Source organism: Streptomyces sp. NPDC029159 (assembly GCF_055564055.1).
The window spans coordinates 56,450-167,370 of record NZ_JBVHWT010000016.1 but is presented as its reverse complement, the minus strand read 5'-3'; the positions used below and the strand labels follow the sequence as shown (position 1 = coordinate 167,370).

At 72.5% G+C, this 110,921-nt stretch carries 107 protein-coding genes and 2 pseudogenes (2 of these 109 running past the window's edge); 63 read left to right on the top strand and 46 right to left on the bottom strand.

All coding sequences use genetic code 11. The features are described from left to right. Positions 1–613 carry the 5' portion of a thymidylate synthase gene (locus ACZ4U4_RS26690; RefSeq protein ID WP_467879164.1) on the bottom strand. It extends 395 nt beyond the left edge of the window, so 613 of the gene's 1,008 nt are visible here — the first part of the coding sequence; the start codon lies at positions 611–613; its stop codon lies beyond the left edge, outside the window. A 73-nt stretch (positions 614–686) separates the two neighbouring features. Next, positions 687–1,664, bottom strand: a complete 978-nt coding sequence (locus ACZ4U4_RS26685; protein ID WP_467879162.1) for an aspartate/ornithine carbamoyltransferase family protein — start codon at positions 1,662–1,664, stop codon at positions 687–689. Positions 1,665–2,886: 1,222 nt separating this feature from the next. On the opposite strand from ACZ4U4_RS26685, the gene ACZ4U4_RS26680 reads away from it, so the two are divergent. From ACZ4U4_RS26680 to ACZ4U4_RS26615, 14 genes are all read left to right on the top strand, one after another. Next, entirely contained in the window at positions 2,887–4,107 is a 1,221-nt protein-coding gene (locus tag ACZ4U4_RS26680) for a type III PLP-dependent enzyme domain-containing protein (protein ID WP_467879160.1), read from the top strand. Beyond that, the gene (locus tag ACZ4U4_RS26675) at positions 4,107–5,195 is read left to right on the top strand and encodes a hypothetical protein (protein ID WP_467879157.1); all 1,089 of its coding nucleotides are present in this window, start codon (positions 4,107–4,109) and stop codon (positions 5,193–5,195) included. The genes ACZ4U4_RS26680 and ACZ4U4_RS26675 overlap by 1 nt, the downstream gene beginning before the upstream one ends. Next, on the top strand, positions 5,192–6,022 hold the full coding sequence (locus ACZ4U4_RS26670; RefSeq protein WP_467879155.1) for a hypothetical protein: 831 nt from the start codon (positions 5,192–5,194) through the stop codon (positions 6,020–6,022). Before ACZ4U4_RS26675 ends, ACZ4U4_RS26670 begins: the two co-directional genes overlap by 4 nt. Positions 6,023–6,075: 53 nt before the next feature. Continuing rightward, positions 6,076–7,161, top strand: coding sequence for a Gfo/Idh/MocA family oxidoreductase (locus ACZ4U4_RS26665; RefSeq protein ID WP_467879153.1), 1,086 nt, complete (start codon positions 6,076–6,078; stop codon positions 7,159–7,161). A gap of 84 nt (positions 7,162–7,245) precedes the next feature. Next, positions 7,246–7,728: a nucleoside 2-deoxyribosyltransferase gene (locus ACZ4U4_RS26660; RefSeq protein ID WP_467879151.1), complete on the top strand. Its 483-nt coding sequence runs from the start codon at positions 7,246–7,248 to the stop codon at positions 7,726–7,728. Positions 7,729–7,761: 33 nt separating this feature from the next. Continuing rightward, on the top strand, positions 7,762–9,885 hold the full coding sequence (locus ACZ4U4_RS26655; RefSeq protein ID WP_467879148.1) for an iron-containing redox enzyme family protein: 2,124 nt from the start codon (positions 7,762–7,764) through the stop codon (positions 9,883–9,885). Between the two features lie 7 nt (positions 9,886–9,892). After that, positions 9,893–10,813, top strand: a complete 921-nt coding sequence (locus ACZ4U4_RS26650) for a phosphotransferase family protein (protein ID WP_467879146.1) — start codon at positions 9,893–9,895, stop codon at positions 10,811–10,813. A 45-nt stretch (positions 10,814–10,858) separates the two neighbouring features. Continuing rightward, positions 10,859–11,977: an o-succinylbenzoate synthase gene (menC, locus tag ACZ4U4_RS26645; protein WP_467879144.1), complete on the top strand. Its 1,119-nt coding sequence runs from the start codon at positions 10,859–10,861 to the stop codon at positions 11,975–11,977. Next, the gene (locus tag ACZ4U4_RS26640; RefSeq protein WP_467879142.1) at positions 11,974–12,723 is read left to right on the top strand and encodes a TenA family protein; all 750 of its coding nucleotides are present in this window, start codon (positions 11,974–11,976) and stop codon (positions 12,721–12,723) included. Before menC ends, ACZ4U4_RS26640 begins: the two co-directional genes overlap by 4 nt. Further along, positions 12,720–13,682 carry a cupin-like domain-containing protein gene (locus ACZ4U4_RS26635; protein WP_467879140.1) on the top strand — a complete coding sequence of 321 codons (963 nt, stop codon included), beginning with the start codon at positions 12,720–12,722 and terminating at the stop codon, positions 13,680–13,682. The genes ACZ4U4_RS26640 and ACZ4U4_RS26635 overlap by 4 nt, the downstream gene beginning before the upstream one ends. Continuing rightward, positions 13,682–15,118: a dihydropyrimidinase gene (gene hydA, locus ACZ4U4_RS26630; protein ID WP_467879137.1), complete on the top strand. Its 1,437-nt coding sequence runs from the start codon at positions 13,682–13,684 to the stop codon at positions 15,116–15,118. The genes ACZ4U4_RS26635 and hydA overlap by 1 nt, the downstream gene beginning before the upstream one ends. Further along, positions 15,115–16,260, top strand: a complete 1,146-nt coding sequence (locus ACZ4U4_RS26625) for a hypothetical protein (RefSeq protein ID WP_467879134.1) — start codon at positions 15,115–15,117, stop codon at positions 16,258–16,260. Before hydA ends, ACZ4U4_RS26625 begins: the two co-directional genes overlap by 4 nt. Further along, a complete protein-coding gene (locus ACZ4U4_RS26620; RefSeq protein WP_467879131.1) occupies positions 16,257–17,078 on the top strand; it encodes an HAD family hydrolase in 822 nt (273 codons plus the stop codon). Before ACZ4U4_RS26625 ends, ACZ4U4_RS26620 begins: the two co-directional genes overlap by 4 nt. Before the next feature lie 110 nt (positions 17,079–17,188). Beyond that, complete coding sequence (locus ACZ4U4_RS26615; RefSeq protein ID WP_467879128.1) at positions 17,189–18,487, top strand: MFS transporter; 1,299 nt, start codon at positions 17,189–17,191, stop codon at positions 18,485–18,487. Positions 18,488–18,606: 119 nt separating this feature from the next. Here ACZ4U4_RS26615 and ACZ4U4_RS26610 read toward each other — a convergent pair whose 3' ends face one another. Further along, positions 18,607–18,870 carry a beta family protein gene (locus ACZ4U4_RS26610; protein WP_467879202.1) on the bottom strand — a complete coding sequence of 88 codons (264 nt, stop codon included), beginning with the start codon at positions 18,868–18,870 and terminating at the stop codon, positions 18,607–18,609. Beyond that, positions 18,834–19,544, bottom strand: a complete 711-nt coding sequence (locus tag ACZ4U4_RS26605) for a beta family protein (protein ID WP_467879126.1) — start codon at positions 19,542–19,544, stop codon at positions 18,834–18,836. Before ACZ4U4_RS26605 ends, ACZ4U4_RS26610 begins: the two co-directional genes overlap by 37 nt. 307 nt (positions 19,545–19,851) lie before the next feature. Between ACZ4U4_RS26605 and ACZ4U4_RS26600 the strand changes: the two genes are divergently transcribed. The 3 genes from ACZ4U4_RS26600 (at position 19,852) to ACZ4U4_RS26590 (ending at position 21,552) form a co-directional block, all read left to right on the top strand. After that, entirely contained in the window at positions 19,852–20,724 is an 873-nt protein-coding gene (locus ACZ4U4_RS26600; RefSeq protein ID WP_467879124.1) for a glycoside hydrolase family protein, read from the top strand. A 45-nt stretch (positions 20,725–20,769) separates the two neighbouring features. After that, complete coding sequence (locus ACZ4U4_RS26595; protein WP_467879122.1) at positions 20,770–21,189, top strand: septal ring lytic transglycosylase RlpA family protein; 420 nt, start codon at positions 20,770–20,772, stop codon at positions 21,187–21,189. Positions 21,190–21,354: 165 nt separating this feature from the next. Further along, positions 21,355–21,552, top strand: coding sequence for a hypothetical protein (locus ACZ4U4_RS26590; protein WP_467879119.1), 198 nt, complete (start codon positions 21,355–21,357; stop codon positions 21,550–21,552). Between the two features lie 220 nt (positions 21,553–21,772). Here ACZ4U4_RS26590 and ACZ4U4_RS26585 read toward each other — a convergent pair whose 3' ends face one another. From ACZ4U4_RS26585 to ACZ4U4_RS26570, 4 genes are all read right to left on the bottom strand, one after another. Continuing rightward, entirely contained in the window at positions 21,773–22,675 is a 903-nt protein-coding gene (locus ACZ4U4_RS26585) for a LysR family transcriptional regulator (protein WP_467879116.1), read from the bottom strand. Positions 22,676–22,792: 117 nt separating this feature from the next. Next, positions 22,793–23,083 carry a hypothetical protein gene (locus tag ACZ4U4_RS26580; RefSeq protein WP_467879114.1) on the bottom strand — a complete coding sequence of 97 codons (291 nt, stop codon included), beginning with the start codon at positions 23,081–23,083 and terminating at the stop codon, positions 22,793–22,795. Next, positions 23,080–23,757 carry a GmrSD restriction endonuclease domain-containing protein gene (locus ACZ4U4_RS26575; RefSeq protein WP_467879111.1) on the bottom strand — a complete coding sequence of 226 codons (678 nt, stop codon included), beginning with the start codon at positions 23,755–23,757 and terminating at the stop codon, positions 23,080–23,082. Before ACZ4U4_RS26575 ends, ACZ4U4_RS26580 begins: the two co-directional genes overlap by 4 nt. Positions 23,758–23,859: 102 nt before the next feature. Next, entirely contained in the window at positions 23,860–24,828 is a 969-nt protein-coding gene (locus ACZ4U4_RS26570; RefSeq protein WP_467879108.1) for a DUF4331 family protein, read from the bottom strand. Positions 24,829–25,344: 516 nt separating this feature from the next. Here ACZ4U4_RS26570 and ACZ4U4_RS26565 point away from each other — a divergent pair. Next, positions 25,345–25,563 (top strand): EF-hand domain-containing protein, encoded by a 219-nt coding sequence (locus ACZ4U4_RS26565; RefSeq protein ID WP_467879105.1) that lies wholly within the window; start codon positions 25,345–25,347, stop codon positions 25,561–25,563. Positions 25,564–25,724: 161 nt separating this feature from the next. Here the strand turns inward: ACZ4U4_RS26565 and ACZ4U4_RS26560 are convergent. After that, a pseudogene (locus ACZ4U4_RS26560) lies at positions 25,725–26,138 on the bottom strand (TetR/AcrR family transcriptional regulator C-terminal domain-containing protein); the annotation flags it as partial. Here ACZ4U4_RS26560 and ACZ4U4_RS26555 point away from each other — a divergent pair. Continuing rightward, positions 26,130–26,324: pseudogene (locus ACZ4U4_RS26555) on the top strand (FAD-dependent monooxygenase); the annotation flags it as partial. The pseudogenes ACZ4U4_RS26560 and ACZ4U4_RS26555 sit on opposite strands and share 9 nt — an antisense overlap. A gap of 72 nt (positions 26,325–26,396) precedes the next feature. Here ACZ4U4_RS26555 and ACZ4U4_RS26550 read toward each other — a convergent pair. The 3 genes from ACZ4U4_RS26550 to ACZ4U4_RS26540 all read right to left on the bottom strand — a co-directional run bounded on the left by ACZ4U4_RS26550 (position 26,397) and on the right by ACZ4U4_RS26540 (position 29,332). Continuing rightward, positions 26,397–26,975 carry a maltokinase N-terminal cap-like domain-containing protein gene (locus tag ACZ4U4_RS26550; protein ID WP_467879199.1) on the bottom strand — a complete coding sequence of 193 codons (579 nt, stop codon included), beginning with the start codon at positions 26,973–26,975 and terminating at the stop codon, positions 26,397–26,399. 149 nt (positions 26,976–27,124) lie between these two features. Then, positions 27,125–27,997, bottom strand: a complete 873-nt coding sequence (locus tag ACZ4U4_RS26545; RefSeq protein WP_467879103.1) for a methylenetetrahydrofolate reductase — start codon at positions 27,995–27,997, stop codon at positions 27,125–27,127. Positions 27,998–28,090: 93 nt separating this feature from the next. After that, the gene (locus ACZ4U4_RS26540; protein WP_467879100.1) at positions 28,091–29,332 is read right to left on the bottom strand and encodes an FAD-dependent oxidoreductase; all 1,242 of its coding nucleotides are present in this window, start codon (positions 29,330–29,332) and stop codon (positions 28,091–28,093) included. A gap of 93 nt (positions 29,333–29,425) precedes the next feature. Here ACZ4U4_RS26540 and ACZ4U4_RS26535 point away from each other — a divergent pair, with 93 nt between their 5' ends. Further along, a complete protein-coding gene (locus ACZ4U4_RS26535; RefSeq protein ID WP_467879098.1) occupies positions 29,426–30,247 on the top strand; it encodes a TetR/AcrR family transcriptional regulator in 822 nt (273 codons plus the stop codon). A 75-nt stretch (positions 30,248–30,322) separates the two neighbouring features. Here ACZ4U4_RS26535 and ACZ4U4_RS26530 read toward each other — a convergent pair whose 3' ends face one another. From ACZ4U4_RS26530 to ACZ4U4_RS26520, 3 genes are all read right to left on the bottom strand, one after another. Beyond that, entirely contained in the window at positions 30,323–31,279 is a 957-nt protein-coding gene (locus ACZ4U4_RS26530) for a ketoacyl-ACP synthase III (RefSeq protein ID WP_467879095.1), read from the bottom strand. 29 nt (positions 31,280–31,308) lie between these two features. Beyond that, complete coding sequence (locus ACZ4U4_RS26525; RefSeq protein ID WP_467879093.1) at positions 31,309–31,575, bottom strand: acyl carrier protein; 267 nt, start codon at positions 31,573–31,575, stop codon at positions 31,309–31,311. A 521-nt stretch (positions 31,576–32,096) separates the two neighbouring features. Next, on the bottom strand, positions 32,097–32,672 hold the full coding sequence (locus ACZ4U4_RS26520; protein ID WP_467879090.1) for a CGNR zinc finger domain-containing protein: 576 nt from the start codon (positions 32,670–32,672) through the stop codon (positions 32,097–32,099). A gap of 107 nt (positions 32,673–32,779) precedes the next feature. On the opposite strand from ACZ4U4_RS26520, the gene ACZ4U4_RS26515 reads away from it, so the two are divergent. Then, the gene (locus ACZ4U4_RS26515) at positions 32,780–33,943 is read left to right on the top strand and encodes an epoxide hydrolase family protein (RefSeq protein ID WP_467879087.1); all 1,164 of its coding nucleotides are present in this window, start codon (positions 32,780–32,782) and stop codon (positions 33,941–33,943) included. Positions 33,944–33,982: 39 nt separating this feature from the next. On the opposite strand, the gene ACZ4U4_RS26510 is transcribed toward ACZ4U4_RS26515, so the two are convergent. Both ACZ4U4_RS26510 and ACZ4U4_RS26505 read right to left on the bottom strand, forming a co-directional pair. Then, a complete protein-coding gene (locus ACZ4U4_RS26510; RefSeq protein ID WP_467879085.1) occupies positions 33,983–35,923 on the bottom strand; it encodes a glycoside hydrolase family 5 protein in 1,941 nt (646 codons plus the stop codon). Positions 35,924–36,294: 371 nt separating this feature from the next. Continuing rightward, entirely contained in the window at positions 36,295–37,074 is a 780-nt protein-coding gene (locus ACZ4U4_RS26505) for an IclR family transcriptional regulator (protein ID WP_467879082.1), read from the bottom strand. A gap of 80 nt (positions 37,075–37,154) precedes the next feature. Between ACZ4U4_RS26505 and ACZ4U4_RS26500 the strand changes: the two genes are divergently transcribed. From ACZ4U4_RS26500 to dmpG, 3 genes are read left to right on the top strand one after another with little or no spacing between them, the layout of a single operon-like run. Continuing rightward, positions 37,155–37,979 carry a 2-keto-4-pentenoate hydratase gene (locus ACZ4U4_RS26500; RefSeq protein WP_467879079.1) on the top strand — a complete coding sequence of 275 codons (825 nt, stop codon included), beginning with the start codon at positions 37,155–37,157 and terminating at the stop codon, positions 37,977–37,979. Then, positions 37,976–38,932, top strand: a complete 957-nt coding sequence (locus ACZ4U4_RS26495) for an acetaldehyde dehydrogenase (acetylating) (RefSeq protein ID WP_467879077.1) — start codon at positions 37,976–37,978, stop codon at positions 38,930–38,932. The genes ACZ4U4_RS26500 and ACZ4U4_RS26495 overlap by 4 nt, the downstream gene beginning before the upstream one ends. Then, positions 38,932–39,951: a 4-hydroxy-2-oxovalerate aldolase gene (gene dmpG / locus ACZ4U4_RS26490; RefSeq protein WP_467879074.1), complete on the top strand. Its 1,020-nt coding sequence runs from the start codon at positions 38,932–38,934 to the stop codon at positions 39,949–39,951. The genes ACZ4U4_RS26495 and dmpG overlap by 1 nt, the downstream gene beginning before the upstream one ends. 35 nt (positions 39,952–39,986) lie before the next feature. Here the strand turns inward: dmpG and ACZ4U4_RS26485 are convergent, their stop codons facing one another. Both ACZ4U4_RS26485 and ACZ4U4_RS26480 read right to left on the bottom strand, forming a co-directional pair. After that, a complete protein-coding gene (locus tag ACZ4U4_RS26485) occupies positions 39,987–40,400 on the bottom strand; it encodes a TetR/AcrR family transcriptional regulator (protein WP_467879071.1) in 414 nt (137 codons plus the stop codon). A gap of 191 nt (positions 40,401–40,591) precedes the next feature. Beyond that, positions 40,592–41,026, bottom strand: a complete 435-nt coding sequence (locus ACZ4U4_RS26480; protein ID WP_467879068.1) for a cupin domain-containing protein — start codon at positions 41,024–41,026, stop codon at positions 40,592–40,594. Positions 41,027–41,265: 239 nt separating this feature from the next. On the opposite strand from ACZ4U4_RS26480, the gene ACZ4U4_RS26475 reads away from it, so the two are divergent. Beyond that, the gene (locus ACZ4U4_RS26475) at positions 41,266–42,831 is read left to right on the top strand and encodes a cellulase family glycosylhydrolase (RefSeq protein ID WP_467879066.1); all 1,566 of its coding nucleotides are present in this window, start codon (positions 41,266–41,268) and stop codon (positions 42,829–42,831) included. Here ACZ4U4_RS26475 and ACZ4U4_RS26470 read toward each other — a convergent pair. Both ACZ4U4_RS26470 and ACZ4U4_RS26465 read right to left on the bottom strand, forming a co-directional pair. Beyond that, positions 42,806–43,672, bottom strand: a complete 867-nt coding sequence (locus ACZ4U4_RS26470) for an RNA polymerase sigma-70 factor (RefSeq protein ID WP_467879064.1) — start codon at positions 43,670–43,672, stop codon at positions 42,806–42,808. The genes ACZ4U4_RS26475 and ACZ4U4_RS26470 overlap by 26 nt on opposite strands. After that, positions 43,669–44,226 (bottom strand): carboxymuconolactone decarboxylase family protein, encoded by a 558-nt coding sequence (locus tag ACZ4U4_RS26465; RefSeq protein WP_467879061.1) that lies wholly within the window; start codon positions 44,224–44,226, stop codon positions 43,669–43,671. The genes ACZ4U4_RS26470 and ACZ4U4_RS26465 overlap by 4 nt, the downstream gene beginning before the upstream one ends. Before the next feature lie 272 nt (positions 44,227–44,498). Between ACZ4U4_RS26465 and ACZ4U4_RS26460 the strand changes: the two genes are divergently transcribed. The 18 genes from ACZ4U4_RS26460 to ACZ4U4_RS26375 all read left to right on the top strand — a co-directional run bounded on the left by ACZ4U4_RS26460 (position 44,499) and on the right by ACZ4U4_RS26375 (position 62,691). After that, positions 44,499–46,283 carry an FG-GAP-like repeat-containing protein gene (locus tag ACZ4U4_RS26460; RefSeq protein WP_467879058.1) on the top strand — a complete coding sequence of 595 codons (1,785 nt, stop codon included), beginning with the start codon at positions 44,499–44,501 and terminating at the stop codon, positions 46,281–46,283. A 459-nt stretch (positions 46,284–46,742) separates the two neighbouring features. Continuing rightward, the gene (locus ACZ4U4_RS26455) at positions 46,743–47,549 is read left to right on the top strand and encodes an HAD family hydrolase (RefSeq protein WP_467879055.1); all 807 of its coding nucleotides are present in this window, start codon (positions 46,743–46,745) and stop codon (positions 47,547–47,549) included. Positions 47,550–47,816: 267 nt separating this feature from the next. Then, on the top strand, positions 47,817–48,605 hold the full coding sequence (locus ACZ4U4_RS26450) for an AfsA-related hotdog domain-containing protein (RefSeq protein ID WP_467879053.1): 789 nt from the start codon (positions 47,817–47,819) through the stop codon (positions 48,603–48,605). Positions 48,606–48,665: 60 nt separating this feature from the next. Then, positions 48,666–49,292, top strand: a complete 627-nt coding sequence (locus tag ACZ4U4_RS26445) for a hypothetical protein (RefSeq protein WP_467879050.1) — start codon at positions 48,666–48,668, stop codon at positions 49,290–49,292. After that, on the top strand, positions 49,292–50,140 hold the full coding sequence (locus ACZ4U4_RS26440; protein ID WP_467879047.1) for a hypothetical protein: 849 nt from the start codon (positions 49,292–49,294) through the stop codon (positions 50,138–50,140). Before ACZ4U4_RS26445 ends, ACZ4U4_RS26440 begins: the two co-directional genes overlap by 1 nt. 174 nt (positions 50,141–50,314) lie before the next feature. Then, a complete protein-coding gene (locus tag ACZ4U4_RS26435) occupies positions 50,315–51,385 on the top strand; it encodes a 3-oxoacyl-ACP synthase III family protein (RefSeq protein ID WP_467879045.1) in 1,071 nt (356 codons plus the stop codon). Positions 51,386–51,387: 2 nt separating this feature from the next. Further along, positions 51,388–52,350, top strand: coding sequence for a zinc-binding dehydrogenase (locus ACZ4U4_RS26430; RefSeq protein WP_467879042.1), 963 nt, complete (start codon positions 51,388–51,390; stop codon positions 52,348–52,350). A gap of 250 nt (positions 52,351–52,600) precedes the next feature. Continuing rightward, on the top strand, positions 52,601–52,855 hold the full coding sequence (locus tag ACZ4U4_RS26425) for an acyl carrier protein (protein WP_467879040.1): 255 nt from the start codon (positions 52,601–52,603) through the stop codon (positions 52,853–52,855). 8 nt (positions 52,856–52,863) lie between these two features. Next, the gene (locus tag ACZ4U4_RS26420) at positions 52,864–53,847 is read left to right on the top strand and encodes a beta-ketoacyl-ACP synthase III (RefSeq protein WP_467879037.1); all 984 of its coding nucleotides are present in this window, start codon (positions 52,864–52,866) and stop codon (positions 53,845–53,847) included. After that, positions 53,844–54,602, top strand: coding sequence for an SDR family NAD(P)-dependent oxidoreductase (locus tag ACZ4U4_RS26415; RefSeq protein ID WP_467879034.1), 759 nt, complete (start codon positions 53,844–53,846; stop codon positions 54,600–54,602). The genes ACZ4U4_RS26420 and ACZ4U4_RS26415 overlap by 4 nt, the downstream gene beginning before the upstream one ends. A 64-nt stretch (positions 54,603–54,666) precedes the next feature. Beyond that, positions 54,667–55,440: an SDR family NAD(P)-dependent oxidoreductase gene (locus ACZ4U4_RS26410; protein ID WP_467879032.1), complete on the top strand. Its 774-nt coding sequence runs from the start codon at positions 54,667–54,669 to the stop codon at positions 55,438–55,440. A gap of 59 nt (positions 55,441–55,499) precedes the next feature. Next, entirely contained in the window at positions 55,500–56,258 is a 759-nt protein-coding gene (locus ACZ4U4_RS26405) for an SDR family NAD(P)-dependent oxidoreductase (protein WP_467879029.1), read from the top strand. 120 nt (positions 56,259–56,378) lie between these two features. After that, complete coding sequence (locus ACZ4U4_RS26400) at positions 56,379–56,861, top strand: MarR family winged helix-turn-helix transcriptional regulator (RefSeq protein ID WP_467879025.1); 483 nt, start codon at positions 56,379–56,381, stop codon at positions 56,859–56,861. Beyond that, entirely contained in the window at positions 56,858–58,258 is a 1,401-nt protein-coding gene (locus ACZ4U4_RS26395) for an MFS transporter (RefSeq protein WP_467879023.1), read from the top strand. The genes ACZ4U4_RS26400 and ACZ4U4_RS26395 overlap by 4 nt, the downstream gene beginning before the upstream one ends. A gap of 117 nt (positions 58,259–58,375) precedes the next feature. Continuing rightward, positions 58,376–58,993 carry a cysteine hydrolase family protein gene (locus ACZ4U4_RS26390; RefSeq protein ID WP_467879021.1) on the top strand — a complete coding sequence of 206 codons (618 nt, stop codon included), beginning with the start codon at positions 58,376–58,378 and terminating at the stop codon, positions 58,991–58,993. Positions 58,994–59,275: 282 nt separating this feature from the next. Next, the gene (locus ACZ4U4_RS26385; RefSeq protein ID WP_467879018.1) at positions 59,276–60,034 is read left to right on the top strand and encodes a hypothetical protein; all 759 of its coding nucleotides are present in this window, start codon (positions 59,276–59,278) and stop codon (positions 60,032–60,034) included. Positions 60,035–60,036: 2 nt separating this feature from the next. Beyond that, a complete protein-coding gene (locus ACZ4U4_RS26380; RefSeq protein ID WP_467879015.1) occupies positions 60,037–61,785 on the top strand; it encodes an enoyl-CoA hydratase-related protein in 1,749 nt (582 codons plus the stop codon). 276 nt (positions 61,786–62,061) lie between these two features. Beyond that, complete coding sequence (locus ACZ4U4_RS26375) at positions 62,062–62,691, top strand: TetR/AcrR family transcriptional regulator (RefSeq protein ID WP_467879012.1); 630 nt, start codon at positions 62,062–62,064, stop codon at positions 62,689–62,691. A 42-nt stretch (positions 62,692–62,733) separates the two neighbouring features. Here the strand turns inward: ACZ4U4_RS26375 and ACZ4U4_RS26370 are convergent, their stop codons facing one another. The 3 genes from ACZ4U4_RS26370 to ACZ4U4_RS26360 form a co-directional block, all read right to left on the bottom strand. Then, positions 62,734–64,161: an MATE family efflux transporter gene (locus ACZ4U4_RS26370; RefSeq protein ID WP_467879009.1), complete on the bottom strand. Its 1,428-nt coding sequence runs from the start codon at positions 64,159–64,161 to the stop codon at positions 62,734–62,736. A gap of 222 nt (positions 64,162–64,383) precedes the next feature. Beyond that, positions 64,384–65,004, bottom strand: coding sequence for an L-threonylcarbamoyladenylate synthase (locus tag ACZ4U4_RS26365; protein ID WP_467879006.1), 621 nt, complete (start codon positions 65,002–65,004; stop codon positions 64,384–64,386). 123 nt (positions 65,005–65,127) lie between these two features. Continuing rightward, positions 65,128–65,409, bottom strand: a complete 282-nt coding sequence (locus ACZ4U4_RS26360) for a plasmid stabilization protein (protein ID WP_467879197.1) — start codon at positions 65,407–65,409, stop codon at positions 65,128–65,130. A 165-nt stretch (positions 65,410–65,574) separates the two neighbouring features. Here ACZ4U4_RS26360 and ACZ4U4_RS26355 point away from each other — a divergent pair, with 165 nt between their 5' ends. The 6 genes from ACZ4U4_RS26355 (at position 65,575) to ACZ4U4_RS26330 (ending at position 72,796) form a co-directional block, all read left to right on the top strand. Then, complete coding sequence (locus ACZ4U4_RS26355) at positions 65,575–66,333, top strand: uracil-DNA glycosylase (protein WP_467879004.1); 759 nt, start codon at positions 65,575–65,577, stop codon at positions 66,331–66,333. Between the two features lie 155 nt (positions 66,334–66,488). Beyond that, entirely contained in the window at positions 66,489–69,074 is a 2,586-nt protein-coding gene (locus tag ACZ4U4_RS26350; protein WP_467879002.1) for an ATP-dependent Clp protease ATP-binding subunit, read from the top strand. A 153-nt stretch (positions 69,075–69,227) separates the two neighbouring features. Beyond that, a complete protein-coding gene (locus tag ACZ4U4_RS26345) occupies positions 69,228–69,386 on the top strand; it encodes a hypothetical protein (protein ID WP_169749988.1) in 159 nt (52 codons plus the stop codon). Positions 69,387–69,436: 50 nt separating this feature from the next. Beyond that, positions 69,437–69,754 (top strand): hypothetical protein, encoded by a 318-nt coding sequence (locus ACZ4U4_RS26340; RefSeq protein WP_467879000.1) that lies wholly within the window; start codon positions 69,437–69,439, stop codon positions 69,752–69,754. A 469-nt stretch (positions 69,755–70,223) separates the two neighbouring features. Beyond that, positions 70,224–71,666: a SpaA isopeptide-forming pilin-related protein gene (locus ACZ4U4_RS26335; protein WP_467878998.1), complete on the top strand. Its 1,443-nt coding sequence runs from the start codon at positions 70,224–70,226 to the stop codon at positions 71,664–71,666. 275 nt (positions 71,667–71,941) lie between these two features. Then, positions 71,942–72,796 (top strand): MIP/aquaporin family protein, encoded by an 855-nt coding sequence (locus tag ACZ4U4_RS26330; protein WP_467878996.1) that lies wholly within the window; start codon positions 71,942–71,944, stop codon positions 72,794–72,796. 33 nt (positions 72,797–72,829) lie between these two features. On the opposite strand, the gene ACZ4U4_RS26325 is transcribed toward ACZ4U4_RS26330, so the two are convergent. Further along, positions 72,830–73,504 carry a GntR family transcriptional regulator gene (locus tag ACZ4U4_RS26325; protein ID WP_467878994.1) on the bottom strand — a complete coding sequence of 225 codons (675 nt, stop codon included), beginning with the start codon at positions 73,502–73,504 and terminating at the stop codon, positions 72,830–72,832. A gap of 194 nt (positions 73,505–73,698) precedes the next feature. On the opposite strand from ACZ4U4_RS26325, the gene ACZ4U4_RS26320 reads away from it, so the two are divergent. Genes ACZ4U4_RS26320 through ACZ4U4_RS26305 form a run of 4 tightly spaced genes read left to right on the top strand, consistent with a single transcriptional unit; the run spans position 73,699 to position 78,719 of the window. Then, a complete protein-coding gene (locus ACZ4U4_RS26320) occupies positions 73,699–74,916 on the top strand; it encodes a sarcosine oxidase subunit beta family protein (RefSeq protein WP_467878992.1) in 1,218 nt (405 codons plus the stop codon). 11 nt (positions 74,917–74,927) lie between these two features. Further along, positions 74,928–75,233 carry a sarcosine oxidase subunit delta gene (locus tag ACZ4U4_RS26315; protein WP_467878990.1) on the top strand — a complete coding sequence of 102 codons (306 nt, stop codon included), beginning with the start codon at positions 74,928–74,930 and terminating at the stop codon, positions 75,231–75,233. After that, positions 75,230–78,109: a 2Fe-2S iron-sulfur cluster-binding protein gene (locus tag ACZ4U4_RS26310; RefSeq protein ID WP_467878988.1), complete on the top strand. Its 2,880-nt coding sequence runs from the start codon at positions 75,230–75,232 to the stop codon at positions 78,107–78,109. The genes ACZ4U4_RS26315 and ACZ4U4_RS26310 overlap by 4 nt, the downstream gene beginning before the upstream one ends. Continuing rightward, positions 78,102–78,719 carry a sarcosine oxidase subunit gamma gene (locus tag ACZ4U4_RS26305; protein ID WP_467878985.1) on the top strand — a complete coding sequence of 206 codons (618 nt, stop codon included), beginning with the start codon at positions 78,102–78,104 and terminating at the stop codon, positions 78,717–78,719. The genes ACZ4U4_RS26310 and ACZ4U4_RS26305 overlap by 8 nt, the downstream gene beginning before the upstream one ends. Before the next feature lie 18 nt (positions 78,720–78,737). Here ACZ4U4_RS26305 and ACZ4U4_RS26300 read toward each other — a convergent pair whose 3' ends face one another. The 7 genes from ACZ4U4_RS26300 to ACZ4U4_RS26270 all read right to left on the bottom strand — a co-directional run bounded on the left by ACZ4U4_RS26300 (position 78,738) and on the right by ACZ4U4_RS26270 (position 85,954). Next, positions 78,738–80,012, bottom strand: coding sequence for a lanthionine synthetase LanC family protein (locus ACZ4U4_RS26300; protein WP_467878983.1), 1,275 nt, complete (start codon positions 80,010–80,012; stop codon positions 78,738–78,740). A gap of 95 nt (positions 80,013–80,107) precedes the next feature. After that, on the bottom strand, positions 80,108–80,509 hold the full coding sequence (locus ACZ4U4_RS26295; RefSeq protein ID WP_467878980.1) for a DUF6917 domain-containing protein: 402 nt from the start codon (positions 80,507–80,509) through the stop codon (positions 80,108–80,110). Beyond that, complete coding sequence (locus tag ACZ4U4_RS26290; protein WP_467878978.1) at positions 80,506–81,438, bottom strand: Gfo/Idh/MocA family protein; 933 nt, start codon at positions 81,436–81,438, stop codon at positions 80,506–80,508. Before ACZ4U4_RS26290 ends, ACZ4U4_RS26295 begins: the two co-directional genes overlap by 4 nt. Further along, a complete protein-coding gene (locus tag ACZ4U4_RS26285; protein ID WP_467878976.1) occupies positions 81,435–82,604 on the bottom strand; it encodes an Ldh family oxidoreductase in 1,170 nt (389 codons plus the stop codon). The genes ACZ4U4_RS26290 and ACZ4U4_RS26285 overlap by 4 nt, the downstream gene beginning before the upstream one ends. Positions 82,605–82,636: 32 nt before the next feature. Next, positions 82,637–83,947, bottom strand: coding sequence for a M20/M25/M40 family metallo-hydrolase (locus ACZ4U4_RS26280; protein WP_467878974.1), 1,311 nt, complete (start codon positions 83,945–83,947; stop codon positions 82,637–82,639). After that, positions 83,944–84,888 (bottom strand): sugar phosphate isomerase/epimerase family protein, encoded by a 945-nt coding sequence (locus ACZ4U4_RS26275; protein WP_467878972.1) that lies wholly within the window; start codon positions 84,886–84,888, stop codon positions 83,944–83,946. Before ACZ4U4_RS26275 ends, ACZ4U4_RS26280 begins: the two co-directional genes overlap by 4 nt. Further along, on the bottom strand, positions 84,878–85,954 hold the full coding sequence (locus tag ACZ4U4_RS26270; RefSeq protein WP_467878969.1) for a Gfo/Idh/MocA family oxidoreductase: 1,077 nt from the start codon (positions 85,952–85,954) through the stop codon (positions 84,878–84,880). The genes ACZ4U4_RS26275 and ACZ4U4_RS26270 overlap by 11 nt, the downstream gene beginning before the upstream one ends. 482 nt (positions 85,955–86,436) lie before the next feature. Here ACZ4U4_RS26270 and ACZ4U4_RS26265 point away from each other — a divergent pair, with 482 nt between their 5' ends. After that, entirely contained in the window at positions 86,437–87,696 is a 1,260-nt protein-coding gene (locus ACZ4U4_RS26265) for a nucleotide sugar dehydrogenase (protein ID WP_467878967.1), read from the top strand. A 79-nt stretch (positions 87,697–87,775) separates the two neighbouring features. Here the strand turns inward: ACZ4U4_RS26265 and ACZ4U4_RS26260 are convergent, their stop codons facing one another. The 7 genes from ACZ4U4_RS26260 to ACZ4U4_RS26230 form a co-directional block, all read right to left on the bottom strand. Continuing rightward, positions 87,776–89,386: a class I adenylate-forming enzyme family protein gene (locus ACZ4U4_RS26260; protein WP_467878965.1), complete on the bottom strand. Its 1,611-nt coding sequence runs from the start codon at positions 89,384–89,386 to the stop codon at positions 87,776–87,778. After that, positions 89,383–90,207: a methyltransferase domain-containing protein gene (locus tag ACZ4U4_RS26255; protein WP_467878963.1), complete on the bottom strand. Its 825-nt coding sequence runs from the start codon at positions 90,205–90,207 to the stop codon at positions 89,383–89,385. The genes ACZ4U4_RS26260 and ACZ4U4_RS26255 overlap by 4 nt, the downstream gene beginning before the upstream one ends. Further along, a complete protein-coding gene (locus ACZ4U4_RS26250; protein ID WP_467878960.1) occupies positions 90,204–91,328 on the bottom strand; it encodes a DegT/DnrJ/EryC1/StrS family aminotransferase in 1,125 nt (374 codons plus the stop codon). The genes ACZ4U4_RS26255 and ACZ4U4_RS26250 overlap by 4 nt, the downstream gene beginning before the upstream one ends. Continuing rightward, a complete protein-coding gene (locus tag ACZ4U4_RS26245; protein ID WP_467878957.1) occupies positions 91,325–92,533 on the bottom strand; it encodes a DegT/DnrJ/EryC1/StrS family aminotransferase in 1,209 nt (402 codons plus the stop codon). Before ACZ4U4_RS26245 ends, ACZ4U4_RS26250 begins: the two co-directional genes overlap by 4 nt. Before the next feature lie 91 nt (positions 92,534–92,624). Next, positions 92,625–93,155, bottom strand: a complete 531-nt coding sequence (locus tag ACZ4U4_RS26240) for an EF-hand domain-containing protein (protein WP_467878955.1) — start codon at positions 93,153–93,155, stop codon at positions 92,625–92,627. A gap of 26 nt (positions 93,156–93,181) precedes the next feature. Next, entirely contained in the window at positions 93,182–93,616 is a 435-nt protein-coding gene (locus ACZ4U4_RS26235) for a hypothetical protein (protein ID WP_467878953.1), read from the bottom strand. Positions 93,617–93,699: 83 nt separating this feature from the next. Further along, positions 93,700–94,230 (bottom strand): EF-hand domain-containing protein, encoded by a 531-nt coding sequence (locus ACZ4U4_RS26230; RefSeq protein WP_467878951.1) that lies wholly within the window; start codon positions 94,228–94,230, stop codon positions 93,700–93,702. 506 nt (positions 94,231–94,736) lie between these two features. Here ACZ4U4_RS26230 and ACZ4U4_RS26225 point away from each other — a divergent pair. The 5 genes from ACZ4U4_RS26225 to ACZ4U4_RS26205 all read left to right on the top strand — a co-directional run bounded on the left by ACZ4U4_RS26225 (position 94,737) and on the right by ACZ4U4_RS26205 (position 99,833). After that, complete coding sequence (locus ACZ4U4_RS26225; RefSeq protein ID WP_467878949.1) at positions 94,737–95,714, top strand: UbiA family prenyltransferase; 978 nt, start codon at positions 94,737–94,739, stop codon at positions 95,712–95,714. Next, complete coding sequence (locus ACZ4U4_RS26220; protein ID WP_467878947.1) at positions 95,711–97,063, top strand: protoporphyrinogen/coproporphyrinogen oxidase; 1,353 nt, start codon at positions 95,711–95,713, stop codon at positions 97,061–97,063. The genes ACZ4U4_RS26225 and ACZ4U4_RS26220 overlap by 4 nt, the downstream gene beginning before the upstream one ends. A gap of 125 nt (positions 97,064–97,188) precedes the next feature. Then, positions 97,189–98,067, top strand: a complete 879-nt coding sequence (locus ACZ4U4_RS26215; RefSeq protein WP_467878945.1) for an SAM-dependent methyltransferase — start codon at positions 97,189–97,191, stop codon at positions 98,065–98,067. A 456-nt stretch (positions 98,068–98,523) separates the two neighbouring features. Beyond that, a complete protein-coding gene (locus ACZ4U4_RS26210; RefSeq protein ID WP_467878943.1) occupies positions 98,524–99,438 on the top strand; it encodes a nitroreductase/quinone reductase family protein in 915 nt (304 codons plus the stop codon). Between the two features lie 251 nt (positions 99,439–99,689). After that, a complete protein-coding gene (locus ACZ4U4_RS26205; protein ID WP_467878940.1) occupies positions 99,690–99,833 on the top strand; it encodes a hypothetical protein in 144 nt (47 codons plus the stop codon). On the opposite strand, the gene ACZ4U4_RS26200 is transcribed toward ACZ4U4_RS26205, so the two are convergent. Both ACZ4U4_RS26200 and ACZ4U4_RS26195 read right to left on the bottom strand, forming a co-directional pair. Then, complete coding sequence (locus ACZ4U4_RS26200; RefSeq protein ID WP_467878938.1) at positions 99,823–102,072, bottom strand: family 2 encapsulin nanocompartment cargo protein terpene cyclase; 2,250 nt, start codon at positions 102,070–102,072, stop codon at positions 99,823–99,825. The genes ACZ4U4_RS26205 and ACZ4U4_RS26200 overlap by 11 nt on opposite strands. 41 nt (positions 102,073–102,113) lie before the next feature. Then, positions 102,114–103,517 carry a family 2B encapsulin nanocompartment shell protein gene (locus ACZ4U4_RS26195; RefSeq protein ID WP_467878936.1) on the bottom strand — a complete coding sequence of 468 codons (1,404 nt, stop codon included), beginning with the start codon at positions 103,515–103,517 and terminating at the stop codon, positions 102,114–102,116. An 886-nt stretch (positions 103,518–104,403) separates the two neighbouring features. On the opposite strand from ACZ4U4_RS26195, the gene ACZ4U4_RS26190 reads away from it, so the two are divergent. The 4 genes from ACZ4U4_RS26190 to ACZ4U4_RS26175 all read left to right on the top strand — a co-directional run bounded on the left by ACZ4U4_RS26190 (position 104,404) and on the right by ACZ4U4_RS26175 (position 108,059). Next, a complete protein-coding gene (locus ACZ4U4_RS26190) occupies positions 104,404–105,516 on the top strand; it encodes an LCP family protein (protein ID WP_467878933.1) in 1,113 nt (370 codons plus the stop codon). Between the two features lie 149 nt (positions 105,517–105,665). Beyond that, complete coding sequence (locus ACZ4U4_RS26185; RefSeq protein ID WP_467878931.1) at positions 105,666–106,169, top strand: C40 family peptidase; 504 nt, start codon at positions 105,666–105,668, stop codon at positions 106,167–106,169. Positions 106,170–106,229: 60 nt separating this feature from the next. Next, positions 106,230–107,423, top strand: a complete 1,194-nt coding sequence (locus ACZ4U4_RS26180; RefSeq protein ID WP_467878928.1) for an MFS transporter — start codon at positions 106,230–106,232, stop codon at positions 107,421–107,423. 180 nt (positions 107,424–107,603) lie between these two features. Further along, positions 107,604–108,059 (top strand): cyclic nucleotide-binding domain-containing protein, encoded by a 456-nt coding sequence (locus ACZ4U4_RS26175; protein ID WP_467878926.1) that lies wholly within the window; start codon positions 107,604–107,606, stop codon positions 108,057–108,059. 56 nt (positions 108,060–108,115) lie between these two features. Here ACZ4U4_RS26175 and ACZ4U4_RS26170 read toward each other — a convergent pair whose 3' ends face one another. The 5 genes from ACZ4U4_RS26170 to ACZ4U4_RS26150 form a co-directional block, all read right to left on the bottom strand. Further along, positions 108,116–108,844: a Mut7-C RNAse domain-containing protein gene (locus ACZ4U4_RS26170; protein ID WP_467878924.1), complete on the bottom strand. Its 729-nt coding sequence runs from the start codon at positions 108,842–108,844 to the stop codon at positions 108,116–108,118. 98 nt (positions 108,845–108,942) lie between these two features. Then, positions 108,943–109,617 carry a hypothetical protein gene (locus ACZ4U4_RS26165; protein ID WP_467878922.1) on the bottom strand — a complete coding sequence of 225 codons (675 nt, stop codon included), beginning with the start codon at positions 109,615–109,617 and terminating at the stop codon, positions 108,943–108,945. Then, positions 109,614–110,183 (bottom strand): sigma-70 family RNA polymerase sigma factor, encoded by a 570-nt coding sequence (locus ACZ4U4_RS26160; protein WP_467878919.1) that lies wholly within the window; start codon positions 110,181–110,183, stop codon positions 109,614–109,616. The genes ACZ4U4_RS26165 and ACZ4U4_RS26160 overlap by 4 nt, the downstream gene beginning before the upstream one ends. Next, positions 110,180–110,383 carry a hypothetical protein gene (locus tag ACZ4U4_RS26155; protein ID WP_467878917.1) on the bottom strand — a complete coding sequence of 68 codons (204 nt, stop codon included), beginning with the start codon at positions 110,381–110,383 and terminating at the stop codon, positions 110,180–110,182. The genes ACZ4U4_RS26160 and ACZ4U4_RS26155 overlap by 4 nt, the downstream gene beginning before the upstream one ends. A gap of 369 nt (positions 110,384–110,752) precedes the next feature. Next, a protein-coding gene (locus ACZ4U4_RS26150) for a tautomerase family protein (protein ID WP_467878915.1) crosses the window boundary here: on the bottom strand, positions 110,753–110,921 show its end. 239 nt of this gene lie beyond the right edge of the window; only the last 169 of its 408 coding nucleotides appear in the window; its start codon lies beyond the right edge, outside the window; it ends in the stop codon at positions 110,753–110,755.

Sequence of the window (110,921 nt, the reverse complement as noted above, 5' to 3'; positions counted from 1 at the left end):
CGAGGCCGAGTTGGGTGGCCAGCACCTCCTGGAGGAAGGTGAAGGAGAAGACGTCGCTCACGGTGCCGCGGTAGGCGTCGTTGGCGCGCATGAAGGACACGGCGTGCAGGGCGCCTTCGCGGATCATGTACTGGAGCCCCAGGGTGCAGGCGACGTCGATGTTGCCCGCCACGAGGAGTTCCTCGGGGGCGAAGATCTGCATCACGGCGCGCTTGGAGTCGGGGTCCTGCCGGAGGGTGTGCGCGACGCTGTCCCACTGGTTGATGCCGGCGCCGCCGAAGCCGAACAGGCGGGGCCCGTAGGCGGTTCCGGCGAGTCGCTGTCCGTCCGCGGAGTACTTCTTCATGGACGGTGCGTAGAACGCGATGAAGTCCAGCGCGTTGCTGCCGGACAGGTACCACAGCGATTCGGCGAAGTTGAAGACCAGGTTCAGCTTCCGTTCGGGGATCCGGACGATCCTCTCCCGGGGGTTCGCGATCCGGTAGGAGACGCCGAGGATCTCCCGGCTGTGGAACCCCCTGGGGGCGTTGACGAACTCGGGCGCGTCCCGGGCCGCCAGGAGGTTGTCCAGGTAGGCGGCTTCGAAGGTCGGGTAGATCATGCGGGTGTGCACCGGGGAACTCCTCGGGAACGGTCGTGGGCCGTCGGCGCGGCGGTCGGGGTGCGAGGAAAGGTCGGCGGCCGCCTCACCCGATGTCCTCGGGCTCGCTCCGGCGGGCCCGGTCGAGCCGGCCGGCCACCGCCAGCAGCAGGGCCTGCCGTACGAAGACCGCGCCGTCGGCCTGACTGAAGTAGAGGTTGTGCGGTGTGCCGTCCAGGTCGGCGCCCAGTTCCGACAGGCGTGCCAGGGGGTGCATCACCAGGGCGTCGGGCTTCAGCGGTGTGTCGCCGTCGATGCGGAAGGCCGAGTCGAAGACCTCGTACTCGGTGCCGACCAGGGTCAGCGAATTCTGGTAGACGATGTCGAAACGGCTTACGTGCTGCCGGAGATCGGCGGTGCACACCACGGGCAGGGAGGCGTCGTCCAGCGCCTTCGCCAGCTCGGCGTCGAGCGGCTGCGGGTCCTCGGACACCACCGTCACCTCCCGCAGCAGGTGGGGGAAGTGCACCGCTCCCATCAGCAGAAAGCTGCGCAGCGCCCGCATCCTGCGGGGCGTCCCGACGACTCCCAGGGAGCGCCTGCGCCCGGGGCGCAGCGGTACCTCCGCACCGTCGAGGTCCGCGCACCGCTTGAGGAGGGCGTACCAGTCGGCCATCGCCTGCGTCGGGTGCTCCGCGCAGCCGTTGCCGCCGTTGATGAGCGGAATGTTCAGCCGGGTGGCGCGGATGTCGTCCAGGGCGGTTCCGGAAGGGTGGCGGAGCACGACGATATCGGCGTAGGAATTCAGCATGACGCCGGTGTCGGCGAGGCTCTCCCCTTTGTGGATGCTGCTGACCCGGCCGTCCGGAACGCTGATGACCGAGGCGCCCAGCCGGTGTGCCGCGCTTTCGAAGGAAAGGCGCGTGCGCGTACTGGGTTCGAAGAACGCGGTGAGGATGATGACGCCCTCCAGTGCCCGGGATGCGGTGCGCCGGCCGGTCTCCAGATCCGACGCCAGGGCGAAGAGGGAGAGGAGCTGCGGCTGCGTCAGCTCACCTACCTGAAGGATGGACGCGCCTTCCAAGCCGTACAGCGGAAGGAACTCGCCATCGTGGTGGGGGACAACGGCCGACTCGGCAGGAAACGAGATATAGGCACGTCGCAGGGGATGAACCACGGAGATACCTCCGGATTATGCCGTCCAGGCGCCGAAGAATTTCGAGGGGACCGCCACGCCGCTCACCCGCGATGCGAATAAGGGCGGCCGCGGTCAACTGACGCCACACTTCCTGGAGTCATGCCGGTGAGCTTATGGACGTGTCCCGGGTCCGGCAAGGCGAGCCGACGCGATCACGTCATTCATCCGGCGCTTTCCACGAGCGGTTCGGCGGGGCTTCCGCTTCTTCTCCGGGCCCTGTGGAATTCCCCGCTCCGCCGAATACGACCTTTGTGTTTCTGCTGTTCGACCTGGAGCGGATGAGGTCTGAGGCGGGTGTGGGGCGGTGGGTCCGGACGTGCGGGAAGTGGCGGCTGCGGGCGGGCGTACGGGCCTGACGCAGAGTGGCCGTAATACGTGAGGCGCGCACTCCGGGCACGCGGAACCCGCGGTGCGCAGTACCGGGGCGGACCCCTGAACGGCCTGCTCGCAGGGGGGACGAGGGTGGGCCGGCCCCCGCCTCCATCGCAGACAAGCCACACCGCGCACCCCGTCCGCGGCATGTTCCACCGCCGTCCCGAGGGTGCGCCGTCCGGCCGTCTCCCGCTCCCCCGCACCGGAATCAGGCATCACCGTGGCACCGTGCGGACCCGGAAACGCCATGCCCCCACCCGCTTCACGCGAGCAACCCATGTGTCTCTAATCGCCCTATGCCACCGTCATGGGCTCCGGTAGATTTTCCTCCGACGAGGAGCCGGGTTCATCGACTCGGCGGTGGCCGCCCCTTTCCGGGGGAACATGGCCATGCCTTCACCACCCCGGAAATTCTTTCCAGGGGTCTTTCCTTCACCTTCCCGAAGAGCGCCCGGCCCGCGAAGGAGTGTCCATCCTGTCTGCGAAAAACCCGCCCCCACACGACGGTTCTCCCCGCGGCTCCGGCCGAATCCGCGCCGCGGGCCCGGCCGTCCTGCCCATGTGACCGAACGGTATTGCGGCGCCCGCGGACGGGAGGCGCCGCCGCCTCGCCACACCGGTGCCGCGCCGCGGCCCCGGAGCCGTACCGCGCCACCACGACCGAACGGTTTCAGATGTGCGGACACCGGATTCCAGGAAACTCCGCAGGAGAATCACCTTGACGGGGAACACAAGAATGACCGACGCGATCGAGACGCCGGCCTATGTCTACGACCTGGCGGCCGTGCGGCACGCCCACGGACTCCTGCGGGATTCCCTGCCCGAATCGGCCGGGCTGTTTTACTCCCTCAAAGCCAATCCCCATCCCGCCGTGCTCCGGCAGTTGTCCGCGCTCGGCTGCCACGCGGAGGTCAGTTCCCCCGGTGAGCTGACCGCCGCCCTGGCGGCCGGATTCCGGGCCGGGGACATCCTTTACACCGGTCCGGGCAGGCGGGACGCCGATGTCGGCCTTGCGGTGGCGCACGGGGTGCGCCGCTTCTCGGTGGACTCCCCGCACGCGCTGGACCAGTTGAACCACGTGGGGCGGGCGCAGGGCGTCCCGCTCTCCGCCCTGCTCCGTATCAATCCGCCCGAGCCGCCGGCCGGGGTCGGACTGGCCATGACGGGCGGGCCGTCCCAGTTCGGCGCCGACCTCTCCTGGGTGCTGGCCGAACCCCAGCTCTTCCACGGCAGAGCGCATGTGGCGACCACCGGGATCCACCTCTACATGGGCAGCAACCAGCACGACGGGGCCAAGCTGCTCGCCACCTTCGCGTACGGCCTGGACATCGTGGCGCAGGTGGAGGAGCGGCTCGGCTTCCGCCTGGCCACGGTGGACCTCGGTGGCGGATTCGGCGCCCCCTACGCCGTCGAAGGCGAGCTGCCCCGCTTCCCCTCGCTCCGGGCGCAGCTCAACGCCCTGCTCGGGGAGCGCCTTTCCGGCAGTCCGGCCGACGGGCGCGCTGTGGTCTTCGAATCGGGCCGCTACCTCACCGCGCGGTGCGGCCGTCTGCTGACCCGGGTGCTCGATGTGAAGGTGTCCCAGGGACGCCGGGTGGTGGTCCTCGACGCGGGGGTGCACCATCTCGCCGGTATGGCGGGGCTGGGGAAAGAACCCTTCCTCGATCCCGCATTCCGGTTCCCCGGGGCGCCCGGCGGGCCCCGGTCCCCGGAGACGGGCGACGACCTCGTGAGCGGCCCGCTCTGCCATCCCCTCGACCTGTGGACCCGCACCGGCTCCCTGCCGGAGCTGCGCATCGGAGATCTCCTCACGGTGCCGAACGTGGGCGCGTACGGCCTCCATGCGTCCCTGACGGCGTTCCACTGCCACCCCATGCCGCTGGAAGTGGTGGTGGACGGCGCCCATGAGGTCGGCCGCAGCCGCGAGCTGACGGTCCGGGAACGGGAGGCTTCCTGATGCGCGGCGTCAGCCGGCACCACATCAGCCCGGATCCCACGGCGTCCGGGACGACGTTCATCGACGTCCCCGCGTCCGGCACGTTCACCGTGATCATGCGCGACGACACGGCGTACTGCGTGGGGAAGCTGTACGACGCGCTCGCCCGGCGGAATCCGCTCGCCCGGGAGACCCTGGTCCCCGCCCTGACGCAGAGCTATTTCGACTTCCGGGAGGAGCTGCAGGAGGCGCTGCCGCGGATGTCGCCGCACGCGGACCAGGTGGCCCTCCATCTGGTGGATTCCCGGCGGCTGGAGGAGGCCGTCCGCCACCGTGCCCGGTCCGACCGGCTCCTCAGCCTCGATCCGCTGATCCGGCAGGGCGCGCATCCGCTACGGGTGTCCCGTGGCTTTCTGCTCGGCGGCAGGACATCCGTGGGGGTGGTCACCGGTCCGCACCACCGTCCGCTCGGGGAGCAGCTGGCCGCGGTGGCCGCCACCGGCCACACCTACACGCTCGTCGACGACGACATCGTCACCGGCACCACGGTCTCCGCGGTGCTCCGTTCGCTCCAGGACTCGGGGGTACGGGTGCGCCGTGTCGTGCCCGGTGTCCGGGTGGCGGGGTGTGAGGACTCCTCCCTCCTGGGGGTTCCGGTCGAGCCGGTCCTCCAGTACCGGACCGCGGGCTCCGGTGGGCGGCGGGCCCTGGAGGTGGCCGACACCAGGAACTTCCTGCTGGGGGTGGCGGGGCTGGTGGTGCGGCTGCCCGACGGCGGATGGGCCCGCGCCCCCTACTGGCTGCCGTTCGTGCGTACCTCGGAGCGCTCGGGTATCTCGCCCGGGTGCGACCAGGACTTCACCATCCGCATGCTGGTCGCGAACATACGGTTCTTCCTCCGCATCGGCCAGTTGCTCGGCGGGCCCGTCCAGGTCGTGGATCTTCCTCCGGTGGTGCACCGGCTGCTGACGTCGCTGGGGATCGCCGATCTCCACGAAACGGTCGTCGCCGTGCTGGAGCGTCTGATGGGCTGGATGGACGACTGGGTGGCCCTCATGCACCGGTGGGAGACGGGCCGGCTGCCCGCGGCGACGGGATCGCTCGTATGAGGAGGGGCCCGGACCACCGGATCGACACGGTGCTGCTCGACGTGAACGGCACGCTGGTGCCCTCCGTTCCGCGCAGCGGCGCGGCCGCCCCCGAGACCTCCGGTGCGTTCCGTCACGCGGTACGGCAGTTGTACGCGGCCGGCGTCCGGGTCGGGCTGTGCTCGGACTCCCCCGTCGAGCAACTCCGGGATTTCGGACGGGCCATCGGACTCGGCCCCCCGCCCGCGTTCCCGGTTCTCGCGGAGAACGGGAACGTGGTGGCCGGGGACGGGATCCGCGTGCTGACCCCGTTCCCCGCCCGGGACATGGTCCGCGCGCAGGTGGCGGAGTGCGCGGGGCGTCACGGTCTGCGCCGTGGCGAGGAGGTGCGGGCGCCCGAGTTCGGCGGGGTGCCGCTCGCGCCGGGCGCATGGGGGCTGGGCGCGAACCGCCGTGCCTCGCTGAGCGTCTTCGGGCCCGCCGCGTTCATCGCCGCCGTGGAACGGCACCTCACCCGGTGGGCCGCGCGGAGGTCCGTGACGCTCGCCGTCGAGTTGAGCCCGGCGCGGACCTACGCGGGAATCCACCCGTACTCCCCGATACGGCTGGGGAAACGCCGGGCCCTGGCGGCTCTTGCCGCGGAGGGGATGAGGAACGTGCTGATGGTCGGCGATTCCCCTGCCGACTGGATTCCCGGCGTCCCGGGCGTCCGCAGTGCGTTCGTGGCGGCGTCCGGCCTCCCGGCCGAGGCCGCGGCGGACGCCTGGCACTGCTCGCGGCAGCCGGAAGTCGCCGGTGTCGTCGACATCCTCCGGAGAGTGGCCGCGGCGAAGCACGCGGTGAAGTGACCGGGCCGCCGCCCGGTCGGTACGGACTGACAGCTCATGGCGAAGGGAGAGACGTGCACCGGATCCGAGTCGGCGTCCTGGGGTGCGGCATGATCGCGCAGCTGATGCATCTGCCGTATCTGACCGCCTTGCGGGAGCGTTTCGACGTGACGGCGGTCTGCGACCGTTCCTTCGATCTGGCGGAGGCGGTGGCGCAGCGCTTCCATGTCCCCCGGGTGTACTCGTCGTTGCCGGAGATGCTGGACAGCTCGCCGGAGATCGACGCGGTCGCCGTCCTCACCGCGGATCATGTCGAGCCCGTCCTGCTCTCCCTGCGCCGTGGCAAACACGTCTTCACCGAGAAGCCCCTCGGCTACACCGTCGCGGAGACCGAAGAGGTGGCCGCCGCCGGCGACGCGGCGGGTGTCACCGTGATGGTGGGCTACATGAAGCGCTACGACAGCGGGGTGCGGCGCGGGCTCGCGGAGATCGCGCGGATGGCGCGCCCGCTGGCGGCGCGCCTGGAGATCGTCGTCGGCCCCGACTACGGGAACTGGATCATTCCCGAGCTGGCGCAGATCGTCCGCTCCCCGCATCCGCACCCCGGGGACGACACCCGCCGTGCACGGGTGCGGCAGGAGCTTCCGGACTCCCGCGCCGCCGCGCTGGAGACCTATATGGACATGTTCGGGGTGTGGAGCCACGACATCAATCTCCTCCGTGCCGCCTTCCCCGGCTCCCCCTCCTCGATCAAGGCACACGCGTCGGCGGACGGCACGCTGCTGACCGCCTCCCTCCGGTACGCCGACGGCCCGCAGTGCACCTTTCTCGGGGCCTCCACCGCGCTGCACCGTTTCGAGGAGAGCCTCACGGTGTGGGGCGAGGACCGCACGGTGCGGATCGACGTCTCCAACCCCTTTCTGCGCGACACCCCGTCGGCCGTCAGGATCTGGCGGGACGAGCCCGCCGCCGGGCCGGGGGCGGGCCGGGGCGGCGCGGTCGAGGAAACGCTCACGGGGGCGCACGACGAGGCGTTCCGGGCGCAGTGGGAGCACTTCCACGAGTGCGTCACCACCCGCCGCCGGCCGCTCACCGATGCCCGGGGCGCGGTGCTGGACACCCGCCTGATGCGCGACATCGTGCGCGCCACCGACCACTGAACTCTCTCCCGTCCCCTCGTGCGCGGGCGCCGCGCCCGCGCCGGGGCCACGCCAGCAGGTCACCGACAACGGAAGGCACCTCCCATGGCCACCAAGATCGAGACCGTCTTCGTCGCCGCGCCCTTCTGGGCCTACGTCGACAAGGAGACCGGCGAGTTCGACACCGAGGCGTTCGAGACGATCAACCGGATCCTGAAGCACTACGACAACCAGGGCTGCACCGTGCACAACGCGCACCGCCGGGAGAAGTGGGGCCAGGCGTTCATGGAGCCCGAGCAGTTCACCGTGCTGGACTACGAGCAGATCTGCGCCTCCGACGTGATCATCGCGGCACCCGGCAGCCCGGCGTCGCCCGGTACGCACATCGAGATCGGGTGGGCGTCGGCCGGCCGGGTGCCCATGGTGCTGCTCCTGGAGGCGGGCAAGGAGTACGCCGGACTCATCAAGGGGCTCGACGCGTTCGCCCCGGTGAAGACCGTCGAGTTCACGGGTCAGGTGGACCTCGATGTGCTCGACGCCGCGGTGGCGGAGGTCCTGGCGGCGGCCCCGCCCCGCCCGACCGCGTGACCGGCGTCCCCGCGACGTACTCCACGACCTGCCATGACCACGAACAGAGGACTGGCGATGGGACCACTGACCGGCCTGTACCGGGAACTGGGCGCGCTGGAGCCCGCGCCCGACGCGCTCCGGAGCGCGGAGCGTCTGCTCGACGGAGTGATCGAGACGGCACCGTTCCCGCTCGGCGCACTCGACGATCTGGAGCAGCAGCTCCACGACGCCGCACCGGAGTTCGGCGATCTGGACGCGGACGGGGTCCGGGTGGTCGCCGCCACCGCCGCCCGGCACCTGGCCGTCCTGGCCGACCGGGACGGCGTATGGCTGTCGGCGTTCGCCCGGGTACCGCTGTGCCATCTGCCCACCGGGGCGCGTCTGGCCGAGCTGAGCCATGCGTACCGGTTCGGCCCCGGACGGCAGGGGCTGCGGTCGCGGATGACCGGCGGGCTGCTGCGCACGCTGGGGAAGCCGAGCGGTGACGCGGGCAGCGGCGCCTACCTGGCGTCGCTGCGGCTGGAGGAGACGGCCTATCTGCTGCCCGCCCTCCTTCTGGCGCTCGCGCAGGCGCCCGGCCGCTACACGCCCGAGCTGCTGACCGCCGTCGAACCGACCCTGACCGGCGCGCTGTACGACGTCCCGGAGTGGATCGCGTCGTGCGTCACGGCGGTCGCGGAGGGCACCGAGGGCGTCGAGGTGGCGTGGCCGCCCGCGCAGCGGCCGGACGAGGTCGCCCCGGCCGTCGCCGCGGCGCTCGGGGAGTTCGCCGCGGAGGGCCTCGCCACGGACGGCGAGGAGCGGTTCGCGAGGTTCGCGCGGCTGCTCGGCGACGCCGCGCGGCTCTACCGGGCGGAGCTGACGCGGGCCTGTCTGAACGCGCTGCGGGCGCCGGAGCGGGCCATGCGGGATCTCGTGGCGCGCAAGACACCGTCGGCCCGCCGTGCGCACGGTACGGCCACGGTGGACGGCACCCTGCTCGACCACTATTTCGACCGGCCTCCGCAGGAGAGCGGCGACCTGCTGCGGGCCCTCGCCTCCTCGAAGTGGATCACGCCCGGGGAGCCGGACCGCAGCCCGTTCCTCACGGTGCTCACCCAGCGGCACGCCCCGATGGGCAAGATCTTCAGCGCCGAGGACCTCGCGCTCGTCCGGCGCTGGATCACCGGCCTGGCCGGGCCGGGCGACGGGCGGGTGATCGCCCCGCTCGCCGTGACCGTGCCCGGGCCCGGCGGGCACGTGGACGCGCCGGTCCCCGTCACGTTCGACGGCCCGCGGACGCGGGAGCTCTTCCACGACCTCGTCGCCGGGCACGACCGGGCCGGGGCCGTCCGCCGGGCCGCCGCCTTCGTCGACCACTGGCTGGACGCGGCGGAGCGGATGGAGAAACCGGCGTTCACCTGGGAGCTGCCCGAGCGGTACGACGCCGAGGAGTTCCCGGCGTGGATGCAGGCGACGTACGAGGCCATGGCGTCGGCGCCGGTCGCGCCGGTGACCGACGACGGCAAGGCCCACCACGACCGCAGCTTCCACGGCGCGGCGGACAACCTGGTCGACGGGGCGTGGCTCCAGGGGCTGACCCGCACCACCGTGATGTCGGACAGTGAACGACTGCTTTACGACATCTACTGGGACGAAATCGGCAACGGCAGACCGGGGCAGAGCCACGGCGTGCTCTACGAGGAGCTGCTCGCGGGGCTCGGCCACCGGCTGCCGAAGTTCTGGACGCGGGAGTTCGTCGAGGACGTCGACTTCCTCGACGAGGGCTTCTACGCGCCGGTGTTCCGGCTGGCCGTCGCGGAGTTCCCGCGGAGCAGGTTCCCGGAGATCGTCGGGGTGAACATGGTCTGCGAGTTCCACGGCCTGGGCTCCGCGGGCATCTCCAAGGCCGACGGCCTGACGGAACTGGGGTACGACACGAGCTTCACCCGCCTCCACATCGCCGACGACAACGTGGAGATGGGGCACTCGGCCAAGTCCCGGGACGCGGTGGTGTTCCTCATGGCGCAGGCGGCCCGGCTCGGCGTCGCCGACCTGGTCTGGGAGCGGATCAGGCGCGGCGCAACGGCCATGCGCATGGCCTACGTTGTACTGATGCAGGGGCGCCTCAAGATCGCCCCCACTCAGGTGCCGAACCGAGCGCCCAACCGTACCCCTCATGCTCACAGCAGGTGATTTCCGCATGTCCACCCACCCCTCCAGCATCATCAGCGCCGTCCTGGAACGGGAGTTCCCGCAGATCCGCGTCGCGTCGGTCCACCCCCTCGACAAGGGCTACACGAGCAAGCAGTGGGTGGCCGACACCGACCGGGGCCGGCTGCTGGTCAAGGTGCCGCAGCGCGAACGGGACCCCGAGCACCTGCGGCGCCTGATGGCCGCCGCGCAGGTGGCGGCCGAGCACGGCATCCCGGTGGTCCGCTACCGGCGGCTCGTCCCCCACGAGCCGGCCGTGGACGGCCCGCTGGTCATCCAGGAGTTCCAGGAGGGCGACGCCGCGGGGGACGTGTGGGAAGCCCTCGGCCCGGAGCGGCGGCGGACGCTCGTCCGCGACCTCGGCGACGTCGTCGGACGGCTGCACGCCATCAAGGGCCCGCACTACGGCGACGTGCTCGGCACCACCACCGCGCCGACGCTGCGGCAGGCGGTCGAGGCGGAGGTGGAGGCGCTGCTGCCGCAGGCCGACCTGACGCTGATCGGCGACGCCGACGCCCTGCGGACCGCCGTCGGCGCCGCCCTGGCGCGGCTGGACGACGCGGCGAACGTCCCGGCCCTCACCCACGGCGATCTGTGGCTGCCGAACGTCCTCGTCCGCGACGGGCGGATCAGTTGCGTCCTGGACTTCGAACACGCCCTGTACGCCGACCGGTTCCGCGACTTCGGCAAGCTCGACGAGCATCTCTTCGACGGCTTCGCGGACGGCCGGGAGGTCTTCCTGGAGGCGTACGCCGCGGCCTGTCCGCTGCCGGACGACCACCGCGAGCGCATCGACCTCGCCCATTTCCTGCACGCCCTCGCCATGCACGCCTACTTCCTGCGCTGGACCCCGCAGTGGGCCCCGCAGTACGCCGAGCAGGCCAAGGCGTGGCTGGCCCGTCAACCGTGAACCCGCCGCCGGGAGGACCTCCCGGACCGGACAGCGGAGGAGACCATGCAGATCGATTCCGCACGCGCATATCTGCTGCGCATGCCGTTACAGGTGCCCTGGAAGACGTCCTTCGGCGCGCAGCCGGACATCGACACCGTCCTCGTCCGGCTGCGCAGCGGGGGGAGCACCGGCTGGGGTGAGGCGGCGCCGGGCACCTGGCCGCTGTTCTGCGGGGAGTGGGGCGGTGCCACGTACCGGCTGGTGCGCGACCGCCTGCTCCCCCGCCTGGCCGGGGCCCGGGTCGACGAGGCCGGCGAACTGACCGGCCTCTTCGCGGAGATCCGGGAGAACACCTTCGCCAAGGCGGCCGTCGAGACGGCCTGGTGGGCGCTGCGCGGCGCCGTCGAGCAGCGCCCGCTCGCCGCGTACACCGGCGGCACCCGCACCGTGGTGCCGGCCGGTGCGGACTTCGACCTCCACGACGACACCGACGCGCTGCTCGCGAAGATCGCGGAGGTGGTCGGGTCCGGATGCCCGCGGATCAAGCTGAAGATGGGGCGGCGGACGCGGATCGAGCAGCTCCGCGAGGTGCGGCGGGCGTTCCCCGGGGCCACGCTGCACGTCGACTGCAACGCGACGTTCACCGGGGACGACCTCGACCATCTGGCGCGGTTGGACCCGCTCGGTCTGGCCATGATCGAACAGCCCCTGGCCAAGGACGACTTCCTCGGGCACGCGGCCCTCCAGCGCCGGGTGGCGACCCCGGTCTGCCTCGACGAGTCGATCACCTCGCGCCACCATCTGGAACTGGCGCTGGAGCTGGGCAGTTGCCGGTTCGTCAACGTCAAGCCGGGGCGGGTGGGCGGTCTGGCGCAGGCCGTGGCGATCGGCGAGCTGGCGGCGCGGGCCGGGATCGGCGCGGTCGTCGGCAACATGCTGGAGAGTCCGGTCGGCGCGCACCTCTGCCTCGCGCTCGCCTCGTGCGCATGGGCGACGTACCCGGCGGACCTCTTCCGCTCCGAGCGGTTCTTCCCCACACCCCTCACCGCACGCGATCTCGTCTCCCCGCCCGGCAGGGAGTGGGAGTTCACCGTGCCGACCACACCGGGAAATCCGGCGATTCCGTTCGACGACGTGCTGTCGCAATGGCTGGTTGCCGACAGCGGAGAGGTGACTTCGTGAGCGCCACCGACATCGACGCGCAGGATGCGACCCCCTTCACCGACCGGTGCCGTCAGGCGACGGCGGCCGGCTGGCGGGCATACGAGCAGCACCCCTGGCTGACCGATCTCGAACACGGGCGGATGACCGTCGAGCGGTTCCTGGCCTTCCAGGTGGACGACGCGCCGTTCATCCCCTACATCCACCGCACGCTGGCGCTGGGGCTGACGAAGTCCCCCAGCGGTTCGGCGTGGTCGCGGACGACGGCGAACCTGCTGTCGGAGTACTTCGTCACCGCGGAGACGGACTTCAAGCGTTCGCTGGTCGAGAGCCTGGGGCGGCACACGGTGCGCTTCGACGCGGGGGCGCTGACCCCGGCGCGGGAGGCGTACGCCAACCACATGCTCACCACCGGCCTCGCCGGGGACATCGGGGAGATCGCCGCCGCGCTCTACCCGTGCGCGATGTTCACCCGGGTCGTCGGACGCCGCTTCCAGGGCGTCGACATCCAGGGCCCGGCCGCCTTCGGCGACTGGGCGGGGTACTACGCGAACAAGGCGGGCAGTGCGATGGCCGAGGCCCACGCCGCCCTGATGAACGAGTGCGCGACCACCCCGGAGCGGCGGGAGAAGATGCTGTTCGCCTACGCGCGCAGCCTGCAGCACCAGATCCGGGTCTTCGACGCCGCGTACCACGGACATCCCGGCTGGCCCGCCTCGGGCTGGGCCGCGGCGGACGCCACCCTCGCCGACGGGGCCGCGGTATGAACGCCCGGGAGGCGACCCGGGTGACGGCGCTGCCGGTGCGCGGCGGACGCGACGGCCGTCCGCTGCTCGGCGAGAGGCCGCTGCTCGTCACGGACGTCGTGACCGGCTGGGCGTGCTACCGGGATTGGGATCTGGCGTCGCTCACCCGGCGGCTGGGGCACCTCGAGGTCGCGCCGTTCGTGACGGACCCGGCGGCGGGCAACACCGTCCTCAAGCAGGTCAACGCCACCAAGGCGATGTCCTTCGCGGACGCCGCCGCGCATCTCTTCGGCCGGCGGCGGGTCGTCGACGGCTCGCTCTACCTCCGCCTCGGCGCCGGGTCCGACGGATTCGAGGAGCTGGCGCGGGACTTCACCGTCCCCGACGTCGGTGCCGAGTACCGGCCGGAGGCGACCGGCGTGTGGTTCAGCCAGACGGGGAACGTCACGCCGGGGCACCACGACTGGTGGCACAGTTTCCTGATCCAGGTGCGGGGTGCCAAGCGCTACACCCTCGTCCACCCGCTCGACACCGTGAACCTCCAGGTGGCGTGGGAGGACCGTGAGCGCTACGACGTGGCGCCCGCGCCGGGCTTCGGCCTCGCGGCCCGCCCCGACTGGCCCGGTGAGGTGCGCTACGAGGGGGTGCTGTCCGCGGGCGAGATCCTCTACATCCCGCCGTTCTGGGTCCACGAGGTCGAGACGCTGACGGACGGCAACATCTCCCTCCCGATGCGCTTCGCGACGACGCAGTCGGTCGCCTCGGATCTGCACCAGCTCAGCCAGCACGGTCTGCTCCGCGACGTCACCAACCGTCCCACCCGGGACGTCGGGGCGATCACCGAGCTGCTGTGGCGCAACCGCCAGGAGTTCCTCGCCCGGGAGCGGGACTTCGTCCGCGCCCTCGCCACCGCCCGGGAGCTGGACCTCGACGCCGACCGGTGGGCGGACGGTCCGCGCCACGACGAAGGGGAGATGTGATGACGACACTGGCCATCCGCGGCGGCACCGTCCTGACCGCGTCCGGTACCCACGCCGTGGACCTGGTGGTCCGTGACGGCCGTATCGACGCCTGGCGCGCGCCGGGCACGGCGGACGACGCCGACACCGTCATCGACGCCACCGGTCTGCACGTCGCCCCCGGCTTCGTCGATGTGCACACCCATCTGGAGACCGTGGTCGCGGGGGTGTCGACGGCGGACGATTTCGCCTCCGGCACCCGGGCGGCGGCGTTCGGCGGCACCACCACCGTGGTCGATTTCGTCCGGCAGGGCCCGGGCGAGGATCTGCTCGAACGGCTCGGCGACGCGGGCGCGCGGGCCCGGGGGCGCTGCGCGATCGACTACGGGTTCCACCAGATCGTCGGCGACGTCCACGAGGGGTCGCTCGCGCAGCTGCCGCAGCTCGTGGCGGCCGGTGTACCGAGCATCAAGCTCTTCATGGCGTTCCCCGGCGACCTCTACAGCGACGACAGCCAACTGCTGGGCGCGATGGAGCGCGCCGCGGAGCTGGGCGTCACCGTGATGGTCCACGCCGAGAACGGCCTGGCCATGGAGTATCTGCGCACACGGGCCCGGGAACGCGGCGACGTGTCCCTGCCGTGGCACGCGAGGACCGCGACACCGGCCATCGAGGCCGAGGCGACCCGCCGTGCCATCTTCCTCGCCGAACTGGCCGGGATGCCGACGCTCTACTTCGTCCATGTCTCCTCCGCCGAGGCGCTGGCGGCGATCGCCGACGCCCGCCGGCGCGGCCTCCCGGTCTTCGCCGAGACCTGCCCGCACTACCTGTATCTGGACGTCGCGGAGCTGGACCGGCCGTGGGAGGAGGGCGCCGACTACGTGTGCGCGCCACCGCTGCGGACCCGGGAGCACCGCGACCGCCTGTGGTGGGCACTGTCCGCGGGCGACCTGTCGGTCGTCTCGTCCGACCACTGTCCGTTCTGCCGGTCGACGCTGTTCCCGCCCGGGCAGCGCGACTTCACCAAGCTGCCCGGCGGCATCGCGGGGATCGAGTACCGCGTGCCCCTGCTGTACGACGCCGCACTCCGGGGAAAGATCCCGTTGTCCCGGTTCGCCGACGTCACCTCGGCGTCTCCCGCACGCCTCTTCGGCCTGCACCCCGACAAGGGGTCGCTGGCGCCCGGCGCGCACGCCGACATCACCCTTCTCGACCCCCGGGGTGCGACGCTCACCGGCGCCTCGGACCATCACATGCGCGTCGACCACTCGGCGTTCGAGGGCCTGCGGCTGCGCGGGAGCGTGCACACCGTTCTGCTGCGGGGGCGGACGCTGGTCCACCAGGGCCGGTGGACCGGGCCGGAGGACGACGGCCGGTTCCTGCCCCGGCGGCCGGGCACCGACCTGTACGACCGGCGTGCGCTGCCGGACGGGGACGAGGGCGTGGTGGCCGGATGAGCCTCGTCGTCGCACTGCCCCCGGGCCCGGAGGGCCGCCCGAAGAGCCTCCGGCGGATGTTCGAGGAGCGGGGCCGCACGGTCGCGGTCGACACCGGTCTGTCCGCCGCCGAGGGCTCCGGACAGACCGAGGCGGCCCTCACCGGTCTGCTCCGGACACTGCGGGACCACGACACCGTGGTGGTCCCGCTCGACGCCCCGCAGCGCTGGTCGCAGGTGCTGAACCGGCTGCTGGGCGCCGACTTCCGGCTCCTGGCGGACGCCGACACGGCGGACGGCCCCCTCCTGTGGAGCCTGGCCGACTACGTGCTCCCCGCGGAGGGGGACGGCGACGGGGCGGGCCTGGAGCGGGCGGTGACGGCCCTGACCGGCGGGCCGGAGCGGCGGCCGAACCGGTACGAGCACGCGATGTTCCTCGCCGGGGGCCAGGCGAGCCGATCCGCGGGGCTGCGCGGCGGCGTCGGCTGCGCCCTCCTCGACCGGGTGGGCGACGTCATCGCGCTGGGCACCAACGAGGTGCCGCGCGCGGGCGGCGGCCAGTACTGGGCGGACTCCCCCGACGACGCCCGCGACCTGCCGGGCGGCGCCGATCCGGCGCACACGGCGAAGGTCGCGCTGGTCCAGGAGGTGCTGCGGTTCGCCGCTGAGGGCCGCGGCGGCACGCCCGGCGACCTGCGGGCGCTGGCCGGGCGCTTCGTCGACGAACTCGACAGCGGGCCCGGCCACCACGGCGCCGTGCAGGCGCTGGAGAGCCTGGGCCGGGTGGTCCACGCCGAACTGGCCGCACTGGCGTCGGCCGCCCGGCACGGCGCCGCCGTCGTGGGCGCGGAGGCGGTGGTCACCCGCCCGCCGTGCCGTCAGTGCCTGCGCCAGCTCATCGTCAGCGGCGTGGCGGCGGTCCGCTTCCTCGGGCCCGCCGGCGCCGCCCACCAGCCGTTCCACGCGGACGCCCTCAGCCGCGACGGCTCCGCGGCGGACAAGGTGTCTTTCGCTCCGTTCAGCGGGGTCACCCCGCGCGGCTACGGCAAGATGTTCGGGCACTCCGGCGGCGGGCCGTCGGCGGCGTCGGTGCTCGCGCGGGCCGCGGACGGCGGCGACGCGCACGCCGCCGCGCTCCTGCAGGCGTTCCTGGGGGCGGTGTGAAGGGCCGGCCGCGCCTGGTGGCGCTCGACATCGACGGCACGCTCCCTTCCTGGACGGAGGTCGAGGAGGAGCGGCCCGAACCGCCCGGCAGCCGGATCCGCGCGGCGCTGCACGCCGTGGCGGACGCCGGTGCCCGCATCGTCCTGTGCTCGGGCCGCTCGCCGCTGGGGATGACGCGCGTCGCCGACCGGCTCGGTCTGCACGGGCGGGACGGCGAACGGATGTGGCTGGTGGCGTCCAGCGGGACGGTGCTGTGCCGCTACGCGCCGCTGGAGGTCGTCCACCGGGAGACGTTCGACGCGGGCCCGGCCGTCCGGGAGTTCCTCGGCCGGTGGCCCTCGGCGCTGGTCGCGGTGGAACGCCCGGGCGGCGGCTACCGCGTCACCGCGCCGTTCCCCGCGGGCGAGCTGCCGGGCGAGATGGTGCCCGCCGGGCTGGACGACCTCCTCGCCCGGCCGGTCGGCCGGGTGATCGTCCGGGATCCGGCGGCGGCTCCCGAGGAGTTCGCGCGGCTGGCGGCCACCCTCGACCTGCCAGGCGCGGACCATGTCATCGGCTGGTCGGCGTGGCTGGACCTCACGCCCGTCGGTGTCTCCAAGGCGTCCGCGCTGCGTCATGTCTGCGCCGCGCTCGGCCTGACGGAGGCGGATGTGCTCGCCATCGGTGACGGGCACAACGACATCGAGATGCTGCGCCTGGCCGGACACGGGGTCGCGGTGGCGCAGGCGCCTCCGGAGGTCCTGGACGCCGCGGACGCGGTCACGGAAGCGGCCGAGGACGACGGGGTGGCCCGCGAACTGGAGCGGTGGTTCGGCTGACCGGCGCGACCGGGCCGCCGGGCGACCCCACCGGCCTGCGGGCCGGACGCGAACGAGGAGATCCATCCCCGCCGGTCCCGGTGCCGGCGGGCGGGAAGGGTGGTGCGCAGGTGGCAGGGGAAGCGACGGGAGCGGGGCGGAACGGCCCGAGGAAGTGGCCGCTGCTGGTGGCGGTGGGGATCGATTCCCTGGGCACGGGCCTGTACCTGCCCCTGTCCCTGCTGTACTTCCTCCGCGTCACCGATCTGGATCTGGGGACGATCGGGGTGCTCGTGAGCGTGGCCAGCGCGGCGGCGCTGCCGGTGCCGCTGGCCGTGGGGCGGGTGGTCGACCGGTTCGGGCCACGGCTGGTGGTCGCCTGCGGGCAGGCGCTCCAGGGGCTCGGCTTCCTGCTCTACCTGACGGTGTCGGGGACGAGTTCCCTGGTGATCGCGGTCTTCGTGATGAAGGCCGGCACCCGGGTCTACTGGTCGTCGGTCTTCACCCTCGTCGCCGACCAGGCGGACGCCGAGGGGGCGGACGCCAAGGAGTCGTGGTTCGCCCGGACCGGCATGCTCCGGGAGACCGGTGCCGGGGGCGGGGCGTTGCTCGCGGGTCTGCTTCTCGCCGTCGACTCCTCGCGGGCCTACGACGGACTGATCCTCGGCAGCGCGCTGGCGTTCCTGGTGGCCGCGGTGGTGGTCGCCCTCATGGTGCCGTCCGCCTCGCACGTCCGCACCGCACAGGCGCCGTCGCCCCAGGGCCGTTCCGGCCTCCCGGCGCTGCTGCGCGACCGCCCCTATCTGGTGCTGATCGCCACCTGCACCCTCTTCTCCCTGTGCAGCAACTTCCTGGCGCTGTCGCTGCCGACGTACATCGTCAAGGGCCTGTCCGGGCCGGGCTGGGCCCCCGGTCCGCTGCTGGCTCTCAACACGCTGCTGCTGGCCACGTGTACCGCCGCGGTCAGCCGGTTCGTCCGCCGCCGCTGTTCCCGGGCGCGCGCCATGGCGTGGGCGGGGGGACTGTGGGTGGTGTGGTGTGCCGCGTCCGCGGCTGCCGCCCTGGTGCCGTCGGCGGCGCTGGTGCCGTTCCTGGTACCGGTGGTGGTGTGTTTCTCCCTCGCGGAGATGGTGTACGGGCCCGCGTCCAACGCGCTCGCGGCGGCCTCGGCACCGGTCGGCTCGCGGGGCACCTACCTCGCGGCGTTCCAGTACTCCTTCGCCGCCGCGAGCGTCATCTCCCCCAGTCTGTTCGGCCTCCTCTTCAGCCGGAACCACCAGCTCCCCTGGCTCGCCATCGGACTCCTCGCCGCACTGGGCGCACTCTTGATGCTCCGCCTGGAGCACCGGCTGCCCCGGGATCGCCACACGCCGGACCGTACGGCCGCCATGCAGGACGCGGCCGCGGAGCACGCGGACGGGAAGCCCTGACGCGTCCGGGACGTGGCCGTCGTACCGCTCGTGCCCGGCGACGGCCGGACCGGTGACGCGGGCGGCCCGGGTGCCGGCAGGGCGGATCCTGGCGGGGCCCGGGCCCGTGCGGTGACCGGTCAGGCCGCCCGCAGGCTCCGGACGACGTACGTCATGTGCTGGACGTTGCCCGCCTGGAGCCAGCTCGCGGCGTTCCCGGTGCCTTGCGGGCCCTGGCCCTCCGCGCAGTCGCGCAGCCAGGTCTCGCCCGCGCCGGCCGTCGCGCCGCGGAAGTCCGGTAGCGCGCGCATCTCCCGGGCGGCGGCCCGGATGACGGCGGCCCTGTCGTCGCCCCGGGTCGGCACCTTCATGAGGACGAACGACTCGTCGGTGGTGTACCGCAGTACGCCCCAGGGCGGTCCGCCGCTGCCGGAGGAGGGCCCCGGGCGATGCCATGGGTGGAGTCGATGCCGTAGTCACCGTAGGCGAGCATGGGAAGGAACTCGCGTGCGCTGCCGGTCAGTTCACGCCAGGCGAGCCAATCCCAGCGGGGCTCCACGGCCGTGCCACATTCCACGAGCTCGGCGGTGACGCCGGGAAAGCCGCCGCCCAGGACGGCGGCCGTCCGCCAAGGTGTCAGCGGTATCAGGGCGTCGAGTGCCCGCAACGCCTCCTTCGCCGCATCGGGCCGGCCGGCACGGACGGCACCCAGGTCGAGCAGGAGGTCCGCCTCGACAGCGGGATCGATGCGGGCGATGAGACCGCGGACGCCATGGCTGACGGCGTCGTCCCAATCGCCGGGCACCCTGACACGCAGGGCGAGCCCGTCCCCCGCGTCCCGCGCGTTCTCCAGCGTCGCGGCCTGGTGCCGCGCAGGACGGTCGGGCCCGGTGACCGGACGCAACGGGCTCACCTCCGCGAGGCCGGACAACACCTCTGCGAGTACCGACAGCTGCGCCTCGTCGGCGAACGGGGCGTCGACCCAGGCCGGATGGTGGCGCTGCGCCTTGCTCACGTCGCGTACGTCCTTCCGTACGCCGGCGGTGAGCGCATCCGGGTGGAGGCCCGTACGCGTCATCGGTCGCCGCCCCGCCGTCTCCCCCCTGGCCGGAAACGGGTCGCGCCCTGGTGCAGACCATTGACAGGCACGGAGGGCGACGGCTGTCATATGGGCCCGTCGGGCGCCACATCCGCCAGCCCCCAGCCCTCCACCGTCCAAGTACCGCCACGCGCGCCCGGGATGCCCTCGCGGCCAGGGCCGCGGCAGGCCCGACTCGTACCGCGGGCAAGAAGATCTGGATCGGCAGCGCCGCCCACGCCGACGGTTCCGAGAACTTCGGGTCGTTCGCATTCCACCGCGGCGCCTGAACGGACGGGAGCGCACCATGCGCAGAAGAAGCATCCTCACCGCCGCGCTGGCGGCCCCGCTCGCGCTCTCGGCCGCCGGCCGCGCCACGGCGGTCCCGGCCCCGAGCGGCGTCCCGGTGACGGCCACGGACCGGACCACGGCTCCGGGCGCCGCCGACGTGAAGAAGAAGGGCGTGAGCGCCTGGAAGTTCGACGGCGACGCCCAGGCCCTCGCCGATTCCGGGGCCGGCTGGTTCTCCACCTGGTCCTCGGGCCGAGGCGGGATCGCCGCGCCCGACGGCGTCGAGTTCGTCCCGATGATCTGGGGGCCGGGCTCGGTGACCGACGACGAGCTGAACCAGGCCAAGCAGCAGGGCACCACGCTGCTCGGCTTCAACGAACCCGACCATCCGGGACAGGCCACCATGCCCGTACAGCAGGCGCTCGACCTGTGGCCCCGGCTGCAGTCGACGGGCCTGCGGCTCGGCGCGCCTGCGGTGGCCTCCGGCGCGGACACCGCCGGTGGCTGGCTCGACCAGTTCCTCCAGGGCGCCGCCGGCCGTGGCCTCGAGGTCGATTTCCTGCCCGTCCACTGGTACGGCGCCGACTTCGACGCCGCCCACGCCACCGGCCAGTTGCGCGGCTATCTCCAGGCCACCTACGACCGCCACCACAAGCCGCTCTGGCTCACCGAGTACGCCCTGATCGACTTCTCGTCCGGCACCCCGCGGTACCCGACGCAGCAGGAGCAGGCGGCGTTCGTACAGCAGTCGACGGCCATGCTCCAGGGCCTGCCGTTCGTCGAGCGGTACGCCTGGTTCACCCTCTCCACCAGCCGCGGCGACGGCACCGGACTGTACGACGGCACGACCGCCACGCAGGTGGGCGCCGCCTACCGCGCGGCGGGCTGAACGCACATCTGCCAGGCATTTCCGCTCCGGAGAAAGGCAGCAGCAATGGTCCGCGCACTCCCCTTCGCCCGCCTGGCCGTCGGCGTCACCGCGCTCGCCGCGGTGGTCGTCGCGGCGCCGCCCAGCTCCGCCGCGCCGCGCGCCGGCACCTGCTGGGCGACGCACTACGGCCCCATACCGTCCGGTTCCTACACCGCCAGCGGCGAAATCTTCGACAACAACGCCGACACCGCGGCGACCTCCCTCTCCCGCGACCCGCAACTTCCCTTCAACACCCGTGTGAAGGTCACCAACACGGCGAACGGCGCCTCCCTCGTCGTCCGCATCAACGACCGCGGCACCTTCGCCCAGACCCCGCAGGAACCCAAGTGCCTCGACCTCACCGACGGCGCCTTCCAGCGCCTCGGCGGCGTCATCGACCCCGACCAGGGCCACATCGAGGTGACGGAAGAAGTGCTGCCGTAGGGGCCGCACCAGCGACACCGGCGCGGCCAGGAAGGGACGGCCGCGCCGGAAGCCTGCCGGCCCGGCGGTCCGTGCCCGCCCGCAGCCGACGCCCCGTACACTCCTGGTTTCCGCGGATCTTCGTGGACAAGCAATTGCAAGCGCAATACCAGATGTGAGGAACACGTGAGCGGCAACACACCGATCTACGAGGACCTGATCAAGGAGCTCGGAGATGTTCCGGGGGATGTGAAGGCCACTGCAGAGGGGACGCTGACGGAGCTCCAGCGCGACTTCGGCTTCAACCCTGTGCTTGCGGTCGGGAAGACGGCGCAGCCCGAGGGGTTCGCGCGCGGGCGCTTCCCCCGGGCCTTGCCCGCATGAGGGCTCAGGTGTGTGGCGGCTCTTTCGCGAGCAGCGCGCGATCGGCCTGAGCGTCGAGGTGCTGCGGGTCCGCCCGGCTGAACGCCGGGCGGACCGAGTCCCCACCGGACGACCGTCCCGGCCCGGCTGTTCGCTCTGACCACGGCGCGCGTGGGGTGATCCGGGCCGCCTGCTCCGATGCCGATGCCGAGTTCCGCGCGGTGTTCCGTGCTCCTGCGGGTCAGTCCCGCGGTGGCGGTACGTCGTGGGCGCCGGGGCGCAGAACGGCTCGTGCCAGGTTGCGTATCAGGGTGATCTCGGGGTGGTCGTGGTTCTGGGCGAACCACGTCAGTGCCATCGTGCACGGCGGCAGGTCGACGACGTCCCGGTAGCAGATACCGGGGCGCGGATAGAAGGTGCGGACGGACGCGGGCAGGAAGCCGATGACCGTTCCGAGGGCGACCTGCGCCAACACCTCCTCCACGTCGACCGCCAGCGGGCCGAAGGAGAGGGGGGTGCCGTCCGGGCGCGGATTAATGGCCCAGAAGTCCCGCCACACGCGCGGAGAGGCGTCCGGCATCGTCACCATGGAGCGCGTGGAGAGGTCGTCCAGGACGATGCGCTCCTTGTCGGCCAGGGGATCACCGGCCGGGAGGCAGACGACCCGGGGTTCTTCGACAAGATGCTGGACGCGTATACCGGGCGGAGCGGGTGGACGCAGGAAGGCCACGTCCACCTCGCCGCTGACCAGCGCCTCGTACTGGTTGGCGAAGTTGAGGCTGCGCATCTCGATGGTCAGGGCCGGATGGCGGGAGCGCAGCCCGTCGATGATGGCCCGGGTCTGCGGCATCGCGGGCTCCGCGGTGAGGGTTCCGATGACGACCCTTCCCTCGACCTCGCGCGCGCGGACCCGCGCGGTGCGGTGGAGCCCGTCCATGGCCGCCATCACCGCGCGGGCTTCGGGAAGGAGCGCCTCTCCGGACGGTGTGAGCGTCACCGTGCGCGTCGTACGGCTGAGCAACTGCAGGCCGATCCGCTGTTCCAGGGCCCGTATCTGCTGGCTGAGGGCCGACTGCGTCATGAAAAGCCGGGCCGCCGCGCGCCGGAAATGCAGCTCCTCCGCGAGCGTCACGAACAACCGCAACTGATGGACACTGGGTTCCGATCGACCACACCGATCGTTTCCCACAGGCCAACACCCCCTGAGTTACCGCCTGGTGGGCGCCTGCTGCCACGCTCCTCGTCAGTGTTCCACACCCTGTCACAGCTGTCCTGCGCGTCCCACCACCGGACCACCGGCTCGGACGGCCTCGGTGATGGCGTCCAGTACGGCGGCCACCCCGCCTTCGGGCAGGGGCACCGGGCTGCCCTCCAGTTCGTACCACTCGTCGGCGCCGGTGTACTGGATGCTGACGGCGGCGGTGCCGTTGCCGGTGTCCGTGGCCGTGACCGTGAGGTCGCCGGTGATGACCCCGACCTCCACGGTCATGGCGCCGCCGGGACCTGCGGTGACCTCAGCGGTCACCGCAGGCTGCCGAGGGGTGCGCGTCATGCGCAGGTGTCCAGCATCTCGCCCAGCTTGGCCTTCTCCGGTTCGGTGATGTTGAGGTGGTAGACGTGCTTGACGTCCACCCAGGCCCGGGCGTAGGTGCACCAGTAGGCGTGCCGCGGCGGTGCCCACCGATCGGGGCTCTGGTCGCCCTTCTGCCGGTTGCTGGCGGCGGAGACCGCGATCAGTTGCGAGTGGACGAGGTCGTTGGCGAAAGCCTTGCGACCGGGGGTGGTCCATTCGTCGGCGCCGGAGCGCCATGCGTTGGCGAGCGGGACGATGTGGTCGATGTCGAGCTGACCCGAGACCGTGAACTCCTTGGCGTCGTACTCGCTGAGCCATGTCCCCGAGGTCGCACGGCACTTCTCGTCCTGCTTGACGTCCTCGCCGTCGCGGGCGAGGACGACTTCCCGGGTGTCGCACTCCCCGTGCTGCTTGATCCAGTGCGGGAACTTCGACCGGCTGTAGCCGTTCATCGAATGCGGCGTGTCCACGTGCAGCCCGGCCAGCTCCGCACGGGCCACGTCGGCGGACGGCGGTTCCGGAAGCGTGAACGCGAGGCTGTGGGGAGCCGCGGCGGGCAGCGAGGCGGCGGTTCCGGTGGATGCCGGAACCAGAAGCGCGGTGGCGGCGACCGCCACGGTGGCGGCGGTGCGCCACCAGGATTTCTTGGCCATGCGGAGTTCATGGCCACCAGAAATATCCGGTATGCGAGATGTCACCCGAACGAGAAATCCGGCCACAATTGCGGAGAGTTGGAGCGCACCCGGCGGGTCCGGTCAGCCGGCCGGTGGGGCGGGGTGCGGGTGGCCCAGGTAGGGGAAGTCGGGGAGCAGGTCGGTGTGCGGGCCGATGTGGTCAGTGGTGATCTTGCCGCCGGAGACCATCGCGAGCCGTGCGGAGGTCACATCGTCGGTGAGGGTGCGGCCGTTGGGGTAGGCGGCAGGCTTCGAGCGGTCGTAGCGCAGGATGTCGGGCAGGACGGTGCGCAGCGTCTCCTCGGCCGCCTGCGGCTCGTATCCACCGGTGTGTTGCAGGACCGCGGTCCAGGGCTCGCGGTAGGTGTCCCAGTCGTCGGCGGGCTCACCCGCGTTGTACGCGTCCTTCACCTCCTCGGCGTTGAAATAGGCCGTGAGGGAGGGGTGCGCACCGCGATCGACCGAGGTGAGCTGTCCGTTCCGGCGGAGGCTCACGCGTCCCCACACGCCGATGACCGGGTCCGGGCCCAGCTCGGCGTGGGGCATCTCCAGTGCGATGCCGAAGACGTTCTTGTCCACGCCCCAGTCCTTGCCGGTCCACTGGAAGTCCTTGACGATGCCGTCGAGGTCGGCGAAGAAGGGGTCGCTGCGCAGCCCGGCGGAGAACAGATACGGGCCGGAGGCGACGATCGCCGGCTCGGCGCCGAAGGAGACGGGCTCGTCGGCGACGATCCGCAGGCCACCGATGTCGTGTTGCCGGGCCTGAGCGCCTTCGGCGCGGTGGACGGTGGCGGTCTGCCGTCCGTTCTCCGGCTGCGAGAAGACGAAGCTGAACGCGATGTCGGCCTGGTGGTCGCCGTCGGTGTCGACGTTGATGCGGTAGACCGCGTCCGGGTGGAACGCGGCGCCGCCGGTGGGCGCGACCGGGTTCACATTCATGATCAGGACGGTGCGGTCGCCGGGCACGGCGAAGGCGAACAGGTCGGTCATGTCCAGCCGGGCGTCGTCCATCGGGGAGCGCAGGTTCGGACCACTGAGGTGATGGGACATGGCGTCAGCATGTCCGGGACCGGCGCCGACCGGCCGCAGGCGATGCCACGCCCCCGGTCGATTCACCTGATCGCCGGGAGAGGTCGCGGACCACGGGAGTCAAGCGGTCGGCGTGGAGGCGCCCGGCCGACGCGAGCCACATCGACTGGTACTTTTCGCCCGGACGCCGGTGAGGTCGCTCTGCCGATGCGGGATGCCGTCGCGGAGGACCAACGGCGTACGCAAGAACCCGCGCCGGCTCACTCCGTCCACGCTCATCCGCAGCCGCTCTCCGCTCGTGGCCGCCCGGACGCACTCAGCGTTCACCGCGGCGGCACCGGCGAAACAGCCGGTGCGTTCCCGAGGCGCATACGGAGGACGTGGCCGCGCTGCCGGAAAGAGCGCGGGCTCATCCTCCCCGGCCTCGGGTGGAGTCCGCCGCCCTGCCCGCAGCGGCCGGGGGGGTGGGCGCCCCCGGGGTGCGTCCGGCCGGCGGATAGCCTGGCCGTCGGCAAAGATCACAGAAAGGCGGAGCACATGGCAGACATCGTGGAGACGGCGGCGCGGAAGGTCTTCGAGCGGTACGACATCGACGGGGACGGCCAGGTCACCGCGGAGGAATACCGCAAGGTCGTCGCGGAGTTGGAGGGCTCGGAGATCACCGAGTCGCAGGCGCAGGAGCTGATCGACTCCCTCGACACCGACGGCGACCGCAAGATGTCCTTCGAGGAGTTCTGGGCAGCCATGAATGGCTGACGCACCCGGGTCCGGTACGTGAACGTGCCGGACCCGGTTCGCCGTTCCGCCGAACCGGCGCGGTCGGCCGAGCGGACCTCAGAACCGCTCCCCCACCGCGCCGCTGACGCCTCCGCACCTGGACGTCGCCGCCGAGGAACTTCTCCGGACCGGGAAGGCCGTCAGGGCCGGGCGAGTTGGGCGGCCACGGCGTCGAGAACCCAGTCCAGGCCGGTCGCGAAGGAGGTCTCGGCGTCCACGTCCGTGCCATCGTGCACGGCCTTGGCCAGCGCCGGGAAGCGGCCCGTGGCCAGCATCTTCGTCACATGCGGCCCGGAGGCGCGCTGCCAGTCCTGCTCGGAGAGGCCGGTGGCGCGCTCGGCCCGTAGATTCGCGATCTCACGCCTGATCGCGCCGGTGACGTAGGCGCTGACGGTCTCCACGGCGCGCAGGGCGGTGTCGATGTCCGCGAGGCCGTCGAGGGCGGCCAGCTTGGCCTCGGTCACGGCGAGGCCGTTCAGGCCCAGGGCCGGGCGGCCGCCGAGCAGGTCGGCCAGCCATTCGTGGCGGAGGGCGGCCTGCCGGGTGCGGTGGGCGCCGAACTCGCCGAGTCCCTCGCCGCCGGCTGCGGAGACCTGGACGAGACCGTCCGCGCCTTCGAGGAACGGATGTGGGCACGGGCCGGCAGATGGGCGAAGATGACCACAGCGGGCCTGGAACGCCTCGTGAGCCCGGACCCCGCCGAAGCCGTCGCCTTCTTCGACGAAGTCCAGCCGTCGTGACCGGAGCGGCCCTTCGCCGACCGCCACCCGGCGGTCGGCGACCGGCCGCCCCTTCCGTCGCTCCGGTGGGATTTACCGCGGCGCCACAGTCGCGAACACGCCCCGAGCCGTCGTTCCGTCCGGCCGGGTCCACTCGGCGACGAGGTGGCCGGTCGGCTGCTGCTCGGTCTCCGTCGGCCGAAGGACGCGGTTGATGTGGACGGCCAGGCCGTCGTCGGGGACGGTGCCGTGCACGGTGACGGTCGGGTCGGGGGTGTCGCTCGCGCTCTGCTGCTGCGGTATCGCCGTACCGCGCAGGAGGGCGCGCAACTGGGCCAGCACCACCGGGTCGTGGACGCCGTCGTAGATCCACCGGGTGCCGAGCACGCCGTGCTCGGAGGTGCCGATCAGTGCCTCCTCCGGGGCGCCCGCCAGCGCCGCACCGCGGTAGCCCATCGGGGCCAGATACGCCACCGGCTCCTGCCCGGCGGTGTCCACCACGACCATGAACTCGATCCCGACCGCGCCCTCCGGGTCGTCCAGACGGAACCCACCGGCCTTGACCAGTTCCGGCGCCGCTGCGTCGCCCACGTACCAGCTCTGCTTCGGCAGCCACTCGGTGAGCAACTCCAGCTTGGTGGGCGTCATGGTGGTGTGGTGGATGAAGGCCATGCGGACAAGCTCCCTCATGCGTAGGTGCGGACCCGTACTCGAACGGGATGTGCCGAATCCCGAACCTATAGGAACGGCCGCGCCGTCCCGGCGGCGGCACCGGGCCTCGTCCTTCTCGGCGGCGCGGCCAGGTGCGGCGGAGGCGGCCGTCACACCAGGGCTTTCTCCCGGAAGTCGGCGATCCATGCGGAGGTGGCCGCAAGGCCGCCGAACGTATAGAAGTGGACCTTCACGGCACCGTGGCGTGCCGGGTCGTAGCCCTCGGCCAGGGTGTGCAGGAACGCGTCGGGTCCGGCGGTGCCCATGAGGTGGGTGAGGGACAGGCCGTACTTCTTGGCGATGGAGGCGCTGGTGCCGACGCCGAAGCGGGCCGCGTAGCCCATGAGGCGCCGTACGCCGGCGGGGCCGGGGACGCCGATGCGTACGGGCAGGGTGATGCCCTCGTCGCGGACGCGTGCGATCCAGGCCAGCACCGGTTCGGCGTCGAAGCCGAACTGGGTGATGACACTGCCGTCGAGGCCCTGTTCGGCCAGGGCGGCGCTCTTGTCGCGCAGCGCGCTCCACAGCGCCTCGGGGGCGATGGCCGGGTGGCCTTCCGGGTAGCCGCTGATGCCGATGTGCCGCACCCCGTACGAGGACAGCAGACCGGACGCGATCAGGGAGAGCGCGTCGGGATAGGGGCCCTGCGGGCTCGCCGGGTCGCCGCCCACGGCGAAGACGTCCGTCCCGGTGGTGTCCGCACGCAGTCCGGCGAGGAACTGCTCGAAGTCGGCCCGGGAACGGAGCCGCCGGGCCGAGAGGTGCGGGACCGGGCGGAACCCGAGACGCTTCACGGCGCGGGCGGCAGCGAGCCGCATCCGCAGGTCCTCGTTGCCGAGGAAGGTCACGTTGATCCGGGTGCCGGGCGGGACGAGCGGTGCGGCCGCCTCCAGGTTCGGTACGTCCTTGCCGGTCATCTCCAGGGAGAAGTCGTCCAGCAACGACGCACTCCCCGACGGCGAGGCTGAGCAGAGGGGGTTCATCGTGCTCCTCATGGGCGGGCGCGCAGGTCAGGCGTCACGACGGTACTCGGTGCGCGTGTGCCCGGGGCGAACCGCCGGGCGAGGCCGCCGGTGCTACGCCCCCGCCGGTTCCTTCGGGGACCGCCGGGCGAAGGGCGGGGCGTGTTCCGGGCGTGGTCCCCAGGCGACCAGGCGGGAGGGGAGTTGGCGGAATCCGGGGAGGTGCCGGGCGGCCAGGACCATCGAGGTGGGTGGGCCGATGCGGCGGCCGGTGAGGATCGGGGCGAAGAAGCCGTTGTGCAGCATCAGCTGGACACGCTGCATGATCACCGTGGGGAGCCGGCGCCGCCGCTGGACCTTCGCCAGGTCGGCGGTGGTCAACCGGCCGGTGCGCAGCGGTCCGGCGAGGAGGGTGGCCGCCGCGACCGCGTCCTGGACGGCGAGGTTGATGCCCACTCCCCCGGCCGGGGACATCGCGTGGGCGGCGTCGCCGATGAACAGCAGGCCGTCGGTGTACCAGCGCGGGAGCCGGTTGAGCCGGACGTCGAGCAGGTGGACGTCGTCCATGCTCGCCAGCTGGTCGACGCGGTCCGCGTACTGCGGCATCAGCCCGGCGATCCGTGACCGGAAGCGTTCGATGCCTTCGCCGCGCAGCCGGGCGTCGGATCCCTTCGTCGTGAAATAGGCGATCTGGAAGTAGTCGTTCCTGGTCAGGCTCAGTGCGAACTCGCCGGCCCGGAACGCGGGGATCAGCCGCGGCTTCTGGGTCTGCTCCTCGGCGTGCCGGGGCAGCCGGAGCCACCAGGTGTCGAAGGGAACCGGGAATTCCTGCGGCTCCAGGCCGGCTTCCCGGCGCAGCACGGAATTACGGCCGTCGGCGGCGACGGTGAGGTCGGCGCGGATCTCGCCCTCCGCGCCGTCCCGGGTGCGGTGGCGGACGCCGACGACCTTGCCGCCCTCCCGGATCAGTCCGGTCACCGCCGTGTCCATCCGCAGGGTGAACGTCGGCTCCTGCCGGGCCTCCTCGGCCAGCAGGTTGAGCAGGTCCCACTGCGGGATCATCGCGATGTAGTTGTACGGCGCGCGCAGGCCCTCGAAATCGGTCAGCCGCACCTCGCCGCCGTCCGGCGCGGGCACCTCCATGTTGCCCAGCTTGCTCTGCGGCAGCGCGGCGAGCTTCCGGCCCAGGCCCAGCTCGTCCATCAACCGGACGGTGGAGGCGTGGACCGTGTCGCCACGGAAGTCGCGGAGGAAGTCGCCGTGCTTCTCCAGCACGGTCACCTCGATACCGGCCCGTGCCAGCAGCAGGCCCAGCATCATGCCGGCTGGTCCGCCCCCGGAGATGACGACGCTCATGGCCCTCTCCCCTCATTCCGATCACCCTGGATGGAACTCTCATACACAGAGTCTTTGGAATGGTCTCAGATGTCAAGTAGTACGATGTTCCATATGGAGGGACGGACCAACCAGGAGCAGGTCATGCAGGAAGAACAGCTGGCGGATCTGGTGGCAGTGGCCCTGGCGACGGCGCGGGCGCGGGGCCGGGACGTCGCGGATGTCCCGCTGACGGCGATCGCGGCGGAGGCCGGCATCTCCCGCAGCACGCTGCTGCGCCGGCTGGGTGGCTCCCGGGCGGCGCTGGACGAGGCGATCCGGCGGGCCGGGGTCGACCCCGGCGGGCGGCGGCCGGTCCGCGAGCGCGCGATCGAGGCGACGGCGCAGCTCGTCGCCGAACGCGGCCTCGGCGCGGTGACCCTGGACGCCGTCGCGGAGCGGGCCGGGTGCTCGCTCCCCAGCCTGCACACGGTCTTCGACGGCCGGGACGGTCTGCTCGGCGCCGTCTACGAGCTCCACGGCCCGCTGCCCGACCTGGAGGCACTGGCCGCCGACCCGCCGGAGCGCCTGGAGGACACCGTGCGGGAGCTCCACCGGGCCGTACTCACGGCGTTCCACCGCGAGCCGCGGGTGCTCCCGGCGATCTTCGCGGACCTCTTCAGCCGCCCGGACGGGCCTGCCGCGCGGGCGATGCGGGCCTACCTGCCCCGGCTGTTCGACAGCCTCTCCCGGCTGCTGCTGCCGCATGTGGAGGCGGGCCGGATCCGGCCGCTGCCGCTGCCGCTCCTGGTCCAGCTACTGCTGGGCCCGATCGTCACCCACCTCCTCCTGCGGCCCGTCCTCGAACCCACGCTGGGGTCCGGCCTCCCCGGCGTGGACGAGACCTGCGAGCTGTTCGCCGAGGCGTATCTGCGCGCGGTCGCCCGCTCCGACTGACGCCGGCTCCCGCCGGTGCGGCCTCCGCGGCCCGCCACTCGTGGGCCGGATGCACGGTGCCGCCGCCCGCCGCGGTCAGGGAATCCGCACGGCCTGTCCCGCATAGGCCAATCCGGCGCCGTAGCCGACCAGTACGGCCCACCGGCCACGGGGGATGCGGCCCGAGGTCACCAAACGATCCAGGGCGAGCGGCACCGACGCGGCGCTGGTGTTGCCGGTGAAACGGCCGTCGTCGGCCACCACGACCTCATCGGGCACATCGAGCGCCCGGACCACCCGGCGGATCATCTTCCAGTTGGCCTGGTGCGGAATGAACGCCGCCACGTCGTCCCAGCCGATTCCGCTGACCTCCAGAATCTCGCGCACCGCGGCCGGAACCGTCGCACAGGCCCACCGCGTGACCGCCAGGCCGTCCATGTGCAGCCGGGGATGGACCCTCGCGGCGATCTCCAACTCCCGCGGATGCGGACGCACCTCCAACGCCGCCGACCGCTGCCCGGACGAGCCCCACACCACCGGACCCACCCCCGACTCCCCCTCCGTCGCACGGAGGACCACCGCGCCCGCACCGTCGGCGAACAGCGGGGCGGTGACCGGATCATCGGGATCGATCATGTCCAACATGCGGTCCGCGCCGATCACCAGGACCGTGCCGCAACCACCGGCGCCGGCACCGATCAGCGAACGCGCCACATGCAGGGCGTAGCAGAACCCCGCACAGGCGATGCTCACATCGAACGCGGCCACCTGCAGTCCCAGAGCCGCGGCCACCTGCGGGGCCACTGCGGGGCAGAGTTGGAGGTTGGACGAGGTGGCCACCAGGACCACATCCACCGCGTCGGCCGGTAACTCCGCCGCCGCCAGCGCCTCCCGCGCGGCGAGGGTGGCCATCGAGGTCACGGTCTCGTCCGGGCCCGCCACACACCGGGACTCCACGCCTGTCCGCGACAGCACCCACTCCCGCGTCACGCCCAATCGCTCCGCCACCTGCCCGGCATCGACCGCCGCCGGACGGTAGGAGCCCGTGGACACCACACGGCACGGACGCACCGCCTCACCGCTCACGCGCTGCCCTGCACCCCGGCCGCGGCCAGGAATTCCAGCACCGAACGCGGCGTGGTCAGCTCACCGGCCTCGTCGTCGCCGATCTCGACCCGGTAGGTTTCGCTGATCACCGTCACCATCTCGGCCCGCGCCAGCGAATCCACGTCGAGTTCTTCGAAATCCCTGTCGAGCGCCTCCTCGGGAAGCCTGATCGCGTTCTCCGGGCCCGCCTTGTCGCCATGCACCACACTCGTCAGAATCTGCTCGAATTCGTCAAGCGTCACGACATCTCCATTCATGGTGAAGGTCAGGGGCTCCGGCGCGCGTACCGCACGGAAGCAGGAGAGAAGCGAGAAGGAAGCGGGAAAAGGAGCGAGAGGAAAAGACGGCTCCGCCGGGATTCTCTTCCCGCGGTCGGCCACCTGCCCCGGAAGCATTACATACACATCTGCCCCTTCGTCACCGGGAGAGAGGGGGCGCAGGATGCGCGAAATCGGGTGCGGCGTGCGTGGGCTCGCGCGGCGCGGCGAGCGGCCCGGGAATGCCACCGTTCACCTCCGGGGCGCGGATTACGCAACCGTGCGCCGTTTGGCGACGCCTGTGTGACGGCGGTTGCCGAGGAGGAGCGGGTGGGCCGCGGTGTCAGGGGGGGGCAGGCGGGCCGATGCAGGGGGAGGAGAGGGGCGCCGACCGGGGCGCCCTCGTCATGCGGCATTGCCGAAGTGCCCTGGCACGCCTACGGAAAGGAACGTAAGGCCCCTCGCTCACCCAGGTGTTTTCCGGACGTGTGTACCGAGTGCGACGGCTACTGTGCCGGTCCGGAGTTTTTGCGCTGGTTGGCGTGGAAGCGCGCTTTCTTCTCGCGGTTTCCGCAGGTGTTCATCTCGCACCATCTGCGGGTGCGGCTTCGGCTGGTGTCGAAGAAGGCGGCTCGGCAGGTCGGCGAGGCGCACAGGGCGAGTTGTCCGTCTCGTTCGCCCGCGAGGATGCTGATCGCGTCGGCGGCGATCACGCCCAGGGCGTCCGCCACGGCGGCAGTCGGGCCGAGTCGCCATTGCCGGGTGTTCTGGGGCGTCAGGACGGCCGAGGCCCGGCCCTGCATGCTGCGGTCGTTGATGACGTGGACCGCGGAGACCGGGAGGGGTTCCCGGATCGCGGCCGCGGTCAAGGCGGCGTGCAGGGATTCCCGCAGTTCCCGGGCGAGTTCGAGCTGGGCGGCGGTGCAGGACTCCACCACGAGGCCGTTCACCGCCAGCCAGTCGACGAGTCGCTGCGGCACGGGGATGCGTTCCACCGGATCGCCACAACGCTCCGTCAGCGTCGCCGTGAAGCTGGTCGCCAGCACCTTGCCGAGACGGAATTCGGGGAACCGTGCACACATGGAACCACCTTAGCCGGTTGCGCACCGGCACCTGCCGGGGCACGCTGGAACCGTCTTAACCGGTTCACACCGGAACTGAATCGGACCCACGACGACCAGGAGGCCCTGTGCCCAGCGACGTGTACGCATATGAAGCCCGCGCAACCGACGCCGACCTCGACGAGCTGCGCGCACGGCTGGCCGCGGCGCGGCTGCCGGAAGCCGAGACGGTTCATCCCGCCGCGCCCGGTCCCCGCCGATGGGAGCAGGGCGTTCCGCTCGCCGACCTCGTCGAGGTCGTGGACTACTGGCGCACCGGGTACGACTGGCGGTCGTTCGAAGAGCGCCTTGCCCGGATCGGCGGGTTCCGTACGACGATCGACGGTCTGGGAATCCACTTTCTGCACCGCCGGTCCACGCGCGCGGATGCCACTCCGCTGATCCTGACGCACGGCTGGCCGGGCAGCATCGCCGAATTCATCGATGTGGTGGACGCGTTGGCAGATCCGGAAAGTGCGGAGGCGCCGGCATTCCATGTCGTGGTCCCGTCGCTACCGGGCTTCGGTTACAGCGACAAACCGGCCACCACCGGGTGGGGAACGGAAAAGATCGCGGCCGCCTGGGTGGAATTGATGGAACGGCTCGGCTACGGCACGTTCCTCGCCCACGGCGGTGACTGGGGAGGCAATATCACCACGGTTCTCGGCGGCAGATTCCCGGAGCATGTCATCGGCATCCACACGACGTTCGCGGAGGGGCTGCCCGGGGCCACGACGGACGGGCTGACGGCGGTCGAGCGCAGGTGGGCCGAGGAGACCCGCACGTTCTGGCGCCACCGCGCGGCGTACGCGAAGCAGCAGGCGACCCGGCCGCAGACCATCGGCTACGCGCTGGTCGACTCACCGGTCGGACTGCTCGCCTGGATTCTCGACAAGTTCGCCGAGTGGTCGGACACCGAGGACAGCCCGTTCGAGACGATGTCCCGGGACCGCATTCTCGACAACGTCACCCTGTACTGGCTGACGCGGACCGGCGCCTCGGCGGCCCGCATCTACTACGAGAGCCACAATGCGCTGGACCCCGCGCTCCGGGTCGACGTCCCGTCGGCCCTCACGATGTACCCCCGCGATATCGAGAAGTATCCGCGCCCGTGGTCGCAGGAGCGGTACCGGCAGATCGTCCGGTGGAATGCGCCGGAAGCCGGGGGCCATTTCCCGTCGTTGGAGGTTCCCGGGTATTTCGTCAAGGATCTGCGAGAAGGTCTCGCGGCGGTGCTGGCCGCCCGTCGGTGAACGCGGCCGGGCCCGGTCCCGGTCTCCCCGCGGAAGAGTTCAGGAGAGGGCGCGGCACAGCAGGGCGGCGGGGCGGCCCTGTTGGGCGGACTTCCGGGTCATGGCGACGCCTGCGAGGTACTCGGTGTCGGCGCACTGGCCCTTGTAGTCCTTCTCGGACCAGTCGCTGCCCTGGGCGCCGCCGGTGGCGGGGCGGTTGTCGCCGCGGTCGAACCACACGCTGCGGCCCTCGGTGGGCAGCGGGGTGGCGGAGGGGGCGCAGAGCAGGGAGACCATGGCGGGGCCCTTCATGCTGTAGCCGACCGCGAAGCTGTTGACCGGGCACTGGAGCTTGTCGTAGCCGACGGCCCAGTCGCCCTGCTCCACATAGCGTTCGTCGTCGACCCGCTGCCAGTCGCCCGCCGCCTTGCGTGGCTCGGCGGCGTCGGTGCACAGGCCGCGGCCGTGGCTGTGGCCGAGTCCGATCAGCCGTTCGGTGTCGGGGCAGTCGCCCTTGGAGTTGCCCGGGCTCCAGTCGGCCTTGGCGAGCATGGTGCGGGAGAGGTTCCAGTCGCCGTGATCGAGGAAGACGATGTTCCAGTGGTCGGCGGGGGCGATGGGGCCGCTCTTGGAGGGGGCGTTGACCAGCTTGTTCCAGTCGGTGGCCCGCCAGTCGCCGCCGTCCTCGACGCCGGTCCGCCTCCCGGCGGCGTCGTACGAGAGGAGCGCCCAGTTGTCGTCGGGGGTGCCCTGGTCGTCGCTCCAGCCCACCAGCGGCCACTGGGCGAAGTCGGTGTCGTTCTTCACCAGGATGTCGGTGAAGTGCGTGAACCAGGCTTTCTCCTTGGCGTCGGTGGAGCCGCGGCCGCCGGCGCCGAACTCGCTGACCCAGACCGGCGCGGTGAAGTGCTTGCCCTCCTCGGTGACGAACAGCCCCTCGTCGTGCACGACCTCGGCGAGCTGCTCGGGGGTGAAGTCCTCATAGCGCGGGTCGTCGGTCGATCCCGGGCCGCTGCCCGCACCGCTGTTGGCCGGGCCGGTGTAGCCGTAGAAGTGCACCGCGTAGACGAGTTTGCCGGAGTCGATCAGGGTGTGGGAGAGGGTGCGGACCGGTTTGAGGTCCGGGCGCTGGTGCGGGAGGCCGTTGGCGGGGATGCCCTGCCAGTTGATGCCCTCCATGACGATCAGCATGTCGGGGTCGGTCTGGAGGATCTTGTTGCCGGCCTGTTCGAAGGCGGTGTACTCGTCGTGGTCGTCGCCCATGCCCCAGTTGGCGTCGTCCCAGGTGTCGCGGCGTACCTCGTTGCGCAGATCGGCGCCGACCACGCGCTTGTTGTCCCGGTAGCGTTCAGTCATGAACACCCAGTCGTCGATCCACTGCGCGGTCGACTGCCCGCTGTTCCAGCGCTCGTTGCCGTCCAGACCGCAGCAGAAGCGGTAGCTGGTGGTGTGGTTGTTGAGGATCACCGCGAAGCCGTCGGCGGTCAGCGCCTCGATGACGGCGTCGAACACCTCCAGCGGCGTCTCCCCCTTGAGCTGGGGGTTGGCGGCGACCGCGGCGCCCGGCACCGCGGTCTTGTCATGGACGAGCGCGTTGGCGAACGGCAGCCGGACGCTGTTGATGCCGAGGTGGTGGAAGTCGGCCAGGATCCGGGCGAGCGGGGTACGGTCCAGCCCGAGCGGGATGTTGTTCGACTTCTGGTGCGCCTGGTGGTTCGCCACGTCGTCGGGGTCGCCGCTGCCCGTGTACGTCCCCTGCGCGCCCGCCCAGTTGCCCGACCTGAGCTTGAAGCGGTTGCCGTCGGCGTCGACGATGTACCGGCCCCGGGTGCTGAGCGGGCCGGTCCACGAGGCCGCGAGAGCGTCGCCCGACGCTGCGGCCGGAGCCAGGGCGGGGGCGGCGTCCGGAGCGGCGACCGCCCCGGGGACGGCCACGATCAGCAGTACGGCGGCGACGAGCAGCGCCGGTATGCCACGTATGGCGGAGCGGGCGGTGCGCATGGAGCCCTCCGGGTGGGGGTGCGGAGCACGGCGCGAGGCGTCCCACCACCCGTTCCCGGGGCGGCAGTTGGCGCATCACCGTACACGGCGGTCCGGTCGGCCGCACCACCTGGACCGGACCTTTGGCGCGGCCGGGCGGGGTGGTGCGGGAGCGGTTTTCTCAAAGGGCCACCGGGTCCAGCGGGATCGGCCGGAGCATCTCCGGCTCCTCCTCGGGCGCCGGAGCGGGCCGGAGCGGGGAACGCGTGCTGCGAGTGCCGGTGTTCTACTCGCCCCGGATGCTCAAGCCACTGACCGCCGAGCTGACCGCGGCCGCGGCGCGGATCACCGACGCCGTGTGACGGACCGTCCGGACCGGCCCGCGGGCCGGTTCACCGCTCCTGCGGCCGGCGGCGGATCAGCATGCTGCCCAGCCCGGCGGCCGCGGCCCGTACCTGTGTGACGTACCGCTCGGGGCGGAAGCGGGTGGTGGGCCCGGCCACGCTGATCGCGGCGACCGCCGCGTTGTCGCCGTCCAGCACCGGCGCGGCCACGCAGTGGATCCCGACGGTCGACTCCTCGCGCTCGAACGCGACGCCGGTCTCGGTGATCTCCCGCAGCTGGCGGCGGAGGGCGCCCGGTGCGACGAGGGTGTGCGGGGTGCGCCGTTCCAGGGGGCCGGTCAGCACCTCCTGCCGCAGCGCGTCGCCGGCGTGGGCGAGCAGCGCCTTGCCGATGGCGGTGCAGTGCAGCGGCATCCGTCCGCCGGTCCGCGAGGGCGCCTTGACCTGGCGGTGTCCGCCGATCTTGGCGACGTAGACGATGTCGTGCCCCTCACGGACGCCGAGGTGGACGGTCTCGTGGGTGCGTTCGTACAGGTCCTGGAGGAAGGGCACCGCCACCTCCAGCAGGCTGCGTTCGGGCGAGGCGAGCATGCCGAGTTCGAAGAGGCCGCCGCTGGGACGGTAGCCGCCCTCGACCCGGTCGAGCAGCCGGTTGGCGACCAGCGCGGCGGCCAGCCGGTGCACGGTCGCCTTGTGCAGGCCGGTGCGCCGGACGAGTGCGGCGAGCGGCACGGCCCGGTCGTCGGGCCGGAACGCCCGCAGGATGGTGACCGCTTTGCCGAGCACGGTGTCGAGACCGGCCGCTGCCGGGCGCGGGGCTTCCGTCATGCGTCCAGCCTAAGCGGCGCGTATCGCTGAGCGAGACGAAAGGCTGGTCCGCGCCGGGCGACCGGACCCAAGGTGAAGCCGTGACTGCGAACCCACCGCTCGCCTCCGCGAGCACCTCCGACATCGCCGCCGCGGCGGCGCGGCTCGCCGGCGCCGCCGCCTCCGGTGTGCCCTGTGCGCCGGTACGCGACCTGATCGGCCGGGACGACCTGGCCGCCGCGTACGCCGTGCAGGCCGAACTGACCGCACGGCGCCTCGCCCGGGGCGCCCGGATCACCGGCCGGAAGATCGGCCTGACCTCCGAGTCCGTACAGCGGCAGCTCGGCATCGACCGGCCCGACTTCGGCGTCCTCTTCGCCGGCATGGCCCATCCGGACGGCGGCACGGTCCCCGCCGGACGGGTGCTCCAGCCCCGCGTCGAGGCGGAGATCGCGTTCGTGCTCCGCGCCGATCTGGCCGACGGTCCCCTCGACACCGCGCAGGTCCGCGACGCGATCGACCACGGTGTCGCCGCGCTGGAGATCTGCGGCAGCCGGATCGCCGGCTGGGACATCAGCCTCGGCGACACGGTGGCCGACAACGCCTCGGCGGGCGCCTATGTGCTCGGGGCGGACCGCCGCACCCTCGACGAGGCCGAGCCGGTGGACACCGAGATGACGATGAGCGTGAACGGCACCGAGGTCTCCACCGGAACCGGCGCCGCCTGCCTCGGCGACCCGGTCGAGGCTCTCCGCTGGCTCGCCCGCACCGCCCGCGAGCTGGGCGAACCGCTGCGTGCGGGCCAGGTCGTGCTGTCCGGCGCGCTCGGCCCGATGCACGCGGTGTCCCCCGGCGACACCGTCACCGCCCGGCTGACCGGCTTCGGCGGCGTCACGGTCCACTTCGGCGAGGGAGAGCCGTCATGAACAGGACGAAGGTGGCCATCATCGGGTCGGGCAACATCGGCACCGACCTGATGATCAAGGTGCTGCGCGGCGCGGAGCACCTGGAGATGGGCGCGATGGTCGGTATCGACCCCGCCTCCGACGGACTGGCCCGCGCCGCCCGGCTCGGCGTCCCGGTCACCCATGAGGGCGTCGACGGGCTGGTCGCCCTGCCCGGCTTCGACGAGATCGGCATCGTCTTCGACGCGACCTCCGCCAAGGCGCACGAGGCGAACGCCGCCAGGCTGGCCCCGCTGGGCAAGCGCCTGATCGACCTCACCCCGGCCGCCGTCGGGCCCTATGTCGTCCCCGCCGTCAACCTCGACGACCACCTCGGCGCGCCCGACCTCAACATGGTCACCTGCGGCGGTCAGGCCACCATCCCGATCGTCGCCGCGGTCAGCCGGGTCGTGCCGGTGGCGTACGCGGAGATCGTCGCGTCGATCGCCTCGAAGTCGGCGGGTCCCGGCACCCGCGCCAACATCGACGAGTTCACCGAGACCACCTCGGCCGCCATCGAGCGGGTCGGCGGCGCACGCCGGGGCAAGGCGATCATCGTCCTCAACCCCGCCGAGCCGCCGCTGATGATGCGGGACACGGTCTTCTGCCTGGTCACGGCCGCGGATCCGGCAGTTCAGGAGGAGATCCGGCAGTCGGTCGCGAAGATGGCCGCCGAGGTCGCCGCCTACGTCCCCGGCTACCGCCTCAAGCAGCAGGTGCAGATCACCGAGCTCCCCGGGAACCAGCCGGTCGGCACGCTGCTGGCCGACGGCGCCGACGCGACCGGCGCCCGGCCCACCCACCAGGTGTCGGTCTTCCTGGAGGTCGAGGGCGCCGCGCATTACCTCCCGGCCTACGCCGGGAACCTCGACATCATGACCTCCGCGGCGCTCCGGGTCGCGGAGCGCATCGCCGCAGGGAAGGCAGGCCGCTGATGGGCACCCCGATCTTCATCCAGGACGTCACACTCCGCGACGGTATGCACGCCGTGCGGCACCGGATCACCCCGGACGACGTCAAGACCCTCGTCACCGCGCTCGACGCGGCGGGCGTGGATGCGATCGAGGTCGCGCACGGCGACGGGCTCGCCGGCGGGTCGGTCACCTACGGCCCCGGCTCGCACACCGACTGGGAGTGGATCGAGGCCGCCGCCTCGGTGCTGGAACGCGCGCGCCTGACCACGCTGCTGCTGCCCGGCGTCGGCACCGTCCACGAGCTGAAGCGCGCCTACGACCTCGGGGTCCGGTCGGTCCGTGTCGCCACCCACTGCACCGAGGCCGACATCTCCGCGCAGCACATCGCCGCGGCGCGCGAACTCGGCATGGACGTCTCCGGGTTCCTGATGCTCTCCCACATGGCGCCGCCCGAGGAGCTGGCCCGGCAGGCGAAGCTGATGGAGTCCTTCGGCGCGCACTGCGTCTACGTCACCGACTCCGGCGGCCGGCTCACCATGCCCGACGTGGTCGCCCGGGTCCGTGCCTACCGGGACGTGCTGGATGCCGGGACCGAGATCGGCATCCACGCCCACGAGAACCTGTCGCTGTCGGTCGCCAACTCCGTCGTCGCCGTCGAGAACGGCGTCCGGCGGGTCGACGCCTCGCTGGCCGGGCACGGTGCGGGCGCCGGCAACTGCCCGATCGAGGCGTTCATCGCGGTCGCCAACCTGTCGGACTTCACGCACGGCTGCGATCTGTTCCGGCTCCAGGACGCCGCCGACGACCTCGTACGACCGCTCCAGGACCGCCCGGTCCGCGTCGACCGCGAGACCCTCACCCTCGGGTACGCCGGTGTCTACTCGTCGTTCCTGCGCCACGCCGAGGCGGCCTCGGCACGGTACGGGGCGGACGTCCGCGACATCCTCATGGAGTGCGGGCGGCGGCGTCTGGTGGGCGGTCAGGAGGACATGATCGTCGACATCGCGCTCACCCTCGCGGCTGACGGACGGCCCGTCTGACGCCGTACCCGCCGGGCCTGACGCCGTGGCGGCGGTCAGCGGGACGCGGTCAGCGCCTCGCCGAGCGCCGCCACGGCGTCCGTCCGTTCCCGCAGGTACGCCGCGATCGGCTTGCCGTCCTCGGACTGGAGGGAGACGAAGGCCCCGTCGAACCCGGCCGTGCCGAAGTGGGCCAGCGCGTCCGCGACCCGGTCCGCGACGGCCTCGCCCTCGCCGAGGAACGCCGAGCGGATCATGTGGCGCATGTAGGCGCGCCCCTCGTCGCGGATCGTGATCACCGTCCGCAGCGCCTCCGGGGCCTCGGCCGCCTCATGGCTCATCACCAGCACCAGCAGCAGCCGGAGGAAGCCCTCCCGGTGCTCCAGCACCTCCCCGGCCCGTCGGAGATACCAGCCGAGGCGCTCGCGGGGCGTGCCGCCCGACGGGGGCTCGCGGTGTGCCTGACGCATGGCGTCGAAGTGCTCGTGCGCGCCGGGGGCAGCCCGAAGTGCCGTGCGCGGCAGCCGGTTTCGCCCTCCGGAATTCCCCCTTGATTCCGCGTGCCCGCCCTCGACACCCGGTCGAAGCGCGCTGTTAGCCTCGCCGCCCTCGTCCGCACGGTGCCGCGCGCGGACGAAGGCGCGGCCGGATCCGCCGGCGGTCATCCGAAGTCGCACCCCGGATTGGGGGCGTCCTGCGCGTAGGGGGCTCCGTGCGGCAGGACGTACAGGACCTCCAGGACGACGTCGGTGGTTCCGCGGTTCTCACCGATGTGCACATGGTCGGCGCCCGCCGGTTCGGTGATCCTGCTGCCCTTCGGGTACACGCCGTCCGAGGCGCAGGTGGCGTCGAAGTGGCTGAGCGTGCCCTGTTTGACACGGCCGTGGACGGTGCCGTCGTGGTAGTGCCATCCCGTGCCCTGACCTGGCGGAATGGTGATCTCGCGCAGGATGTAGTCCCAGTCGCCGACGGTGGTCCGGGCGATGTCCTTGGCGGTGACCCCGGGGCCGCCCGGCGTCGCCTGGGCCGGACCGACGGAGAGGGAGAGGGCGACCAGCACGGCGCCGACCGTGGCCAGACGTGACAGATTCCGCATAAAAGCCCCTTCAGGGGATATCGGTTGCTGAACGGTAGCCCGGCTCCCGGCCCGGAGTGAAGGGGTGGGGACCGGTTCGTGTCGCGTGCCCGGCTCCCGCCGCGGGAGCGGCGGTGGGCGTCGCCGCCCCGCGCCACCGGCGAGGGCGGGTTCCGATGGTAGGTGGCGGCACCGAGGGGTAGGTTACGGCCACCCGCACACCTGATCGACCGTCAATTCCCGGCTGGCTGGAGGACGTTATGCATCCGCGCCGCGCCGCCGCGATCCCGGCCCTCGGTCTGGCGCTGCTCTGCGCCGTCCTCCCCACGGCGGATCCGGCGGCGGCCGCACGGGCCCGCGGCGGGCCCGGCCCGGTGGCCGTCCGGGACGCATCCGCCGCCGACCGGCCCGTCCCGTCCGGCACCGTCACCACGTCCGACGGCCGGACGTACCTCACCGACCGGCACGGCCGTGTGCTGCGGCCGCGCGGCCTCAACCTCGGCAAGAACGAGACGGTCACCGAGGACGACCTCGCCCGGATCGCGGACGACGGCTTCGGCCTGCTGCGGCTGACCATCCAGTGGGAGCGGCTCGAACCGCACCGCGGCCGCTACGACACCGGCTATCTGTCCTCCCTCCAAAAGATTGTGGGCTGGGCCGACCGGTACGGGGTGCTGGTCCTCGTCGACTGGCACCAGGACGTCTACGGCCCGGCGTTCGGCCACCACGGCATCCCCGCCTGGGCCACCCGCACCGACGGACTGCCCTTCGAGCCCGATCCGGACGACTGGTTCGCGGAGTACTTCCAGCCCGCCGTCCAGGCCGCCTTCACCCATCTCTACGACGACCGTGATCTGCGCGCCGCCCAGGCCGCCGCCTACGCCAAGGTCGCGGCCGCCCTGCGCGGACACCGTTCCCTGCTGGGCTACGACCTGTTCAACGAGCCCTTCGGGCCGGTGCCCGGCGATCCGACCGACCCCGGCGACCGGATCCGCGCCTCCGCCGCCCTGGAGCGCGGGCGGCTGGCGGCGATGTACCGGCGGCTGATCGGCGCCGTCCGCACCGCCGACCCCGACGCCTGGCTCTTCCTCGAACCCACCGTCCTGGTCGGCGAGGGCGTCCCCACCAGCCTGCCCGGCTTCACAGACCCCCGGCCCGGCGCGGACCGGCTCGGGTTCGCGCCGCACTACTACGACACGGCCGTCGAAGGGGGCTCCGACTGGGACACCACGAGCCGCTTCATCGAGAACTACGAGACCGCCATCGGCGCCTACCCCACCGCCCACCGGCTGCCGGTCCTGGTCGGCGAATGGGGCCCGCCGCAGGCCGTCACCCCCGGCAACGCGGAGCTGTTCCGGCGTCAGGTCGCCTCGATGGACCGCTTCGCCGCGGGCTGGGCCCTGTGGTACGACTGCCGCGCCCGCGACGGCGGCGGCTACTGCGCCTACGACGCCGACGGCAGCCCCGCCCCCGGGAAACAGCCCGCCTTCGCCCCGTACGCACCGGCCGTCGCGGGCATCCCGGGCGCCGAGTCCTACGCCCCGTCCACCCGGACGTACACCCTCACCCTGACCGCCGACCGCACCACGCGGCGCGCCTGGACGCTGCTCTCCCTGCCCGCCACCGCTTTCCCCGACGGGGCACGGATCTCCGTCGCCGGCGCGGGCCCGGCGGTGGTGGTCCACAGCGGACCCGGCAGGGCCCGGCTGCGGCTCCCGGCGGCCGCTCCGGGAGCCACGGTGCGGGTCACGGCGACCGCCCGCCCGGCCGCGCCCGCTCCGTCGCGGACCGAGGGCCGGGTCAGCCCGGCAGCCGGACGCGGGTGAGCTTGTCCGGGTTGCGGATCAGCCGGATGGCGCTGATGGTGCCGTCCTCGTGGAAGTCGCAGCAGCCCACCGAGTCCGGGCGGGCGCCCGACGTGAGGAGTGTGCCGGGCTCGCCGTTGACCAGGACCTGGTGGATGGCGGCATCCGGGATCGGGGTGGCGAGGACGCCGAGGATCCAGCGGGCGACCTTGTCGGCGCCGACGATCGGGCGCCGCGCGGCGCGGATCTTCCCGCCGCCGTCGGTCCAGGCCGTCACCTCGGGGGCGAGCATCGCCAGCACCCGGTTGAGGTCCCCGCCGGCGCAGGCGGCCAGGAACTCGTCGGTGGCCTTGCGCCGTACGTCGGCGGGGGCGTCGTAGCGGGGCCGTCGGTCCTGCACATGGCGGCGGGCCCGGCCGGCGACCTGCCGCACCGACGCCTCGGAGCGCTCCAGCATCCCGGCGATCTCGGGGTGCTGGAAGCCGAACACCTCCTTGAGGACGAACACCGCCCGCTCCAGCGGCGACAGCGTCTCCAGCACCACCAGCATCGCCAACGAGACCGCTTCCGCCTGCTCGACCTCGCCGCTGGAATCCGCCGTGGTCACCAGCGGTTCCGGCAGCCACGGGCCCACGTACGACTCGCGCCGGACGGCGGCCGACCGCGCGCGGTTGATCGAGAGGTTGGTGACGATCCGGCACAGGTACGCACGGGGGTGGGCGACCGAACCGGCGTCGACGGCGCTCCACTTGAGCCAGGCGTCCTGGAGGATGTCCTCGGCGTCGGCGGCGCTGCTCAGCATCCGGTAGGCGATGCCGAACAGCACCGGCCGGTGTTCCTCGAAGAGTTCAAGCGCGCTCACGCACGGGACGGTACCTCGCACCGGTCCGAGAAGCCCTGGCCGGTGAGGCCGAAGGCGCTGTTCATCCGGGAGCGCATGTTCTCCACGGCGACCATCGCGGTGAGTTCGACGAACGCGGGCTCGCCGAGCTGCCCGATGAGCCTGGCCGCCAGTTCGTCGGTGACGGTCGGCCGCGTTCCGGTCATCGCCTCGGCGTACTCCAGGACGTCCAGCTCCAGCGCGGTGAACGCCTCGCGCCGGTTGCGCCAGTCCGGTACGGCGTGCAGCTTCTCGCGCGGCATACCGCTGTTGTGCGCCTCCCAGTAGCCGAAGTCGGTGCACCAGGAGCAGCCGATCAGATGCGCGGGGGCCATGACGGCGAGCAGTTTGAGCCGGGGATCGAGCTTGTTCCACTTGGCGACGGACAGCTCGAACCGCATATCGCTCGACAACACCTTGCGGTGGTGGGCCATCGCGCGCGCCGGGTCGAGGACCGCGCCGAAGCGGCGCCTGGAGTACCACTCGCTGATCCGGTACAGCAGGGTGCGCGGCGGGTCGAGTGAAATACGGGCCATGGGGATCTCCTCCTGGGGGTGAATCCTTCTCATGGGAGAAGACAGAGCGGCGCGCCCGGGTGTGACATGCCGCCGGTTCCCTCTGTTCGCGGCCCGGCGCGCTCGCGGCTCCCGGCCTCCGCCGTCGCCCCCCGTGACGGCGTCGTCGGCCGCCTTCAGCGCGTTCTTCCGACCAACGAGCGTGCGTCGTACGGCAGTTCGTCCGGCATGGCGCGTGAAGAAGCGGATTAGGCTGAGGCTTCTCCTTTCTCCGAGCCGAAGGGGTTGGCGCCGTGGGGGACAGCCGACTGGGACTGGTGATGGTCCACGGAATCATGTCCGGTCCGCACGTGTGGGAGCCGTTGCGCAGCTTGATCGCCGCGGACCGGGACCTCGGTTTCGTCGAGCCGCTGGCTTTCGAATACGCCACCGGGCTGCTGCCGCTCCATCCGTTGCGGGTCTTTCCGTCGCTCGACACCGTCGCCGACAGCCTGAAGGAGTATCTGGCCACCGAAGCCGGCGCATTCGACCGGCTGGTGCTGCTCACCCACAGTCAGGGAGGGCTGGTCGCCCAGCGTTATCTGGCCCGGATGCTCCACGACGGCAGAGGCGCCGAGCTGGCGCGGATCCAGCGGCTGGTGATGATCGCCTGCCCGAGCAACGGCTCCGAACTGCTGCTGTCGCTGCGGCGGCGCGCACTGGGCCGGCGCCATCCGCAGGAGAAGGATCTGCGGCCGCTCAGCGATCAGGTCGGCGCCACGCTGCGGACGGTCCTGCGCGATATCGTGCACGCCACCGAGGTCACCGAGCGGACCTGCCCCATTCCGGTGTCGGTGTACGCGGGTGAGAGCGACGGTGTGGTGTCCCGCGCCTCGGCGCAGTCGGTCTTCCCCGACAGCTCCGCGCTGCCGGGCGATCACTCCAGCATTCTCAAGGCCGACTCGCCCCGGCACCGGACCTTCACCGCGGTGCGCCGCCTCCTCCTCGCCACGCCTCGGGGGCCGGGCGCCTCCGGCGCCGGGGAGCCGAACCCGGCCCCGCCCGCGCCCGCGCCGTGGACTCCCCCGGACCCGCCCTCGTCCGGCGGGGCGGCGGCACCCGGCCGGAAACGGCGGCGCCGGACGGTCACGGTCGCCGCGGTCGCCGCCGTGGCGATCGCCGTGCCGGTCCTGCTCCTCGCCCCCCTGCCGTGGCAGTCCGATGCCACCACGCCCGACGACGTCCCCCGGCCCGAGAGGTCTCCGGCCACGCACACGTCCTGGCTGGTCGACATCAACAAGGACGGCAAAGCCGATTACGTGACGGTCGGCGCGGACCAGAAATTCCAGTTCTGGTGGAACGGCGGCCTCAAGGGCAAGGAGTTCCTGCTCGGCGAGAAGGGGAACAACTCGTACACCCCTGACGACGGAGCGGACGGCGCTGCGTTGCGTTTCGGTGATATCGACGGCGACGGTTGGCCCGACTGTCTGGTGACCGATCGGAGCGGCGGGCTCACCGTCCACACCTGGGTCGAGGACAATCCCTCAGGCGCACGTATGTGCATGCAGAGGTACGACGGCGTCGCCGACGTTCTCACGCACGGCTCCACCGGAGAGAAGCTGGATATCAAGGAGGGTACGCAGATCCAGTTCGCCGACCTCAACAAGGACAAGAAGGTCGACTATCTGCTGGTGAGCCCGGACGGCGCGGTGAAGGTCTGGTACAACAAGGGCTACAAGTCCGAGAACGGCCAGGATTTTCTCCTGGAGTGGTCTCCTCCGCAGGAGTTCGGCGGGCATTTCAAGGAACCCCACGAGTGGAGATTTGCCGACATCAACGGTGACGGGTATGCCGACCAGATCCTCATCACCCCCGGGGGCGGCGCGCGGGCCTGGATCAACAAGGGTTATGAGGAGGGCACCAAGCCCTATGACATGGGCAAGATCGTGAAAGACACCGGGGCCCCTCCGGGGGAGATCCAATTCGCCGATGTCGACGGCGACGGAAAGGCCGACTTCCTGCACATCGAGAAGGCGGGCGTCGTCCGTGTCCAGCTGAACAGGCTGACGGACAAGGACTTTCACACCTTCCACCCCTGAGATGCCACCTCGGCCGGCCCGCCGGGTGAGCGCAGCGGCTCCTCGAAGCCGGAGAGGTCATGTGGGGCGGTCGTGCCAAGGACGGCGCCGATCCCTGCGAGGTGGCGGCCCGGCATGGCGGAGAAGCGGTGGGCGACCGAGGAGCCGGGGTGGCCGGCAGCGTCGGCTTCCGGCCTCCGCCGCCGGTTGAGCGGGCGCACACTACAGCACGGCGCCGGAGCGCGCCGGGCACATCCGTTCGTCTGTACGAAGACATACGGAGTTGTCGACCCGCTCCTTTCCCGTCACCCCCCGGCGAGTTACCCATGACTTACCGGTGACGCTTGTACGGGAGCGCACCCCGACTTTCGAAGCTGGCCGAAAGGTAAGCTGCGTCGCCTCCTGTGAGGGCTGAGACTGAAGAGACACGACATCGCACTGCGGTGATGCCTGCCCCACGGGCCTTTTCCTTCCGCCCAGGTGGATTCGCATCGCCCGACGGAGGTGGGCGCTGTGAGTGGCGAGTCCGTATTACCACCGGAAGGCACACGGGCGGGAGCCGCCGCACAGAAGCGGCCTCGCACGGGTGGAAGTCTGCGGTCGGCGGCATTCTTCGATGTTGACGAAACACTCATCACCGCAAAGAGCATGTTCGCATTCCTGCGTCACTGGCTGGCGCGGAACGGGGACGACGGCACGCGGTACCGGCAAAGAGCCGACGCCCTGAGAGCGATGGCCGCACGGCTGCCCCGCGAGGAGGGCAACCGTTTCTACTACACCCATTTCGCGGGCGTACCCGCCGCGGAGCTCATGGCCGCCGGCCGGGAGTGGTACGCCGAGTACCGCACGGGTCCGGACGCGTTCGTCACGGCGACCGTCCGCGCACTCGCCCGCCACCGGGCCGCGGGCGACCTCATCGTCCTGGTCTCGGGCGGCTTCGCGGCCTGTCTGGAGCCGCTCGGCGAGGATTTCGGGGTGGACCTGACGCTCTGCTCGGACCCGCTGATCGGCGCGGACGGCGCGTTCACCGGCGAGATCGGCACCGCGATGATCGGCAAGGCCAAGGCCGCCGCCGTCGACCGGACGATCGCCGGGTACGGCCTCCCGGCGGCGGACTGCTGGGCGTACGGGGACCACTCCAGCGATCTCGACATGCTGTCCTCGGTGGGGCACCCGGTGGCCGTCGGCGACGACCCGGTGCTGTGCGCCTATGTGCGGCGCCACGGCGGGAGCGTCCTGCCGAAGACGGGCGGGCGCCGGGACGAGCCCGGAAGAACGGTCCCCTGAGCCTTACCCTTCGCGCATTCCCCCTTACCGCCGCATTCCCCTTCACCGTAAGGGGAAAGCAGCACGACCAGGACGTGATTCTCACGTACGGCCCCTGAGAGGCATACCCCGCAGCAGTCTCCGGCTTCCCGTCGGGTACAGCGGGGACCCGCCTCATCGGTGCCACCGGAGCGCCTTGCCGGCCTCTCCCGGAATTCAGTGGCGTACACCGTGCGACGGCGCACGGGTAGCGACGCCTGCCGGTCATGTGATGAATGGAATTCTCGCATGTCAGAAAGTGGAACCACCACACTCGTCATCGTCGGCGACCGTTACGAAGCCTTTGCCGACCAGACATCTGCCGTTACCGTCTCCCGGTTCATCGACCAATTGCGGGCCGGTGTCCACCGGAACCCGAGCGGCGGTAACGCGCTGCTCCTCGCCGAGGGGCAGGGCGTCACCGCCTACGACTGGGACCGGATCGAGGAGGAATTGCAGCGCGGTGACGGCCCCGGACGCACCGTGATCGAACGCAGCCCGCGGGGGCGGCTGGGCAACCACACCGAGACGCACAAACACCGCGAGAGCAATGTCCTCATCGCGGGGCTGACCCGCCGCTCCGAGACCGCCTTCCGCTCCTCACTCCGGATCCACAACGATCAGGAGCTGCAACTCGATCACCAGGCGAGCCATGTCCAGGGCATGGTCGTGCTGGAGGCCGCGCGGCAGATGTATGTCGCCGTCTGCGAGCGCTACTACACCTGCCACCGGCCGGAACACCGCTACAGCCATGTCTTCGCCCGCCTGGACACCAGCTTCCGCAACTTCCTCTTCCCGCTGGACGCCACCCTCGACTGCGAGGTTCTCCAGGCGGACCTGAGCGACCCCGAGCTGCTGCTCTTCGACATCGAGGTCACCTTCCGGCAGGCGGCCCTGCACATCGCCTCCGTACGGATGACGGGTACGGCACTGCCCGCCGCGGTGATGGCGCGCAAGGAGCGCCGCGGTGCCGAGCGGGCCGTGCGGTACGCGCTCAAGCGGCTGCCCGTGCCACCCGAACTCGCGGCCGCCGAGTGAACCGACCGGCGTGACCAGCGATCCATTTGCCATGAAAAGCCATGAAAGGGAACGCGTGCGATGACTTCCCCCCTGCTTCTGGTGACAGAGGTGCCCGTCGAACGAGAGGCCGCCCCGGAGGCGCTCGCCGTCTGGCAGGACCACAACCGTGCCGCCGGGGACCGCGGCAGCGTGCTCTACGAGGGCACTCAGACGCCGGTCGTCCTGGAGCTGACGCCCCTGGCCGGGCTCGCCGCTCTCGCCGCCCGCGCCGACCGCTGGCGTGAGCTGCGCACCGCGCTGGCCCCGCTGTCCACGGGCGATGTCCGCCGCCAGGTGCTGGAGTTCGTGGCGGCGCCGAAGCCCGCGGCCCGGGAGCTGCCGGACACGCCGTACATCCAGCTGCGCCATGTCGAGGTCAAGCCCCCGGTGCACGAGGAGTACCTGTCCTGGCGGGAGGGGACCATTTTCGCCGAGGTCCTCAAGTCCGAGCGGATCGAGGCGTTCCTCGCGTACCACTCCCTGTTGAGCACGGAGCCCGGTGTCATGTTCGTCGCCGGGTTCTCCTGCCCGCCGCAGGAGTATCTGCCGACGTTCGCCTCGGAGCGTTATGCGGAGATCGCCCGGCAGGCGCACCCCCGTTTCGTCACCGACGAGGGGCTCTACACCCGGATCTACCGTCGGGTCTCCGGCGGGGAGGCCCGCTGATGACGCGTTCGCGGACGTACGAGCTGAGCATGACGACGCAGGGCCCGCTCTATCCGCCGAGCGAGGTCATGAACGCCGACGGGCATTTCGTGGTCATCGGCGGGATCAACCGGGCCCGGCCCGGTGGTGAGGTGCGGACCGAGTGGGGTCGCGCGCTCGTCGCCGCCGACAGCGTGCTCCCGTCCTTCGGTGCCAACGCGCCGTACCGGATCGTCCGGGAGCTGCCGCCGGAACTCTCCGCAGCGGACGAGCGGATGGTGCTCTGCACCCTGCCACTGCCGCTGCCGTGCTCGAACTACACGGCCGTGATGGCCCCGGAGCAGCAGCCCGATCCGTTCGGCGTGGTGCGCCCGAGCTATCCGTTCCACCAGGTCCCCATCCCGGACCTGCAGCCGGAGGACGGGCCGAAGGTGACCGAGCCGGTGACGCTGGGCCAGTGGGTCAAGGCGCGCGGAAGCCTGACGGTGGCATTGGCGGAGCAGGACACCGCGGCGGACTTCCGCGGGGAGTTCCAGGGGCTCATCCCGAACAGTCTCTACACCGTGATGGCCATCCGGCGCCGCGATCTCGATCCGGACGGCCCCTCACACCCCAGCCCGTTCGGCGTCCCCAATGTCTTCATCGCCGACGAGGAGGGCAACGGCAGCTACCACGCCCGGCTCCCCGACCCCTTCCCGGCGCCCGGCTCCCCCGCGGCCGGCAACCGCGTCGTCAACTTCGTCGTCCTCTGGATGAGCTACCAGATGAATTACGGCGGCGCGGTGGGCCACCACGGTCTGGGCTCGGACATCCACGCCCAACTGCGGCTGCCCGGCCCCGGGTTCACCGAATTCGTCACCCACGCCTGACACGGACCGGTAGCGCCCCGAAAAGAGATCCGCGGCCGCACCGCATTTCCGTATCCCGACGGCCCCGCGTGGAGCCGTCGCGGCCACCGCATCCGCCGGAATTCCCCCTGCCTGTCGCCGGGGAAAAGTCAGCCTTTCGCCGCCCTACCCCCCTCTGACCGATCGGAGTTCCCCATGCCGCACGGCCTGATTCCGACGACCCGGGAGATACCCGGGAAGCAAACCGCCCCCCGGCCGCGGAATGCCGCGGCCGGGCTCAGACGCCCCGTCGGGATTCATTCCACCGGACTCTACGTACCGTCCCGGGTGGTGACCAATGAGGAACTGACCCGGACGCTCGACACCTCCGACGCCTGGATCACCTCCCGTACCGGTATCAAGGAACGGCGTTTTCTCGAACCCGGCATGGCCACCTCGGACATGAGCATCGAGGCGGCCCGGCAGGCGCTGGCCCGCGGCGGCGTCGACCCGTCCGAGCTGGACGCCATCGTGCTGACGACCTTCACCCCGGACCAGCCGCTGCCCTCCACCGCGCTGATGGTCAAACAGGCCCTGGGCGCGCACCGCGCCATCCCGCTGGACCTCACCCAGGCGGCCTGCTCCGGCGGGATCTACGCCCTGATCGTCGCCGCCCATCTCCTGCAGAACGACTCCTACTCCCGCGTCCTCGTCATCGGCGCCGACGCCGGATCGCGCGCCACGGACCCGCAGGACCGCGGCACCCGCGTCTTCCTCGGCGACGCCGCCGGGGCGGTGCTGCTCGGCCCGGGCGCCCCCGGCTTCGGGCTGCTGTCCTGGGACACCGGCGACGAACTCTCCTACGACGTGGAGATCCCCGCGGGCGGCTCCCGCCGGCCCACCAGCCAGGAGACCGCCGACGGCCGCGGTCAGTATCTGAAGATGCTGGGCAAGTCCGTGTGGAACATGGCCACCGGAAAGCTGCCGGACAGCATCAGGATGACGGCGCTGCGCGCCGGGGTGGAGCTGGACGAGGTGCGGTACTTCCTGCTGCACCAGGCGAACCTCAACATCATCAACGAGGCGATGCAGAGCCTCGGGGTGCCCGCCGACCGCGCGCCCACGACCGTCGGCCAGTTCGGCAACACGGCCGCGGCCAGCATGTTCACCGTGCTGCACGAGGCCATGGAGCGCGGCGTGCGGCACGGCGACCTCCTCATGATGTCCGGGATCGGCGCCGGTTTCCTGTGGGGTTCGGCCTGCTTCCGCCACGACGGGCGGGGCTGAGCATGCTCGCCGTGTCGGCCGTACGGGCCGACGCCCGGGATCCGCTCGGCTGCCTGGAGGTCGGGGAGCGGAGCGAGCCTCTGCCCGCCGAGGGCTGGACGACCGTGACGGTCCGCGCCGCCACGCTGAACCGGCACGACCTGTGGACGCTGCGCGGCGTCGGCCCGTCGTTCCAGCGCATCCCGATCGTGCTCGGCTCGGACGCGGCCGGGGTGGACGAGGAGGGCAATCCTGTCCTCGTCCACTCGGTCATCGGGGACACCGCCCGCCGCGGCGAGGGTGGCGCCCCGCGCTGGTCCGTGCTCGGCGAGCGGTACGACGGAACGTTCGCGGAGCGGGTGGCCGTGCCCCGGGAGAACCTCGTGCCCAAGCCCGCGGGTATGTCCTTCGAGGACGCGGCCTGTCTGCCCGGGGCCTGGCTGACGGCCTACCGCATGCTGTTCGACCGGGCGGCGCTGGAGCCCGGCGCCACCGTCCTGGTGCAGGGCGCGGGCGGCGGGGTCGCGACCGCCCTGATCGTGCTGGGGTCGGCGGCCGGGTACCGCGTCTGGGTGACCAGCCGCAGCGCGGAGCGCCGTAAGCAGGCCGAGGCGCTCGGCGCCGAGGCGGCCTTTCCGCCGGGCGCGCGGTTGCCGTCCCGGGTCGACGCGGTGATGGAGACGGTGGGCGAGGCCACCTGGGAGCACTCGTTGCGCAGCGTCCGCGACGGCGGCCGCGTCGTGGTCAGCGGCGCGACCACCGGAGCGCTGCCGCCCGCGGAGCTGACCCATGTCTTCTTCCGGGAACTGACCATCACCGGCTGCACGCTCGGCAGCCGGGACCAGCTGGCGCGGCTCGCCCACTTCTGCACACAGAACCGGCTCGCCCCGGTGATCGACCGGGTGCTGCCGCTGTCCCGGGCCCACGAGGGCTTCCGGGCCCTGTCCGACGGCACGGTCTTCGGGAAAGTCGTCTTCACCACCTGAGCAACACGGCCCGGAAAGTCTGCGGAAAGGAGACCGGCCCACTCGTTGCACAGAATTCGCAGAATTCGCGGCACCACCGCTCGCACCTCTCCTGCTTCCTTTTCCCTTCCGGGAACGGGCTGTTCACCATGCGCCAAAACCCCATGTCATGGCCCAGGGACAGGGCTTGACGGTCAATTAATCACCGGTATAGCTTCCCGATCGCACGCCATCCCTGTCATCGAATCCCACTTCAAGGAGCGTGATTTTCATGGCAGTTCCCTCTCGCACCAAGGAATCCGTCGAAAGGTTCATCATCGATGTACTGGAGAAACTCGGTATCGAGCGGGACCAGATCACGCTCGACGCCTCGTTCGACGACTTAGGGGTGGACTCGCTCCATGTGACGGAGCTGGGTCAGGCGGTCAACAGGGAATTCGACATCGAGGTGCACGCCGCGGATCTGGAGGATTCCCAGAGCCTGCGGCAGGCGCTGAACGCCATTTACGCGAAGGCCGGCCTCTAGGGGGTGCCATGACCGCCACACTCACCGGTGCCGGAGCGGCACTGCCCGAGCGGGTCCTGAGCAATCACGACTTCGTTCATCTCGACACCTCCGACGAATGGATCGTCCAGCGCACCGGCATCCGGGAACGCCGCCGGCTCGCCGCGGACGCCAGCCTCGCGGAGCTGGCCGCGGACGCCTGCGGCCGGGCGTTGGCGGACGCCGGTGTCGCCCCGCACGGCATCGGTCAGGTGGTCGTGGCCACCTCCACCGCCGACCGGATCAGTCCGGGCATGGCCGTCGAGGTCGCCACCCGGCTGGGCATCGACCGGCCCGCCGCCTTCGACGTCAGCGCGGGCTGCTCCGGGTTCCTGTACGCGCTGGACCACGCGATCGCGGTGATCGAGTCGGGGCGCGCCGACCATGTCCTGGTCTGCGGCGCCGAGGCGCTCTCCCGGATCACCGACCACACCGACCGCAACACCGCGGTACTGCTCGGGGACGGCGCGGGCGCGGTCGTCGTGTCGAGAACGGAGGGCGGGCTCCGGCCGTCCTTCGCGCTCGGCTCCGACGGCAGGCGGATCGACCTCCTCTACGTGGAGCAGGACAAGCTGCTCCGGATGCGGGGGCGGGAGATCTTCGAGAGCGCCGTGGATCTGATGGCCGGGCACACCCGGCTGGTGCTCGAACGGTCCGGACTGGGCCCGGACGATCTCGATCTCTTCGTCGCCCACCAGGCCAACGCCCGGATCGTCCATGCGGTCCGTCGGCGCCTCGGTGTCTCCGCCGACCGGGTCTTCCTCAACGTCGACAAGGTCGCCAACACCTCCTCCGCCTCCATCCCGCTGGCCCTCGCCCACGCGAGAGAACAGCAGCTGCTGCGCCCCGGCGCGGTGTTGGGCCTCGCCGCCTTCGGCGCGGGCCTCTCCTGGGGGGCCGGTGTCCTCACCTGGCAGGGCCCGGTCGCCGTCCAGCCGGGGGAAGAGCTGTCCGCCGGCCGGGGCGTGCGGTGAACATCTCGGGCAGCGTCGCGCTGATCACCGGCGGCACCTCCGGCCTCGGGCTGGCCACCGCGGAGCGGTTCCTGCGGGCCGGCGCCCGCGTCGTCCTGGTGAGCCGGTCGCGGGACAAGGGCCGGGCCGTCGCCGCACGGCTCGGCGACGGCGCGGTCTTCGTCGCCGCCGATGTCAGCAGCGAGGCGGCGGTCGGCGCCGCCCTCGACGCCGCCCAGGAGCTGGGCACCCTGCGTACCGTCGTGAACTGCGCCGGTATCAGCAACGCCGTCAAGACCGTGGGCAGCCGCGGCGCGTTCCCGCTGGCGGAGTTCACCGACGTCATCCGGGTCAATCTGATCGGCACGTTCAACGTCATCCGGCTCTTCGCGCAGCGTGTGGGCGAGGCCGACGAAGCCGACGGTGAGCGGGGCGTCGTGATCAACACCGCCTCCGTCGCCGCCTTCGACGGGATGACGGGCCAGGCCGCCTACGCCGCGTCCAAGGGCGGCATCGTCGGCCTGACGCTGCCCGTCGCCCGTGATCTCGCCGCTCTGAAGATCCGGGTGGTCACCATCGCCCCCGGGCTCTTCGACACCCCGATGTTCGCGGCCGTACCGGATACGGCCCGCGCCGCCCTCGGCTCCCGCACGCCGCATCCCGCCCGGCTCGGCGACCCGGCCGAGTACGCGGAGCTGGCGCTGCACATCGTCGCCAACCCCATGGTGAACGGCGAAACCATCCGTCTCGACGGAGCCCTCCGCATGGCTCCGTGAGAAAGCGCCGTTCTTGATCACACCGTCCTCGATCGCCCCTGACACCCAGAAAGGCACGGTCCCCATGACCGGGAAAGACGGCATTCTGTCCGGCAAGGTGAGCCTGATCACCGGCTCCAGCAGCGGCATCGGCGCGGCCGCGGCGCGGGTCTTCGCACGCGAGGGCTCCGCCGTCGTCCTGATCGCCCGCCGCGAGGAGCGCCTGGCCGCTCTGGTCGAGGAGCTGCGGCGCACCGGCGCGGAGGCGGAGTACGTGGTGGCGGACGTGAGCCGGTCCGCCGACATGCGGCGCGCCGTGGACTTCACCGTGGAGCGCTTCGGCCGGCTCGACACGGCCTTCAACAACGCGGGGTACGCCTGCGGCCGCACCCCGCTGCACCTGATGGCGGACGAGGAGTACGACCCCGTCATGGACACCAACGTCCGTGGGCTCTTCAACTGCCTGCGCCCCGAGATCACGGCGATGCTGGCGAGCGGGAACGGCGGCGCGATCGTCAACACCAGCAGCGTCGGCGGGCTGGTGGCCTCGCCGGTCGCGGCCCCGTACGTCGCTTCCAAACACGCGGTCATCGGGCTGACCAAGGCCGCCGCCGCGGAGTACGGCGGCGACGGGATCCGGGTCAACGCCATCGCCCCCGGCACCACCCGCAGCGAGCTGGTGGAAGCGTGGTACGCCCAGAACCCCGAAATCGAGCAGGAACTGCACCGGACGACACCCCAGCCGCGGACGGCGGACCCGGAGGAGACCGCCCAGGCGGCCGCGTGGCTGTGCAGCGAGCGCAGTTCCTACGTCACCGGCGTGACCCTGCCGGTCGACGGCGGCTTCACCGCGCTGTAGCGGGCCGTGCGCCCCGCCGTCTCCTCTCATCAACGTCTCTTCGTGCAAAGGAGGATGTCGTGGTCGGTCGCCTCGAAGGACGGGTGGCGGTGGTCACCGGTGCCGGTTCCGGTATCGGCCGGGCCGTCGCCGAGCGGTTCGCGGCGGAGGGCGCCGCGGTCGCCGTCTGGGACCTGGATGCCGAGGACGGCGCGGTCACGGTCGATGCGCTGCGGGAGCGGGGCGTGCGCTCCGCGGCGTACGCGGTCGACGTCGCCGACAGCGCCTCGGTCGGCCGCGCCGCCGAGCGCTCACTGGCCGCGTTCGGGCAGGTGGACATCCTGGTGAACAACGCGGGCGTCTTCGACTACTACGCGCCCGTGCTCGACACCAGCGAAGAGCAGTGGGACCGCGTCCTGGGCATCAACCTCAAGGGGATGTTCCTGGTCACCAAGGCGCTGCTGCCCGCGCTCCTGGACGGCGGCGGAACGGTCGTCAACACCTCCTCGATCTCCGGGGTGGTGGCGGGCGGCGGCGGTATCGCCTACACCTCGTCCAAGCACGGCGTGGTCGGGTTCACCCGGCAACTCGCCGCCGACTACGGCAGGCAGGGGGTGCGGGCCAACGCGATCCTGCCCGGCGCCGTGGAGACCCCGATGACACGGCCGATCCTGGAGCAGGGGGACGCCGCGATCCTGGAAACCGTCCGGAGCGTGCCCGCCCGGCGGCATGCGCAGCCGGAGGAGATCGCCCATCTGGCGCTGTTCCTCGCGAGCGACGAGTCCTCGTTCGTGCACGGCTCGGGCTATGTCATCGACGGCGGCTGGACCGCCCTCTGACCGCGCGGCACCGCCGGTTCCCGGGGCCGTGAGCGCCACAGCAGATAAATGGACAGGTAGCCTGAAGAGATATACTGTGCAGGCTACCTGTTCACTTGGCGAAGTGGTGATGACGGACCAATGGATCTGGCAGCGTTGGCCATGGACCTGGATTTCGCGATGCGCCTGCTGCGCGGCCGCATCCGGGCGGAGTCGGGCGTGGAAGCCGAAGGATTGTCGCGTCCCCAACTGACGGCGCTGTACCGCGTGGTGCGCGAGGGACCGATCACCACGAGCGAACTGGCCGCCCTGGAGTACATGCGCCCCCAGTCGATGGCGCAGACCCTGGCGGGACTGGAGGAAGCCGGTCTCATACGGCGTACCCCCGATGAGCACGACGGCCGCCGCATACTGCTCTCCGGCACGGAGCGCGGCAGCGAGCTGGTGACCGATCTGCTGGCGCTGCACGCCCGTTGGCTCAGTGCGGCGATCGCGGAAGAGCTCTCCCCCGAGGAGCAGGAGCAGCTGGCGGCGGCCGTGAAGCTGATGGGCCGCCTCGTCGACTCCACCGTCGGACCCGTCGTGAGCATGCGGCGCCGGGGTGTCCACGGTGGTGCGCGGTGAGCAGTGGGTTAACCCGGGACAAGACAGCGGCCCCCGACGGCCCGGTGCGTACGCCGGGGTGGCGTCTGGTCGCCCCGCTGCTGGTGGGCTCGGCCCTCAACCCCATCAACAGCTCCATCCTCGCGACCGCGTTGGTGCCCATCGCCCGGTCGCTCGACGTGACCATCGCGGCGACCGCGGTCCTGGTCTCGTCGCTCTATCTCGCCAGCGCCATCGCCCAGCCCACCATGGGCCGGCTGGCCGAACGCTTCGGCCCGCGGCGGGTGTTCCTCGCCGGGCTGGGCCTGGTCGGCGCGGGCGGCATCCTGGGCACCCTCGCCCCGAATCTGGCGACGCTGACCGTGGCGCGGGTGCTGCTCGGCATCGGTACGGCCGGTGGCTACCCCACGGCGATGATGATCGTGCGGCGGTTCGCCGAGCGCCATCCGGAGGTGAAGGTCGGCGGCACGCTGGGCGCGCTGTCGGCCGCCGGGCTGGTGACCGCGGCCGTGGGGCTGCCGATCGGCGGCGCGCTGGTGGCGGTGGCCGACTGGCGGGCTACCTTCCTCGTCAATGTGCCGATGGCGCTGATCGGCATCGTGATGACCCTCTGCTGGGTCCCGGCCGACGCCGGTTCCGGTACGCGCGCCCCGGTGTCGCTGCTCGGCGAGCTGGACCCGCCGGGCATGCTGCTGTTCGCCGCCATGGTCACCTGCATGTTGCTGTTCTGCGGTGATCTGGCCCATCCGAACTGGCTGATGCTGGCCGCGACCCTCGTGCTGGCGGTCGTGCTGGTGCTCTGGGAGCGCCGGGCCCGGCTGCCCTTCATCGACGTCCGGATGCTCGCCCGGAACCGGCCCCTGAGCATGACCTATCTGCGTGTCGGCGCCACCCTGCTCGTGCCGTACTGCATCCTCTACGGCCTGTCCCAGTGGCTGGCGGAGAGCCGGGGGATGTCGGCCATCATGGTCAGCCTCCTGCTGCTGCCCATGTCGTTCCTGGCCTCGGTGGTCACCATCCCGATCTCCCGGCGGCAGCTCGTCCGCGGTCCGCTGATCGCCGCGGCGGCCGCGGCGCTGGTCGGATCGCTGGCGATGGTGACGTTCAGCCATCACACGCCGCTCGTCCTGATCGCGGCGGTGACGCTGACGTTCGGTGTGACGACCGGCCTCGGCTCCGTGGGCAACCAGACCGTGCTCTACGCGCAGTCCCCCGCCGAACAGGTCGGGGTGGCCTCGGGATTGCTGCGGACCTCCACCAATCTCGGTGCCATCATGTCCGCCAGCCTGGTGAGTCTGGCACTGGGCGACACCGCCGGTGACGCGGGTCTGCACGTTCTGGGGCTGGCCCTGGCCGGGCTCGCCACCGTGCTGTTGCTGGCCACCATTGTCGACAAGCTGCCGGCGCACACCCGTTGACCCGGGTGCGGGTCACCGCCCGCACCCCGGCCCGCCCGGCGGGCCGCCTCTGTCGGGCCCGCGCCCGACGCCGGGACCGTTGCACCTCCGTAAGAGTGATCGAAAGGAAAGACCACGATGACTGACACCCTCACCTTCACACCGCATCGCACGGCGTTGCTGCTCATGGATTTCCAGGCGGGCATCCTCGGCCTCCTCTCCGACCCCTCCGAGGTGGTGCAGCGGGCCAAGCAGGCCCGGGAGGCGGCCGTGGCCGCCGGTATCCAGGTCGTCCATGTGCGGGTCGCCTTCACCGAGGAGGACTACAAGGGCATCTCGGAGAACAACAAGACCTTCGCCCCGGCGGCCGAACACCATCTCTTCGCGGAGGGTTCGCCCGAGACCGTCATCGCTCCCGAGCTGCGGCCCGGCCCGCTGGACAAGATCATCACCAAGACCCGGACCGGCGCGTTCAGCACGACGCACCTCGACGAGTTCCTGCGGGAGCGCGGCATCGACACCGTGGTGCTGGCCGGTGTCAGCACCACCGGCGTCATACTGTCCACCGTCCGTGACGCGGCCGACCGTGACTACCGGGTGGTCGTGCTCTCCGACATCTGCGCCGACCCCGACGCCACCGCCCACCACACGCTGCTCACATCGGTCTTCCCGTCGCAGGCCGACCTCCTCGACGGCAAGTCCTTCGCCGACAGTCTGATCACGTGCCCCCCGGAGGGAGCCGGCCCGGCGCTGTGACCGGCCCGCGCCCCGGCCCGTGGTCGACCGGCCCCGGAACTCGGCACCGTACGAGCAACGGGGGTGCACATCCGCCATGTGCCGGAGGGCGCGGCTCAGACATGTGACGCCGGCCGGGGCTCATGGCCTCCGGCCGGTATCCACCCGTCGGACGTCGTCGCGCCCCCGCTCCACCGGGACCGCTCTCCCCACCGCCCCGGGAACGGCCCGCCCGGGGACCGGACCGAGCATGCGCGGCACGGCGCCGTCGGGCAGGGCACCCAACTACCGTGGAGGCGCCGCATGGCGATCCGGATCAGGATCGGTGATTACGAGAGGGTGACCGGCGACCCACTGAACCGGCACTCGATCGGCTACTTCCCCCGGATGACCGAGAGCGAGGCGTGGGAGGCCGGCCGGGGGGTGTGGCGCCTGGACCTGCGGATGGTCCGGCGTGAGCGGTACGCCCTCATCGTCGGCGAGGGCCGGGTGCGGGCCATCGCCGAGATCACCGATGTGACCGTCCACGGGACCGACCGCGGCCGGAAGAAGGCGCTGTGGGGCACGCTCCTGACCGCCGGGCACCCGCTCTACGACCACTACGCCGAGCAGAGCGACCCGCTCCACAACGACTCGCGCAACAGCGTCGCCTACGGCGAGCTGCCCGAGGAGGTACAGCTGCGGGCCCGGTACTGCGCCTGCGGCTGCGGGCAACCCGCGGAAGCGAACTTCGTCCCCGGCCATGCGCTCCGGGCCATCCAGGCGCGGATCCGGGAGCACTTCGGCGGCTCGGCGCTCTCCTTCCTCACCTGGCTGGACAACGAGCTTCCGGCCGAGGAGCACTCGTCCCGGCCGTGGCCTGTGCCCGCCCGCGGCGCCGACGACCGCCGCCCCGACCGCGCCGCGCCCGCCGCCCCTCGCCGTCGTACGCCGCCGACGCGGTGTCCGTCGGCGTCCGGCCAGGTGACCCGGTGGGCGGGGCTCGGCTTCCGCCGTGACCGTTGCGGTGATGATCGCGGCAGCCGGGCCGGTATCGGTGCCCGCCCGGCGGTCGGGAGGTAGCGGTGCACATCCTGCTGATCGCGAGCGCGGTCAACAGTCTCACCCAGCGTGTCTTCGCCGAGCTGGGCGAGGAAGGCCACACGGTGGCGGTGGAGTTGGCGCTGGGCGAGGAGTTCCTGCGGGACACCGTGCGGCGGCACGCGCCGGAGGTGATCGTCGCGCCGATGCTCACCACCGCGATCCCGCGGGACGTCTGGTCCGCGTATCCGTGTCTCGTCGTCCACCCGGGCCCGGTGGGTGACCGGGGCCCGTCGTCGCTGGACTGGGCGATCCACGAGGGCGCCCGCGAGTGGGGCGTGACGGTGTTGCAGGCCGATGCGGAGATGGACGCCGGGGACGTGTGGGCCTCCGTGCCCTGTGCGCTGCCGCCCGTCGGCAAGAGCGATCTGTACCGGGGCGAGATCGGCGACGCCGCCGTACAGGCGGTGCTGCTCGCGGTCCGGCGGTTCGCCTCGGGCACCTACCGGCCCCGGCGCCAGGACGGTGCCGGGCACGTCCGGCCCTACTTCGACCAGAGCCTGCGGCGTATCGACTGGGCGGCGGATTCGACCGGCACCGTGCTGCGCAAGCTGCGGACCGCGGACTCGCAGCCGGGTGTGCTGGACACGTTCGGGGGCGCGGAGTGGTATCTGCACGGCGGGTGCGCCGAGGACACGCTGCGGGGCCGCCCGGGCGAGTTCCTGGCCACCCGGGCGGGCGCGATCTGCCGGGCGACGGTGGACGGCGCGGTGTGGATCCCCGAACTGCGGCCCCGTCGGCGCCCGGGCGGCCCGGCCACCTTCAAGCTGCCGGCCGCCCTGGCGCTCGGCGAGCGGCTGCCGCCGATGCCGGAGATCCCCGCCCCGCTCCAGATCCCCGAGGAGCGGCGGACCTGGACGGACATCCGCTACCGGGAGGACGGTCCGGTCGGCTTCCTGCGGTTCTCCTTCCCCGGCGGCGCTATGAGCACCGACCGGTGCGAGCGGCTGCTCGCGGCGTACCGCTTCGCCTGCTCCCGGCCGACCCGTGTCCTGGTGCTCGGCGGCGGCCGGGACTTCTTCTCCAACGGTATCCATCTGCAGGTGATCGAGGCCGCCGCCGACCCGGCCGCGGAGTCCTGGGCCAACATCACCGCCATGGACGACCTGGTGGAGGCGGTCTTGACCACCACCGACCGGCTGGTCGTCGCCGCGCTCGGCGGCAACGCGGCGGCGGGCGGCGCGATGCTGGCGCTGGCGGCGGACGAAGTCTGGTGCCGCAGCGGCGCACTGCTCAACCCGCACTACCGGCTGATGGGCCTGTACGGCTCCGAGTACTGGACGTACACACTCCCCCGCCGGGTCGGTCCCGGGCAGGCGGCGCGTCTGATGCGGCGCGCGCTGCCGGTGACGGCGGCCAAGGCGCTCGGCCTCGGCCTGGTGGACCGCATCGTCCGCTGCGCGCCGGAGGAGTTCGGCGCCGAGGTCACCCGCCTCGCCACGCGGATCGCCACCTCCTCGCCGGTCCAGCGGCGCATCGAGGCCAAGAAGGCGGTACGGGAGCGGGACGAGGCCGCCAAACCGCTCTCCGCCTACCGCACCGAGGAGCTGACGCAGATGCGCCGCGCCTTCTTCGACCCCGCCGCGCCCTACCACGCCCTGCGCGGCGATTTCGTCCGCAAGCGGCGCCCGCGGAGCACCCCGGAGCATCTGCGGGACGCCGCGCTCCGGGGCGGCGGGCGTACGGCGGCGGACGAGATTGCCGGCCATGCAGTACGCGGAGAGGGTGACTGATCGCATGCCCAGGGCGGCACGGAGTTGCCCATAGGCGCTGCGGCGGCAGGAAATTCCGAAGAACGTCGATGAGATCGGCGTTCGTCGAGTGAAGCGCGGCCAGGGCATCCGGGCGCGAACACACGTCCGGGCCCGCTGTGAGCACGTGCCGGCCGCCTCGCTATCGTCAGGGGCCCGGCGGCGGGAGTGCGCGCCCAGGTGATGCAGCGTCATGCGATGACGCGGATGGGGAAGGGGCGAGGCGCCGTGGCGACGGAGAGACGGGCCGGCGGGGGAATGAGCGAGCAGCGGCGGGCGCGGCTGCGGCTGGAGATTTCCCGGGAGGCGGCCCGCCTGTTCTGGGAGCAGGGGGTCGCGGCCACCAGCGGGGATCAGATCGCCGAGGCGGTCGGCCTGTCGACGCGGACGATCTGGCGGCACTTCCGCAGCAAGGAGAGCTGTGCCGAACCGATCGTTCTCCAGGGCACCGTCACGCTGATGAGCGTGTTGCGCGACTGGCCCCCGGAGCGCTCCCTGGAGGAGCACCTGGCCGCGGAGCTGGCCCGGATCCGGAGCGAGGGGGCGCCCGTCGGCCCGGCGGACGAGATGCTGGGGAGGAAGATGATCCGGCTCGCCGACACCGAACCGGCGCTGCGGGCGGCGTGGTTGATGGCGTGCGATCAGCTGGAGCGGCAGTGGACGGCGGTCGTGGCCGGCCGTCTGGAGCGCCCGGCCGAGGATCTGGAGGTGCGCAGGCACGCCGCGGCCGCCGCCGCGGTGGTGCGGGTGCTGGACGAGTACACCGGTGCCGCCCTCCTCACCGGCGCCGACACCACGGAGTTCGAGGACCCCGCGGCCGTCTCCCGGCGCTACGCCCAGGCCATCCGGGAGGCGACCGGCGGAGCCATCGGCGACCCGGTCGCCTGAACCGCCCGCGGCGGCGCGCTCCCGCCGCGCCCGGAAGGTGCGTCAGATGCGCTGGGCTTCGCCCTCCCCGGCGGGCTCCGGTGCGGGTTCCGGGCGGGCGAGGTGGTTCTCGCCGGTGGCCACGGCGCGCCGGATGCGGCGGAGGTAGATGGCGCCCATCACCCCTTCGTACAGGGCGTAGACGGCCCAGATCAGCGGCAGGAAGCCGGAGTTGCCGCGGTGGGTCAGGGCGAGGGCGAGGATGGTGGGGACGCTCAGTGCCCAGACGACGCCGATCCGGGTGAGCAGGACGAAGCGGGTCAGGCCGAAGCTCTCCAGGACGGCGCCGCCGGCCATGGAGAACAGGAACGCCACCGCGTACATCCACACCACCCGCGATGCGGCGACCGCGGCGTCCGTCGTCGCCGCGTCGGCGCCGTCGAGACCGAACGGGGCGAGCAGCAGCGTCGGCAGGAAGATCTGGAAGCAGGCGATGACCAGGACGTATGCCCCGCCGACGGCGAACGTGGCGCGCAGCAGGTGCGGGATGCGGGCGTGGCGGTGGTCGCCGATGGCGTTGCCGGTCAGGACGGAGCAGCCGATGCCCAGGCCGATCAGCGGGATGACCGCCACGTAGTTGAGGGACAGTACGACGTTGTTGGCGGCGAGGGCGACGGGCCCGAGGATGCCGGCGATCCAGACGACGGAGGTGTGGCCCAGCTCCTCCAGCCCGCCGGAGCCGCCGGCCGGGGCGCCCTTGCGCAGCCGCCGTCCGAGCATGGCGGCAAGTTTCCGGGCGCCGCCCGCCGCCAGCCGGGCGAAGCCCGCGAAGAAGGTGCGGGGCAGGCAGACCAGATAGCCGACGAGCATCACGGTGACGGCGAGGAAGGTGGCGATGCCCGAGCCGCGCATACCGAGTTCGGGCAGGCCGAAGGCGCCGAAGACCAGGCCGATGTCGAGCACCACGCCGACGGCCTGTCCGACGAGTCCGACGGCCATCGGGACGCGGGTGCGGCGGGTGCCGTTGAAGTACGACGCGAGTGCGGTGTTGACGGTCATCACCGCGCCGAACCGCACCGACCAGGCCAGGAACACCGATTCCAGCGCGGTGCTCGCGGCCGGACGGTCGCTCAGCTGCGGGATGCGGACGACCAGCGGGGTGGTGAGCAGCAGCGCCGCGGCCAGTCCGAGGGCGAGGAGGACGCCCGCGGCGCCCTCCTCGACGGCCCCGTCGCGGTCGCCGCGCCCGTGGGCCTGGGCGACGTAGGAGCGGGTGATCCCGGCGATGCCGGTGACGCACATGATGAGCGTCATACCGGTGAAGACGGCGGGTCCCGAGGCCATGAGGGTGGCGTCGGAGTAGCGGGCCAGCGCGATGCGGTCGACCAGCATCATCACCAGGTTGCCGACCATGCCGAACATCAACGGCAGCGACACCTGGACCACTTCACGGACGAGGGACGGGTCGATCCGGGCCCGCACCGCTCTCACGCCGCGGCGTCCGCGCGCGGTGCTTCCACGGTGACTGCGGTGTGCTGCATGACCGGACATCCCTGGGGTGTGGGGCGGAGCGCCCTGCCGGGTCGGCCGGGCGCGGTCGTACGCGCCGAGCGTAGAGGCAGCGGGGGTGCCCAGGGGAGGGCCACGCCCGGCCCGCGGCCGAAGGCCCGGCACGGCTGTCGGTGCCGCGGGCGGCGCCGTGGCCGGTGGGGGTTATGCGAAGCGGGCCGGGTCGCCCGCGCCGTGGCGGACGATCTCCGGGGTACTGCCGGAGAAGTCGATGACGGTGGTGGGTTCGGTGCCGCAGTCACCGGAGTCGACGACCGCGTCGACGACGTGGTCGAGGCGCTCCTTGATCTCCCAGCCCTGGGTCAGCGGCTCCTCCTCGTCGGGCAGGAGCAGGGTGCTGGAGAGGATCGGCTCGCCCAACTCGTCGAGGAGTGCCTGGGCGACGGTGTGGTCGGGGATGCGGACGCCGACCGTCTTCTTCTTCGGGTGCTGAAGCTGGCGCGGCACCTCGCGGGTGGCCGGGAGGATGAAGGTGTAGCTGCCGGGGGTGGCCGCCTTGATCGCGCGGAACACGTCGTTGTCGATCTGGACGAGCTGGCCCAGCTGCGCGAAGTCGCGGCAGACGAGGGTGAAGTGGTGCCGGTCGTCGAGCTGACGGATCGACCGGATCCTGGCGACGCCGTCGCGGCTGCCGATCCGGCACCCCAGCGCGAAGCAGGAGTCGGTCGGGTACACGACGAGCCCGTCGGAGCGGATCAGATCGGCGACGGTGCCGAGGGTGCGGCGTTGCGGGTTGTCAGGATGCACATCGAAATACTTCGCCATCCGGCGAGTGTAGGGGGTGGGGGCGGGACACCGGGGTGCGGCGACCGGTCGGATCCGGCGGGGCCGGTTCGTGTCCCCGCGGCGGGGCAGATCACTCCCCCGCCACGCGCCCCGCCGTGGCCCTCACCGTCCCAACGCCCGCCGCAGTTCGTCCTTGTTCATCGTCGAGCGGCCCTCGACGTTCTTCCTCCGGGCCTCCTCGTAGAGCTGGTCCTTGGTGGGGCCCTGGGCGCCGCGGTGGGAGCGTTCGCCGCCGCGCTGCGGGGCGGACTTCGGGTCGCGGAGGGAGACCTTGCCGGGGTCGGCGGCCTCGCCCGACCGGGCGCGTTCCTTGTTGACGGTGCGGGCGGCGATCTCCTTCGCGCGGCGGGTGGACTCCCCGCGCTGCTCGGCGCCCTCCTTGATGTGCTCGTACTGGCGCTCCCGCTTGCGGCTGGAACCTGCCGGCCTGGTGGCCTCCCTCGGGTGGTGCGGTGCGGTGGGCGGCTGGGGCGCGCGCCCGGTTCCGTCTTCCAGTGCACGCCGGATGGCGGCGGGGCGCCAGGCGGGCGGCGGTTCTACGGTGTGGGGATGGACGAGGCCGAAGCGGGATTCCCCGCGTACCGGGCGGCGCGCTGTACGAGCGTGGCGGAGCTGGACGGAGCGGTGACCGGGTGCCGGGCCTGTCCGCGGCTGGTGGCGTGGCGCGAGGAGGTCGCGGTGGTGCGGCGGGCGGCGTTCCGGGACGAGGTGTACTGGGCGCGACCGGTGCCGGGGTTCGGTCCGGCGGACGCGTCGCTGGCGGTGGTGGGGCTGGCCCCGGCGGCGCACGGCGGGAACCGTACGGGGCGGATGTTCACCGGGGACGACGCCGGGGACTTCCTGTTCGCCGCGTTGTACGCCGCAGGGCTCGCCTCGCAACCGACGGCGACGGGCCGCGGGGACGGGCTGGAGCTGTACGGCGTGCGGATCACGGCGCCGGTGCACTGCGCGCCGCCGGAGAACCGGCCGACCCCGGCCGAGCGCGACACCTGCCGTCCTTGGCTCGCGGCGGAGCTGGCGCTGCTGGCGCCGGGGCTGCGGGCGGTGCTGGTGCTGGGGGCGTTCGGCTGGCAGGCGCTGTGGCCGGTGCTGGCGGCCGCGGGGTGGCGGCTGCCGCGGCCGCGGCCGGCGTTCCGGCACGGCGGGCTGGTGACCCTGTCCGGCGGGGACGGCAGGGATCCGCTGCACGTCCTGGGGTGCTACCACCCGAGCCGGCGCAACACCTTCACCGGACGGCTGACCGCGCCGATGCTCACCGAGGTCCTGGAGCGCGCGGCCCGGTTGGCCCGGGGCGGCCCCGGTTCGTAGGGATCGGGCGCGGTGTGCGCCGTCCACATGCGGAGCGCCCGGGTCGCCCTGATCCTGAAGCAGGGGCCGCCGTCCGGCGTGTGCGCGCCCGCGGTGGCCGGTAACGGATCCGACAGGCAGCATGTCGCGGCACCGTGACAGCGGAACGGACACAGATGAGCGACGGATTCATGGGCCCGGAGGGCTTCGAACCGGACCCGTTCGGCGACTTCCTGGGACGCGTCTTCGGCCGTTCGGGCGGATCCAGCCGGGCACCGATGCAGGCGGACATCGCCCGGCTGATGAGCGCCGGCGCCCGCGATCTGGTGACCTCCGCGGCGACCTACGCCGCCGATCACGGCAGCGCGGAGCTGGGCACCGAGCATCTGCTGCGGGCCGCGCTGACCGCGGAGCCGACCCGCAGCCTCATCCAGCAGTCCGGCGCGGACCCCGACGCGCTCGCCGCGGACATCGACCGCACCGCGGGGACGGGTCCGCAGCAGGCGCGGGTGGCGGTGACCCCGGCGGTCAAGCGGGCGCTGGTGGGCGCGCACGACATGGCGCTGGGCTCCGGCGCGACGTACATCGGGCCGGAGCATGTGCTGGAGGCGCTGGCGGCCAATCCGGACTCGGCCGCGGGACGGATCCTGAACGTCTTCCGTATCGAGGCGCAGCACGCCGCCGAGCGGGGCGCGTCGTCGGGTCATCCGCCGCCCCCGCCGGAGCCGGGCGCCGCGCCGCGGCCCGAGACGCCGACGCTGGACAAGTACAGCCACGATCTGACGGACATGGCGCGGGCCGGGCGGATCGATCCGGTGATCGGGCGCGCGGCGGAGATCGAGCAGACCGTCGAGGTGCTGTCGCGGCGCGGCAAGAACAATCCGGTGCTGGTCGGCGATGCGGGCGTGGGCAAGACCGCGATCGTGGAGGGGCTGGCGCAGCGGATGGCCGACGGCGACGTCCCGGAGACGCTGGCGGGGCGGCGGGTGGTGTCGCTCGATATGACGGGTGTGGTCGCCGGGACGCGCTTCCGCGGCGATTTCGAGGAGCGGCTGAACGCCATCATCGAGGAGGTGCGGGCGCACTCCGATTCGTTGATCGTCTTCATCGACGAGCTGCACACCGTGGTGGGCGCGGGCGGCGGTTCGGACGGCAGCGGCATGGATGCGGGCAACATCCTCAAACCGGCGCTGGCCCGCGGTGAGCTGCACGTCATCGGCGCCACCACGCTGGAGGAGTACCGGCGGTACATCGAGAAGGACGCCGCGCTGGCCCGCCGCTTCCAGCCGCTGCTGGTGCCGGAGCCGGACGTGGCGGACGCGGTGGAAATCCTGCGGGGGCTCCAGGACCGTTACGAGGCGCATCACCAGGTGCGGTACACCGACGAGGCGCTGCTGGCGGCGGTGGAGCTGTCCGACCGGTATCTCACCGACCGGTTCCTGCCGGACAAGGCGATCGATCTGATCGACCAGGCGGGCGCCCGGGTCCGGCTGCGGTCGGGCACCAAGGCGGCGGGCATACGGGGGATGGAGCGGGAGGTCGAGCAGCTGACGCGGGACAAGGACCAGGCGGTGGCGGCGGAGCAGTACGAGCGCGCCACCGAGCTGCGGGACCGGATCGCGGCGCTCACCGAGAAGATCGGGGCGGGCACCTCCCCGTCACCGGGCGACGGCCGGATCGTGGAGGTCACCGCGGCGGACATCGCGGAGATCATCTCGCGGCAGACCGGCATCCCGGTCAGCAATCTCACCGAGGAGGAGCGCGAACGGCTGCTGGGCCTGGAGGAGCGGCTGCACGCGCGGGTGATCGGGCAGGACGACGCGGTGTCCGCGGTGGCGGAGGCGGTGCTGCGCTCGCGGGCGGGGCTCGCCGATCCGCAGCGGCCGATCGGCAGTTTCCTGTTCCTGGGGCCGACGGGGGTGGGCAAGACGGAGCTGGCGCGGGCGCTGGCGGAGGCGCTGTTCGGCAGCGAGGACCGGATGGTGCGGCTCGACATGAGCGAGTACCAGGAGCGGCACACGGTGAGCCGGCTGGTCGGGGCGCCGCCCGGGTACGTCGGCCACGAGGACGCGGGGCAGCTGACGGAGGCGGTGCGCCGCCATCCGTATGCGCTGGTGCTGCTGGACGAGGTGGAGAAGGCGCACCCCGATGTCTTCAACATGCTGTTGCAGGTGCTGGACGACGGACATCTGACCGATGCGCAGGGCCGGACCGTCGACTTCAAGAACACCGTCGTCGTGATGACCAGCAATCTGGGGTCGGAGGCGCTCAGCGGCGGCCGGGGCACGCTCGGTTTCGGCCCGTCGGGCGGGGACGGGGACGACGGGGCGCGGGAGCGGGCGATGGCGGCGCTGCGCACGCACTTCCGGCCGGAGTTCCTGAACCGGCTCGACGAGATCATCGTGTTCCGGCAGCTCACCGACGCGCAGTTGCGAGAGATCACCGCGCTGCTGCTGGACGCGACGAGCCGCCGGATGCGGGCACAGGACATGACCATCGAGTTCTCCCCGGAGGCGGTCGACTGGCTGACCCGGCGCGGGCACCGGCCGGAGTACGGGGCGCGGCCGTTGCGGCGGACCATCCAGCGGGAGATCGACAACGCGCTGTCGCGGCTGGTGCTCGACGGGGCGCTCTCCCCCGGCGACCGGATCCGGGTGGAGATCGAGAACGACCATCCGGCGTTCCGCACCACACCGGGCGGGGACGCCGCGCCGGGGGGCGCCACGGCGGACGGGAGTGCCGAGGCGCCGCCCGCGGGGTGAGGAACCGGTGGCCGGAGTACCGGTGGCCCGGCGCCGCGCGAGACCGGCCACCTCGACCATTTCCACCACTTCATACCAGTTTGTCGATATTGCGGTCGGGTACCAGTCAGGCACGGGGCACGGCTCGGTACGAGCGAGTGCCGGGAGGTGGTCGTGAGCGTTCTCGGTCTGACCCTTCTGGTGCTCGGCCTGGTCACCGGCATCACGGCACTGTGGGCCGTGGGCGCCGGCCTGTCCGTCGTCGGAGCCGCCCTGCACCTCGCCGAAATCCGGCGACGGGCCGTCGGCAAGCCGCGGCGCCACTACTGGTAGGCGACGGCCGAGCGCCCGGGACCACGCGGAACGCAGCATCGGAGCACCTCATGTTCGTCATCCTCGGACTCGTCCTTCTGATCGCCGCGGTCGTCGTCGGTGTCGCCGCGGTGGTCGGCAACGTCGGCGCCGGACACGAACTCCTCATGGCGTTCCAGGTGTTCGGCTACCACCTGACGGGCTCCGCGGGCGCGCTCTTCCTCTTCGGCGTGATCGTCGGCGGGGTGGCCGTGCTCGGCCTCGGGCTGCTGGTGGCCGGGGCGGGCCGCTCCTCGCGGCGGGCGCGGACCGAGCACCACGACCGTCCGGCGGCGGGCGAACCGCGCCACCGCCGCCACCTCTTCGGACACCGCACCGCGCCGCACTGACCGGCGCAGCGCGCCGCCGACGGCACACGGACCGAGCCCGGGAAGCCCGCCCACGGAGCGGCGGATGCGCCGCAACTCCCTGGCCGTGGGCGGCTTTTGGCCATCGATCGCGGAGAGCGCCGCGGCCCGCGGGTGGCCGCGGCGGCGGTCCGGGCAGCTCCGGCACGGCGCGCGGCTGAAGGTCCGCAGCTCGGCGGGGTGGGCCGGGCCGGACGGTGCCGGGCTGCGGCTTTGTGCCCGCCATGGTCGGGATGGGCTTGATTGTGCCAAGTTCCTTTGACATGACCGCGATGGCGGTACTTTTCTGTGCAGTCCGCGCCGCAGCCGGGCGGGGCCGGGACCAGCCGGCCGCCGCCGGTCCGTGCTGCGGCCGCGCGGGCGGGAGGGGCCGCGCCGCCCGGCGGGCGGCCCGAATTTGCGAGGGGGCTCGACTTTCATGCGTACAGCTCGGATGAAGAGACTTTCGGCCATGGGCGCGGTGTCCGTGGTGGTGGGGGTGGTGGGCGCCGCGCTCCCGGCGTCCGCGGCGTCGGCCGCCGACCGGGAGGGACACGAGGGCCGGGCCGTCGGCTGGCATCTGCGGACCGGTAAGCACACCGCGATGTGGACCGGCACCCATGTCCTGGACGACGGCAGCCACGCCCTCTGTCTGGACCTGGCGCTCTACGGCCCGGACGGCAAGGACAACGGCTACACCCGCACCGGTGCGCCCAAGCAGCTGTCCGAGGACACCAAGGCGCGGCTGGCGGAGCTGGCCTCGCGCTACGGCAAGCTGCCGGACACCGTCGAGGGCCGTAACACCTCGGCCGCGGCAGCGCTGGTCACCTGGGCACTCGCCGCCCATGACGGCATCGACGAGAGCGGCTACAACGGCGAGAAGATCCCCTGGCAGCAGTGGCTGGACAAGGGCATGCCGAAGGGCGCGGTGGCGGGCTACGGCGGCGACGCCAAGGTGGACACGGCGCCGGTCGTCGACCAGTTCAACCGGCTCCGCAAGGAGATCCTGACGGTCGACTCGGCGCCGTACACGCTGAGCGTCGACGGCTCCGGCAAGACCTACCCCTTCGAGCGCACCCCGCAGGAGAAGGAGCTGACCGTCAAGGTCGCCCAGGGGAAGAAGCCCGCCGAGGGCGTCGCGGTGAACACCACGGAGCTGACCAACGTCGCGCGCCCGGCGCAGCCCGGCGCGGTGGGCACCACCGATGCGCAGGGCAGGGCGGTCTTCCGCTTCACGCCGGACAAGCCGGGCAAGGACGCGGGCGCGGCGTTCGGCGCCGAGGTCTCGGTGAACTCGCCGACGTTCTGGCACACCGACCGCACCGTGCACGGCAAGCCGATGCAGCGGCTGGTGTACTTCGTGGCCGAGCGCAAGCCGCTCAAGACGTCCGGCGAGATCCGCTTCCAGCCGCCCGCGGAGGTCATCACGGAGAAGAAGGACCGCGCCACGGGCGAGGCGGTCACCTCCCCGGCGACGTACGAGATCCGGGCGGACGACAAGGGCGCGCCGGGTGCGGTGGTCACCACCGTCACCACCGGGAAGGACGGTCGGTCCGAGGCGGTCGAGCTGCCCGCCGGGACGTACTGGGTCGTCGAGACCAAGGCGCCCGAGGGGTACCAGCTCGACAAGAAGCCGCAGAAGATCGAGGCGGTGTCCGGGGAGCGGCAGACCGTGACGGTGTGGGACAACGCGGTGCCCAGCCCGTCGCCGTCCCCGTCGGTGCCCACCACACCGGCGACGCCGCAGCAGCCGACGCCCAACCACCCGGCGCCCGCGGGCGTCACCGGCGGGTCGCTGGCGCACACCGGCTCCGACGGCACGCCGTATCTCGCGGCGGGCGCGGCGACGCTGGTCGTGGCGGGCGCCGGAGCGGTGGCGTACGCACGTCGGCGCCGGTCGGCGGACGGTCGCTGACCTGCGGGAACGTTTGACGCGAGCCCTCTGGCGGTGGGGCGTGGTCCAAGGGGCCGCGCCCCACCGTCGTGTTCGGGGCCGCCCGCCCCTCAGGCGCGCCCGTCGCCCCGCAACCCGGCGTGCCCGGACGGAGCAGCGGGTCACCCGGCCGGGCGATCATCCGGGCGGTGGGCGGCGGGCCGGGTGGCGCGGGGGGCCGGAGGCTGATGACGATCGTGCGACGTCCCGTTCCACTCCGGCGGGGCGCGACCGCCGAACGCCGGGGAGACGCCGACATGAGCGCACCGCCTCGCACGCCCAAGCTGGCCCATGAACTCTTCGCGGAGTTCCTCGGCACGATGGTGCTCATCCTCTTCGGCTGCGGTGTGGTGGCCCAGGTCAATGCCGGTGGCGCGCTGACCGATCCCAAAGGCGGGCTCGGGGGTCACGACAGCATCGCCTGGGCCTGGGGGCTGGGCGTCACGCTCGGCGCCTATGTGGCGGCGCGGATGTCCGGCGCCCACCTCAACCCGGCGGTGACGGTGGCGCTCGCCGCGTTCAAGGGCTTCTCGTGGGCGAAGGTCGTGCCGTACGCGCTGGCCCAGACGGTGGGCGCGTTCTGTGCCGCGCTGCTGGTGCGGTGGAACTACACCGAGGTCATCGCGCGGGCCGACCCGACGCACAGCATCAAGACCCAGACGATCTTCTCCACGCTGCCGGGGAACGGCTCGACGGCGGCGGGGATCCACGAGTGGGGCGCGTTCCGGGACCAGATCATCGGTACCGCCGTCCTGCTGATCCTGATCTTCGCCCTCACCGATCTGCTGAACGCACCGCCCGGCGCGAACCTGGCGCCGTTCCTCATCGGCCTGGTGGTCGTCGCGATCGGGATGTCGTTCGGTACGGACGCCGGGTACGCCATCAACCCGGCCCGCGACTTCGGTCCGCGCCTGGCCAGTTTCCTCACCGGGTACCGCGGCGCGTGGCGGGACCAGTGGGGGAACTTCTACTTCTGGGTGCCGATCGTCGCACCGCTCTGCGGCGGTCTGCTCGGCGGTGCGATCTACAAGTTCCTCATCGGCAACTTCCTGCGCCGCATGGTGGCCGAGCCGGAGCCGCCCGGCCGTATCCCGACGGTCGACGAGACCTGAGCGCGGGGGCGGCGCGGCCGGTCGCGGCGCCGGTCAGAGCGCGGTGCGGATGGCGCGTTCGAACCCCTCGACATGGGCCGCGGCGAGGGCCGCGGCCTTCTCCGCGTCACCGGCGACCACCGCGCGCAGCAGCGGTCCGTGCTCCCCGATGTGTCCGGCCATCCCGGGCAGCCGGTCGACGAAGAGGCACCACACCCGGGTGGCGAGGTTGTCGTAGTGGACGAGGGTGTCTTCGAGGTATGGGTTGCGGGTGGCGGCGTAGACCGCGCGGTGGGCCTGGAGGTCGAGGTGCATCAGCGCGCCGGGGGTGCGGGGCGCGGCCGGGGCGCCCTCCAGTTCGTCCATGAGGGCGGTGAGCGCGGCGCGGTGGGCGTCGGTGGCGCGGCGGGCCGCCTGCCCCGCCGCCATCGGCTCCAGCTCCCGCCGCACCTCGGAGATATGGGCGAGGTCGGTGATGTTGACCTCGGTGGCGAAGGTGCCGCGCCGGGGGTAGACGGCGATCAGCCGCTCGTACTGGAGGCGTTTGAGGGCCTCGCGGACGGGGGTGCGGCCGACGCCGAGGGACTGGGCGAGCTGGTCCTCGCTGATGGGGGCGCCGGGGCGGATCTCCAGCATGATCAGCCGGTCGCGGAGGGCGCGGTAGGCGCGTTCGGCGAGGGAGGGCTCCCCCGCGTCGAGGGGTGACTCCGCCACCCGGTGCTGCTCCATCCGGCCCCCTTGACTGGCTCCCGATCGGTCCCCTACGTTACCGCAAGCTACTGATATATCAGTTGGTCGTCAGCTGAATTTCAGGAAAGTGCGCAGGTCAGAGGGGTCCGTCCGGGCAGCGCAGGTGCGCGGCACGGCGGGGGCCCGGCCCTGTGCCACCGCCGTCCGCCCCGCGACTCGAAGGGAACCGCCGGATGAGCACCCCCCTTCCGGAACACCCCGCGCACCTGTGGCGCACCCCCGAGCCCCGCTCCTCGTACGATGTCGTGATCGTCGGTGGCGGCGGGCACGGGCTGGCCACCGCGCACTACCTCGCGTCCGTGCACGGCATCACGGACGTCGCCGTCCTGGAGAAGGGCTGGCTGGGCGGCGGCAACATGGCGCGCAACACCACGATCATCCGGTCCAACTACCTCTGGGACGAGACGACCGCCCTCTACGAGTACGCGCTCAAGCTCTGGGAGACGCTCCCCGCCGAGCTGGACTACGACGTGATGTTCAGCCAACGCGGCGTCCTCAACCTCGCGCACACCCTCCAGGACGTCCGCGACTCCGCCCGCCGGGTCGGCGCCAACCGGCTCAACGGCGTCGACTCGTACTGGCTGGAGCCCGAGGAGATCACCGAGGTCTGCCCGATCCTCAACACCTCGCCGACCAGCCGGTATCCCGTCCTCGGCGCCACGTACCAGCCGCGCGCCGGGATCGCCAAGCACGACCACGTCGCCTGGGCGCTGGCCCGCAGCGCGGACGCGTACGGCATCGATCTGATCCAGGGGTGCGAGGTCACCGGGTTCGTCACCGACGGCGGGCGGGTCACCGGTGTGGAGACCAGCCGCGGCCGGATCCACGCCGGGCGGGTGGGGCTGACCGTCGCCGGGCACAGCAGCGTCCTCGCCGAACGGGCCGGGTTCCGGCTGCCGGTCCAGTCCCATCCGCTCCAGGCGCTCGTCTCCGAACTCCACGAACCGGTCCACCCCACCGTCGTGATGTCCAACCATGTGCACGTCTACGTCTCCCAGGCGCACAAGGGCGAACTGGTGCTGGGCGCCGGGGTCGACGGGTACAACGGCTACGGGCAGCGCGGCGCGTTCCACATCATCGAGCGGCAGATGGCCGCCGCCGTCGAGCTGTTCCCGGTCTTCGCCCGCGCGCATGTGCTGCGCACCTGGGGCGGGATCGTGGACGTCACCCCCGACGCCTCCCCCGTCATCGGCGCCACCCCGCTGGAGAACCTCTTCGTCAACTGCGGCTGGGGCACCGGCGGTTTCAAGGCCACCCCGGCCGCGGGCTGGACCTTCGCCCACACGCTGGCGACCGGTGCGCCGCACCCGCTGAACGCGCCGTTCTCCCTCGACCGGTTCACCACCGGCGCCCTCATCGACGAACACGGCGCCGCCGCCGTGGCCCACTGAGAGGAGACCCTGTGCTCCAGCTGACCTGCCCGTGGTGCGGGCCGCGCGACGAGACCGAGTTCCATTACGGCGGCCAGGCCCATGTGGCGCGGCCCGCCGACCCGGCGGCGCTCGACGACGAGGCGTGGGCCGCATACCTCTTCTTCCGCGACAACCCCGCGGGGCCGTTCGCCGAGCGGTGGGTGCACAGCCTCGGCTGCCGCCGCTGGTTCCACGCCGTACGGGACACCGTCACCTACGCGGTGCTCGCCACCTACCGCCCCGACGCACCACGGCCCGGCCTCGCCGCGGCCCGACCGGACGGAGAGAGCCGATGACCGACCGGCCCGCCCGGCTGCCGCACGGCGGCCGGATCGACCGCACCACCACCCTCCGCTTCACCCTCGACGGCCGGGAGCTGACCGGCCACCCCGGCGACACGGTGGCCTCCGCGCTCCTCGCCCACGGCCTCGCCGCCACCGCGCCGTCCCTCCACCGCGGACGGCCGCGCGGCGTCGTGGGCGCCGGCGTCGAGGACCCGGGCACCCTCCTGCGGATCGAGGGCCCCTGCGCGGAGAGCATGCTGCCCGCCACCACCGTCGATCTGTACGACGGGCTGCGCGCCACCACCCTCGCCGGACGCGGCCGCCTCGACCCCACGCCGGACCCCGCCGTGTACGACAAGAAGTACGTGCACACCGATGTGCTGGTCGTCGGCGCGGGCCCGGCAGGACTCGCCGCCGCGGCCGCCGCGGGCCGGGCCGGGGCGCGGGTGCTGCTGATCGAGGACCGCCCGGAGACCGGCGGCGCCCTGCTCGCCACCGCACCCGGCGACGGCCCGGAAGCCGCCGCCCTGACCTGGGCCACCGCCACCCGCGCGGCGCTGGACGCGGAACCGGAGGTCCGGGTGCTGACCCGCACCTGTGCCTTCGGCGCGTACGACGGCAACTACGTGCTGGCGCTCCAGCGGCGCACCGATCACCTCGGGGCGGCCGCGCCCGCCGGGGTCTCCCGGCAGCGGCTGTGGCACATCCGGGCGCGGCAGGTGGTCCTGGCGACCGGCGCACACGAACGTCCGCTGGTCTTCGCCGACAACGACCGTCCGGGCGTGATGCTCGCCCACGCGGTGCGCACCTACCTCCACCACCACGGGGTACTGCCCGGCCGCCGCGCGGTGGTCGCGACCACCGGCGACAGCGCGTACGCCACCGCCGCCGACCTGGTCGCGGCGGGCTGCGCGGTCGCCGCCGTCGCCGACTCCCGGCCCGAACTCACCGATACGGCCCGGGAGTTCCGCGACCGTACCGGGGTTCCGGTGCTCACCGGCAGCGCCGTGACCGCCACCTCCGGCACCGAGCGGATCGACGGGGTCACCATCCGCCCGCTGGACGCGGCGGGGCGGCCCGCCGGGCCCGGCTCGGCGCCGGCCTGCGATCTGCTGGCCGTCTCGGGCGGCTGGAGCCCGGTGGTGCATCTGCACAGCCAGCGCCGGGGCGCCCTGCGCTGGGACGCGGACCTCGCCGCGTTCGTGCCCGGTGCGGCGGTGGACGGGCAGCACCTGGCCGGGGCGGTGCGCGGTACGTACGACACCGCCGGTTGCCTCGCCGAGGGGGCCCGGGCCGGGGCGCTGGCCGCGTCCGCCGCGGGCCTTGCCGCCACCGTCCCGCCGCCGCACCGGCCGCAGGCCCCGGCGCCCGTCCGGCCGCTGTGGCTGATCCCCGGAGACGGCGACGACCCGGCCGCCTGGGACACCCACTTCGTCGACCTCCAGCGGGACGTGACCGTCGCCGATCTGCACCGCGCGGCGGGCACCGGGATGCGCGGCGCCGAGCACATCAAGCGGTACACCACCCTGGGCACCGGCCACGACCAGGGCCGCACCTCCGGCGTCAACGCGCTCGGCGTGCTCGCCGCGCTCCAGGGCGCGGACTCGCCCGGGGCGCTGGGCACCACCACCTACCGGGCGCCGTACACCCCGGTCGCGTTCGCCGCGCTGGCCGGGCGGGAGACCGGCGCGCGGTACGACCCGGTGCGCCGTACCGCGATGCACGAGGGGCATGTGGCGCGCGGCGCGGTCTTCGAGGACGTCGGGCAGTGGAAGCGGCCGCGTTACTACCCGCGGCCCGGTGAGGACATGGACGCGGCGGTGGCGCGGGAGTGCCGGGCGGCGCGGGAGGGCGTCGCCTTCATGGACGCCTCCACGCTCGGCAAGATCGAAATCCGCGGTGCGGACGCCGGGGAGTTCCTCAACCGCGTCTACACCAACGGCTTCAAGAAGCTCCGGCCCGGCTTCGCGCGCTACGGCGTGATGTGCGGGGAGGACGGCATGATCGTCGACGACGGTGTCACCCTCCGCCTCGCCGACGACCGGTACTTCATGACGACGACCACCGGCAACGCCGCCGCCGTCCTCGACCGGCTGGAGGAGTGGCTCCAGACCGAGTGGCCGGAGCTGGACGTCACCTGCACCTCCGTCACCGAGCAGTGGGCGACCGTCGCCGTCGTCGGCCCGCGCTCCCGCGCCGTCGTCGCCCGCCTCGCGCCCGGCCTCGACACCGGCCGGGAGGCGTTCCCCTTCATGGCGGTCCGCGAGACCCGCCTCGCCTCCGGCATCCCCGCCCGGATCTGCCGGATCTCGTTCTCCGGCGAACTCGCCTACGAGATCAACGTATCGGCGTGGTACGGGCAGGCCGTCTGGGACCAGGTCGAGGAGGCGGGCCGCCCCGAGGGCATCACCCCGTACGGCACGGAGACGATGCATGTGCTCCGCGCCGAGAAGGGGTTCCTCATCGTCGGCCAGGACACCGACGGCACCGTCACCCCGCTGGACGCCGGGATGGACTGGGTGGTCTCCCGCCACAAGGACTTCATCGGCAAGCGGTCGCTCTCCCGCCCGGACACCGTCCGCGCGGACCGCCGGCACCTCGTCGCGCTGATCCCCGCCGACCGCCGCACCCTGCTGCCGGAGGGCACCCAGATCGTCGACCGGGGTGTCCCGCTCACCCCGCAGGACGGGCCGGTGCCGATGCTCGGCCACATCACATCGGGCTACCGCAGTCCGGCGCTCGGGCACCCCTTCGCACTGGCGCTGCTCGCCGGCGGGCGCGACCGGATCGGCGACCAGGTCGTCGCCGTCGTCGACGGCGCCCCGGTGCCCGCTGTGGTGTCCTCTCCCGTCCTCTACGACCCCGAAGGGACCAGGCGTGATGGCTGATCCGACCGCACCGGGCCCCGCCGCGCTGCGCCGCGGCCCGCTGGCCCACCTCTCCGGCGCACTGCGCGCCGCCACCGTCACCGGACCGCGCGCGGTGGCCCTCACCGAACTCCCCTGCCGCACCATGACCGCCCTGCGCGCCGCCCCGGACGGCCCGGCCGGCGCCCGGCTGGCGAAGGCGCTGGGCGCACCGCTGCCCACCCGGTGCGGGGAGACGGCCCGCACCGGCCACGGCACCGCGCTCTGGCTGGGGCCCGACGAATGGCTGCTGGTCGCGGAGGACGGCGCACCGGCGCCGCTCGCCGCCCTGGACGAGGCACTGGGCGCCGCCCCCGGCCAGATCGTGGACGTCTCCGCGCAGCGCACCGTCCTGGAGCTGCACGGTCCCTCGGCCCGCGACGTCCTGGAGAAGGGGTGCGCACCGGACCTCCATCCGCGCGCCTTCCCGCCGGGACGGGCCGTCACCACCGCCGTCGGCCAGGTCCCGCTCGTCCTGTGGCACCATGCCGCCGACACCTACCGCCTGCTGCCCCGCTCCTCGTTCGCCGAGCATCTGGCGCACTGGCTGACGGATGCGATGGGTGAGTACGGGCTGGGGGAGGTGGGCTGAGGAACGGCGACCGCGGGGCTACCCCACGTCCCTCGGCGCGGTCCGTACCGGCGGTGGCTGGTCCGGCCAGGCGAGCGCGTACGTGGGGTCGCCACCGCGCCGAATCCGCACGTGGCGGAGGAGCTCGCGCACGATCCCGGCGTTGCCCGACCCCCAGCCGGTGTGCGGCGGGAGGAGGCCCGGGGTGGCCCGGTGGTCGAGGTGGCACCAGCGCGTTCCGTCGGCGTCGCGGGTGGCGCGGGAGAGAAGGTCCGCGACGAGGCGGTGGGCGAAGCCGGGGCGGTCGTCCCGTTCGACGAGGCGGTCGCAGGCCAGCGCCAGGACCCCGGCCGTACCGCAGCACCGCCCGCTGTTGTCCCAGAACCCGGGCCGCAGCCGGCGTGGCAGTCCCGACCGGGTCACGGTGTACCAGCACCTGTCGGCGAGGGCGTGCCACCGGGGTTCGCCGAGGACGTCCCCGAGCAGCCGGAAGACCTGGGCGTCGCCGGAGGGTCCGTGGCACCAGCCGTAGCTGTGGCGTGGGGTGAGATCCGGATGGTCCTGCGGATCGGAGTGCGGGACGAGAAAACCGGCCGGACCTGCCTCGTTCCGCGCCACGACATCCGCGGCACCGGCCCGTGCCAGCTCGACCAGATCCTCCCGGCCGACGGCGCTGCCGACCCGGGCCAGCCCGTGGACGATCCCGAGCGTGCCGTGCGAGAGGTGGTGGAACCGTGATCCCCGGCCCCGTTCCGCCTCCCAGTGCACGCCCGCCGGCGTCCGCTCCGCCGTGCGCAGATAGGGCTCCATCGCGAGAACGGCCAGGTCCGTCTCCCCCAACTCCAGCGCCCCGAGGCCGATCCCGGCGTTACCGCCCATCAGATCGCACCAGTCGCCCCAGCGCGTGCCGTCGAACCGTGCCCGCACCAGGTCCAGGGCGCGCCCCGCTCCCGCGTCCGGAGCCCCGAGTTCGTCGTGGACCGCCCGCAGGACGAGCGCCATACCGGTCAGGCCGAAGTAGAGGGAGCTGTTCTCCTCGTGCTCGACCGCGGCGGACACACTGCGGGCGGCGCGCACGGCGGCGTCGCCGTACCGGTCGTCGCCGAAGTGCCGCCAAGCTTCCAGGAGTACGGCGATGACGCCGGCCGTACCGGAGTAGAACGTGGGGTCGGTCTCTTCGCCGGAGGGCGTGGCGGCCCAGGCGAGAGCGTGGTCCCCGGTCTCCCGTGCGCAGCCGAGCAACCAGCGCAGGGCGTCCGCCGCCAGCGCCTCGGCCTCGTCCACACCCGCATCCGTCGCTTCCGTCGCCGTCATGGCGCCCCACTGTGGCAGACGGTGCGGCACGTGCCCTGACGGCTGCCGCGGGCGGTGCGCGGGACACCTGCCGGGCCCGCGCCCCGCCCGCCCCGTCACTGCGTGAAACGGATCTCCGTCTCCGGCGCGAGCCCCAGCTCGGGGCCGGTGCGCGGGACCGGCGCGGTGAGCAGGATGTTGTAGTGGTTGGGGAAGTGGCAGGCGTCGAAGCCGAGGACGGTGCCGATGCGGCGGCCACCGGCCCAGACGGTGTCACCGCGGTCGAGGACCCCGGCGCACTCCAGCTCCACGAAACCCAGGAACCCCACCCGGTCCACCGGTCCCTCGGCGGCGGTACCGGTGTGGTCGGTGGTGACCAGCTCATGGACCTCGCCCGCCCGCACACAGCGGGAGGCGAACGGTTCCAGAGTCATCCCGCGGTCGTCGCGGCGGTGCGTGAGGACCTTCACCAGCCGTCCGTGCACCGCCCGCTTGCCGCCGTCCTCCGCCGGGTTCATGAGCGGGCCTCCTGCCGGGCGCCGCGGGCGTAGGCGTCGGCGACGAGTTCCGCCGTGGCCAGACCGTCCGGCGCCGTCGGGCCGCCGCTCACCCCGGCGCGGACGGACCGGGTGAACTCCCGCAGCACGCCCTCGTACTCGTGCCAGAGCGAGCCCTTGAACTCCGGGTGTCCGGCGAGCATGTCGGCGCGGTCGGTGCGCCCGTCCGCGAGCTGCACCTCGACGGTCTTCCGCTCCCCCGGGTACGACCAGTCCAGCACGATCCGGACGGCGGTCCCGGCGGGCGTCGCCAGCAGGATCTGCGCCGAGCGGTCCACACCGTGGGCGTCGAGGCGCAGGTCGGCGCCGGTGACATGGACGTCGCCGAGGAGGAGGCGGGCGGTGTCGAGGGCGTTGGGCCCGTTGTCGGCGAGGCAGCCTCCGCCGCAGCGCGCCGGGTCGAGGTACCAGCGGTCCCGCCCGGCGTGCGCCTCGATCAGCTCCTCGTACCGCACCGTCAGCGAGGTGACCGGCACACCGCGCGGCAACCGGTCGCGGAGCGCGAGGACTTCGGTGTTGTAGCGGCGGTGGAAGGAGGTGAAGAGCACCGCGCCGTGCTCCCGTGCCAGGGTGACCAGGCGTCGGGCGTCCGCGACGCTGTTGGCGAGCGGCTTCTCCACACAGACGGAGCGCCCGGCGGCGAGCGCATCGCGGCAGACGGGGAAGTGCAGGTCGTTGGGGACGTTGACGACGACGGCGTCCACGTCGGCGGCGGCCAGCAACGCCCGGTGGTCGGTGTGGCGGGCAATGTGCGGCGGCAGACCGCGGTGGGTGACGGTGTCCGGATCGCAGACCGCGACGAGGTCCGCCTCCGGGGAACGGTCGAGGGCGGCGAGGTAGAAGCGGGAGATGACGCCGAGGCCGATGATGCCGATACGCAGCGGTGTCATACGGCGCCTCCGGCGGGGACGGCGGCGGGGAACGCCAGACCGGTGGCGTCCGCGACGGCGCGGAGTTCGGCGTGGAGCGCGGGGGCCAGCGGGACGCCGTGGGCGGTGCGTTCGCGGGTGCGGCGCTGTTCGTGCCAGCCCGGGTAGCGGACGGGGTCGTCGGGGTCGAGCGGCGGGCAGGCCAGCAGGGCGCCGAAGAGGCCGGTGGCGGTGGTGGCGATGTCGGCCGGGGAGCGCAGCGCGGCCGGGGCGACGGCGAGCAGGAAGTAGCCGACGTCGTCGTCGGGCCGGGCGGTCGGCACCTTCCCGGCGGCGGGCTGCGGGCCCACCCCGGAGCCGGAGACCAGCGCGGACAACACCTCGACCAGCAGCCCGAGCCCGAAGCCCTTGTGGGCGCCGTGTTCCGGGTCGCCGCCCAGCCACTGCAGCCGGGCCTCACCGCGGTCGTACGCCGCGGGGTCGGTGACGGGCGCGCCGTCGGCGTCGGTGAGCCAGCCCGGCGGGATCGTTTCACCGGCCCGGGCGGCCGCGCGGATCCGGCCGGTGGGGACGACGGTGGTGCTCATGTCGAGGGTGAACGGCGGGTGGTCGCCGGCCGGGGCGGCGAGGGCGAGCGGGTTGGTGCCGAGCATCGGGGCGGTGCCACCGGGCGGCGGGACGAGGCGCTGGTGGCCGCAGTTGGCGGTGGCCAGGCCGATCATGCCGTGCTCGACGGCGCGCAGCGCATGGAATCCGGCGCAGCCGAAGTGGGTGCCGCCGCGGACCGACACCATGCCGATGCCGTGGGTACGGGCCCGCTCGGCGGCGAGGTCCATCGCCTCGGCGGCGGCCCACAGCCCGAGGCCGCGGTGCGCGTCGAGCAGGACGGCGGCGCCGGTGTCGGTGACGGTCTCCGGTTCGGCGTGCGGGTCGCAGCGCCCGGAGTCGAGGAGCGGGAGGTAGAGCCGGGCGAGGTTGGTCAGGCCGTGGGTGGTGAAGCCGGTGAGGTCACCGTGGCAGAGGGCCCGGGCCGCGGTGGCGGCGCGCTCCTCGGGCAGGCCGCGGGCGCGCAGCACCTCGGTGGCGAAGGTGAGCAGCGGGCCGTACGGGACGCGGACCTCGGCGGCGCGCTCCTCGGCGGTGTCCGGGGCGCGGCCGGTGGCCGGTGCGGCGGGGGTCGGGGACATCGGTGGGGTTCCTCTCGGTGTGGGCGGGACGGTCAGCGGGGCGCGGTGGGGTGGGCGCGCCGCCGGGCGGCGAAGGCGGTCAGGACACGGGCGACCTCCTCGGCGTAGCGGTCCAGATCGGCGAGGTCGGCGAACTCCCCGTCGGCATGGGCGCGGTTGGCGCCGAGGTCGCCGGGGCCGAGGACGGCGGTGCAGGTGTCGGGGAGGTCGGCCATCCAGATGGCGTCGCAGGTGAAGGCCGGTTCGGAGTCCGGCCAGCGGGTGAGTCCGGCATCTTCCGTCAGCAGGTCGTCGGCCCAGGCGGCGCGGCTGTCCAGGGCCGGCAGACCGCGTTTGTGCCAGCGGACGGAGGTGAGGGCCGCGGCGTCCTCGACGGTGCGGGCGAGGGTGGGTTCGGCGGCGGCCGAGGCCCGGAAGGCCGCGATCCCTTCCCGTACGGCCGTGTGCAGTGCGGCCTCGGCGGCGCGGGCGGTGGCACGGTTGCCGTAGGAGAGGTTCAGCAGCAGGCGGCCGGTGCCGTAGACCTTGTTGTGGCGGTCGCCGGTGTGGAGCCCGGCGACGCAGACGCCCGCGCCGGGCACCCGGCCGGGCAGCACGGTGGCGAGGTGGTGGGCGAGGTGGCCGAGGAGCGCGGTGGCGTTGTGCCCGGCGGCCGGGCAGTCGTCGACCGCGTCGGCGCCGTCGACCTGGATGCAGGCGGTCATCGCGGCGGTGGCGCGCGGCAGATAGCGGTGCCGGGTCGGTTCGCAGAAGAGGTTGAGGGCGCCGGTCAGCCCCTCGCGGACGAGCGGCCGGGTGCCGTAGGTGCCCATGGCGCCGCCCTCCTCGCCCGCGACCGCCTGGACGAGCACGGCGGTGTCGGTGCCGACGGCGGGGTCGCGGGCCATGGCCGCGCGGATCCCGGCGAGCAGGGCGACGGCCGGGCCCTTGGCGTCGATGGCACCGCGGCCGTGGAAGCGGGTGCCGTCGAAGGTGGCGGGCCACCAGCCGCCGACGGTGTCGAGATGGACGTTGAACATCACGGTGTCCGCCCGCGGCAGCGGCGGCCCCAGCCGCAGGACGAGCGAGGGCTGGCAGGCGAGGAAGTCGGGGCGTCCGGCGGCGGCCTCGCGGACGGTCAACGGCACGTCGTCCAGGTCGAGTTCGACCGGATCGGGCGCGGCATGGCGCACGGTGGCCAGGCCGAGCGGGGCGGCGGCCGCGGCGTAGGCGCGTCCGGCGTCCCACAGGCGGACGCCGGTGGTGTCGCCGCCGTTCTCCAGCGGTCCGGCGGTGGGGGTGTCGAGGAGGCGGAGCAGCAGGTCGCGGTCGGCGGGGCCGAGGCGGGCCGGGTGTCCGGTCACGGGCGGCCACCGCGCTCCGCCGCGGCCGCCGCGGGACGGACCTCACGCTCCACCAGACGCTCCAGGGCCCGCCCGTACGCGGTGAACGCGGCGATGCCGTCCAGCTCACGGTGGTCCGTGCCGTCGTGCGGGCGCAGCCGGGTGTGCGGTTCGATCGACCAGGTGCCCTGCCAGCCGCGGCGGGCCAGGGCGGTGAGGCAGGCGGCGACGCCGGACTGCCCGTGGCCGGGGAGGGTGTAGACGACGTCGCCGTCCGGCCCGGCCGCCGCGTCCTTGACGTGGACGTGGGCGACGTGGTCGATGACGGCGTCGAGCAGCGCGGGGGCGTCGTAGCCGTGCGGGACGCCGTTGCCGATGTCGAACAGGAGCCGCAGCGCCGGGCCGCCGACATGGTCGAGGAGGGCGAGCATCCGGTCGGCGCGGGTGCCGGCCCAGCCGTGGCAGTTCTCGTGCAGCAGCACGAGGCCGTGGTCCTCGGCGAGGCGGGTGAGGGTGGCCATCCGGTCGAGGACCCGGCTGCGCCACTCGTCCTCGGGGAGTCCGCCGTCGGGGTAGGACATCACGCGGACGTGGCGGGTGCCGAGGGTGGCGCAGCGGGCGGCGAGAGTGCGCAGTTCGGCGAGGTCCTGCTCGAACGGATCGGTGGCCGGGCGGCTCCAGTTGGCGATCCGGGAGTCGACGCAGACGACATCGGTGCCGGTGGCGGCGAGGCGTCCGGCGAGTGCCTCGAACGCACCGGGTGTCAGATCGGCGAGCGCGACGCCGTCGACGGAGCGGAGTTCGACGGCGCCCCAGCCGAGGCCGTGCACGGCGGCGAGCTGCCCCTCGGCGTCGGACGCCGCCTCGTCGCCGATGCCCGCGTAGCGGATGCCGGGCGCGGCCCATCCGGTGCCCGGGCCCGGCTGCGGGTGGAGGGTGTGTCGGACGGACTCAGCCGGCATGACCGGCCACCTCTTTCCGGTCGGTGGTACGGGGGTGGGGCGGCAAGGCCGTGGCGGCCAGCCGCCGGGCGTCGTCGAGGAGTTCGACGGTGCGGATGTGGAGGCCGAGCTCGCCCGGCCCGCCGGGGAGCGCCGGGTCGTCCGGGGCGGTGCGGCCCGCGGCGTGACGGTAGGCGCGGACCAGGCAGCGGGTGAGGGCGTCGTCGGGGAGCAGCTCCCGGGTGACAGTCGTGGGGCCGCCGCCGGGCCGGCGCTCGATCAGGAGCTGGGCGACGTCGTCGTCCTCGCTGACCGGGTAGTCGCCGGTCAGGCGGGCGCGGTCGGTCTCGATGACGATGCGGCGGCGGCGGACGGGCGAGGTGAGGTCGGAGTACACCTCGCTGTGGCCGCCGGTGGCGTGGGCGAGCCGCAGCCGGGCGGTGCCCAGGCGGGGGGCGACGGCGTCGCCGAGGCGGACGTCGCTCCAGGAGGCGTCGGCGGCGTGGGCGTCCCCCAGCAGCCGCAGCAGCACCCCGACGGCGTGCGGGACCTCGACCTCGAAGGCGTTGGTGTGGCCGGGTGCGGTCAGGGAGCGGCGGAAGCGGGGTTTGTGCTGGGTGACGCCGATGTGCCGGACGGCGCCGAGCGATCCGTCGCCGAGGAGTGCGGCGAGGCGGTCGGTCAGCGCGCTGTGCAGCCAGGGCGCGACGACGGTGACGTCCAGTTGGTGACGGTCGACGGCGGCCCGCACCCGGTGGAGCGCGGCGCGGTCGGCGGCCAGGGGTTTCTCCACGACGAGGCGGCGGAAGCCGAGGGCCGCGGCCTCTTCCAGCACCCCGTCGCGGACGGCGGGCGGGGTGCAGAGGTGGACGACGGTGGTGTCCGGGTCGAGGAGGCGGCGGGCGTCGCGGAGGCCGGCGGCGACGGTGAGACCGTCGGGGGCGTCGGCGGACGTCCGGCCCGGGTCCACGCCCACGACCGGCTCCGCGGCGAAGAGCCCGGGCTCGGCTCCGCGGGCGCGCAGCAGGACCGGCAGATGGAGCCCCGTTCCCGACCTGCCGAGCCCGACGAGCAGGGTGCGCAGCACGGTGGATGTGCCTCCTTCGTGTGTTCCGGGCGCCCCGGACCGGGGACCGTTCCCTTTTCCGGTGGGCGCCGTTCTCCTGGTATGCGCGGTCCGCCGTCCTTTTTTCCGGCGGATTTTCCGCCGGGATCCGTACGGTGCGGGCATCCGGCGGGAGGGCGGGTGACCCGTATCCATGCCGAATCATCCGACGGAAAGGAAAACGTGTTGTCACTCCGCGGCGAGCCGTCACGTTACCTCTCGGCCACGTTCTCCCCCTCCCCCGGGAAAACAATTGATCACATTCGACAGAGCGCGATCACCTGTGCCGAACGGCGACCATCGTCGGCCGACTTGAGAGTGACCGCGAACGAGACTGAGCACTTTCACCAATCTGGGTGAACCCTCTCTCACTGCCCCCTTCGAGCGATTCGACTCATTTAAGGTTGAGCCGAAAATCGGGGGATCGTACGAAAGTCCGTACGAAAATCGCAGCGTAAGGAGAGATGGTGGAAAGACTGGCCGTGATCGGTCTCGGTTACACGGGGCTCCCACTGGCGCGCGAGGCGTGCGCCGCGGGAATGCAGGTCACCGGGATGGACACGAATCCGGCCGTGACGGCGACGCTGGAAGCCGACCGCTCACCACTGCCGGACGTCACGGAAGCCGAGGTCACGGCCATGCGTGCCGCCGGCTTCCACGCCACCACCGACCCCGGAGTGCTGGCCGAGGCATCCGTCGCCGTCCTCTGCGTCCCCACGCCGCTGGACGGTGCGGGCGGGCCGGATCTGACCCATGTGAAGGACGCGGCACGGGCGCTGGGTGCCCATCTGAAGCCGGGCACCCTCGTCATTCTGGAATCCACCTCCTTTCCCGGCACCACGGACGGACCGGTCCGCGCGATTCTCGAAGAGTCCTCCGGTCTCACCGCCGGCCCGGATTTCTCCCTCGCCTTCTCCCCCGAGCGTATCGACCCCGGAAATTCCACCTTCGGCGTCCGGAACACCCCACGCGTGGTCGGCGGTTACACCCCCGCCTGTACGGATGCCGCCCTCGCTTTCTTCCGGCGGTTGTGCGACCGCGTGGTCCGGGCCCGTTCCACGCGTGAGGCGGAACTGTCCAAATTGCTGGAGAACGTCTACCGCAGCGTCAATATCGCCCTGGTCAACGAAATCGCGGTGACCGCCCGCTCCTGGGGAATCGATGTCGCCGATGTCATCGACTGCGCCGGCAGCAAACCCTTCGGTTTCCAGGAATTCCGCCCCGGCCCCGGCGTGGGCGGCCACTGCATTCCCGTCGACCCCGCCTATCTGACGCACTGGGCACGGGAGATCGGCTCCCCGCTGCCGCTCGTCGAGCTGGCCCAGCAGATCAATTCCGCCATGCCGTCCCATGTCGTGCGCCGCGCCGGGCAGCTCCTGAGCGGCGTCGGCAAGGAGCTGGCGGGCTCCCGCGTCCTGCTCGTCGGTGTGACGTACAAGCGCGACAGCCGCGATCTGCGGTCCACGCCCGCCGCACCGCTCGCCCGGCTGCTGGACGAGGCCGGGGCCCGGGTGACCTACCACGATCCGCTCGCCGACGGCTGGTCCCCCGGTGGCACGGCCGTTCCCGCCGAGCCGGAGCTGCGCCGGGCCGCGGCCACGGCGGATCTGACCATCCTGCTCCAGGACCACCGGGTGATCCCCGTCGACGAACTGCCCGGCTGGTCACCGCTGCTGCTCGACACCCGGGACCGGCTCCGCGGCACCACCGCCCAACCGCTCTGAGCGACCGTACGGCCCGCGGGCGCTTCCCGGACGGTGATCGTCCGGGAAGCGCCCGCGGGCCGTACGTATCAGGCCGGCGTCATGTCCACCGGCCGGTACCCAGCGGTTCGGCGGCCCGCGGCCGTACCAGACGGCGCAGTTCCAGACGGCGCACCTTGCCGGTCTCGGTGCGCGGGACCTCGTCCCACTCCCGCACCAACGGCTCCGCCATCGCGGGCAGATCGCGTACCGCCACGGACCATGCCTCGGGGTCGAGCGTGCCGTCGGCGGTCACCAGCACCGGCAGCAACTCCGGGCCCGGCACGCCCAGGACGGTGCATTCGACGACCTCGGAGAGCCGGTCCTCGATCACGTCCTCCAGCTCCACACAGCTCGCACCGGGAACGGTGTCGACCTCCCGGTCGGTGAGGATCAGGCTCCCCGAGCGGGTGAGCACCCCGATGTCACCGGTGTTCCACCACCGCCCGTCGGCCTTGGCCGCCCAGCGGTCCTGCTCGCCGACGTATCCCACGCACCGCGCCTTGGTACGGGCGAGGACCAGCCCGGGCCGGCCCCGTCCCACCGGGCGCAGGGTCTGCGGATCCACCACCCGCAGCCGGGTCCGTCCGGGCACCGGCCGTCCCAGGTCACGGGTGGTGGGGTGGCGTTCCCCGGTCTGCTCCAGGGACTTGCGGGTCAGCATCCGGAACGTCAGCGGGCCGGTCTCGGTCTGGCCCCAGCCCTGGAGCCAGCGCGGCTGCCGGTGCCCGGAGGCCGCCAGGAAGCTGCGGACGGTCGGCGGGTGGACGGCGTCGAAGGTGGAGACGTAGAGCCGGACGTCCTGGAGGGCGGCGCTGCGGCGGGCGGCCAGATCGCGCCAGGTGACGAAGGTGGCCGGGGACGCCTCCAGCGTGGTGGGCGGGGTACGCAGCAGCGTCTGTTCCGCCGTCCGCGGGTCGTGGTCGGCGAGGAGGACGACCGCGCGCGGCTCCAGGTGCAGCACGCTGATCGTCCAGGGCACCGCCCGGCCGTGGGTGAACGGATCGGCGGTGGCCACCGTGTCGGAGCGGCGGCTGGAGAGCACCGGCACCCGGTTGCACTCGAAGTGGGCGAGGCGGTGGACGATCGTCCGGGTCGAGTGCTCCACGAGCTTCGGCAGCCCGGTCGTCCCGGAGGTGTGGTGGATGACCACGGTGTCGTCGATCGCGCGCGAGACCACCGGCGGGACGTCGTGTCCGTCGACGTCGGCGGGCGTCAGGACCTCCCCGGCGGCGGGCCCGTCGTACGGGACGCCGCCGACGACGAGGGTGCGCGCGGCGTGCGCGGTGAGGTCGGTGCCGGGGCGGGCGGTGAGGGTGCTGGCCGAGGTCACCAGCAGTGCAGGGTCGAGCCGTCGCAGCAGGTCGCACAGGGCGTCGCCGCGCAACCGCGGGGAGAGCAGCGCCGGGACGGCGCCGAGGCGGGAGGCGGCGCAGGCCAGCAGGACGGTGTCCCAGTGGTTGGGTTTGACGACGGCCACCCGGTCGCCGGCCCGGACGCCGGAGGCGGCCAGCCGCGCGGCGGTCTGCCGCACCAGGTCGGCGATCTGCTCGATGCCGTACTCCGTCGGGCCGTCCGGCGCCAGGTCGAAGGGGCGGCTCAGGTGCACGGCGGTGCGGCTGCCGCGGTCGGCCAGCAGGTCGAAGAGGGTGCCGAGGGCGGGGGGTTTCACGGTGCCGTACGCCCCTTTCCGGGGGAGTCGGAGGCGGGTCGCCGCCCGTGGACGGTGACCATCACCTGGGAGAGCCAGCAGTGGGCGGGGTCGGTCAGCTCCACCTGGGCGCGGGCGAGGCGCTCCTCGGTGACCGCGCCGCGGGCGAGCATCGCGGGTGCCAGGTGCTCCAGCCAGAGCGCGAACCAGCGCGCCGCGTCGCCGCCGCCGCGCACCACTGCGGAGCGCCCTTCCGCGACGATGTCCACCAGCCCGGCGTCGGTGGCGAGTTGGACGTCGAGCAGCCCGCAGCGCGGGTGGTAGCCGGAGGCGCACATCACGTCGTAGGCGGCGCGTTTGACGTCGCTCAGGAAGTCGTTCTGTGCGGGGTGGCTGAAGAGGGAGGCGGTGTCGGTGTCCTCCAGGACGAGGTGGCCGCCGGGCTTGAGGGCGCGGTGGAGACGGTCCACGGCCTGCTGCCGGTCGCCGACGTGCTGGAGGACGAGGCGGGCGTGGATGAGGTCGAAGCGGGCCTCGGGGAGTTCGTCGGCGACGACGTCGTGGCGGTGGACGGTGACTCCGTGGCCGGTGAGCCACTTCAGGCGCTCGGTGTCGAGGTCGGCGGCGACCACCTCGCCGGTCGGGCCGACCCGGCCGGCGAGCCAGGCGGCGACGGAGCCGCGTCCGGCGCCGATCTCCAGACAGGACCAGCCGGGCCCGACGCCGGTGGCCGCGAGCCGCTCCCGGGTGCCCGTGTCCCAGAGCGACTCCCCCAGGGCGAGACGTTCCTCCTCACGGGCGAAGGCGGTGGCGAAGACATAGCGGTCGTGCGGGGGCGTCATCGGCGGGCCCCTTCCGTGGCGAAGGCGCAGACGGCGTCGGCGACGTGCTCGACCTGCGCGTCCGTGAGATGCGGGTAGACGGGCAGGGCGAGTTGCCGGGCCGCGGCGCGCTCGGCGTGCGGCCAGCGCCGCCCGGCCGGGGCGTACGGGGCGAAGGCCGGCTGCCGGGGCAGCGCCTGCGGGTAGTAGACGTGCGAGGCCACGCCGCGCTCGGCGAGGTGGTCGCGGAGCGCGTCACGCCGCTCGGCGAGGAGCGAGTAGACGTAGTAGCAGCGGCCGTTGCGCCCGGGCGGCGGGGGCAGGATCCCGGCGTCCCGCAGCGGGGTGAACCGCTCGGTGTAGTACGCGGCGATCCGGGCCCGGCGTTCGAGGCGGGCGGCGAGTCCGGGCAGCCGGTGGAGCTGGAAGGCGGCGAGGACCTCGTCGAAACGGCTGTTGAGGCCCAGGCGTTGGTGGACGAAGCGCGGGCCTTCCTGACCGTGGTTGCGCAGCGCCCGTACGGTGCGGCCGAGCGCCGGGTCCGAGGTGAGGACGGCGCCGCCCTCCCCCGCCGTGCCGAACGTCTTGACCTGGACGAACGAGAAGACCCCGGCGTCGCCCCAGGTGCCCGCGGGGCGGCCGTCGAGGGCGCCGCCCTGGGCGACGGCGGAGTCCTCGACGAGGCGGACCCCGCGGTCGTCGGCGATCTTGCGCAGCGCCGGCATGTCGGCCATCACGGAGAACATGTGGGCGGGCATCAGCGCCTTGGTGCGGGCGGTGACCGCGTCGTCCATCGCCTGGGGGTCGGCCACCATCGTCCAGGGGTCGATGTCGGCGAAGACCGGGGTGGCGCCGAGCCCGGCGACGGTGTTGGCGAGCGGTGCGCAGCCGTAGGCGGGGACGACCACCTCGTCGCCGGGGCCGATGTCCATGGCCCGCAGGACGAGGGTGAGGGCGGAGGTGCCGCTGGAGCAGGCGATGACGTCGCCCGTGCCGTACCGGGTACGCAGCGCCTCCTCGAACGCGGCGGTGCGGGTGCCGAGGATGAACTTCTGGTCGGGCGTGGTGCCGATCTCGTGGACCAGGTCGATGAGGACCTCGCGGTCCTCCTCGAAGAGGTCCGGCGGGAAGAACGGGATCAACGGGCGGCCCTCCCGGTGGCGAAGCGGCGGATGAGGTCACAGACCCGGTCGACGTCGTCGGTGCCGAGGTCCGGGTAGAGGGGCAGCGCGAGGGTCCGCTCGCAGGCCCGTTCCGCGTGCGGGAACTGCCCCCGGCGGTACCCGAGGTGGGCGAAGCAGGGCTGGCGGTGGAGCGGGACGGGGTAGTACGTCTCGGTGCCGACGCCGTGCTCGGCGAGGTACGCGACGAGGGCGTCGCGGCGCTCCACCTCGATCAGGTAGACGTAGAAGACCGGCTCGGTGGGGACCTCGTGCGCCACGAGGGTGGGCAGGCGGAGCACGCCGGGGACGTCGCGGAGCCGTTCGGTGTAGGCGGCGGCGAGGGCGGCGCGGCGGCGGATGTCCTCGGCGAGGGCCGGGAGTTTGCCGAGGAGGACGGCGGCCTGGAGGTCGTCCATCTTGCTGTTGACGCCGATGAGGTCGGTGGGGCGGTTGATGCCCGGGAAGTGGCCGAGGGTGCGGCCGTGGCGTCCGTGGTGGCGCAACGCCGCGACGGTTTCGGCGAGTTGCGGGTCGTCGGTGAGGAAGGCCCCGGCGTCGCCGAGCGCGCCGAGGGTCTTGGTGGGGAAGAAGGAGAGCACCCCGCCGACGCCCAGGAGCCCGGCGTGGACGCCGCCCCAGCGCATCCCGATGGCCTCGGCGCTGTCCTCCAGGACGGTCAGACCGTGGCGTTCGGCGACCCGGGTCAGGCCGCCCATGTCGGCCATCTGGCAGAAGAGGTGCACCGGCATCAGCGTCCGGGTGCGCGCGGTGACGGCGGCGTCCGCGGCGGCCGGGTCGAGGCCGTAGCCGACGGGGTCGATGTCGGCGAAGACGGGCGTGCCACCGGCGAGGGCGACGGCGGAGGCGGTGGCCATGAAGCTGAAGGCGGGGACGACGACCTCGTCGCCGGGGCGCACTCCCATGGCACGCAGGGCGAGGACGAGGGCGTCGGTGCCGCTGTTGACGCCGACGGCGAAGCGGGCGCCGGTCCAGGCGGCCAGCGCCTGCTCGAAGCGGCCGACCTGGCTGCCGTGGGAGAACTTGCCGTCGTCGGCCACCTCGGTGAGGCGGTCGCGGACGGCGGGCCAGCGTTCCTCGAAGGAGCGGGCGTGGGTGAAGAAGGGCACCGGGCGGGGCGGGGCGGCGGGCGCCCCGGTGCGGCCGGTTGCGGTGTGGTGGTCCATGGGTCCTCGGAGTCGGTACCGGCGGGGCGGGCCGGTGACGGGAAAGGGCCGGGCCCCGCACCCGTCGGCGGGGTGCGGGGCCCGGGGCGGGTCACAGCAGGGCGACGTCGAGTTCGCCCGCGTGGTACTTGTGCACGGCCTGGACGAGCTCCTCGACGGTCAGCTTGCCGTCGCCGTCGGCGTCGATGGCCTCGAACGCGGTCTCCGCGGTCTCCTCGGGGCTGCCGATCGCACGGATCCAGGAGCGGAACTCCTTGGGGTCGACCTGGCCGTCGCCGTCGGTGTCGCAGAGCCCGACGATGGAGCTGATGGTCGGGCGCAGCACCTCGTCGAAGCCCTGCGGGCCGCGGTCGAGGACCTGGCGGCCGGCCAGCTCACGGAACTGGTCGAGGCCGAGCGAGCCGCCCTCCTCGATCCCGGCGTGACCGGCGAGGTAGTCCCACATACCGAGGTAGGCGGTCAGCACGGCCGCACCGCGGTCGGAGGACGGGGCGGTGTCGAAGGCGCGGAGGATGCGCTGGGCCTCCTCGTCCCAGTCGCTGCGGTCGATACGGCCGTCGCCGTCCCGGTCCCACAGCTCGAACCGGCGCTGGAGTCGCTCCGCCTGAATGTCGTTGGTCATTATTGGGGGTCCTTCTCAAGAGAGGGTCATGGGTAGGGCGCGGGGGCGTGTACGGCGGTGCCGTGGGCGCCCCCGCCGCGGGCCGCGGCCCACAGGAGGTAGAACGCGACGACGACGGGCAGCACCAGCGTGATCAGCTGAGCGACGACGTCGGCGGGCGAGAACATCGCCAGATGGTGCAGATGGAAAAGAAGGTGCGGCACGGAGAAGACGAGCTGTGCCAGTGCGGCGGCCCGGACGAGGGGCGGCCGCGGCGCACGGGCGGCGCAGAGCAGCACCGCCGCCAGCGCCACCACGAGCGAGCCGAAGTCCCGGACCAGGTGTTCGTTGTACGGGGCGAACACGGCCACCCACCGGCGGCCCGGCAGCGGGAAGTTCCGGAAGAAGCTGTGGGGCAGGAAGAGCGCCCACGCGCCCGGAACGCCCTGGGCCAGGGCCGACAGGAGAAGCGCCGCCCGCATCCGTGCCGTCCGTGGACCGGTCCGGCCCACGCGCAGTGCGGGCCGGAAGGACCGGACCGCACCGCGGGCTGGGAACACCAGGGTCAGGCGCCGAGCAGCGGAGCGTCCAGCTCACCGGCGTGGTAGCGGCCGACCGCGTGGACGATCTCCTGGACGGAGAGCTGGCCGTCACCGTCGGCGTCGACGGCCTGGAAGGCGGCGTCGGCGTCGGTGTCGGCGTTGATGGCCTGCAGCCACTTCGCGAACTCGGGCGGGCTGATCTGGCCGTCGCCGTCGGTGTCGGCGAGGTGCACCATGGCGTGGATGCTGGGCTGCAGGACGCGCGCGAACCCGGCGGGCCCCTCGGCGAGCACCTGCTCCTCGGCGACCTGGAGGAACTGGTCCTTCGTCAGCGTGTCGCCGGCGCCGGCCTTCTCCGCGAGGTAGTCGAAGAGCATCGGGTAGGCGTGCAGCAGCAGCTGGGCGCGGGGCGAGTCGGCCGACTCGCCGAACGCCTCGACGATGCGGCGCGCCTCGTTCTCCAGATCCGCGCGGCTGATCTGGCCGTCGTTGTCCGTGTCGTACAGGGCGAAGCGCTGCTGGAGGCGTGACTGCTGCAGGTCCTTGTTGGACATGACACTCCTTGAGGAATGAATGACGGGCGAAATGAGCGACGAAGGACGTCGGAAATGCGGCCGCGGAAGAATGACGCGGACCACTTGCGCCGCAGGCATGACGGACGCAAGGAACAGAGCCGTGGATATGCACGACCCCTCTGGGAAACCCACCGCTCTCACGGCGCTTCGTGCAATCCAAGAATGTCCCAGCCCGGCCGACGTATGCACCGGATGGAGCAAGGACGATCCGTACGAGTGACATCGGTGCCCGATTCCCGCCACTGGCGCAGATCTGGACAGATGGGCTGGAGAAACGTTCTGAGCTGGCAGTAGAGGATCGCCTGGCGCATCGGTGGGCGATCCGGGCAGCGCGGCCCGTTCGAAGCCATGCCTTGAAAGCGATCACCTGATCTGATGAACATGCACAACTGGCCCCTCAGTGGGTTCGGGACGTCTCATACCGTCACTTCCGATTGATATTCGGCAGACCGATTTCGAGGTCTGCCGTGACCACGGAGAGTTCTGTGACCCACGATTCCCATGGCGCCGTAGCGATTGCGCCACCCGTCTCCTCGGGGAAATTCGCTGCCTATTGCAGACTGGCCAAACTCGACATTTTCGACTACTACCTCAGCCTCGCCGTCGCCTGGAGTCTGCTGGCCGCCCCGCTGCGCGCCGACTCCACCACCTTGGCGGTGCTCGCACTCTTCGGCCTCGGCATGCTCTGCCTCGTCGCCGCGATGACCACGTTCGACGACGTGACCGGGTTGCGCGACGGCAGCGACGCGGCCAACTACGGCCCCGACGCACCGCTGCGCAAGCTCCGCCGCAAGCCCCTGCTGGCCGGGACGCTCACCGAACGGGAGGCGATCCGCTTCGGCTGGGCCACGGCCGCCGGATGCGTGCTGCTGTGGGGCGCGGCCGTCGCGCTCGCCCCGCACGCCCCGTGGTGGGCGGTGGCGACCGCCGCGCTGTGCCTGGTCACCTCGGTGCAGTACTCCTACGGCCTGAAGCTCAGCTACCACGGCTGGCAGGAGATCTTCATGGTCGCGCTGGGCCTCGGCCTGGTGGTGGCGCCGTACGGGCTGCTCGCCGGGCAGGTCACCGGTTTCGCGCTGGTCCAGGGCACGCTGTTCGGTCTGGGGCCGCTGCTGTTCGGCGTCTACTCCAACACCAACGACCGGGCCGGCGACGCCGCGGTGGGCCGTCCGACGGTGGCCGTGCTGACCACCGAGCGCGGCAACAAGGTCTTCATCGGCGCGGTCTCCGCCGTGGAGAGCGTGCTGATCGCGGCGGCGACGCTCACCGGCCTGGCCCCGTGGTGGTTCCCGCTGGCGATGCTCCCGGTCGTCGCGCTGCGCGCCACCCAGTTCGTGACGGGCGTGGTCCGCGGCCGGATCCTGACGGCGCGCAAGCTCGGCACGTACACCCACCGCGTCTCGGTCGTGGCGCTGGTCGTCACCAATGTGCTGCTCGCCGCGGCGGCCGGCGGTGGGGTGTGAGCACCGCCCACGACGTCGTGGTCGTCGGTGCGGGGATATCGGGGCTGGCGGCCGCGGACACGCTGCGGCGGGCGGGCCGTTCGGTCACGGTGCTGGAGGCGGCCGACGCCGTCGGCGGGCGGATGCGCACCCACCGGGCGGACGGTTACGCCATGGACACCGGCGCCGAGATGCTGTCCGTCGCCGGATACGACGCGACCTGGCGGCTCATCCGCCGTACGGGGCTCGGCCCGGCGGAGACCACGCGGATCCCGCATCCCGTCGCCACCTGGCGCGACGGCCGGGTGCACGGCCATGTCGGCGCACCGCGCGCCCTGCTCAGCGGCGGCGGTCTCTCGCTCCGCGGCCGCGCCTCGCTCGCCCGCTTCATGGCGACGGAGGGCCGCCGCCGGGCCGCCTATGACCCGGATCTTCCGGAGCGCACCCCGCTGGGCACCCTGACGCTGGCGGAGTACGCCCGGGGCTACCGTTCCGAGCTGCACGACTTCCTGTTCCAGCCGGTCGCCGGCTGCTTCTTCGGCTGGGACACCGCCCGCTCGGCGGCCGCTCCCTTCGTCACCAACATGCTGGCCTGCGGCTCCACCGCCCGCTGGCGCAGCTACACCGACGGCATGGACACCCTCGCCCGCCGGCTGGCGCGCACGGTGGACGTCACCACCGGCTGCGCCGTCCACGAGGTGCTCACGGCCGCGGGCCATGCGCGGGTGGTCACGTCCGCGGGCACGCTCACCGCCCGCGCGGTGCTGCTCTGCGTCCCGGCGCCGGTGGCGCTGCGGCTGCACGTCAACGCGCCCGAGGCGGCGGTACCGTACCTCGCCGCCTGCGGCTACGTCCCGCGTCTGAAGGTGAGTTACACGCTCGACCGGCCGCTGGCGCCGCGCGGGGGCGCATCGGCGTACGCCGTGCTGCTGCCCGCGGCCACGGAGCCGGATCTGTCCGGCCTGATGCTGGAGCACAACAAGGGCTGCGGCCGGGCCCCGGCGGGCCGTGGGCTGGTGTCGCTGATGGCGGCACCCGAGGCGGCCCGGGAGCTGATCGACGCGCCCGAGGGCGAGATCCTGGCCCGAATCGGGGACGCCGCCGCCCGCTATCTGCCGGAGCTGCGCGCGGCCACGCTCCGTACGTTCGTCCACCGCTGGCCGCACGGCATCCCGGAGGCCACACCGCGGGCGCTGGCGCACCGCGACGCCTTCCTCGCCCGCGACGCCGCGCCCGTCGAGTACGCCGGCGACTGGCTGATGCTCCGCCCGAGCAGTGAAGGGGCGGTGCGCTCCGCGGAGTTGGCGGCGGCGCGTGTCCTGTCGCGGCTGCCGCACACGGCGCCCGCCCTGCCGGGCCGCTCCCGCTGACCCGCCGTGCGCCCGCCGCTCCGGCCCGGGGCGGGCGGACGGCGCACGCCACCGGGCCGTCACCTCACCGTCCGCCGTACGGCACCGCCGTGCCGGACGCCACCGTCACCCTGCAAAGGACCCTCATGACCAGCACCGTCGAAGAGAACATCGGCGCATCCCACCCGGTCGTCCGCAACGCCTACGAGCAGCAGCTCCAGGGCTACTGGGACACCAAGACCACCGACGACATCAATCTCCTCCTCGGCGCCGAAGACGGGCTGTACCACCACCACTACGGCATCGGCGACTACGACCCGGCCGTGCTCGCGGCGCCGCCCGAGCAGCGGGAGGCGCTGATCCTGCGGGAGATGCACCGTATGGAGAACGCCGAGACGGAGCTGATCCTCGACGCGCTCGGCGACGTCCCGGCCGGGGCCCGCGGGATGGACGCCGGATCGGGCCGCGGCGGCACCTCGTTCATGGTCGCCGAGCGGTTCGGCTGCCGGATGGACGGCGTAAACTTCTGCGCCCACCACATCGCGTTCGCGGAGCGCGTCGCCAAGGAGCGCGGCTGGGACGACCGGGTGCAGTTCCACTTCGCGAACATGCTCCAGACGCCGTTCGCCGACGAGACGTTCGACTTCATCGTCAGCAACGAGACGACGATGTACGTCGATCTGCACGATCTGTTCGCGGAGTTCGCGCGGCTGCTGCGGCCGGGCGGCCGGTACGTCTGCGTCACCTGGTGCCGCAACGAGACGGTCGCGGACCGCTCTGACGCCTCCCGCCGGATCGACGAGCACTATGTGAGCCGGATGCACCGGCGCGGCACGTATTTCGATGCGATGGCGGCCAACGGGCTGGTGCCGTTCCACGTCGGGCGGCACACCGCCGAGGCGATCCCCTACTGGGAGCTGCGTGACCATTCGGAGCGGCGTACCGGTGTGGAGAAGCCGTTCCTGGAGGGCTACCGGGAGGGCAGCATGGACTATCTGGTGATCGGGTGTGAGCGGGTGCGCTGACCCGTTCCGGCCGGTGGGCCGGGCCCGTTCCGACCGGCGTCGTCGCCTTGTGCGGCGGCGCCGGTCGGCGTGGTACCGGGGGTCGGCGCGAGGGCGGTCGCGTTGACAGGAAGCGGGTGGCTACCCGTTAATTAGGCCCGGTGGCGCGTGGCACCGGCCAAAGAGCAGTGGGCCGGCCGGTGGCCGGGCGTGCACCCTGATCGTGAGGGGCCTGCTGTGAGCATGCACTCCACACCCTGTCGGTGACGTAGTACCGCCGCCGGTCGGCGCCTTCCGTGGCGTCCACCGTGCGGCCGTTGCGTCGAGCCGTTCTCCTTCGCTGCCGCGACGCGGCCGTGCGGGCCGTGCCCCGTGCCGCCGCGCCGCGTTCCCGGCCGGTCCGCCCCGTGTCCGCACCGGGTCGCCGGTCTCCGTCACCGCGGCCGAAGCCGCCCGTAACCCCGGAGTCACATCCGTATGTCCTTGTCCTTCACCCGATCCGTCATCGAGGAGTTCCGCGCCCACGGCGGACGGGTCGGTGGCCCCTTCGAGGGCTCCGATCTGCTACTTCTGACCACCACGGGCGCCCGCTCGGGGCTTTCCCGGACGACGCCCCTCGGCTACGTCCGGCACGGCGGCGCGCTCCTGGTCGTCGCCTCGAATCTGGGCGCGCCGCGCCATCCGTCCTGGTACCACAATCTGCTGGCCCATCCCCTCGTACGGGTCGAGGTCGGCACCCGCGCGTTCGAGGCGCTGGCGGTGCCCGCCGAGGGGGTGCGGCGGGCGGAGCTGTTCCGGGAGGTGGTGCGGGTGGCGCCCGGGTACGCCGACTACCAGGCGGCCACCACGCGGGAATTGCCGGTGGTGGAGCTGGCGACGGCGGAGCCCGAGGGCTGGGCCGGGCCGCGGGAGGTCCGCACGCTGGCCGACAAGATCCTGGAGGTGCACGCCTGGCTGCGCGGGCAGTTGCAGCAGGTCGCGACGGAGACGGAGGCGTATTTCGCGGGGCGGGAGAGGCAGCGGGGGGACGGTGCGCCGCCGGTGCCGGGCCTCGGGTTGCAGATCCGGCAGCGGTGTCTGGCGTTCTGCCGGACGTTGCGGTTCCACCACGACGGTGAGGACGGCCATGTCTTCCCGGTCATGGCCGGGCACCATCCGGAGCTGGCCGAGGTGTTCGCGCGGCTGGGCGAGGAGCACCGGGTGATCGCCGGGATCCAGGAGCGGCTGGCGGCGTTGCTGACCGGCGTCGGGGTGGCCGAGCCGGAGCGGTTCCGCACCGAACTGCGGCGGATGTCGGCGGAGTTGCTGGCGCATCTCGCGTACGAGGAGGAGACGGTCGTGCCGCTGCTGGCGGACGTTCCGTGGCCGCCGGTGCCCGGTGGACGGGGGTGACAGGGCCCGGCGGGAAGGGGTGACGGCGCCCGGTCTGCTTCGCACGGCGGGCGCCGGTTTCCGGTCATTGCCGGGCGCCGTGGACTGGTCGGGGACGGCGGAGGGTACGTCGGTTTTTCAAGCAGGCGACGCAAAAACGCTGGGCAGCTGACGTTTCTGCACATATCATGCACATCATGTGCTCAACTTCTGCACCTGGGGCGTCTCACGCCCGGTCTCTGACCGAGGTGAATGCCGCCATAAGGGCGTTCATGACGGCACGGGCCGGACGTTCACTGGGGCCCGAGGAGCAGGCCGAATACGAGCAGCTGCTCGCGGCCTGGTCGGCCGCCGTCGCGCGGACGCCGGACGCCTCCCGTGCGGAGCGCCCGGCGTCCGCGCCGCTCACGCCATGACGCCCCGGGGCCGCAGGCGGGCCGCCGCGGTGCCCAACCCCGTGGGTCCGCCGAGGCGCCGGCCGTGGGCGGCGACGGGCCGGCGCAGCTCCGCCTCGTCGTAGCGGCGGCAGCCCTCGTGCCAGATGAGGATCCCGGCGAGCCAGTGCTTCAGCTCCTCCGCGTAGCCGGTGAGCGTGGCACGGGCCGCCGCGTCGAGCCCGAACTCGTCGAAGAGCGCGGGGAGCTCGACGGCGAGGATGTGCTCGAACTCCCGCATCCGGGAGGTCATCAGATCGTTGACGATCTCCAGCGCCACACGCATCCCGCAGTCGAAGAAGTTCTGCACGACGAGGACGGCGTTGTGCACCTCGCCCTCGAACTGGATCTCCTTCTGGTACGAGAACAGGTCGTTGAGGAGTCCCGCGTAGTCCGCGGCGGCGTTCTCCATCGCCTGGACGGGGCGGGTGCGGTAGATCTCGGGCGGGACGGTGCGGCCGTGGCCGAGCCGGGAGAGGCTCATCGTGAGGTCCGCGCCGAAGGTCTGGCGGCGCATCTCGATGTAGTCGACCGGGTCCGGGATGCGGTTCGCCCAGTGGTTGTCGAGCTCCCACAGCCAGCTTCCGGTCATGTCCTCGATGGTGCGGCGGAAGGTCCGGCGGGCGGCGGGCGTCATGGGGGCGGCGGTGCGCCGCCACAGATCGGCCAGTCCCCGCTCCAGCGCGTTCACCGGCTCCGGGATGTCCGCACCGGACTCGACGGGCATGAAGGCGGCCAGCCGGTCGGTGCAGGCGCGGGCGCCGACCGCGTCGCGGCTGCGGCCGAAGACCACCGGGTAGTAGTCGTCGCCGTAGGTGCCCCAGGTCAGCCAGCCGGTGGTGAGGTCGAGCCCCTCGGGGGTGGCGTCCGGGTGGATACCGGCGGAGCAGAGGGCGAAGTCGAAGGCGCGGAGCTTGTGCTCGTCCCAGATGACGGTCGGTGCGGAGCCGCCGCCGGGCAGCCCGGGCGGCTGCTCCAGCATGCCCATCCGGCGCGCCCAGCCGACGATCCGTTCCCGGGAGCCCGCCAGATGCGGGGAGAGCCGGGTGGTGTACGGCAGGTACAGCTCGGGGAGCTGCACCTTTCCGACGGCCTGGAACGGCACATGGGTGTGTTGCCGGACGCGGGCCGGAAGGCTGGCCGAGAGTGAGCCTGCGATGCGGGCGGCGGAGGTACCGAGGCCGGTGGGTCCGCCGAGGACGGGCGCGAGGGCGCTCGGCGTCTTGTCCGCGGCGGCGTTCATGTAGCGGCTGGAGCGCAGATGCCATTCGTGGCCGCCGGACTGCCAGTCCTGGAGCCCCTTGACGTACGCGGCGATGTCGGCGCAGGCCGCGGGGGACAGACCGTGTTCGGCGCAGAGGACGGGCACCTCGGTGAGTGCGGTGTGCTCGAACTGGTGGAGGCGGGAGGTGAGGAGGTCGTTGACGGCGTCGGCGGCCTGCTGGGTGGTGCAGTCGAGGAAGGTCTCGAAGACCAGGACGCCGTTGGAGAGTTCGCCCTCCTCCTCGATCTCCCGCTGGTAGGAGAAGAGGTCGTTCCGCAGGTGGACGGCGTCGGAGAAGGTGTCCTTGAGAACCCGCAGCGGACGGGTGGCGGCGACCGCCGCGGGGATCTCGGCGCCCGCCGCGTACTCGACGAGCCCGGCGGACCAGGGGGCGCCGCCGACCTTGCGGCGCATCTCGATGTACTCGACGGGGTTGGCGATGCGGCCGGTGCTGATGTTGGCCAGCTCCCACAGCGACTCCTCCAGGAGATGCTGGGTGTACTCCGCGAAGCGGCGGCGCCAGTCGCGGGACATCGCCGGGACGGTCCGCCGCCACAGGTCGGCGAGGCCCTTCTCGACGGCGTTGACCGGCTCGGGCGGCGGGCCTGCCGGGTCCACCGGCATGAAGGCGGGCAGCCGGTCGAGGTACACCTTGGCGCCCGCCATGTCCTGGCCGCGTTTGAAGCTCTCCAGGAAGTGGTCGTCGAAGAAGAAGACCCAGACGTACCAGTCGGTGACGGTGGCGAGCTCCGCCGCCGGGGCGTCCGGGTGGGTGTAGGCGCAGAGCAGGGCGTAGTCGTGGGCGTCGAAGTCCCGCTCGTCCCAGATGCCCGACCCTTCGATCATCTCCATCTCGCGGGCCCACGCCTTGGAGTGGCCACGGACCGCCTCCAGATGCGGGTTGAGCCGTGCGGGATACGGCTCGTAGAACTCCGGAAGTACGAAGGGCTGTGTCATCTGCGCCTCACCTCGTCTCGTCGTGTCCGCCTCGGCCCCGGTCAGCCCCGGCGGCCGATCTCGACGTTCTCCAGCACGCCGAGCGCGTCCGGTACCAGTACAGCGGCGGAGTAATAAGTGGAGACAAGGTACGAGATGATCGCCTGCTCGTTGATGCCCATGAAGCGGACAGAGAGTCCGGGCTCGTACTCGTCGGGCAGGCCGGTCTGGTGGAGGCCGACGACGCCCTGGTTGTCCTCGCCGGTGCGGAGCGCGAGGATCGAGCTGGTGCGCTCCTTGGTGACCGGGATCTTGTTGCAGGGCAGGATCGGGACGCCGCGCCAGGCGGGGGCCTGCTGGCCGTTGAGGTCGACGTGGTCGGGGTAGAGGCCGCGGGCGTTCATCTCGCGACCGATGGCGGCGATGGTGCGCGGGTGGGCGAGGAGGAACTTCGTCCCCCGGCGGCGGCTGATCAGCTCGTCGAGGTCGTCCGGGGTGGGCGGGCCGGAGTGGGTCTGGATGCGCTGGCGGTAGTCGGCGTTGTGCAGCAGACCGAACTCGGGGTTGTTGACCAGCTCGTGTTCCTGGCGTTCGCGCAGCGCCTCGATGGTCAGCCGGAGCTGGTGCTCGGTCTGGTCCATCGGCTCGTTGTAGAGGTCGGCGACGCGGGTGTGGACGCGCAGCACGGTCTGGGCGACGCTCAGTTCGTACTCGCGGGGCCGGAGTTCGTAGTCGGCGAAGGTGGTGGGGAGGGTGGGCTCTCCGGTGTGGCCGGCGGCGAGGGCGATCTCGGCCTCGCCGTGCTTGTTCTGGGCCTGCTGCGGCAGGGCGGCGAACTCCTGGAGGTGGCTGCGGAGTGCGGGCGCGCTGTCCAGCAGGGCGGCGAAGTCGCGGCGGGTGAGGACGAGGACGGTGCCGGCGGTCTCGGCCTTGGCGGTGTACTCCCAGACGGCGTCGGGGTCGGTGAGGCCCTGGGCGCCGAAGTGGTCGCCGTCGGCGAGGACGCCGAGGCCGGCGGCCTGTCCGTAGCGGCCGTCGGCGGTGCGGGCGATGCGGCCGTGGGCCAGCAGGAAGACCTGGTCGACGGGGTTGCCCTGCTCGGCGAGGACCTCGCCGGCGGCGACCTCGCGCTGCGCGAAGCGGTCGGCGAGGGCGGTGAGGACGCCGATGTCGTCGAAGCCGCGCAGCGGGGCGAGTTCGCCCAGTTCCTGGGGGATGACGGCGACGCGGGAGCCGGTCTGGTCGAAGTCGATGCGGCCGTCGCCGACGGTGTAGGTCAGGCGGCGGTTGACGCGGTAGGCGCCGCCCTTCGTCTCGACCCAGGGGAGCATCTTCAGCAGCCAGCGGGAGGTGATGCCCTGCATCTGGGGTGCGGACTTGGTGGTGCTCGCGAGGTTCCGCGCGGCGGCGGTGCCCAGGCTCTGCTGTGCGGCGGGGGTTTCCTCGGTACCGGCGGGGATCGTCATCCGGCGCTCCTCATCGTGGTGGACGCCCGGTCCGCGCGGTCGCCGGGCATGCGGCAACCCGTCGCCGGAGGGCGGGAGTCGGGTGGGGGTGGGTGGTCCCGGGCCGGTCGGGCGGACGGTGGCCGGGCCGCTCGGGGAAATCCGTTGATCACACTAAGGCCGTGCCACGGAGGCACATGCCGATTCCGGTGCCCCGCCGACCGGGTACGCCCGTACGAGTGACACTCCGTCCGCGAAACGTGAGACGCGCCTCGGATGGCGAGTTTTCACCCTTCGAACGAGACCGCTCCCCCGCCTTGACCGCTGGCCACGGGATGCGAGGCATGACACCGCACGCTCACGCGTTCCCTTTCCGGCTTGTTTTCGCGGCTTGGAGGCGATGGAGAGGGGGCGGAGCGTACGGCTCCGCCGTTGTGAGTGGCCGTGTGGCCCGCTTTCCCTCCAAGGGGACAAAAGGCGCATTGCCCATGTTTACGGGTGAGGGGCTTCGGGGGTCGCTGTGACCCCGGCCATAGGTCGTCCGTCACGTACGACGCCGGGTAGTGGACGCGGCGGCGCCGTGGGCCTCACAGGTACGGCGGTTTCCCCGAGTGCGGGGCGGGGCGTCTACGCGGCGGGGTAGTACGGGACGTCGTTGCCGGTGGGGCGGCATCCGCCCAGGATGGTCGGGCCCCGGGCGCGGACCTGCTCCGCCCCGGACCGCCGGCCCGCGCACGGAGCGCGCCGGCGAGGCGGGAGCGCCGGACGGCACTCCCGCATCCCAGGGCACCGGGCCCGTGCGGGCCCCCGGCCGGTCCGGCTCAGGCCGACCGCGACGAGGCGCCCGGGCCATCGACAACGCACGCCGGGTGCAGCCGTGCCCCGGCGGGTGGAGGACGGAGTACAGATGCCGCAGGACAGCGGGAACAACGGGCCGTATCCGGCGGACATCCCGGCGGACGGGGGCGGGCCCCGGCCGCCGCGTCGGCGCCGTAAGGGACTGCGGATCGCCGCATGGACCGCGCTGGGCGTGGTGGCCGTGGGCGGCGCCGGGACCGCGTACCTCTGGTCGCATCTGAACGGCAATCTCCAGGGCGTCGACATCAACGCGGCGCTCGGCAAGGACCGGCCCGGCGCCTCGAAGGACGGCGCCATGAACATCCTGCTGCTGGGCTCCGATTCACGGGCCGGTACGGGCGGCGAGTACGGCAAGGGCATCACCGGGGCCCGGTCGGACACCACGATGGTGCTCCACGTCGACAAGGACCACCGCACGGCGAGCGTGGTGAGCATTCCGCGCGACACGTTGGTGGACCGGCCCGCGTGCCCGAAGCCGGGCGGCGGTGCGGCGCCCGCCGCACACCAGGTGATGTTCAACGAGTCGTACCAGGTGGGCGGCCCGGGGTGCACGGTGAAGACCGTCGAGTCGCTGTCCGGGGTGCGGATGGACCACTATCTGGAGGTCGACTTCACCGGCTTCAAGAAGATCATCGACGAGCTGGGCGGCGTCGACATCACCACCAGGCAGGCGGTGAAGGACGTCCACAGCAAGCTCGACCTCCCGGCCGGGAAGCACACCCTCAAGGGCGAGCAGGCGCTGAGCCTGGTCCGTACCCGGCACGGCGTCGGGGACGGCAGCGACCTGGGGCGGATCCAGTTGCAGCAGGCGTTCATCAAGGCGCTCACGCACCGGATCGACGATGTCGGGCTGAGCAATCCGACGAAGCTGTACGCGCTGGCGGACACCGCGACGCGGACCGTGCGCGCCGACTCCCAACTGGCCTCCACCGGCAAGCTGTTGGGCCTCGCCCAGGAGCTGAAGGGCATCGGCCCGAAGAACATGAAGATGGTGACGATGCCGGTCACCTACGACCCGCAGCACCCGGACCGGGTGGTGGCGCTGCCCGCGGCGTCCGCGAAGGTGTGGCAGGCGCTCCGGGACGACAAGCCGATCCCGGCGTCCGCCGGGCGCAACTCGGTGGGTGACAAGGGCACGTCCCCGGTGGTGGTGCAGTCCTGAGAGGGGTGCGCGGGCGGGGGCCGGCCGGGTACGCCCGCGCACTCCCTTTTTCCTTTTCCCTCACCTTCGATGACGGTCGGTCAGTACCGGGGGCGGGTATCAGCCGGGGGTACCGGTGGCACTCCTCTTCGCCTCTCCCGGAGCCGCAGATGATCCAAGCCAGTCCGCAACCCGGCGACATAGGTCTGACCCAAATATCCGGCACCGTGGGCCGGTTGATCCGGCTCGGCCAGTGGCTGAACGGCAACGGCTTCGCCGACTACCAGCACGCGTTCCTCGTCCTGCCCGGCGACCGGCTGATCGAGGCCGAACCCGGCGGGGCGCGGATCGTCCCCCTCGACTCGTACGCGGGCTCCGACGTGGTGTACGTCTGCCCGCCCGGTCTGACCGACGCGGACCGCGACCGGATCTGCACGGCGTCCTCGGTGTACGAGGGCGTGCCGTACAGCTTCCTCGACTACCTGGCCATCGCCACGCACCGGCTGAAGCTGCCGGTGCCGGGGCTGCGCCGCTATGTGGCGGCGACGGGCCACATGATCTGCTCCCAGCTCGTGGACCAGTGCTACCAGGACGGCGGGGTGCATCTCTTCGACGACGGCCGGTGGCCGGGGTATGTGACGCCGCTGGCGCTGTACGACCAGCTGGCCGACTGAGGCGGGGCCCGCCGGGCGGAACGGTCGCCGGTGCCCGGCGGGGCTCCTACTGTGGCCGTCATGATCATCAGACGCACGGACCGACGTCCCGGGCCCCTCGTGGCGGCCGTGGTGTTCGCCATCGGCATGGCGGGCACCACGCTGCCGACCCCGTTGTACGGGCTCTACCGGCAGCAGCTGGGTCTGTCACAGCTGATGGTGACCGTGGTCTTCGCGGCGTACGCGCTGGGGGTGATCGCGGTGCTGCTGCTCGCCGGGAACGTCTCGGACGAGGTGGGGCGGCGGCCGGTGCTGCTGGTGGCGCTGGGCCTGTCGGCGGCGAGCGCGCTCTGTTTCGTGGACGAGGGCGGGCTGCCGCTGTTGTTGCTGGGGCGGGTGCTGTCCGGGTTCGCGGCGGGGCTGTTCAGCGGGGCGGCGACGGCGGCGGTGCTGGAGCTGGCGCGGCCCGGCGGTGAGGCGTGGGCCGGGTTCGCGGCGACGGCGGCGAACATGGGCGGGCTCGGGTGCGGTCCGCTGCTGGCCGGGGTGCTGGCGCAGTACGCGCCGTGGCCGCTGAAACTGCCGTTCCTGGTGCATCTGGCGCTGCTGGCGGTGGCCGCGGCGCTGGTGATCCGGGTGCTGCCGGAGACGGTGGCGGAGCCGGGGCGGCCGTCGCCGCCGCGGCCCCGGCGGTTGGTGCCGCCGCCGGAGGTGCGGGGCGTGTTCGTGCCGTCGGCGGTCGCGGCGTTCGCGGGGTTCTCGCTGCTGGGGCTGTTCACGGCGGTGGCGCCGAGCTTCGTCGGCCAGACGCTGGGCGTACACAATCTCGCGGTCTCGGGCGCGGTGGTCTTCACGGTCTTCCTCGGCTCGACGACCGGGCAGGCGCTGTCCGGGCGGCTGGGGGTGCGGCGGGCGCTGCCCGCCGGGTGCCTGGTGCTGGTCGCCGGGTTGCTGCTGGTGGGCGCGTCGCTGGCGGTGCGGTCGCTGCCGCTGCTGGTGGGCGGGGCGCTGTGCGGCGGGTTCGGGCAGGGCCTCGCGTTCCGCGCCGGGCTGACGGCGGTGGGCGCGGCGGCCCCGCCCACCCACCGGGGCGGCACCATTTCGGCGTTCTTCCTCGCCGCGTACGTGGGCATCTCGCTGCCGGTGGTGGGCGTCGGGGCGCTCACCCTTCCCCTGGGGCTGCGCGGCGCGGGGCTGACGTTCGCCGGGTGCGTGATCGTCATCGCGGTGGTGGTGGGCGGGTACGTACTGCGGCGGCCGCCGAGCGAGGGGTGAAGGGGCCCCGAAATCCGGTGTCCGGGATGTCGCCGCCCCCGGGGCGGCCCGGTCACGTCGGTCGTCCCTCCCTCCCAGGGTGCCGTGGCCGCGCGGCGCGGTTCCAATGGAAGGAGAACGGCCGTACGCCCGCGCCGCTGCGGGGGCGGGCATCCGCCTACGGCGAGGAGGGCACCGGAGATGACCATCGCGACGCGGCTGCTGACCGCACTTCCGACCGCGTACCGTGACCAGCTGATGACGCTGGCGCGCGAGGTGTCGTTCGAGCAGGACACCCGCATCTTCGAGGAGCGGGGCCGCGCGGACCGGTTCTGGGTGCTGCGCTCGGGATCGGTGACGCTCGACCTGGCCGTCCCGGGCCGTCGCCGCGTCACGGTGGCGACCCTCGGCCCCGGGGATCTGCTGGGCTGGTCCTGGCTCTTCCCACCGCACGAGTGGGACTTCGGCGCCGAGGCGTTCAGCCCGGTGCGCGCCCATGAATTCGACGCCCGCAGCGTACGGGCGCTCTGCGACGCCGATCCGGCGCTGGGGCTGACGCTGGTCAGCGCCATCACGCAGGTCCTGGCCCACCGGTTGGAGGCGACCCGGACGAAGCTGATCGACCAATACGCGATCCCGCACGCGGTGACGGCCTAGCCGCCGGGGGCGTTTCCCGGGCCGGGGAAACGCCCAGCCCGACGCGGCCGTCCGGCTCAGCTCCGGGCGGCCGCGAGGGTGCCCTGTGCGCGGTCGACGAGGGCCTGGAGGCGGGCGTGGTGGGCGCCGCGCCAGTAGACGCGGTCGCACTCCGTGCAGCGGGCGAACACGTCGTAGGTGCGGCGGGTGCCGTGGTGGAGCCGTTCGACGACGGTGTCCTTCCCGGCGTCGGTGAGCGGGCCGTTGCAGGCGGTGCAGCGGGTCCAGGGCGCGGCCTCGGGTACGAACCGGCCGAGGATGTCGGCGAGTTGGTCGTCGGGGCGGTCGCTGTAGACGTAGGCGCCGGCCCACAGTTCGCGGCGGTGGAGCAGACCTCGGTCACGGGTGAGCAGGACCCGCCGCTCCGCCGCCGACCGGGCCGCCAGCGCCGCGTCGCCCGGGTCCTCGGCGGTGTACGCCGCGTCGATGCCCAGCAGTCGCAACCGGCGGGCCAGGGTGCCGAGATGGACGTCGAGCAGGAAGCGCAGCGGGGCGCCGGGGACGGTCTGCGGGCGGGCGACGGCGAGCACCGTGACGCGTTCCCCGGCGCGCGGCACATGCGCGGGGGCGACCGGCTCACCGTCCACCCGCAACTCCCCCACCTCGGTGAGCGGCACCCCCAGCGATTCGACGACATGGCCGAGCGAGGCGGCGCCGTCGGTCACCACACGGTCGCCGGAGCGTCCCGCGGGGAGGAAGAGGTGGAGCGCGGGGGCGAAGCTGAGGGAGATCTCGGGTCCGTTCACCCCTCCAGCATGGCACCGGCCGCACCGCACCGGCCAGGGAATTTCCCCTGGTGGAGGCGGGTGCGGCCGTGGCGCCCCGGTCCGTGTCACCGGCCGGTTCAGAGCGCGTCGGCGAGTTCTCCCAGCCGGTCGGCGAGGCAGGGGTCGGGGTGCGGTACGCGGCCGAACTCGTCGTCCTCGTCGACGGTGAGCAGGCCGAGCACGGCGCGCAGCGCGGCGCGGGGTCTGCGGGCTTCGGGGGGCGGTGCGGTGTGCGGCCGGCTGAGCACGGTCGGGCCACCCGCGAGTGCGGCCGCCTGGCCCGCCCAGTGCTCGGCGTCGCGGAGTTCGCCGCGGCCGAGGTGGAGCAGGTGCAGACAGTGGGCGGCCGCGGCGCTGCCCGCCCCGGCGGCGAACTGCCACCAGAACTGGGCACCTTCGGTGCATCCGGCGAGGTGCAGGAGGCTGCCGAAGTGGAGGGCGCCGTCGGGGTCGATGCGGCGGCTGTTGGCGAGCTTGGCGAGGAGTTCGGCGGCGTCGCTGCGGTGCAGCGCCTGCGCACACAGGGCGCGCAGATCGGCCCCGGCCCGGTCGTGGGCCGAGACCAGCACCAGCGCCGGGCGGCGGCCGGGGGCGGGGCGCAGAGCGGCGGCGTCCCGGCGCACCGCGTCGGCGGCGGCGAGGTCGTACGCCATGTGCCGCTTGGAGGCGGCGAGGTCGAAGTCGGCGAAGGCGTCGGGGATCGCGGCGTCGTCGAGGACTTCGTGGATGCTGCGCGAGGACCGCACGGTCACTCCTCTTCCTTCTCGTCGCCGGTGGCCGCGGTCAGCGGCAGCCCGAGCGTTCTGGCGATCCGGCGCCGGGCGAGGCACCGGTGGGACCGGACGGTGTCGCGGGTGACGCCCATGATGTCGGCGACCCGGTCCGAGGGGTAGCCGAGGACGTGGAGCAGCACGATCACGTCGTACTGCCGCTCGGGGAGGGAGGCGATGGCGGTGTAGAGGCCGAGGGAGGTCTCCATCACCTCGAACTGGCAGCGGACCGATTCGAGGGTGGCGCGCGCGGTGCGCTGGAAGGCCGTGGTCTCCACCATCCGCGAGGGCGCTCCGGTGAGCCGCAGATGGGTGTCGACGCGGACCTTCAGCAACGCCCAGGCGTACGCCTCGGGGCTCTCCTCCTGGATGACGTGCGCCCAGTTGAGGGCGAGGTGGGAGAAGCAGCGGCGGACGACGGCCTGGGCCGCTTCCTTGTCGCCGAGCATGGTGTGGGCGTAGTTGAGGTACGCCTTGACGTACAGGTCGTGGAAGGCTTCCAGGGCCGTCGGCAGGGTGTACTGCACCGGCGGTAGGTCGGCGTTCACGGGGAGACCTCCTCGTCCTGGGCGGCAGGTACGTACCCGGTGTGCCACGCGGGGGCGGGCGGGCGTTCCTCGACCAGTGCCGCCGCACCCGCCCGGACGCCTGCCCGCAGCAGACGCCGCGTCAGGTGGCGCATGTCCGGGGCGAAGACACGCACCGCGGTGAGCAGCACCAGCGGGGCGAGCGCATCGTTGAGAGTCACGTCTGTGTCCTCCTTCCGGCCCGGTGCCCGCCGTGGTGAGCGGGGCGCCGGAGTTTTCGCTGTCCTCCTCCGCAGGATTTCCGAAGCGGGTGGGCAAACGTGCAATGCGGTGCGGAAGGAAATACGGAAAGCGATCATCCGGTGACGCGGAGAGGTCCCCTCCGCGCCGCCCGGCGCCCGCTCCCCCGCCGTACCAGGAAGGACGGCCACCGCCCCGCCGACCTGGGGCGCGCCGTCAACTCACTTGAATTGGGCGGCTGTTGACTATCCGGAGGGCAAATGACAAGGACACCTACCCCTCCACCCCCATGTGAGGCAGATCACTGACCGTTGCCGCATGATTCCGGCGGGTGCCGGAATGCGGGGCGCTCATGCCGTGGCGGGTGCCCGGTCGAGGCTGCGGTAGTGGGCGCGTTGTGTCACGCCGCCGTAGCCGTAGCCGTCCGGGTCCAGTTCGTGGAGCGCGACGCCGCGCCGGGCCAGCGGGCCGAGGACATCCGCGAGCAGCGCGCCCGCCGCAGCGATGAACGCCGCCCGC

What these genes read in the sequence shown, in the direction of transcription:
- ACZ4U4_RS26185 (WP_467878931.1), top strand. Translation starts at nt 105,666, where the DNA reads ATGATCCAAGCCAGTCCGCAACCCGGCGACATAGGTCTGACCCAAATA.
- ACZ4U4_RS26520 (WP_467879090.1), bottom strand. Translation starts at nt 32,672, where the DNA reads ATGTGTGCACGGTTCCCCGAATTCCGTCTCGGCAAGGTGCTGGCGACC.
- ACZ4U4_RS26320 (WP_467878992.1), top strand. Translation starts at nt 73,699, where the DNA reads ATGAGCACCCCCCTTCCGGAACACCCCGCGCACCTGTGGCGCACCCCC.
- ACZ4U4_RS26660 (WP_467879151.1), top strand. Translation starts at nt 7,246, where the DNA reads ATGGCCACCAAGATCGAGACCGTCTTCGTCGCCGCGCCCTTCTGGGCC.
- ACZ4U4_RS26445 (WP_467879050.1), top strand. Translation starts at nt 48,666, where the DNA reads ATGACTTCCCCCCTGCTTCTGGTGACAGAGGTGCCCGTCGAACGAGAG.
- ACZ4U4_RS26335 (WP_467878998.1), top strand. Translation starts at nt 70,224, where the DNA reads ATGGGCGCGGTGTCCGTGGTGGTGGGGGTGGTGGGCGCCGCGCTCCCG.
- ACZ4U4_RS26450 (WP_467879053.1), top strand. Translation starts at nt 47,817, where the DNA reads ATGTCAGAAAGTGGAACCACCACACTCGTCATCGTCGGCGACCGTTAC.
- ACZ4U4_RS26275 (WP_467878972.1), bottom strand. Translation starts at nt 84,888, where the DNA reads ATGCCGGCTGAGTCCGTCCGACACACCCTCCACCCGCAGCCGGGCCCG.
- ACZ4U4_RS26340 (WP_467879000.1), top strand. Translation starts at nt 69,437, where the DNA reads ATGTTCGTCATCCTCGGACTCGTCCTTCTGATCGCCGCGGTCGTCGTC.
- ACZ4U4_RS26595 (WP_467879122.1), top strand. Translation starts at nt 20,770, where the DNA reads ATGGTCCGCGCACTCCCCTTCGCCCGCCTGGCCGTCGGCGTCACCGCG.
- ACZ4U4_RS26240 (WP_467878955.1), bottom strand. Translation starts at nt 93,155, where the DNA reads ATGACCAACGACATTCAGGCGGAGCGACTCCAGCGCCGGTTCGAGCTG.
- ACZ4U4_RS26365 (WP_467879006.1), bottom strand. Translation starts at nt 65,004, where the DNA reads ATGGCGAAGTATTTCGATGTGCATCCTGACAACCCGCAACGCCGCACC.
- ACZ4U4_RS26290 (WP_467878978.1), bottom strand. Translation starts at nt 81,438, where the DNA reads ATGACACCGCTGCGTATCGGCATCATCGGCCTCGGCGTCATCTCCCGC.
- ACZ4U4_RS26180 (WP_467878928.1), top strand. Translation starts at nt 106,230, where the DNA reads ATGATCATCAGACGCACGGACCGACGTCCCGGGCCCCTCGTGGCGGCC.
- ACZ4U4_RS26235 (WP_467878953.1), bottom strand. Translation starts at nt 93,616, where the DNA reads ATGCGGGCGGCGCTTCTCCTGTCGGCCCTGGCCCAGGGCGTTCCGGGC.
- ACZ4U4_RS26565 (WP_467879105.1), top strand. Translation starts at nt 25,345, where the DNA reads ATGGCAGACATCGTGGAGACGGCGGCGCGGAAGGTCTTCGAGCGGTAC.
- ACZ4U4_RS26285 (WP_467878976.1), bottom strand. Translation starts at nt 82,604, where the DNA reads ATGTCCCCGACCCCCGCCGCACCGGCCACCGGCCGCGCCCCGGACACC.
- dmpG (WP_467879074.1), top strand. Translation starts at nt 38,932, where the DNA reads ATGGGCACCCCGATCTTCATCCAGGACGTCACACTCCGCGACGGTATG.
- ACZ4U4_RS26390 (WP_467879021.1), top strand. Translation starts at nt 58,376, where the DNA reads ATGACTGACACCCTCACCTTCACACCGCATCGCACGGCGTTGCTGCTC.
- ACZ4U4_RS26675 (WP_467879157.1), top strand. Translation starts at nt 4,107, where the DNA reads ATGCGCGGCGTCAGCCGGCACCACATCAGCCCGGATCCCACGGCGTCC.
- ACZ4U4_RS26465 (WP_467879061.1), bottom strand. Translation starts at nt 44,226, where the DNA reads ATGGCCCGTATTTCACTCGACCCGCCGCGCACCCTGCTGTACCGGATC.
- ACZ4U4_RS26425 (WP_467879040.1), top strand. Translation starts at nt 52,601, where the DNA reads ATGGCAGTTCCCTCTCGCACCAAGGAATCCGTCGAAAGGTTCATCATC.
- ACZ4U4_RS26350 (WP_467879002.1), top strand. Translation starts at nt 66,489, where the DNA reads ATGAGCGACGGATTCATGGGCCCGGAGGGCTTCGAACCGGACCCGTTC.
- ACZ4U4_RS26655 (WP_467879148.1), top strand. Translation starts at nt 7,762, where the DNA reads ATGACCACGAACAGAGGACTGGCGATGGGACCACTGACCGGCCTGTAC.
- ACZ4U4_RS26230 (WP_467878951.1), bottom strand. Translation starts at nt 94,230, where the DNA reads ATGTCCAACAAGGACCTGCAGCAGTCACGCCTCCAGCAGCGCTTCGCC.
- ACZ4U4_RS26575 (WP_467879111.1), bottom strand. Translation starts at nt 23,757, where the DNA reads ATGGCCAAGAAATCCTGGTGGCGCACCGCCGCCACCGTGGCGGTCGCC.
- ACZ4U4_RS26495 (WP_467879077.1), top strand. Translation starts at nt 37,976, where the DNA reads ATGAACAGGACGAAGGTGGCCATCATCGGGTCGGGCAACATCGGCACC.
- ACZ4U4_RS26245 (WP_467878957.1), bottom strand. Translation starts at nt 92,533, where the DNA reads ATGGACCACCACACCGCAACCGGCCGCACCGGGGCGCCCGCCGCCCCG.
- ACZ4U4_RS26485 (WP_467879071.1), bottom strand. Translation starts at nt 40,400, where the DNA reads ATGCGTCAGGCACACCGCGAGCCCCCGTCGGGCGGCACGCCCCGCGAG.
- ACZ4U4_RS26190 (WP_467878933.1), top strand. Translation starts at nt 104,404, where the DNA reads ATGCCGCAGGACAGCGGGAACAACGGGCCGTATCCGGCGGACATCCCG.
- ACZ4U4_RS26210 (WP_467878943.1), top strand. Translation starts at nt 98,524, where the DNA reads ATGTCCTTGTCCTTCACCCGATCCGTCATCGAGGAGTTCCGCGCCCAC.
- ACZ4U4_RS26545 (WP_467879103.1), bottom strand. Translation starts at nt 27,997, where the DNA reads ATGAACCCCCTCTGCTCAGCCTCGCCGTCGGGGAGTGCGTCGTTGCTG.
- ACZ4U4_RS26325 (WP_467878994.1), bottom strand. Translation starts at nt 73,504, where the DNA reads ATGGAGCAGCACCGGGTGGCGGAGTCACCCCTCGACGCGGGGGAGCCC.
- menC (WP_467879144.1), top strand. Translation starts at nt 10,859, where the DNA reads ATGCAGATCGATTCCGCACGCGCATATCTGCTGCGCATGCCGTTACAG.
- ACZ4U4_RS26510 (WP_467879085.1), bottom strand. Translation starts at nt 35,923, where the DNA reads ATGCGCACCGCCCGCTCCGCCATACGTGGCATACCGGCGCTGCTCGTC.
- ACZ4U4_RS26305 (WP_467878985.1), top strand. Translation starts at nt 78,102, where the DNA reads ATGGCTGATCCGACCGCACCGGGCCCCGCCGCGCTGCGCCGCGGCCCG.
- ACZ4U4_RS26195 (WP_467878936.1), bottom strand. Translation starts at nt 103,517, where the DNA reads ATGACGATCCCCGCCGGTACCGAGGAAACCCCCGCCGCACAGCAGAGC.
- ACZ4U4_RS26605 (WP_467879126.1), bottom strand. Translation starts at nt 19,544, where the DNA reads ATGACGCGTACGGGCCTCCACCCGGATGCGCTCACCGCCGGCGTACGG.
- ACZ4U4_RS26330 (WP_467878996.1), top strand. Translation starts at nt 71,942, where the DNA reads ATGAGCGCACCGCCTCGCACGCCCAAGCTGGCCCATGAACTCTTCGCG.
- ACZ4U4_RS26400 (WP_467879025.1), top strand. Translation starts at nt 56,379, where the DNA reads ATGGATCTGGCAGCGTTGGCCATGGACCTGGATTTCGCGATGCGCCTG.
- hydA (WP_467879137.1), top strand. Translation starts at nt 13,682, where the DNA reads ATGACGACACTGGCCATCCGCGGCGGCACCGTCCTGACCGCGTCCGGT.
- ACZ4U4_RS26480 (WP_467879068.1), bottom strand. Translation starts at nt 41,026, where the DNA reads ATGCGGAATCTGTCACGTCTGGCCACGGTCGGCGCCGTGCTGGTCGCC.
- ACZ4U4_RS26540 (WP_467879100.1), bottom strand. Translation starts at nt 29,332, where the DNA reads ATGAGCGTCGTCATCTCCGGGGGCGGACCAGCCGGCATGATGCTGGGC.
- ACZ4U4_RS26300 (WP_467878983.1), bottom strand. Translation starts at nt 80,012, where the DNA reads ATGACGGCGACGGAAGCGACGGATGCGGGTGTGGACGAGGCCGAGGCG.
- ACZ4U4_RS26255 (WP_467878963.1), bottom strand. Translation starts at nt 90,207, where the DNA reads ATGACGCCCCCGCACGACCGCTATGTCTTCGCCACCGCCTTCGCCCGT.
- ACZ4U4_RS26385 (WP_467879018.1), top strand. Translation starts at nt 59,276, where the DNA reads ATGGCGATCCGGATCAGGATCGGTGATTACGAGAGGGTGACCGGCGAC.
- ACZ4U4_RS26205 (WP_467878940.1), top strand. Translation starts at nt 99,690, where the DNA reads ATGACGGCACGGGCCGGACGTTCACTGGGGCCCGAGGAGCAGGCCGAA.
- ACZ4U4_RS26265 (WP_467878967.1), top strand. Translation starts at nt 86,437, where the DNA reads ATGGTGGAAAGACTGGCCGTGATCGGTCTCGGTTACACGGGGCTCCCA.
- ACZ4U4_RS26670 (WP_467879155.1), top strand. Translation starts at nt 5,192, where the DNA reads ATGAGGAGGGGCCCGGACCACCGGATCGACACGGTGCTGCTCGACGTG.
- ACZ4U4_RS26420 (WP_467879037.1), top strand. Translation starts at nt 52,864, where the DNA reads ATGACCGCCACACTCACCGGTGCCGGAGCGGCACTGCCCGAGCGGGTC.
- ACZ4U4_RS26475 (WP_467879066.1), top strand. Translation starts at nt 41,266, where the DNA reads ATGCATCCGCGCCGCGCCGCCGCGATCCCGGCCCTCGGTCTGGCGCTG.
- ACZ4U4_RS26200 (WP_467878938.1), bottom strand. Translation starts at nt 102,072, where the DNA reads ATGACACAGCCCTTCGTACTTCCGGAGTTCTACGAGCCGTATCCCGCA.
- ACZ4U4_RS26680 (WP_467879160.1), top strand. Translation starts at nt 2,887, where the DNA reads ATGACCGACGCGATCGAGACGCCGGCCTATGTCTACGACCTGGCGGCC.
- ACZ4U4_RS26375 (WP_467879012.1), top strand. Translation starts at nt 62,062, where the DNA reads ATGAGCGAGCAGCGGCGGGCGCGGCTGCGGCTGGAGATTTCCCGGGAG.
- ACZ4U4_RS26580 (WP_467879114.1), bottom strand. Translation starts at nt 23,083, where the DNA reads ATGACGCGCACCCCTCGGCAGCCTGCGGTGACCGCTGAGGTCACCGCA.
- ACZ4U4_RS26625 (WP_467879134.1), top strand. Translation starts at nt 15,115, where the DNA reads ATGAGCCTCGTCGTCGCACTGCCCCCGGGCCCGGAGGGCCGCCCGAAG.
- ACZ4U4_RS26570 (WP_467879108.1), bottom strand. Translation starts at nt 24,828, where the DNA reads ATGTCCCATCACCTCAGTGGTCCGAACCTGCGCTCCCCGATGGACGAC.
- ACZ4U4_RS26650 (WP_467879146.1), top strand. Translation starts at nt 9,893, where the DNA reads ATGTCCACCCACCCCTCCAGCATCATCAGCGCCGTCCTGGAACGGGAG.
- ACZ4U4_RS26535 (WP_467879098.1), top strand. Translation starts at nt 29,426, where the DNA reads ATGGAGGGACGGACCAACCAGGAGCAGGTCATGCAGGAAGAACAGCTG.
- ACZ4U4_RS26435 (WP_467879045.1), top strand. Translation starts at nt 50,315, where the DNA reads ATGCCGCACGGCCTGATTCCGACGACCCGGGAGATACCCGGGAAGCAA.
- ACZ4U4_RS26505 (WP_467879082.1), bottom strand. Translation starts at nt 37,074, where the DNA reads ATGACGGAAGCCCCGCGCCCGGCAGCGGCCGGTCTCGACACCGTGCTC.
- ACZ4U4_RS26175 (WP_467878926.1), top strand. Translation starts at nt 107,604, where the DNA reads ATGACCATCGCGACGCGGCTGCTGACCGCACTTCCGACCGCGTACCGT.
- ACZ4U4_RS26440 (WP_467879047.1), top strand. Translation starts at nt 49,292, where the DNA reads ATGACGCGTTCGCGGACGTACGAGCTGAGCATGACGACGCAGGGCCCG.
- ACZ4U4_RS26410 (WP_467879032.1), top strand. Translation starts at nt 54,667, where the DNA reads ATGACCGGGAAAGACGGCATTCTGTCCGGCAAGGTGAGCCTGATCACC.
- ACZ4U4_RS26355 (WP_467879004.1), top strand. Translation starts at nt 65,575, where the DNA reads ATGGACGAGGCCGAAGCGGGATTCCCCGCGTACCGGGCGGCGCGCTGT.
- ACZ4U4_RS26635 (WP_467879140.1), top strand. Translation starts at nt 12,720, where the DNA reads ATGAACGCCCGGGAGGCGACCCGGGTGACGGCGCTGCCGGTGCGCGGC.
- ACZ4U4_RS26430 (WP_467879042.1), top strand. Translation starts at nt 51,388, where the DNA reads ATGCTCGCCGTGTCGGCCGTACGGGCCGACGCCCGGGATCCGCTCGGC.
- ACZ4U4_RS26600 (WP_467879124.1), top strand. Translation starts at nt 19,852, where the DNA reads ATGCGCAGAAGAAGCATCCTCACCGCCGCGCTGGCGGCCCCGCTCGCG.
- ACZ4U4_RS26550 (WP_467879199.1), bottom strand. Translation starts at nt 26,975, where the DNA reads ATGGCCTTCATCCACCACACCACCATGACGCCCACCAAGCTGGAGTTG.
- ACZ4U4_RS26310 (WP_467878988.1), top strand. Translation starts at nt 75,230, where the DNA reads ATGACCGACCGGCCCGCCCGGCTGCCGCACGGCGGCCGGATCGACCGC.
- ACZ4U4_RS26215 (WP_467878945.1), top strand. Translation starts at nt 97,189, where the DNA reads ATGACCAGCACCGTCGAAGAGAACATCGGCGCATCCCACCCGGTCGTC.
- ACZ4U4_RS26295 (WP_467878980.1), bottom strand. Translation starts at nt 80,509, where the DNA reads ATGAACCCGGCGGAGGACGGCGGCAAGCGGGCGGTGCACGGACGGCTG.